The following is a 115,343-nucleotide window of genomic DNA, read 5'->3' as shown; positions in this document are numbered from 1 at the left end:
TACAGGAGAATGCTCAGGCGCCGCCGGAAGTTACAGTTACTGCTATGATTCAGGAGACTTTATCACGGAAACCTATTGTCCCGACACACCAGGAGATGGCACCCAAATTGAAATGACTTTTACCGGAGGAACCTTGGGATTTTTCGGGAACACCATTACTGTATATGACGGAGATAACACGGGAGCTCCGGTTCTAGGAAATTTCTTCAACGGCGATGTCTCCGGGCAATCATTTGTAGCTACAAACCCAACGGGATGTTTGACTTTCCAGCTAAACAGTGGAGGCTTTGGAGGCTCCTGTGCAGGTGGATTTGAAGAAGCCATTGATATCTCCATATCGTGCGATGGCGGTTCAGGACTTGTGTGGACATGGAGCCCTGCTGACGGTCTTTCTGACCCCAATGTGCAGAATCCAACGGTATTTGTATCGCAACCAACAACCTATACCGTATCTGCCTATCCTTTAGGTCTACCTGGTTGCTTGATAACAGATCAAGTATTGGTTGCACCCGATCAGGATGTGAACCCTGGAAATGACACGGATACGACGCTATGTTATAACTTACCTACCAATCTTTTGACTTCATTCCTTGGAGGTAATCCAGCACTTGGAGGAACATGGATTGACAATGCCACCGGACTAGAATTTCCATCATTGGAATTCAGCCCAACTGACTATCCCGATGGAGGTAATTTTGATTTGACATATACTGTATCAAACGGGCTTTGCTCAAACTCATCAAACCTCGTTATAACGGTTTTGCCGTCCACTAATGACTTTTGCTGTCAAACAAATGCCAATGCAGGTCCCGATGCAGTCGCCTGTGCCCTCACTTATCAGCTTCAGGGAGATATCCCCGTAGGAATAGGCACGTGGAGCGGTCCACCAGAGATTACGTTCAGTGACATCAATGATCCGCAAGCTACCATCACTGCGCCTTCACCCGGAGGAACATACGAACTCACTTTTACTGATTTTAACGGAACCTTCTGTGAAGATTCAGATGTGGTTCAAGTTATTTTGGCAGATTCGCTTGAAATCGCCGTACTACCTGAAGATGCCATTTGTTTTGACGAATGCTCGGGAACGGCTATTGCCATTCCAACTGGAGGAACAACAAGTACAGGAGTATACAGTATAGAGTGGACAGGAGGAGTGCCAGGCGGAGTAAATCAATTGAGAGATAGCCTTTGCTTAGGTACATATGTAGCTAAGGTGACCGATAATGTAGGTTGTGTAGATTCTACTTTCTTCGAAATAGGACAACCAGCACCTATCGATATGTCTATTCTTGGAAGAGGAGCGCTTTGTAGAGATTCCTGCAATGCTCGAGTGATCATTTCTTCTTCTGACGCTGTAGAATACACCTATAACGGAGGTGCAGAATGGGAGATGGATAGCATTGGATTTGTTTGTCCTGATACCATAGCAACCATAGGGATAAGAAATGAATTTGGTTGCGAGTTGTATGACAGTTTGGTTTTGGATAATCCCGAACCGTTCATTGCCAATTTCAATATCAACCCGAATCCGACTACGGTTAAGAATCCATTGATTTCTTTCCAAGATGTATCGAGTCCAGGCCCCATCGCAAAGACTTTATTCCTTTATGGAGATCCTGCGTTTGACGAAAGCGATTCGAGATTGTCTCAATACAGATTCCCAACAGATACTGCAGGTGAATATTTGATTACACTAATCAGCGAAAATGTAAACGGCTGTATCGATACTTTGAGTAAAGTATTGGTAATCAATGATGACCTCTTGTGGTTCATTCCGAATTCTTTCACCCCGAATGGCGATGGAATTAATGACCTGTGGAGACCCGTTGGAACGACTGTTGACCTCTCATCCTATTCGTGCAAAATCTACGATAGATGGGGACGGCTCGTATTCCAAACATCGAATATAAATACAGCTTGGAACGGAGGCAATACCGATTCAGAGTACTTCTCTGATACGGACGTTTACACCTACGTACTTGAAATCACCTCTGCTACGACGGAGGATAAGTACGAGCTTACGGGATTTATCACTTTAATCCGATAAGTTAGGGGATACCCGGTGGGTTCAATCAGCCGACAAATGCATAACTTCGGCGGCACATGATTTCGTTATTAAGCTCACTATTGGTTATCCATTGGGACGTAGATCCCACTGCTTTTACTATTCCATTCATCGACTGGCCTGTTCGGTGGTACGGTATTCTATTCGTAATCGGTCTTCTCGTCAGTGAGTATGTGCTATTCTATATTTTCGAAAAGGATGGCAAGACAAAAAAGAATGTAGAAGATCTGGCCGTTTATGTTGTAATCGGGACTATTATCGGTGCCCGGCTCGGTCACGTATTTTTCTACGATGCCGCCAATTACTTGAGCAACCCGATTGATATCATTAAGATTTGGGAAGGTGGATTGGCAAGTCATGGTGGCGCAATCGGAATCTTAACTGCCATTGTACTTTACTGTCGTAAATACAAGTTCGATTTCCTTTGGGTGATGGACCGGTTAGTCATTGTGGTATGTTTTACGGGGGCCTGCATTCGCACAGGAAACCTCATGAATTCAGAGATTCTTGGTACAATAACAGATTTACCTTGGGGTGTCGTTTTTGAAAATGCGTATCCCGAATTTCTTTCTCAGGATCCACGGCATCCTGCCCAACTTTATGAAGCCATATACTGCCTTTTTCTAATGGGTATCACTTTTTGGCTTTGGAAAGAAAAAAGACAAAAGCTTCAAAACGGTTTCATTTTTGGCGTGTTCATGGTCATCCTTTTCTCACTTAGGTTCTTAGACGAGTTCGTTAAGGTAAACCAAGAAGCATTTGAAAACGACCTCCCCATCAACATGGGACAAATATTGAGCATTCCTTTCGTAGTGGCAGGGCTGTATTTGATTTTTAGACCTAAGCCTAAAAGCTTATCCAAATCGTGATAAAACACTTGCTCATAGCGCTCTTTTTGTTCACGAGCTACTTGAGTGTTGGCCAAGAAACCTTTGTCCGTTACAACGACTTTGATCGAGAAGATCACTTGGACAATGTCTTTAGAATTGGTTTCTACAATCTGGAAAATCTTTTTGATCTGGAAGACGATAGCCTGACACGTGATGAAAGCTTCACTCCCGATGGGGCTAACAGATACACATACGCCAGATATGACAAGAAGAAAAATGGTTTGGGAAGAACCATTCTGGCCTTGGGCGGATGGCAGCCTGTAGAACTTATGGGTATATGCGAGGTTGAGAGCAAGTGGGCTATGGATGGACTCACTAAATTCTCACCATTGAAAAATGCAGGGTACGAATACATTCACGAGGACTCTCCCGACAGTCGCGGAATTGACGTGGCATGCCTATATCAACCCGATCGCTTCGAACCGATTCTTTACAAATATTTCCGCATAAAATTTCCATTCGATCCCGACCGTAATACCAGAGATATGCTCTACGTTAAGGGAATTATACCGAATGGAGATACGCTACACTTTTTTGTAAACCATTGGCCTTCTCGTTATGGAGGTCAGTTTGTTTCCGAACCTTCGAGAGCTTATGTGGCTTCCGTTCTTCGGCAAAAGGTGGATAGCCTACAGAGCCGTTTTAAAAATCCTTTGATCGTCATCACCGGCGATCTGAATGACGAGCCGGACGATTTGAGCCTTACCGAAAGTCTGGGTACCAAAAACAACTTGGAAACCGTAGAAAAAGGTGATTTGGTAAATCTCATGTTTCCCATTAAACACAAATTTGGTACGCATAGCTTTGCCGGCGAATGGGGAGTCCTAGATCAATTCATAGTAAGTGAGAACCTTTTACAAGAAGGAAAAACTTTCACGGGCTACGGACATGTAGGGGTATTTGATGCTCCTTGGCTTCTCAAAGAAAATGCAGCGGGAAATTCTGTCACAAACAGGACTTATCAGGGACCGTCTTACAAAGGTGGGTACAGCGATCACTTACCCATATTCTTGGATTTGATTTTAACCAATCCCAATCAATAAAAAAAGCGGCTCTTTAAGGAACCGCTTTTCAATCATTTATTTATCGGATTTCTAAACGTCTATGTTTGCGTATTTCGCATTCTTCTCGATGAAATCTCTCCGTGGTGGAACGTCATCGCCCATTAACATGGAGAAGATTCGATCAGACTCAACTGCATTGTCGATTTCAACTCGACGGAGCGTTCTCGTTTCGGGATTCATGGTAGTTTCCCAAAGCTGCTCCGCATTCATTTCTCCAAGACCTTTGTAGCGCTGGATTCCTACTGAACTGTCTTTTGCCGCACCCTTCATCTCCTCAACGAATTCATCTCGCTGCGCATCATTCCATGCATAGCGAATCTGACTTCCTTTCTTCAATTGATAAAGAGGTGGAGTGGCGATGTAGATATTTCCTCCATCTACCAACTCGCGCATATGTCTGAAAAAGAAGGTCAAGATCAATGTTTCAATGTGGCTACCATCGACGTCGGCATCACACATGATGATCACCTTGTGGTAGCGCAACTTTGAAATATCCAATGCCTTGCTGTCTTCTTCCGTACCCACACGCACACCGAGTGCTGTATAGATATTCTTAATCTCTTCGTTGTCGAAAATCTTGTGTTGCATCGCCTTTTCCACGTTGAGGATTTTCCCTCGAAGTGGCAAGATGGCTTGAAACTCACGTGCACGACCCTGCTTGGCCGTTCCACCTGCCGAATCTCCCTCGACAAGATAGATTTCACAGTTCTCAGGATTTTTATCAGAGCAGTCACTCAACTTTCCCGGAAGACCTGTTGAAGAGAGCACATTTTTACGCTGCACCATCTCACGCGCCTTTCGAGCCGCATGACGAGCTGTAGCCGCAAGAATCACCTTGTTTACGATTTGTCTGGCCTCATTAGGATTTTCTTCCAAATAGTAGCTCAACATTTCTGAAACCGCTTGGGAAACCGGAGCGTTTACTTCGCGGTTACCCAATTTTGTCTTCGTCTGACCCTCAAACTGTGGTTCCTGAACCTTCACGGAAATAACAGCAGTCAATCCTTCACGGAAGTCATCACCGGCAATTTCAAACTTCAACTTGTTCAGCATTCCTGAATCTTCAGCATACTTTTTAAGAGTAGCAGTTAACCCACGGCGAAAACCTTGAAGGTGAGTTCCACCCTCATAGGTATTGATATTGTTCACATAAGCGTGAATGTTTTCGCTAAAAGAAGTGTTGTAAATCATGGCTACCTCAACGGGTATTCCATTCTTCTCACCTTCCATGTAAATGGGCTTAGCGATAAGATTCTCTCTCGACTGATCCAAGAATTCTACAAACTCGTAAAGACCACCTTCCGAGAAAAAAGATTCCTGTCTTGGATTTCCCTCTTCATCAAGCTCGCGCAAGTCCTTCAAACCTATACGAATCCCCTTATTCAAAAAGGCTAGCTCACGCATACGATTGGCCAGCGTGTCGTAGCTATATTCGATTACCTCAAAAATAGTGTTGTCGGGGTGGAAAGTAACTTCCGTTCCACTCTCACTGGTATCACCGATCTGGCGAACTTCGTATTGAGGTTTTCCTTCGCTATACTCCTGCTCCCATATCTTACCATCACGGTATACGGTAGCAACCAATTTATCTGAAAGTGCGTTTACACAAGATACCCCTACTCCGTGTAATCCACCTGAAACCTTGTATGTGTCTTTGTCAAATTTACCCCCTGCATGGAGAACAGTCATAACCACCTCTAAGGCAGATTTACCTTCCTTTTCGTGAAAGTCTGTCGGAATTCCTCGACCATTATCCCTCACGCTTACGGAATTGTCCGTATTGATCGTTACATCAATCGTATCACAATATCCTGCCAGGGCTTCATCAATGGAGTTATCTACCACCTCATAAACCAAGTGGTGAAGACCTTTCGTCCCCACATCTCCAATGTACATCGCAGGTCTTTTCCTTACCGCTTCCAGTCCTTCAAGTACCTGAATGTTACCGGCGCCGTATTCGGAAGGTTTATTTTTCTGATCTTCAGTCATAAACGTCTGATTAATAGATATTAAAGTTACACGCAAAAATACGCATTTCCTTTCATTAAATCACTCTGAAAGGCGCGTAAATACTGATGTTTATCAACAAAATAATGGCGTTTTCAACAGAACACTAAAAACGACAATGAAGAGGATGGAAAATCGGCTTAGAATGAGTACTTCACCCCGCCCATAACAAAGGCTCTTTGAGCGGGAAATCGGTAGTAGATATCGTATTTGGTGGCCGTAAGATTATTGGCCTCGATAAACGCTGAAAGGCGAGTGGTATAACGGTACTCGACCGACAGACCTAAATCGATATAAGGATCCAGGTCTACTTTCCAATAGCCACCATCTTCTGTCGTCTGGTCGGGAATTGGCCACAGAGACTTCACCTGTCGACTACCGATGAAGTTGATATTAGCAGCAATGATGAACTTATCGTAGAGATTGTAATGTCCTTCCAAGTTGAATTCAAAATTCGGCAAGTGCCATGCCTCATCTTCGTTCTCTGTGCTGTAGCTAAAAATCTGTCCGCGGAAAGTAGCGCCCCACTGACCTTCATTGAGGTAAGTAACCTCTCCCATAAAGGTCAGGGTTTTCACCTCATCATAAATAACCGAAAAACGGTTCTCACGACTCACCAAGGTGTCGTTTACAAAAAGCGGTGTGTTATCTCCTTTTTGGTAGGAAGCTGCCATATTGAAACTCAATTGACTACTCACGCTACCGCGAAAACCTCCGAATACACGGTAGCGATTGATGGTATTCTCTAATGGGATTTGTGAAAGAACAAATGGATTTTCTTCGGTCAGGGTTCGGTAACTCACTCGCTCCACATTTCCCGTAATTCCTGCGTATGGCACAAAAATATTGTTGAATAAGGCGTAGCTGAATTCCAAATCAGGAAAAGCGTGAAATCTCGCTTGGTTTGAGAATCTTCCGTAAAGACCCAAACCTACCTCCGCTCTCAGCCCGTCTCTCCGCAAGATCACTTTTGGAGTAGCATGCAAAATGGCATTGGTTTCGTCATCCGACGGAATGACAGTGGTGCTGTCATCCATGAATACGAAAGGTTGTAGACCTCCGCCCTGATAGCTGATAAGATCAAATCCCAAATCCAGATTGTAGAACTGATCTCCTTGGTAGCTATGCAAATCTGCCGTGGCGTTTACACCAAACTCATTGGACTCGTAGCTGTCATCGAGGTAGTAAAAATCCAAGCCGATGTCATGATTCACCTTAGAAGAGTCACGGTAGTAGCTTCTCCAGCCTGTATTCAAATCGAAGAGATTGAATCGCTGTCGGTAATCGTCTCTGTCGATATCGGCATCCTGTGGATCGAAACCATAGTAGTGCCAAGTATTCAATTGATAGCCCAGATCGGCCTGAAAACTGTGCTTTTTGAAAATTTTCTTTCCCCAAACGTCGATAGCATTTTGGCTCATCCCGCTAAATCCCACCGGACGATTAACCCCATCATTGTGCGAGAGGTGTCTGAGATGGGCGCCATAAGAAAGATCGCGATCTCGATCTGAGGCATAATAAGCCTCGAGGTAAGGAGTGGCAAAAGTCCCCACTCCACCTTTAACATAACCTTTGTAGAGTTTCTCCAGCGGTTCGCGCACTTTCACCTTTGCAGGTTCTATAGTGTCTACTTCTACTGTGAGCGCAGGTCTTTTCGGAATCATCTGATAAGACAACTTTCCCGGCTTCACCTCAATATCCTTCGGTGTCGCCGCTTCAGAAATTTTAAATGCTTTCTGAACAGTGAGTGTTCGGTCTCCCGTAATGACTTGAGTTTGATCAAACTCTCCTCCATCTTGCGCATGCAAAGCGATGGCCACACCAAAAGCAAAAAAGAAAGTTAAGATAGGTCGTTTCATGGCTTTCATCAATCTTCTTTGATTAGTTCGCGGTACTCGTCTTCGTAATCCAGAGTATCTGGAGCAGCAATCGTATCACCAGCCGAGATAAATTCATTTTCCTTTTGAAGGATCAAGTCCAACTTAGCCTCAGCTTCTTTGACCAGCGCCGGAGTAGTGACGTTGTCAATCACGCTCTGCAGCGTAGCTTTTGCCTGAAAGAAATCGTCGCGCGCTGCATACACATCTGCCAGGAGAATAAACGATTTCACTTTCCAGTAATCTGAAGCAGGGAACTCCTTTATCAATTCAAAAACCATCGCTTCTGCCTTGTCCAATTCTTCGCGGGTGTATGCTATTTGCGCCAAGCGGAACTTGGATTCAGCTCCTGCTTCCGTAGCTTTCTTGGCCGCCAGCCACTGGTAATCGGGCTCTGCCTCATCGTACTTTCTTTCGGTAAAGTTGATTCTCGCACGGTTTAACCTGGCCTCTACTTTTAGTTCATTCGTCACATTTTCATTGCTGAGAACTTTCTCGATAGCTACCACCGCATCTTCATAATTACCAAGCTGATAGTTCGTTCGCATCTGACCGGTTTGCGCCCTCAACACATTCACCGAAAATTCAGCAACACCTTCCAAGGCTCGGAAGTGGCCCAGAGCCTCTTCGTAGTCATTTTGCTTAAAGCGAATATTTGCTGCACCCAAGAGAGATGGCTCCGTAAACTGACCTACCGGCTGCTGCACCACGTATTCAAAACCGCTGAGAGCTTTGGAGTAATCATTTTTACGGTAAGAACAATCGGCCAAATAGTAATTTGAGTTCGTTGCAAAAAGGCCTTTGGGGAATTTAATCAGGTACTTTTCAAAAGAGGTAATCGCTTGATCACAATCACCATCGGCCACAAGGTTTTCTGCAGCTTGGTATGTCAGGCTGTCGATTTCCATCGGTGAAACTTCGTAATCCGGAACTTCATCAAGCCAAGCGGTAAAGTCATCGATTCGGCCCAAATCAAGATAAATATTTTTTAAAGTGGCAATTGCCTCCTGCGATTCTGAGTCAACTCCGTAATCTGCTACGACTTCTTCATAGGTCGCGATGGCATCATCGTACTTACCAAGGCGGTACTGTACCAAACCTCGTTGCAGCAAGGCCCGCTTGCGGTATGGCGACTGAGCATAATCCTCAACGACCGTATTAAAGGCATCCAATGCCGGATTCAGCTTATCCTGCATAAAGTAAGCTGTACCAAGCTCAAAATTTGCCACAGATGCTAAGCTGGTCTGAGGAAAAGACGTCAATAACTCTCTTAGCTTCTGAGTCTTTCCGTCAAAATTATCGGCGTAGCCTTCTGCCATAGCCTGCTGAAAGAGTGCGTAATCAACATTGACCTCTTTAGCACCTACAGCCAAGTCATAACTCTCAATCGCCTCTTTGTAGTTTTTGTTGACCAAGTGCAAGTCTCCGATTCGCAAGTAGGCATCATTCTTTCGCTTATCGTCGATACCCGATGCAGACACATATTTACGAAAGGCCACAAGTGAAACATCGTAATCTCCGCTTTTGAAGGCGCAGTAACCGATGTTGTAATTGGCCAAGTTGTAATATTCCGTACCATAAGCTGATGGATTGTTTAGAAACGTTCGGTAAGCCGCAATGGCATCGTCGTACTCCGATTCGCGGTAAGCGATATCTCCTTTCCAATATTCGGCCAATGCACTCACTTGCGGATTCACATTGAACTTCTTTGACATGGCAAAGTACTTCAGTGCTTCCTCGTGGTTTTTCTTGTTCATATTCTCCACACCTAGATTGTAAGCAGAGAGTTGATAATGCTCTTTTTGAATTGGGTCGAGCGTTTTGATCTTGTCCAATGCGTCAAGGGCAGCAGAGTAATTCTTAGTGGCCAAGTGTACCTTGAGCAAAAACTCAAAAGCCTCGTCTTTCCGATCTGAATTGGGATAGGTCTCCAAATACTGCTCGAAAGCAATAATTGCTTCGTGAAATGGATCGTAGCTCAACTCGTAGGCCAATTTAGCATAATTGAAGAGTGCATCTTCTGTCACTTCAGGGTCATAAAATTTCTTGGAAGCCAGCTTGAACGCGTTTTGCGCGTATTTCTTCTGATCTAATTGGAGGTAAGAGTCTGCCAATTGGTATGTCGCAATCTGACCCAAGGCATTGTCTTCTTTAGAAGCCTTCGTGAAGTAATCGATGGCTTTTTCGAAATCACCCGTTCGGTAATAAGAATAACCCATACGGTAAGAATCCTCAGGAGCGGGATTGTATGTTGAAGCCATATACTTTTCCAGAAATGGAACCGCTTCTGCATATTGCTCTTTCGAGTAATAGGCATTCCCAACCAGCAATGCCATCTCCTCACCTCGCTGAACATCATCCTGCTCCAGAAGTGGTGTAGCGTATTCTATAAGCTCATCGTACTTTTCCTGGTAGTGGTAAATCTGAGCGACGTAGTAAGGAACCACCTTCGCGAAATTTTCATCAGATTCTGCCTTCTTAAATGACTCAAGAGCGGTTTGGTAATTCCCCTCCGTGTAAGCAATGTGTCCGTAGTAGTAATTGGTAGGACCCGCATAAACACTCTCGCTATCCTTCAACCTGTAAAAAGACTTCTTGGCTTGCTCGTAATCTTCCAATTCGAAAGCCGCGAAGCCAATTTTAAACTCAACCTCTTCGGCAGTGGTGGCATCAAGATCGCGCTGATCCAATTCCTTCAACCAACGTATAGCATCGTCGTAATCGCGGCGGTTAAAATTGTATCGACCCAAATCGAGCACTGCCGTTTGGTACCAAATACTCTCCGGGTGACCGAGAACAAACTCCTCCATAAAAAATTCGGCATCCTTGTGGAAGAGCTGCATGGCAGATTTTGCACGGTAGTATAACGCGTTGACTTTGAATTCACCATGATCAACTTCATCAGAACCGAGAAAATCCTCAAAACCCTTGCGCGCAGGCTCGTAGTGACTGCGCTCCATCAAAGCTAATGCCTCGTAATAAGGCAGCAAGTCAGAACGGTATTTCTCGGTTTGTTGAGCAAAAGAAGAGCCCAGAAAGAGGCTCATAAAAACGAATAGCAGACTTCTTGCCGGCGACACCTTTGGCATAATGGAATAGTCAGTTTAGAACAAGTAAAGGTAACGTCGTATAGCAGGGTTTATGAGGGTTTGCGATCTAAAGTTTTGAACTCGGAAATGTGAAGAATAGCCGAGAAAATCTAACATTGAATAGCAGCTTTAACGCCAATCGACACGCCAAATTATTATAGCTTTACCCAAAATTCATCTCCATGGCCTTAGATACCATCGTCGAAATAAAGGATGCCAAAATATTTCAAGGCGACCACCTCGTGCTTTCTGATGTCAACATTCAGCTGGACAAGGGGGACTTCGTGTACCTTATCGGAAAAACGGGAACGGGTAAAAGCAGCTTGCTCAAGACCCTTTACGGTGCTTTGCCCTTAACAGAAGGCGAGGGATTTGTCGGTGAGTTTGATTTGAAAAAAATGAAGCGATCTCAGGTACCATATCTCCGACGAAAGCTGGGAATCGTTTTTCAAGATTTTGAACTTTTAACAGATCGCTCTGTCAATGATAATCTGCTTTTTGTCTTGAAAGCCACCGGATGGAAGAACAAAATGGAGATGAGCGAACGTATGCAAGAAGTGCTCGAGAAGGTAGGCCTGGGAAATAAAGGCTACAAAATGCCACACGAACTTTCAGGTGGTGAGCAGCAAAGAGTAGCCATTGCTCGAGCTTTGCTCAATGATCCCGACCTAATTCTGGCCGACGAACCCACGGGAAATCTAGATCCCAACACCACTGAAGAGATTTTGAATTTGCTCAACACGATTTCAAAATCGGGAAGAGCAGTCTTAATGGCCACTCACGACTATGTGCACATGAAGAAATTCTCTTCGCGAGTGATTCGTTGTGAAGGGAATTCGGTAACCGAAGAAAAGGTCAGTCAAGCAAGTCTATAATTCTTTTCGCTTGCTGAGAATTGGAATAATGAAGCTCTAATAATTCCTTCCTCTTTTTGATTTTCGTTTCAGATAGCGGGCTTATTAATGCTTTCTTAATCGCTTTTCTAAACTGCTCGGGGGTTTTCACTTTCGTGACTAAATTTTCCAAACCTGTATTCTTTACCATCGCTTCATTCACAATGACTTCTACCTCATTTTGAAGTGAGTACAGTAATTTCAATTTGAATCCGGTAGTCTGGAATGTGGGCAAAACATGAACACCTGCTTCCTGCGAAAGACTCTTCATTTCTTTAGCATTTGGATTGAGGTGGTAGGTGACATTTGCACCTGAGTTACGAAATGGCGCAACGTCCTTTTCGCTCCCTTTTCCCGCTACCACCAAGGGAATCTTTGACTGCGAGAAAACTTTGTTCACCAAAAAATCAAGCGCTTCCTGATTCTCTGATACTTCAAGCTTACCGTGATAAAAAGCATAATCGCCTTTGCCCTTTCGAGGCATCACAAACTCGGGATGAAAGGGATAAATTAAATCTGTCTTCCCGTATTTTTTCTCAAAATAAGCCTGATCACCTTGACTGATGGCAAGTATTTTTTGGTTTTTAGTCAGCACTTTCTCAAATGCTCGAAGTTTCTTGGCTTCCGCCTTGAAATACTGCTTTCGAAAAACACTTTTTTCTGATCGTCCCAATCGCGCATAATAGTCGTGCTCAATATTGTGTGTTCTCACGATTTTGAATCGATCTTTCAGCTTTGGATGATCCAACCAAGCACACGTATGCAGACCTTCAAACAAGATTGGCCAATCGTTTTTGAGTAGATTATCGAGAAGCTCTTGACTCTTCCTGGTCTTCACGATAAAAGGAGTTTTAGAAAGCATTGCTCCTGCGCTAAGTTTGCGCTCATAGTATATCACTTCATCAAAATCTTTCGCCACGGCAGACTGCTTGCTTCGACCGTAAGCAAAGCAGTGAAGCTTCACTTTGATTCCAAGATCGGCCAAAGCTTTTGCCTTGTAGTATACATCTATAACCCCGCCATAATCGGGCGGGAAAGGAACGTCGAATGAAACGATATGGATTCCCTCAGGCATTGTTTGTTTTGATTTTAGTCAACACAGGAGCAAATTCATTCTCCCAAGATAACTCAGCAGACATCTTAGATGCATTCAATTTTAATCTACTCAACTCAACCGGATTTTCCACCAACATATTCACCTGTAAAGCAATCTTTTGCGGCGTCACTTCAGTGAGAACCACACCAATTTCGTTCCTTCGGACGAAGGCGGCTACCTCAGGAAGATCTGAAGTGATCATAGGTAAGCCCGCCATAGCATAATCGAATACTTTATTGGGCAAGCTAAATCGATAGTTCAGATTTCCATCTTTATCTAAGGAAAACCCTAAATCGGCGGCAGAAGTATAGCGCATCATGGCCTCGTAAGGCATTCTGGGCAGGAAACAGACTTTGTCCCTAAGCTCAAATTCTGCGGATATTCTTTTCAATTCGGGCATGGCATCGCCGCCGCCTACAATGACCAAGTCGGCCTTTTCGATATGGCGCATGGCTTCCACCAGCTCCTCTCCTCCCCGATTCACGTTGATACCGCCGCCTTGCAGCAAGAGTAGAAATCGATTTTCATCAAGACCAAGATCCGTTTTAGTTGCTTTTGGCAACTTTGTTGACCCCAAGGGTACATTGCGCACAATCAGTACTTCGTCGAGTTGGTAGGTCTTCTTCAGTAAATCTGCAATAGACGGGCTCACGGTGATTACCAAATCAGTACGACGAATACACTTTTTCTCAAAAAACTTCCACAAACTTTTCACTCTTGGTTTGTGCTGAATTTCGGGCACTTCTGTGAAATACTCATGCGAATCGTAGACGAGGCGCTTACCTTTCATCAATGATACCAGCCAATTGGCCGGAAGTGTATCCAAATCATTGGCCCAAAGGATATCCGCCCGAGAAAAAAGAATCTTGAAAAAGAGATAAATATTCAGAGAAGCATAAAAGAGTGCTCCCTTATTGAAGGGGAGTTTCACCCGTTGTGTTTTATACGGCCGCTCGAAATAGGGACTGCCTGGCAAAAGTCTGCCCAGGAGCAAAATGTCGTAGCCCGCTTTCCAAAGCTCTTCACATTGCTTGCGCACCCGTTGGTCGGTGGCCAGATCATTGCTAACGGATACGATTATTCTCTTTTTCACGATTGCCAAAAGTAGTGAAGTCGCCCGAACCGGATTTCAGTTTAGTTTTGTGCCAAACTTGTCCTATGGAGATTTTGGAAAATGCTTCGCTCAAAGCGTACAACACATTTGGAATTGAGGTCAAAGCAGCCAAGATGGTTCGCTTCTCTTCATCTGCAGATTTGAAGGAAATCTTCAAGAATGAAGAGCTCAAAGCGATGCCCCTCCTCATCTTGGGCGGAGGAAGCAATCTCTTGCTTACCTCGGATTTTGATGGATTGGTTTTGAAAAACGAAGTGCCCGGAATAGAGCTAGTGAATGAAGATGATAAGCACTTCTACGTCAACTCAGGAGCAGGCGAAAATTGGCATGAATTCGTCATGCACTGCATAGAAAATGGTTGGGCAGGATTGGAAAATCTTTCGCTAATTCCCGGTAATGTTGGCGCCAGCCCAATGCAAAACATAGGCGCTTACGGCGTAGAAGTAAAAGACCGCTTTCACGAATTGGAGGCTTTCAATTTGGAAACGCTCAAAACAGAAAAGTTCGATGCCGAAGCTTGTCAATTCGGTTACCGCGAAAGCGTTTTCAAAAGGCGACTCAAGAACAAGTACATTATTGTTTCTGTAACCTTTCGCTTATTCAAACAACCTCAACTCAACACCTCATATGGAGCCATTCAGGGCGAATTGAACTCGTTAGGAATACACGAGCCGAACATTGCAGATGTGAGCCAAGCAGTGATCAACATTCGCAGTTCGAAGCTGCCTGATCCGAAAGTGATCGGCAACGCCGGCAGTTTTTTCAAGAATCCTATCGTGACCGAGGCGGTATATCAAAGACTCGTAGAACAAAATCCTTCGATGCCTTTTTACCCTTCTGCTGAAGGGAAGTTCAAATTGGCTGCCGGCTGGTTAATCGAAAAATCAGGTTGGAAGGGATTTCTTCGCGAAAACTACGGCGTTCACGCCAAACAGGCTTTGGTTCTCGTAAATCACGGAGGTGCTACAGGAAAAGAGATTTATGATCTCTCAACGGAAATACTCGAAGATGTTAAAAAGAAATTCGGAGTTGAGCTGGAGAGGGAAGTAAATATTATTTGAGCTGGTCTACTCTTCTTTCTCCTTTTTCGCAGGTTTCGCTTTGGGCTTCTTTTCAGCCTTTGGTTTATCTGCAGCTTTATTCGCCTCAGCTTTGGGAGCTTCCTCTTTCGCCTCAACTTCCTCTGATGCAGTCTCTTCTTCTTTTTCTCCCTCAACAGAATCAAGAAGTCCCTTCTCTAAAAGAAGATTAAACCACTTGATCATCTTCTTGATATCTGAAGGATAGACTCGGTCTTCATCGTGCTCCGGAAAAATTCTGAAGAAATATTCGCGCAAAGCATCCGGGTCTTTAAACTCTACTTCGACTTCTTTTCCACCCGACTGTTTCTTCATCTTCTCAAAGATATTGGCCAACGGCTCATCGCCTTCGAGAGTATAAATGGAAATATCACTCAAGGTACTCACGCGTTGCGTTTGACCGATAACCATCTTCTTTCCATCGTTTAGCGAAGTAACCACTACGCCACCACGTGACTGGTTTAAAATCTTGAAGAGGCCGGGTTTTCCCGCGATTGACAATATTTGAGACAAATCCATTCTTTACTTTTAGGAAGGGCGCAAATCTAAAGAATTACTTTTCAATCATCAATTTAGACGAAAGCAATTGACCGTTATCTTGGAGTGCTTGCACAATGTAAACTCCATCGGCGATATCTTGGAGAGAAATATTGATTGTTCCTCCTGCACTTCCATTCAGATTGATAGACTTAACCAGCCTTCCTGAGAGGTCGTAAAGATTTAAGGAGACAAGATTACCCTTATCATTTACAATGTTCAAATCACCTCTGGTGGGATTGGGGTAGATCTTTATTGTTCCGTTTGCAGCGACAAACTCAGATGAAGTCACACCAAAAGGCACCGTTAACGTGGCAAAGCCATTTAGTTTCCCGAAGCCCCAACGCAAATTGGGAAGTTCGCCTGTAAACTCATCAGCCAAAGCGTTTTCGATAATGGCAGTTTTTATGGTTTCATAATTTGCATCAGGGTCACGATCGAGGTAAAGCGCCGAAATACCTGCCACCACCGGCGATGCCATTGAAGTTCCGCCATTGCGGTAATGCCATCCGCCTTCCGCCACTCTATCGGGATTATTGGCTATCAATGAAGCCAAGTTGGCCAAGCGCCCAGCCGACAAAGTAAAATCACCTGAAGCAGTAATATCAGGCTTTTGCCGATTATCTCTCGTAGGGCCCTGACTAGAGTTCACAGCGATATCGAGGGGCACAATGTCCGGGATAAAAGTGATTTCCCCCAAAACATTTACGTATTCGTTTCGATTGGTGTAGTTAGCAACGGTTATTACTTTTTCCGAACAGGTCCAAGAGTCTACAGTGGTCTTGAACTTATCGGGCAATTGATAATTGACCATGTCGGGATACTCACCTTGATTGGGCAAATCTTGACTTTCAATTTCAGATGTTCCGAAAGGAGCATAACTCCAGACATCGAAAGTCCCACCTCCCGTCGTCGCAAACCTCCATTTGTATTGATCGCTGAAAGCTTCTCTTACCGCTACTTGAACCAAGTACTGATCTCCACGTTGACCGCACCAAGTATCTACTATTCCCAGAATATTGCCGTTTTGAAAAATAGTGTCAGTTATGAGCTGATCAAGATTGGCTTCAACGGTTCTCCACTGGGCATACCCCTCAAAAGAATAGGAAGGCTCAGCCAAATCAGCACCTATGGTGTAAAAGGTTTCGCCAAAGTCTTCCGAATCAGCCCAGAGTTCAAAGAAAACTGCAGGCTCACCGATTACGGAAGAAGTATTGTAAGAAAACCAAGTGAAAGCCGTGTCATTCTCGGGCACCTCATAGGCCAAGTGATATGGCGCAAAATTGTTGCTATTTCCTGCTGCTGATACCATCACCCTTCCCGATTGCTCTTCCAAAAGCTCATCGATAAACAATGCGGCTCCATCCAATCCGTCGTGAGATCCGTAGTAGTCACCCAAGCTTGCGTTTATCACGACTGGTTTACCAAATTCATCGGCCTTATTGAAGATGAAAGCGACCGCATCTGCAATGGAGGACTTCCAATTTTCTCTGGAAAAATCTGAAGAAACAACAATAATATCTGCAAGGGGTGCGACTCCAATAAAGTTGCCGGTGGCATTCGCGTTACCCGTAGCCACACCTGTCACCGTAGAACCATGTCCAAACCATTGAGATTGATCGTCGTGACCATCAATGTCTTCGTTTATGTCTTCTGCATTCCATTCCTGTCCATAGCCATATGGTTCAGGAACTCTGAAGGGATCTACCTCATCCTGTGTATGATCCCATAGGGATATGACTCTGGTAGTTCCATCTTCATTTTGAAAGTCGGGATGATCCAACTCAATTCCCGAGTCAATCATTCCTATAATAACATCCTCTCCCAAATAGGCCTGTGGCAGGGGTTCTGCACCTGCATGTATGGGGTGGATATTGTTATTGGTAATCATCACATCAGCCAGCATTTGTGGCTTCGACAATGAGAATTCAATGAAATCAATGTACTCCGCGGTGCGGAGTGCTTCCATATTTCCGGCAGGAATTCTCACTGAAGCGATATTTCCAACAACTCCTTTAATTACTCCGCCATTCTCTCGAATGTAGGATGTAATTTCGCCGAGATCACCTCGAACATAGAGATGTAATTCTTTTGAAGGATCCATCGTTTTAAGTGCAGATCTCAATTCAATATTAAAGTTCTCTCGGTTTTGCGCGTGAAGCGCCAATCCTAGAAGCAGAAAAGGAAGTACAAAATATTTCATGGAATCAGTCAATTTAGTTTAAAGGTATTTATAGTCAGGTAAATCCGTCAAAGACAAGATTCGTCTTTCTTGGATCGCTAAGTGAATAACCATATGCTCCAATCCGTTGGTCATAATCACATAAGGCGACTCGATAGCACTATTGTAACGCGCCACTTGATGGAAGGTTTCCGCATTGATTTTGACGTCTGGCGCCTTGCACTCAATGAGCACCAGCGGGTTTCCGTCCCGATTTAAGAATAGTGCGTCCGTTCGCCCGAATCGTTGGTTATGTTTAATTCCTGTTTCCATCTTTAATAACCCTGAAGGAAAACTTTTCTCTTTAATCAAATACATAACTATATGCTGCCTCACCCATTCTTCGGGTGTTAATACCAGCCTTTTCTTTCGGATCGGGTCTAGGATTTTATACTTTTCGCCCTCCTTAAATATTTGAAAAGGATAGGGCGGAAGATTGAGCGGTTGCATCAAACAAACATAGCATGAAAACTAAAAAAGAAATAGTAGACAATTGGCTACCCCGTTATACCGGGGTAGCTTTGGAAGATTTTCGCGAGTACATTCTCCTCACCAACTTTAACGATTACGTGGATCGTTTTGCTGAAATTCAAGGAGTTGAAGTTCAGGGAAAGGACAAAGCTATGCCCAGTGCCCATAGTGCCAACCTTAGCATTATCAATTTCGGAATGGGAAGCGCGAACGCCGCCACCATCATGGATCTGTTAAGTGCCATCAAGCCAAAGGCAGTTCTCTTTCTGGGAAAATGCGGAGGGTTGAAGAAAAAAAATGCCGTGGGTGATTTTATCTTGCCCATTGCAGCAATTCGCGGTGAGGGAACCAGCCACGATTACCTCCCGAAAGAAGTACCTGCACTCCCTTCATTTATGCTCCAACGAGCTATTTCATCCACCATCAGAGATATGGGCCACGACTACTGGACCGGAACTGTCTATACTACAAACCGTCGAGTGTGGGAGCACGATGACAAGTTTAAAAAGTATCTGAGAAAAACGCGCTGCATGGCCATTGACATGGAAACAGCAACTATTTTTGTGGCAGGATTTTCCAATAAAATTCCGACAGGTGCTTTTCTTTTAGTTACCGATCAACCAATGGTACCCGAAGGGGTTAAAACCACTGCCAGCGACCTGAAGGTGAGTAAATCATTTGTGGACACTCACGTAAAACTCGGTATAGGTGCCATGAAGGAAATTGCAACTGAAGGACGTGCCGTAAAACACTTGAAATTCTAAATGAGCTTTAGCCAAATAATGACTTCACTGCGTAAAAAGGAATATTCGCCTTTTTACTTTTTCGATGGTGACGAGTCATTTTATATCGACAAATTGATTGACTTCATCCAAAACAACGTTTTGGATGAAGGTGAGCGGGAGTTCAATCAATCGGTATTTTATGGAAGAGATATTTCTCCCGAGGATTTGATTCCTGTTGTAAAGAGATTTCCAATGATGGCAGAATATCAAGTAGTCATTGTAAAGGAAGCTCAGAATTGGAAGGATTTATCGGCGCTTCAAACTCTTTTGGAAAATCCCGTCCCTACCACGATATTGGCCATTAGCTACAAAGAAAAAAAACTTGATGGTCGAAATAGCATGACCAAACTCATCAAGAGCAAGGGAACCTATATGAATAGCTCCAAACTTCGTGATGACCAAGTTTCATCTTGGCTCAATGATCATTGCAAGCTGCTGAAATTAGATATTGATCCTAGAGCGATTGTGCTGCTCAGCGAACATATTGGAGCAGATTTAATCAGTCTCGACAAAGCATTGCAAAGACTTAAATTGGTTGCAAGTGGAGAAAAAATAACGCCCGACTTGATTCAGGAGCACATAGGGATTAGTAAGGATTTCAATATTTTCGAATTGCAAAAGGCAATTGGTTTTAGAGACAATGCTCGGGCGATTTACATTGCAAATTACTTTGCCAATAATGAGAAAGAACACCATTTGATTCCGGTAACTTATGGTCTTTATAGGTACTTTACTCAACTCATTCGCTACCATAGAGCCGAAAATCATGCCGATCCACAAAAACTGGCAAGAGCCATGGGCGTAAACCCATACTTTGTGAAAGATTACAGGCAAGCTGCTGTAAATTACCCCAGAGTCAAGCTGATGAAGGTGATGGAAATCCTTCATGACATTGACCTCAAAATGAAAGGTCTTGGAAATTCAACAGCTCGTCATAAGGAACTTATGAATGAGATGGTCTCCAGAATTTTGAGGGTCTAACTGAAGCTTTTAACCTTGGAATCCAACACTGACTATTTCTGACTTCTTGCCTGACTGTGATCAAGGCTTACATTGTTTACATTTGCCGACTTTAAGAAAAACCACCCGAATGTTGAATCCCACCAGATTTTCTCTTCTACTGATTTTTGCCTTTGTTTCTCTCTTCGCTCAAGCACAGAACGGAACGGTCCGTGGATTTGTGTATGAAGAAGAATCAGGTGAGGCGGTGATATTCACCAACGTTTACCTCAAAGGCACATCGTTAGGGGCTGCGACGGATGTAAATGGATATTTTTCCATCACCCAAATTCCTGAAGGACAGTACACTCTCATGGTTACCTATTTGGGTTATGACACACTTTCAAAAAAAATAGGAGTCACAGCAGGAGACATTTTGACCCAGAAGCTTTTCTTAGCCAAATCCAGTGTTCAGATGCAAGCGGTAGAAATTTCTGCTGAAAAGCAAGAACGACAAACTAACGTCACCATGTCGGTTACGAAAGCTACTCCAAAGCAAATCAAGCAGATTCCGACTATTGGTGCTACGGCTGATTTAGCCCAGTACTTACAAGTGCTGCCTGGTGTCATCTTCACCGGAGACCAAGGAGGGCAGCTTTATATACGTGGTGGATCGCCAATTCAGAACAAAGTTTTATTAGATGGCGCCACAATTTTTAACCCCTTCCACAGTATCGGGCTTTTTTCGGTTTTTGATACGGAGGTAATCAAGAATGCCGATATCTACACTGGTGGATTCGGTGCAGAATACGGTGGTAGAATTTCGTCCATTATGGACATAACTACCCGCGATGGTAACAAAAGAAGGTATTCGGGAAAAGTAGGTTTTAGCACATTTGCAGCCAACGCACTCTTTGAAGGGCCGCTTAAAAAGCAAACCAATGATGGGAAGTCTTCTTCTTCTTTTTTGCTTTCGGCAAAACACTCCTATTTGGATGAGTCTTCTAAGTTGCTGTACGGCTACATCGATGAAGATGGGCTACCTTTTAGTTTCACCGACCTTTACGGAAAGGTCTCTTTTAATACCGCCAATGGGAGTAAATTCAACTTATTCGGTTTCAGCTTTAATGATGAAGTGCAATTTCAGGAAACCAGCAACCTGAACTGGAACTCATTTGGTGGAGGGGCTGACTTTATATTGGTGCCAAGTTCTACGGCCGCTTTATTGGAGGGTGGGCTTAATTTCAGTAGTTATGAAATCACCTTGGAGGAGAGCGCAGGGCCTAGTAACCCTATTTCAGAAGGTACAGAGGAAGTACTCCTCCAGCCGAGAACCAGCGCGGTCAACAGCTTTAACTTATTCCTCGATTTCAAGTATTTCTTCGGTGATGACGCATTGAAATACGGAATAGATATCTCAGGGTTTGGGACGGAACTCTCCTTCTTTAATCCTTTGGGACAAAGAATCGAGCAGAACGACAATAACACGGAACTGGCGGGTTACGTAACTTATAAGAAGAAAATCAACAACTTAATCCTCGATGGAGGATTCAGGTTGCAATATTATGCCTCTATTCGGACTCTCAGACCAGAGCCAAGACTTGGAGTAAAATACAATCTGACTGAAAATCTGCGACTGAAAGCAGCCTTCGGAATGTTTTCCCAAAACATCATTTCGGCAAACTCAGACCGTGATGTAGTCAACCTTTTTTACGGTTTCTTAGTAGGGCCTGAAGATCTTCAGGATGAGATCACTTTGGAAGATGGAAGTACCAGAGAAGTTAAAAATCCATTGCAAACAGCCATTCACTACATCGCAGGTATTGAGTACGATGTAACCGATCGTATTTCCGTCAATCTGGAAGGTTACTTCAAAGACTTTACTCAGCTTACGAATATCAACAGAAACAAAATTTACAGCAGTCGAACACAAGACCCTACAGTGCCGGATATCCTGAAAAACGATTTTATTGTAGAAACAGGAACTGCCGTGGGATTGGACTTAACTGTAGGCTACGAAAGCCGAAAAGTCTACATCTGGACAGTATTCTCAGCAGCCAACGTGGACAGATGGGACGGAGTGCGATCCTACGACCCTGTTTTTGACAGAAATTACAATGTCAACCTGGTAGCTTCTTACCGATTCGGAAAAGGACTCGATTGGGAAGTTAATGGAAGATGGAACTATGGAAGTGGATTTCCATTCACACAAAACCAAGGTTTCTACTTACAAGAGAATTTGGTGAACGGATTGAACACTGATATCACCCAGACCAACAGTGACGAAGCTCAAATTCAATACGCAGGCTTGAATGAAGGTAGACTACCAGATTACCACAGACTGGATCTTACGTTGAAAAAAACATTCAAGTTTTCTGAGAATTCGTCTTTGGAAACGAGCTTCAGCGTTACGAATACCTACGATCGTGAAAATATTTTCTTCGTAGATCGTGTGACAGGTGAGCGAGTGAACCAGCTTCCGATTCTACCTAGTTTCGGAGTTCTATACTCTTTCTAAAGATTCAAACCAGGAATAGTATTGCCCCCTGCCTCGTAAAAGTTTTTGAAATTGAGCGGAATCTACCCCTTGAGACCTGCTCAATTATATTACTTTTGTTTCCCGTAGTTACACTTAATAAATCACGGCGATCATGGGTCAAAAGACCAAATACATCTTTGTAACTGGCGGGGTTACTTCATCTTTAGGGAAAGGAATTATTTCGGCCTCTTTGGCTAAGCTGCTTCAGGGTAGAGGCTATTCCGTTACCATTCAAAAACTCGACCCCTACATCAACATTGACCCGGGAACCTTAAATCCATACGAACATGGAGAGTGTTTTGTAACGGAGGACGGCGCTGAGACAGATCTTGACCTCGGACATTACGAACGATTTTTGAACACCAATACTTCTCAGGCAAACAACATCACAACAGGTAGAATTTACCAAAACGTGATCAACCGTGAAAGAAGAGGAGACTTCTTGGGCAAGACCGTTCAGGTTATCCCTCACATTACTGATGAAATTAAGCGCTGCATTCAGATTCTCGGAAACGAGAATGACTATGACTTCGTAATCACTGAGATAGGCGGGACAGTCGGAGATATTGAATCCCTTCCCTACGTGGAGGCTGTTAGACAACTCAAGTGGCAAATGGGAAATGATTGTGTAGTGGTTCACCTGACTCTTGTCCCCTATTTGGCGGCAGCTGGAGAGCTAAAAACAAAACCTACGCAACACAGTGTTAAAGCCCTTTTAGAGCTCGGAGTACAACCTGACATTCTCGTTTGTAGAACTGAACACGAATTGACTGATGATTTACGTCAAAAGATTGCCCAGTTCTGCAACGTAAACCCTAATGCCGTTATAGAATCCATTGATGCCAAGACCATATACGACGTTCCAATTCTAATGGAAGAAGAAGAACTCGACCGGGTGGTAATGGAAAAATTGGGACTTTCAACCGACCCCAAAGGTGCTGATCTCACCCATTGGAGACGCTTCTTAAAACAACACAAGAATCCGAAAAACTCAGTTAAGATCGGACTGGTAGGAAAGTACATCGAGCTTAAAGATGCCTACAAGTCCATCGTTGAATCCTTTATACACGCAGGCGCTGAAAACGGTGCGAAAGTGGAGCTGGTTTGGCTTCACAGCGAAGACATCACCACAGATAACGTGGTAAATCAGCTTTCAGGGCTGCAAGGCCTTTTGGTAGCACCGGGATTTGGTGAACGAGGAATAGATGGTAAAATTGAAGCCATTCGATATGCACGTGAAAACGGCCTACCGTTCTTAGGGATTTGCCTTGGAATGCAATGTGCGGTGATCGAGTTCGCCAGAAACGTTCTTGGTCTTAAGAACGCACATACAACAGAAATCAATGAGAATGCCAGCGATCCCGTTATCGATATAATGGATGAGCAAAAAGACCTCGACACGAAAGGGGGCACCATGCGCCTGGGAGCTTATGAATGTAAACTAAAGGCAGGCTCAAAGGCTCACATGATTTATGGTAAAGAACTCATATCAGAGCGTCACAGACATAGATATGAATTTAACAATAAGTATCTCGGAGATTTTGAAGCGAACGGAATGATTGCTTCAGGAATAAATCCGGAGAGTGGATTGGCAGAAATTGTGGAGATACCCGAGCATCCATGGTTTGTTGGTGTACAGTTTCACCCCGAATACAAGAGTACCGTTGCCGAGCCGCACCCACTCTTTGTAGGCTTTGTAAAAGCTGCAGTAGAATCAAAGAAGATTTTGGCGAAAGCATAAATCCTTTAAGCCCTTAACTTTCTTTCTCTTGTCACCTCCGCTTAAGGGGTTATCTTTGTCGCCTTAAATTATTTTGAATGGATAAGAATTCCGTAATCGGATTGGTATTGATCGCTATCTTGTTGGTAGGCTACTCCCTGTTTACTAAACCGAGTGATGAGGAAATAGCAGCTCAACAAAGAGCCATTGATAGTGTAGCGGCGCTTCAAGCAGAAGAAGATGCAGTGAACGAAGCAGAGGCCTCGACATTTATAGAAAATGAAATAGTAAACGACACGGTAGTTCTGGATTCTGCAAGTAAAGCAGAAGTGGGAGCCGAGCTAAAAGCCCGCTATGGTGTTTTGGCAGCAGCTTCGGAAGGAGCGAGCAAAGAGATAACCGTTACGACTGATTTATTGGAAATCACTTTTAGCAATAAAGGTGGTGTACCTGTAAAGGCCAATTTGCTCAAGTATACTACATACGACTCCATGCCACTCATTCTCTTTGATGAAGAGACGGCAAAAATGGGCTATGAATTCACCTACCCTTCTCTGGGTAACTTGAACAGCTCCAATTTCTTTTTCACCGCAAGCGAAGGGAGTAAAACAATAAGCGGCGAAGACTCAGATCAAATCACCTTTACACTTGAAATGGAAGGTGGACGAAAGATTGAGAACATCTACACGATTTCGGGAAACGCCTACGACATCGGGATGGAAACGCGTTTTTACGATGTGGATGGTGTTGTGACTTCTCCCAAATTGGTTTGGGAAATGACTGCCAGACACAATGAGAAAGGAATCGATATTGAACGGAATAACTCTACTATATTTTACAAAGCTGAAGGTGAAGGCCGTGACTACCTATCTGAAACAGGCGACGACGACGACATTATTGATGATGAGAAACTTCAATGGGTAGCTTTCAAGCAGCATTTCTTCTCGGCCATTCTTATTGCCAACGGAACTTTCAATCAAGGAGTAAGCTTAGCTAGTAAGCCTTTTGAAGAAGAGGTCACTGATTTCACTCAATTTTATCGTGCTGAATTCCCTGTAGACCCTACTGCAGCTTCAACTGTATTTTCTGCCCAACTCTACATGGGGCCCAATGATTACAAGGTTCTGAAGGAGTATGGGATGGAACTTGACAAGGTCATCAACCTCGGTTGGGGAATTTTCGGGTGGGTGAACAAATGGGTGGTTATTCCGATTTTTGATTGGCTCGAACGCACCGGACTCTCTTTTGGTATCAACATCTTGATTTTGACCATCATCATTAAATTGGTGCTTTCTCCTCTGACTTTCAAAAACTACCTGAGCAGCGCCAAGATGCGCGTAATCAAGCCTGAAGTAGACGAGATCAACGAGAAATTTAAGGATGCTGACCCTATGAAAAAGCAGCAAGCCACGATGGACTTGTACCGCAAAACGGGCGTAAATCCGTTCTCAGGGTGTATCCCGATGATTATTCAGATGCCGATCCTGTATGCCATGTTCAGGTTCTTTCCATCGAGCATCCAGCTGCGCCATGAACCATTCCTTTGGGCTGATGACCTTTCGGCATATGACAGTATTTACACGTTGCCATTTACCATTCCGGCTTATGGCGATCACGTGAGTCTTTTCACCATCCTGATGGCAGTGAGTATGTTCTTCTATACGATTTACAATACCAACCAAATGCCTCAGCAGACCCAACCGGGCATGCCGAACATGAAGGTGATCATGTACATATTCCCTTTCATGATGCTTTTCTTCTTCAACAGCTTTGCATCTGGTTTGAGTTACTATTATTTCTTGGCCAATATGTTCTCTATTGCACAAATGTTGGTGATCAAAAATTTCTTTATTGATGAGGATAAGATCCACGCTAAAATCCAAGAGAACAAGAAGAAAAAAGCCAACAAGGGCAAGTCTCGTTTTCAAAAGAAATTGGAAGACATGGCAAAACAAAGAGGCATCAATCCAAACTAATGAGGTATTCCATCCTGTTCTTTTTCGTTCTGCTTTTTGGCATAAGCTGCAATTCAAAAAAAGAAGCTGCTTCCGCTCAAGTAGTGAGCGTGCCCGATACGGTTGTAGTGATCATGGATCCACCAGCTCCAAAAGATTCTTTAGCTGTTCACTTTGAAAGAACACCTTGTTTCGGAAGGTGTCCGGTTTTTAAAATCAACGTGTACCAAAGCGGCTTTGCAACCTACGAAGGTTTAAACTTTGCCGAAAAAATGGGGCTTTACTCTTATCGCTTCAGCGAAGCTGATCTCGAAAAGATTTATGGCATGGCAAGTTCCATTGACTACTTCAATTTGGATTCAGAATACAACGATCCCAGAGTTACTGACCTACCTTCGACTATTTCTGAAATTCAGCTCAACGATGAGTCTCACCGAGTAAAGGCTCGCATGGGAGTTCCTCAAGTACTAAAAGACTTTCACGAAAATTTGGGTATCATGCTCAATGAGAGGGATTGGAAGCCTTATTCTCTTCGCTAGGCAAGAACCGCTTCAAAGAAGTAGTAAATCATTACACCGCAGTAAATTAGCTTAAGACCTGTTCCGAGCAGAAATCCCAGAAACGAGCCAGTAGCACTTTTTAAGGCTTTCTTAAACTCCTTTCGATTCGCTAGAATCTCTCCGATCAAAGCACCCGCAAAAGGCCCGATAATCAGCCCCAACGGAGGAAAAAATAACCCAACAACCAATCCTACGGTAGAGCCTGTGACTCCAGCTTTGGTTCCACCGAATTTTTTGGTACCCCAGATCGGGATGAAATAATCCAACACGGTAATGACTGCCACGATAGCTGCCGAAACGACCAAAAAAGTGGTAGAGTATTCTGCATAATCTGTGAAATGCAGAATCAAAATTCCCACCCAAGAAATAATGGGCCCGGGAAGGATGGGTAGGATTGCACCAAGCAATCCGATTAAAAGTAACAAGCCACTCAAAATGACAAGTGCGATTTCCATGAGATCAGGTTTAATGCGAACTTACATTTTTAGCATCGAGTGGGCAAAAGGAGCTGCACTTTTTGGTTTGCCAAAAAATGTGGATTTTTGCGCTTTCCATATACAAACGACATGAGCATTACGGCCATCTCCCCCATCGATGGGAGATACGCATCAAAGACATCGAGCCTCATTCCATATTTTTCAGAATTCGCCTTGATCAAATACCGCGTCCGCGTGGAGATCGAGTACTTTTTGGCACTGACGGAACAACCTATCAGCATGCTGGCAGATTTCCCTAAAGAATCTCAAAGCGAAATCAGAAAAATCTATCAAGACTTTTCTGAGGCCGATGCCGAAAAAGTAAAAGATTTCGAACGGGTGACGAACCACGACGTGAAAGCCGTGGAGTATTTCATTAAAGAGTCATTTGAGAAATTGGGGCTTCAGAAATACAATGAGTTTATTCACTTTGGACTCACTTCACAAGACATCAACAACACATCGGTGCCTATGTCGATCAAAGAATGTTTTGACGATGTATGGCTTCCGCTTTTTGAGGAGGTCTGTGAAATACTTTCCCTAAGAGCAAATGATTGGAAAGACGTTCCAATGCTGGCGCGCACTCACGGTCAACCCGCATCTCCTACCCGATTGGGAAAAGAGATTCAGGTTTTTGTAGAGCGATTGAGAACACAAGCCGAGGGGCTAAAAAACATTCCCGTATGTGGGAAATTCGGTGGCGCTACAGGAAACTTCAATGCTCATTTTGTAGCCTTTCCTGAAATTGATTGGGTGAAGTTTTCGAATGAATTTCTCACGAATCGATTGGGAATTGAGCGACTTCAAACGACCACTCAGATTGAGCACTATGATCAATTGGCAGCTCGCTTTGATGCTTTCAAACGAATCAATACCATACTCACAGATTTATGTCGAGACATCTGGCAATACGTTTCACTGGACTATTTTAAACAATCGATTAAGAAAGGTGAAGTTGGCTCATCGGCAATGCCTCATAAAGTAAACCCGATTGACTTCGAAAATGCCGAGGGCAATCTGGGGCTGGCAAATGCCGTTTTGGAACACTTGTCTGCAAAACTCCCTATATCTCGACTTCAACGCGACTTGACAGATAGCACAGTACTTCGAAATATCGGAATGCCTTTTGGCTACAGCTTGGTCGCACTTCACTCATTAAAGAAAGGCTTAGGGAAGCTCCTGTTGAATGAAGAAGCCTTCCTAGCCGATTTAGACCAAAATTGGAGTGTGGCGGCAGAGGCCATCCAAACGATATTGCGGCGCGAGGGTTATGAAAAGCCCTACGAAGCATTGAGAGACCTTACACGCACTAACGAAACAATCAACCGAGACAGCTTGCACGCGTTTATCGAAAGATTGAAGGTGAGCGATGACGTGAAAAACGAATTGAAAGAAATTACTCCTTTTAACTATTTAGGCATCCAATTGGTGCAAGAATGAAAGGTTTCGTTCAAATACTGAAGCTCCTAAAAAATTACAAGTCCGAAGTAGTCGGAAACTTGTTTTTCAATGTATTGGCTACAATATTTTCGCTGTTCTCACTTGCCGCGGTTGCACCTTTTTTGACTATCCTCTTCAGTTCAGAAGAGCTCACGCTCCCCGAGACCGAACCTGCCTTCGGCTTTACATCTTCTCAGTTTTTGCAGTATGCTGATTACCAAATTGGCGCTTTCATTCTAAAAAACGGACCTGAATCAGCTCTGGTTTACTTCTGCATCTTTATCGTGGTGATCTTCTTTCTGAAGAATATCACTCGATTTATGACGATGTATTTCCTTGCACCAATTCGCATCGGAGTGATCAGAGATGTGCGGGAAGCCATGCACCGAAAGATTCTGAAATTACACCTCGGTTATTACAGCGAAGAGCGAAAAGGAGATATCATTTCGAGGGTAACCTCTGATGTGAATGAAATCGAAAATTCAATCATCTCTTCGATGGAAATGGTCTTTCGCGATCCCATTCTGATCGTTACCTACCTCGCTACCATGTTCTTCATGAGCTGGAAGCTCACTCTTTTTGTCTTGGTCCTTTTACCAATCAGCGGAATCCTCATTTCCATCATTGGTAGAAAGCTCAAGGGCGCAGCTAAAAGTGGTCAATCAAAATTGGGAGAGGTACTTTCCGTTTTCGAAGAATCGCTCGGCGGATTGCGTGTTATTCAAGCCTTCAACGCTCAGGAGGCAACACAAACACGCTTTGACCGAAAGAATCAAGAGTTTTTCACGCTCATGGTGAAGCTATTTCGAAAGCACTATTTGGGTAGTCCCCTGACCGAAATCCTCAGCTCCATCACCTTGGCCATCCTTATCTACTATGGCGGTCAACTGGTTTTAGATGCAGGAGATAACGGGTTTACAGGAGAATTCTTCATCACCTTCATTCTTATCTTTTCGCAAATTATTACACCAGCGAAGTCCTTCAGTCAGGCTTATTTCAAGATTCAGAAAGGGCTTGCCTCGGTGGAGCGCGTCAATGACGTCTTAGATGCTGAAGAAAAAATTCAAGAGCCCGATAATCCGTTAGATCATCCTGAATTCAAAGAGGACGTAATCCTTAAAAATGTTGGCTTTCAATACGGAAGTGAGAAAGTTTTGAGCGGTGTAAATCTGGAAATCAAGAAAGGTGAGACGGTAGCTTTAGTAGGCCCTTCAGGTGGGGGGAAGAGTACACTGGCCAACTTGGTTCCTCGCTTCTACGACGTGACCGAGGGTGCTATCAGCATTGACGGAATAGACATCCGCCATATCTCACTCACTCAGCTCAGAGGCATGTTTGGCGTGGTATCGCAGGAATCCATTCTTTTTAACGATACCATTGCGAACAATATCCTCATGTCAAAACCGGACGCAACGCGAGAGGAGCTGATTCAGGCAGCCGAGATTGCTAACGCTTACGAATTTATCGAGCGCTTGGAGGATGGATTTGACACCAACGTGGGAGACTCGGGAAATAAGCTCAGCGGCGGACAAAAACAACGCATAAGCATTGCGCGGGCCGTTTTAAAAAATCCACCATTCCTGATCTTGGATGAGGCAACTTCAGCCTTGGATACAGAATCAGAACGATTGGTTCAAGACGCAATAAATAAACTGATGAAAAATAGAACTTCATTGGTCATTGCCCACAGGCTATCGACGATTCGTCACGCTGATAAAATTGTGGTTTTGGAAGGCGGGCATATTGCGGAAATGGGAAGCCATGAAGAACTGCTTAAAGCAGAAGGAGTATACCACAGACTGCACCAAATGCAGACTTTCCAATAAGTGGTCTAGTCGATTTTGTTGCGGCGCGACATCTTTTCGGCCTCTTTTTCGCGATTGAATTCGATTGCGTCCTCCCGATACTTCACGAAAAAATTAATCCAAATTGCCCTGGAGATACGATAAAGCAAAGGCAGAAGAGCCACGAGGAGAATTATTCCCAAGATCAATAGTAGGAAACCATCATCGAAGAAATCGAACTCCATGATTCCTATGAGATCGAAAACCGTTAATGCCACATAGAGGGCGACCCAGAGGGCAACCGTCAGTGCATAGCTCACGTAAGCCGCTCCGAAATAGAAGCCGGGTTCACGTTCGAAATTCTCTCCGCATACGTCACAGCGCTTGTTCAGCTTAGTAAACCCGCTGGCATAGGTCGCTTTTGTCTCAAAGAGCTTTCCCTCTTGACACCGCGGACAAGTAAATGTAAAAATGGAGTACAGTTTTGTTCCTTTTAATCCCATAAGAAGGCGCAAAGATAGAGAGGATTAAAGGAATGGAGGTGACCAAAGTCGCAATTCACCGTGGGTTCAGGTTGAAAACTTTGTTGATAATAGAATTGACCACCCCCCAACATCTACCCTTCTTTGCCTTTAATTTTGTTTAATTATAGGTTCGAATCAAAAAACCGTTTTAGTTGTATGATCACCTTATTCGGGAAGAAAAAACTTACAGAAGAAAAAGTAGCTAATATCTTCGTTAACGGATTGCAGCTATTGATCGATGAGGGTTTTGAAGATGTAGTAGGCTTAATTAACGATTCACCTGAATTCCTGTCTCCTCCTGATTTAGACCCTGAAGATAGCGGAGCATTCACCATAATCGTTTTGGCTGGAAACCTCCAGGCGATCCCGAGCTACTTTGAGTCCGGCCAAGATCGTCGAATCACTCAGTACATTCTAGAGAAATTTGCAGCACTGTACGAAACGGACAAAATGAAGCTGGCTCAAATGGTGAGCGAGACCAGAAAGTTAATGATGCGTAAAAATCATCCGAGCAAGAGCGTGACAAACGCGATGGCTCGAACAGTATTCTGCCGTTACGAGTTGAATAAATACCAAGAGAAGTATTTCAAATCCTTGGATTCACCGAATCCCATTTTTATTCAGCGACTCAAAGAGGCCATGGAGACTTTTCTTTGGAATTGGGATACACTATTAGAGAAATACAAGGTGGTTCAGGCGGGCTGATTCACCTTTTCCAGACCAAACTTTTCCTCGGCCATATCACATATCTGGCCACCTATTGCTAAAGCAGCTGTCGCTGCCGGAGAAGGCGCATTCAGCACGTGAATACTATTGTTGCCATACTCTATCCGAAAGTCATCACGGGTATCTCCATCTGTTCCCAATAAGAGCGCACGCACCCCTGACCGCCCGGGCTTTAAATCGTCCATAGTGAGGGATGGCACTAAGCGCTGAAGGGTTTTGAGAAAAAGCTTCTTAGAAAAAGCACGTCGGTACTCATCAATCCCGAACTTCATATTTTTAAAAAAGAGCTTCCACGTGCCTCCGTAAGTCAGGGCGTCAAAAGTATCGCGTAAATTAAAATCGGTTTTCCCATAACCCTCTCGTTTAAAAGTGAATACGGCGTTGGGACCACATTCTATCTCACCATTGGTCATGCGGGTGAAGTGCACGCCCAAAAACGGAAAGTCGGGATTCGGTACGGGATATATTAAATTCTTGATTTTATGCTTTGCCTGATCGGTCAATTCGTAGTAATCTCCGCGAAAACCAACGACTTTTTCTTTGAGATCGATTTGATCTTTCTTGGCTAAGCGGTCAGCGTGCAAGCCACCGCAAAAAACCAAATACTTGGCTTTATACTTTGAATCGGAAGTTATCACTTCCTCGTGGTCACCCACCTTCATTATGCCCGTTACCTCTTCTCCTAAAACGAGTTTGGAGCTTTGATTAGTAGCCAAGGCCAACTCAACCATTTTGGCTGTCGCTGCGCGATAATCGATAATTCCGGTTACCGGAACCCAAATACCCGCAATTCCTACACAGAATGGCTCTCGTTCTTTGATTTGCTCCGCGGTAATTTTCTCGATACCCTCGATGCCGTTTTGTTTTCCGATCTCAAAAATTTTATCGAGCATGGGTAGCTCGCTCTCATCTGCAGCTACAACCACTTTTCCACATACATCATGAGGTACGTTGTGCTCTTCGGCGAAAGCCACAAGTTCTTTTCGTCCTTTTACACAGTTTTCCGCTTTTAGGCTCCCGGGCTTGTAGTAAAGTCCTGAGTGGATTACTCCTGAATTATTTCCCGTCTGGTGATCTGCGAGTTCTTTTTCCTTCTCTATCAATACGATATTGAGATCAGGATGCCGAAGCTGCATTTTGTAAAAAGTCGCCGCCCCTACTATTCCTCCACCTACAATGGCTACATCAAAAACTAGATCTTCAGTCATGCTTTTAAACTTTACTACAAAGTTAATCGAAACGAACGATTGCTGAGTCAAACGATGATTTACTCGCGTCGTCTTATCGGCAAAATATTCTCACCTTTGTGTTAACGAAATGGCCCTTTTATATGACCATAGATGAGTTTATCCGCAATGCGGTACAGGAAGACATCGGTGAAGGCGATCATACTAGCTTGGCATGCATTCCGGAAGGAGCGGTAGGTAGAGCTAAGATGATTGTCAAAGAGAGAGGCGTTATTGCCGGCATGGGAATAGCAGAGCAGATTTTCTACTTTATTGATCCCAATCTTCAAGTGAAATCTTTATTACCGGACGGCACAGCAGTTGAGCCCGGAACAGTTGTAATGACCGTAAGCGGAAAAGCCAGAAGTATTTTGATGGCGGAGAGATTGGCATTGAATTGCGTGCAGCGGATGTGCGGTATTGCCACGCTTACGCGAAAAACCGTGGACAAAATAGCGGGACTGGACACTAAAATTCTCGATACTCGAAAAACGACTCCGGGAATCCGCTTTTTGGAAAAACTTGCTGTGCAAATCGGTGGTGGCGAAAACCATCGATTCGGATTGTATGATATGATGATGATTAAGGATAATCATATCGACTACGCAGGCGGTATTGAAGCAGCGATCACTCTCGCTGATGACTACCGAAAAAGCCACGGCCTTGACATCAAGTTGGAAATCGAAGCACGAGACTTAACAGAAGTAGACGAAATTCTCAGAGTGGGATTAATCGACCGAATCATGTTGGACAATTTCAGTTTTAACGATTTAAGAAAGGCAGTTTCTATCATTCCTGAAAATATCGAAACGGAGGCCAGTGGTGGAATAACAATGGAAAACGTTCGACAATACGCCGAGTGTGGAGTTGATTTTATATCTATGGGAGCGCTTACCCACAGCGTTAGTAGTTTGGATATTAGCCTAAAGGCATATTAAGTAAAAACTTTTACCCTCACTTTTTTACCTTCGCACCCCATGGGCTTTGCACTTTCTGAATGGTATGAAGAAAAGAAAAATCGTATCCTCGAATCGGCACCGGTTCGAAAGACCAAACTTGCTCTAAAGAGAATAAAGCTTCCAGGCTTCGGAGGTCTCAACCTCTACCAAGTCTTGCAATTTTTCTTGATCGGCTTAATGGAAGGGAGAATTACGACCAGAGCTTCGGCCGTATGTTTTCGCTTCATCTTGGCTATTCCACCATTACTCATCGTATTTTTATCGGTCATTCCGTTTGTACCCATAGATAATTTTCAGGAGAGTATTATGATCTATCTCGATCGGGCCATGCCGGGCGATACTTTCAGTTTGGTCGAGAGCACCCTAGATGATTTGGTAAATAAAAAGCAGGAAACCCTCATCAGTCTCTCGTTTTTTCTGACGCTTTTCTTTTCCACCAATGCTGTTCAAGCACTGCTGGACGGTTTTAGCCATAGCTACAATCTGGACAAAACGCACGGAATCGTTCTTCAATATGTCCGATCATTTGGGTTATTGTTCGTTTTCAGTCTTACCATCGTCCTTGGTGTAATTCTTATTACCATTAGTGGTCCCGTGTTCCAATACCTTCAAGACTTGGATATCATCGGAGGAGCTGTAGTGGTATTCTTTCTTGAAGTAGCGAAGTGGATCTTGGTGATTATTCTTTTTGAAATCGCCATTTCAGTGCTGTATCGTGCAGGCCATAGCGGCAAATGGAGGGCCATCAATGCCGGAGCTTCTTTTGCAACTTTGGGACTCATCATTGTCTCATCGCTATTTGCTTGGTACGTGAATAATTTCGGTAATTACAACAAGCTCTATGGCTCGGTAGGAACGGTATTGGTTGTCATGCTGTGGCTATACCTCAACACCATAGTGTTAATCTTAGGTTTTGAAATAAATGCAGGAATCGAGAAAGCCAAAGGACATGCAATCGGCGAGATGGAAGCAGATGAAATTTTACACAGCTAACTATCCGCCAATTTGTCACTTTCCCTGCAGTGGTCTGCTATTTGCCAAGCCTCAGATGAAAAATTGATTACGCATGTCAGAAAAAGATAAAGTAGAAAGTCAAGATATAGAGGAAACTCAAGCCCAAGGCGAAGAGCAAGCTTTCGCAAAAGCAGATAAATCGAATTCTTCAAACGGAAATTCGAATAGTTCTGAAGAGAGCACGGAAAACGAGTATGAAGCAGCTATGACGGAATTGCAGAAAAAGTATGACACGGTAAATGACAAATACCTGAGACTTTACTCTGAATTCGAAAACTTCAGACGAAGAACGGCTAAGGAAAAACTCGATTTGATGAAGAATGCGGGTTCAGACTTTGCAGGTGATATATTACCGGTTGTAGACGACTTCGAGCGCGCTATCAGTTCTAATGAGAACAACGATGATGTAGAAGCTTTGAAAGAAGGCTTTAAGCTCATTCACCACAAATTGTTGAACCTGCTTCAAAACAAGGGGTTGAAAGCAATGAATTCCATCAATCAGCCTTTTGACACGGAGTATCACGAAGCCATTACCAACATACCTGCTCCGTCAGAAGACATGAAGGGCAAGGTGATTGACGTAGCTGAAAAAGGATATTTCTACAATGATAAAGTGCTTCGATACGCCAAAGTGGTTGTAGGACAGTAAAAAAAGAACAACGCAGAACATGGCGAAGAGAGATTACTACGAGGTATTGGGCATTTCTAAAAGTGCTACTCAGGTTGAAATGAAAAAGGCCTACCGGAAGCTCGCCTTAAAATATCACCCCGATAGAAATCCCGACAATGCGGATGCCGAGGTGAAATTTAAAGAAGCAGCCGAGGCTTACGAGGTGTTGAATAATCCTGAAAAAAGACAGCGGTACGATAGATTCGGACACCAAGGTGTAGGTGGAGCTGCGGGTGGCGGAGGTTTTGGCGGCGGAATGAGCATGGATGATATCTTCTCACAATTTGGTGACATCTTCGGAGGCGCTTTCGGCGGAGGAGGTTTTAGCAATGGATTTGGTGGAGGAGCTCGTCGACGCAGAAAAGGCTCCAACCTTCGAATTAAAGTAAAACTCGACCTTGCTGAGATACTAAACGGCACGACCAAAAAAATCAAAGTAAATAAGCTCGTAGCAGCTGAAGGAACGACTTTTAAGACTTGCACCACCTGCAGAGGAACAGGACAAGTGAGTCGCGTGACAAATACGATTTTGGGTCAAATGCAGACCACGTCTGTATGTCCGACCTGCCAAGGAAGTGGAGAAATGGTGGACAAACGTCCTCCCGGATCTGACGAAAACGGCTTGGTAAGAAAGGAAGAAGTCATCAGTATTGACATCCCGGCCGGAGTTGAAGAAGGAATGCAACTCAACGTGAGCGGCAAAGGGAATGCAGCGCCAATGGGTGGCGTGCCCGGAGATCTCCTCGTAGTCATAGAAGAGGTAGAACACGACACCATCAAGCGCAATGGAAAGAACCTCCATTATGATCTCTATGTGAGCTTTATAGATGCCGTACTTGGGGGAGCTGCAGAGGTTCCATTGGTAGAAGGAAAAGCCAAGATCAATATTTCCGCAGGTACCCAAAGTGGTAAGCTTGTTCGCCTAAAAGGCAAGGGGCTTCCCAGCGTACAGAGCTATGGAAAAGGAGATATGTTGGTAAATATCAATATTTGGACTCCACAGGAGCTTAGTAAGGAAGAGAAGAAAATCCTCGAGAAATTAAAGGAAAGTGAGAATTTTCAACCAACAGCAAACCATGACGAGAAGAGCTTTTTCCAAAAGGTAAAAGACATGTTTGAATAAAGAATATCACTTTGAAAACTTAACCGCTTTGCCTTTCAGGTAAAGCGGTTTTTCGTTTAGATTTGACTGCATTAATCAAAAAGATACATGGCGATACTCGAAGCCCAAAACATTACAAAGTCGTATTCAAATCATGTTGCGCTTTCTAATGTGAGCATAGCGGTTCCAAAAGGGAGCATCTTCGGATTGCTCGGTCCCAATGGTGCCGGCAAAACTTCATTGATTCGAATCATCAATCAAATTACCGCTCCCGATGATGGACGAATCGCCTTTGATGGGAAAGACCTCAAACCCGAGCACGTTCAAAGCATCGGCTACTTGCCCGAAGAGCGCGGACTTTATAAGAAAATGAAAGTGGGAGAGCAAGCCGTTTATTTGGCTCGACTCAAAGGAATGAGCAAGGCAGAGGCCACGAAAAAGCTCAAAGAATGGTTCCAGCGCTTCGATATTGAAGATTGGTGGAACAAGAAAGTAGAAGAGCTTTCAAAAGGAATGGCTCAAAAAGTGCAGTTTATCACAACGGTGCTTCACGAACCAAAACTCCTAATTCTAGATGAGCCTTTCAGTGGTTTCGACCCTATCAATGCCAACCTTATCAAGGAAGAGTTGCTGCGGCTGCGAGACGAAGGTGCTACGATTATGCTTTCTACTCATAACATGGGTTCAGTAGAAGAAATATGCAGCGACATTGCTTTAATCAATGATGCCAAAGTGGTACTTGAGGGCAGCGTCAAAGAAGTTCGAAATAAATTTAAAGAAGGAGTTTATGACCTCGTCTTTTCGGGCAATATGCTCAGCTTTACCAATGCACTGTGGACCAACTTTGAGCTCATCAGCCATCACGAAACGGAAGACAAACTCCGCAGTGCACGAATCAAACTGACTGAGGGTGCTACTGTCAATGACCTCTTAAAAACCGTTATTACAGTTGCCGAAGTTCACTCACTCAATGAAGTCATACCAAGTATGAATGACATCTTCATCAAAATAGTTCAACAAAAAGGAGAAAGCGATGAGTAAGATAAGCCTGATCATTGAACGCGAATATGTGAGTCGCGTGCGCAAGAAGTCCTTTATCATCATGACTTTCCTAGGTCCCATCTTGATTGGTGGCCTCTTAAGTCTGGGAGTATTTTTGGGAATGAACGACTCCAGCATTTACAATGTCTTGGTAGTCGATCTCACGCCTGAGATAGCTTTTGACAGCACCAGCAGTCCGAAACCCATGTTTGTGGATGAATTGAAGGAAACGTCACAAGTTCGATTTGACTACACCACGGATGGACTGACCAACGCTGAGTTTGATTCCACGGAATACACGTTGATGCTCGTACTGCGCGAAGATATCATGACCTTCCCCGAGGCCGAAATGGTCTTTCGGAAACTGCCAAGCATGAAGGCCAGAAGCTATATCAAGTCGCAGGTGGAGAGGGTCATTGAGGACAATAAATTGATAGTTGAATCAATACCAAAAGAGAAGTTTGACGAAATCAATACCGATCTGAATATCATTACTGTAGACGCCGAGGATGGCTCAACATCGTTTAAACAAGAGCAGGCATTTATCGGGTTCGGTTTTGCAGTTTTAATTTACTTTTTCATTTTTCTCTACGGTGTACAGGTGATGCGCGGTGTTATGGAAGAGAAAAGCAACCGAATTGTCGAGGTGATCATCTCCTCTGTGAAGCCCTTTCAACTGATGATGGGAAAGATTGTCGGCGTGGCATTGGTAGGCCTCACACAGTTTTTGCTATGGGTTATTCTTTCAGGAATTCTTTTTTCGGTGGCTACATCCATTCTTGCACCAGAGCTTGCCAATGCAGGAACAATGGCTGATCAGATTCAGGCAACAGAAGAAGTGGCGAACGAGGTGTCAAAAGACGCTATGGAACAAGCTGCTATCGGCGAGATAGCAGAACTCATTCTCTTTAGAGTCAATTGGCCTTTGATGATCGGAATGTTCATTTTCTACTTCTTGGGAGGATATTTACTATACGCCTCATTATTCGCGGCAGTAGGAGCCGCAGTTGATAATGAAACGGACACACAGCAGTTTATGATGCCGATTACTATCCCACTGGTCTTCGGATTTATTGTTTCAGAATTTGCACTCACAAACCCCGAGGGTGCCATGGTATTTTGGTTTTCACAATTTCCCCTCACCTCGCCTATCGTGATGATGGTGAGAGGAGCAATGGGCTTTGACAGCGGCACTATCTGGGAATTGGTTCTCTCCATGACATTGCTCATCGCAGGATTCGTTTTTTGTGTATGGCTCGCTGGCAAGATATACCGTGTAGGAATCTTGATGTACGGGAAAAAAGTAAGCTACAAGGAATTGGCAAAATGGCTGAAGTATTGATTTCGCTTAAGTCGATACCAAAAACAGTTAGAGAAACTACTACTCCTTACTTTTCACCAAGTTGATGGAACTCGATATTCCGTTATATTTGAGTAACTGAAAAAACACGAAGTATTGAAAATAGGCATCATCGATATGGGAACGAATACCTTCAACTTGCTCATAGCGGAGTTGGATAACAAGGGAGGTTATAAACCCACGTATCGTTCTAAAGTCGGCGTGAAACTCGGAGAAGGTAGTTTCGAAAAGAAATACATCACAGAAGCCGCTATGCAGCGCGCTTTTCTTGCTCTGGAAGCGCAAATAACAGCCGTTAAAAATCAATATTGTGACAAGGTCTTAGCCTTTGCCACTTCCGCTGTCAGAGGAGCTTCAAATGCCAATGATTTTGTCAGAAAAGTAAAGGAGCGCTTTGGAATAAACATTCACGTGATCGATGGCGACCGAGAAGCCACCATGATTTACAACGGGGTGCAACTATCGGGAGCACTTACCGGCGATAATTCGATCATCATGGACATCGGCGGAGGTAGCACTGAATTTGTCGCAGCCAACGATCAAGAGATCATTTGGAAAAGAAGTTACGAATTAGGCGTCAGTCGATTGTTGGAAAAACATCAACCGGAAGACCCAATTAGCAGCGCCACGCTCCAAGAAATCGAAACCAGCCTGGAAAATCAAATTAAAGATGTTTTTGACATTGTGGAAAATGAAGGCATCAAAACCCTGATTGGTTCATCCGGATCTTTTGATACTTTTTCGGATGTCATCTCGAAGCGTAATGGCAACTACGATGAGACCATGAACCTCACCAGCCTGGACTTCGACAGAGACAGTCTGGACAAGCACTTGGATGAATTGGTAAACTCTTCCAAAATTCAACGTGAAGCCATGGATGGCATGGTAGCAATGCGGGTAAATATGATCGTCATGTCGGCCATATTCGTAAGACTCGTCCTGAAAAAAACCAATATCGAAACAGTCAAATTATCGAAGTACTCTCTGAAAGAAGGAGTCCTATTCGAAGTATTAAAAGGAAATCTATAAGATGGCATCCATTCTGATTATTGACGACGAAAGAAGTATTAGAAACACGCTTCGCGAAATTCTTGAATTTGAAAAATTCACTGTCGATGACGCAGAGGATGGACCAACAGGATTGAAGAAACTCATCGAAACTTCATACGACGCCGTCCTTTGCGATATTAAGATGCCTAAAATGGATGGAATGGAAGTGCTCGAAAAGGCGCTGGAAAAAGGTGTGGAATCTCCGATTATCATGATTTCCGGACACGGGAATATTGAGACGGCCGTAGAAGCCATCAAAAAAGGCGCTTACGATTTTATCGAAAAGCCTCTCGATCTCAATCGCACTTTGGTGACTTTGCGCAATGCGATGGACCGTGTGAACTTGGAAGAAGAGACCAAGACATTACGGAAGAAAATCAAGTTGATAAAGGGGTCTGACATTGTCGGAGAATCTAAAGCAATTGGTGAGATTAAAGAAATGATCGCCAAGGTGGCACCTAGTGATGCCCGCGTATTGGTGACCGGCCCTAACGGATCGGGAAAGGAATTGGTAGCTCGCCAGCTGCACGAAAATAGCAATAGGGCAAAGGCACCATTTATTGAAGTTAATTGTGCAGCAATACCATCAGAACTAATCGAAAGCGAATTATTCGGTCACGAAAAAGGAGCTTTCACATCCGCGGTAAAGCAGCGAAAAGGAAAGTTTGAGCAGGCTGATGGAGGCACACTTTTCTTAGATGAAATTGGAGATATGAGCGCATCAGCTCAAGCCAAAGTACTGAGAGCATTACAAGAGAACAAGATCAACAGGGTAGGTGGCGATAAAGATATCAAAGTAAATGTGCGCGTAATTGCCGCAACCAACAAAGACCTCAACGCTGAAATCAAAGAAGGTAACTTCCGTGAAGATCTCTTTCACCGTCTAAGCGTAATCCTCATCCACGTGCCTTCACTCAATGAGCGAATTGATGACGTGCCATTGCTGGCTGATCACTTTTTAGACTCTATTGCACAAGAGCAAGGAAGTCCAAGAAAAGAGTTGACAAAAGACGCTTACGAGGCACTGCAATCACTGAATTGGACAGGGAATATCCGCGAGTTAAGAAACCTTATCGAGCGCTTGATTATTCTTTGTGACAAGGTGATTAGTGGCGAAGATGTGAAACGGTATGCCAATCCCGGCAAATGATTCTTATTCTTTGATTGCTTCAATGATCGGACTTCCCGTCATTCCCGATGGAAAGGGAACACCCATAATCACACTAAGTGTGGGTGCTATGTCGCGAATGTTCGTTTCACGATAAGTCTTGCCTTTTTCAACTCCAAAACCATATAGCAAAAGAGGCACGTGCTGATCATAAACCCAAGGGCTTCCATGGGTTGTTCCGGTCTTGCCATAGCGCATCCATCCGCTTTCCAATACGAATACGACATCTCCCGAAAGGTAAGGGTGTAAGCCTCGCTGAAGATTCCCAATGGGAAACTCGGCAGAACCCGCCATCCGCACTCTTTCAGCTGAATATGCCGCATAAATTCCCGGGAATCTGCTGATCTCCATAGCCAAGTAGTCGGTCAAATCACTGATGGCTATTCCCGCTTCTTTCAACTTATCGAGATTCAAGAAAATTTGGTTTCCTTCCATTTCTTCGATCAACTCTTTCCCTAGAGAATGATAATCAAGCAAGACTTGCTCCAACAATGCCTTGCTTCCGCTTCGGTCAAAATATCCTCCCGGAAGGTTATTATCGATAGAAAACTGAGCCACATCAGCTGCTCCATGATCAGCCGTGAGCATAACGGTGTACTCTCCCTTACCAACGTATTTATCCAAAAAATCAAAAAACATTGCAAGGTCATTGTCCAACTTGAGGTACATATCTTCAATCTCCAAAGCTCTGGGGCCATAGGCATGCCCCATGTAATCCGGAGATGAAAAGCTTAGAGCTAGAAAGTCGGTAATTTCGTCTTGACCCAACTCTTCTTTAATGACTGCTGCCAGACCAAACTCAAGAATCAAACTATTGCCCCATGGAGATCTTTTTAAGACTTCCTCCGGATCGTTTTGCTCAGCCAGATCCAACAAATCTTTTGGGAGCGTAGGGTATTTCTCACCTTCGTAGAGAGATTCGTAGGGATTGTTATCAGGAAGACTGGCAGAGTAAGCTTCCTTAGCCAGTAATGGCTGCCAACCCTTCGCGAAGAAGGTATCCACCAGATTCAGATTATTAAAATCAGTGACCCACGTTGGTAACTCGTCCATGTAGTACGAACTCGTGATGAACTTTTTGTCGTTGTACCAATAGGATCCGTCGGCTAAGTGACCACCTGGCAAAATAGCCCCACGATCTTTCAGCGAAACGGCAATCACTTTCGATTTCTGATTCCAAAAAAGTTTGAGCTCATCGGTAACGGTCGTTGTCTTAAGATTCTTCGGGCTCATTTGGCCTGCAGCTTTATCTACGCCGACAGACCTCACACTCTTGTCTTGTACGCAGTACATTCCTTCTTTGGTAATGGGGTCGTACCAATCGTTTGCAACGATGGAGTGAATGGCCGGAGTGGTCCCTGTGTAAACTGATGCATGTCCGGGTCCGGTCGTCGTGGGCATATAAGAGAAACGATGATTGGCACCATAAAAACCTTTATACATGAGGCGCTTAAAACCACCTTCACCATATAAATCCGCATACCTAGTGAGGTAGTCGTTTCTCATTTGATCGACCACAATTCCAATGACCAATTTAGGACGATCGTCGGTGTCTTGCGCCAAAGTCAATACTGATAAGAAAACCGCTGCTACTATACCTAAAGTCCGTTTCATGCAATGAATTTTGAGAGGTAATACAAGATCACCATGCAGGCGACTAAACTAACCAAAACGTTGGCCCCCGCCATAAGAACATGACCTTCATGCAAAAGCTTAACGGTTTCATAACTGAAAGTAGAGAAGGTGCTGAAACCTCCGCAGAAGCCGATAACGGCAAATGAGATCCACCACCCTTTCATTCCATCTTTGGCGATAAGCCAAACGAAAAAACCGAGAGCGATACAGCTGAGAACATTTGCGGCTAGCGTACCCCATGGAAAAGAACTTGGAATAAGCCGCATCATAGCTCTTCCCGTCAGAAAGCGTGCGACTGAACCCAAGCCACCGCCCAAGAATATCGCAATGACATCTCTTACGGTAATTTCCATATGAACCGATTAAAGGTTTTGTAAACGAGCCAACCTATTGATGCTCCGAAAATGGCTCCGCAAGCAATATCAGCCGGGTAGTGTACCCCAAGATAAATACGTGTGTAAGCCACCAACCCCGAAAAAAGAAAAACAAAAGGAGCTGCTTTCGGGTAGGGCTTTCTAAACAACATGTAGAGAAAAGTTGCGATACCAAAGAAGTTGGTAGCGTGGGAACTCACGAAGCCATATTTGCCTCCGCGGTAGTCATTTACAGTGTGTACCAAATCATAGAGTTCCAAATTTCTCGAGGGACGGTATCGCTGAAAAACTTCCTTGAATAATTCAACCGAAAGTCGATCGCCGATGGTTACAACTATGGCGACACCAAGCAATGTCCATAGTGCCATTTTCCAATCATAAGCCTTGGCTATAGCCCAAAGGAAAAAGAGGTACAAAGGAATCCAAACCAGCTCGTCGCTCATATAGTACATGGGCTGGTCGAGCCAATCGACGTGTAGGCCGTTTAACCAGAGAAACAATTGCCGATCCCACTGTTCCAATTGCTCAATCATGGCTACGAATTGAGTTTTTTCCAGATTTTATCTTTGAGTTCCGACAACCCGATTTGCGCTACAGATGAAATGAAAACATATTCCACAGGTGGCATTTCAGCTTCCATTTCTGCTTTGAGCTCGTCGTCCAGCAGGTCACTTTTAGTGATGGCCAAAAGTCGATCCTTATCCAACAACTCAGGATTGTAAGCGGATAGTTCGTTTATCAGAATATCGTATTCCTTGGCAATGTCATCGCTATCGGCGGGCACCATAAACAGCAAGAGACTGTTCCGCTCGATATGCCTGAGAAAACGGGTTCCCAAGCCTTTTCCTTTGCTGGCACCCTCGATAATACCCGGAATATCGGCCATAATGAAAGAGCGATCATTTCGGTAACTCACTATTCCCAAATTGGGAACAAGCGTCGTGAAAGGGTAATTGGCAATTTCAGGTTTCGCTGCGGTAATGACAGAAAGGAGAGTTGACTTTCCAGCATTTGGGAAACCGACCAAACCGACATCGGCCAAGACCTTAAGCTCAAGAATTCTCCAAGCTTCTTGTTCGTCTTCTCCGGGCTGTGAAAAACGCGGCGTTTGGTGAGTAGATGTTTTGAAATGAGCGTTTCCTTGTCCACCACGCCCACCTTCGAGCAAAATGAACTCTTGCCCGTCATCCGTGATTTCTATCAGCACTTCTCCCGTGTCAGGGTCTTTGGCGACCGTTCCAAGCGGAACCTCAACATAGGCGTCTTGCCCCGACTTTCCCGTACTCGTTTGTTTACCACCGGACTCGCCATGCTCAGCTTTAATATGCTTGCGGTATTTGAGGTGGAGTAGTGTCCAAAGCTGCGCGTTTCCGCGAATGATCACGTGACCACCACGTCCGCCATCTCCACCATCAGGACCTCCTTTTGATGTCAGCTTATCGCGAAAAAGGTGTTTACTCCCTGCTCCGCCTTTTCCGGAGCGGCAATGGATTTTTACGTAATCGACGAAGTTGCGATTACTCATGGCTGCTTATCGCGTCGACTAATTTCTCGCTGATCTCGTCAATCGATCCGATTCCGTCTACTTCTTCGTATTTATTCTGAGCCTTGTAATAATCGGCTACGGGTGCTGTTTCCGTCTTGTAAACTGCTATTCTATTGGCAATGATTTCCGGATTGGCATCATCCGTTCTCCCACTTACCTCTGCTCGCTTTTTCAAACGTTCTTTTAGTTCGTTGTCTTCTACGCTTAAAGCGAGCATCACGGTAATAGCTGTACCTTTTAATTCTAAAAAAGAATCCAAGGCACCGGCCTGAGCAGTAGTACGAGGAAAGCCATCGAAGATGAATCCGTTGGCATCTGAATGGGCGTCAACTTCGGCCTCCAGCATTTTGATAGTCACCTCATCAGGAACAAGCTCACCTTTATCGATATAGCTTTTGGCCAGATCACCCAGCTCTGTATGTTGCTTAATGTTTCGGCGAAAAATGTCGCCCGTTGAAAGATGAACCAAGTTGTGTTTTTCAACGATTTTTTCGGCTTGTGTACCTTTTCCCGCTCCTGGAGGGCCGAATAGAACCAAGTTGATCATAATCAAGATTTAATTTGATAAATATCGTTTAAGTTTCTTCCCAAGCCGTCGTAGTCCAGGCCGTAGCCCACCACAAATAGATTCGGAATATCAAATGCTGTAAAGTCAGGTTTCCTGTTACCGATAAACGCATCAGGCTTGTAGAGCAATGAAGCCACTTTAATGGAAGCGGCATTCTTCTCCTTCAAAATTTCCATCAAATAATCGAGGGTATGCCCCGTATCTACAATATCTTCCAAAATCACAACGTGCTTATTACTCAGTTCGGAATTGAGTGACATCAAGTCGGAAATCTTTCCACTGGATTCAGTGCCACGGTATGAAGAGAGCTTGATAAAATTCACCTCGGCATTGAACTCGATGTATTTCATCAAGTCTGAGATAAAACGGAAGCAACCATTCAAAACACCCACAAAAACGGTGTCTTTTCCTTCGCACTCTGCGGCCAGTTTGGTTGCCATTTCGGCTATGGCACTTTGAATCTTTTCTTCCTCAAGGTAAAGAACAAACTCTTTGTCGTGAAGGGTTACTGAATGCATACCTGTCATTTTTGGAATGGCGAAGGTAGTGAATCCTATTGCCTTTCGCGAAAGGAGTCCCCAAGGTTTTCTCCACTTCTATTCACATCAAGGATGATTAGCATCTATGCCAAATTGATATCAGTAAAGAAACCCACAACATTTCACATTAAGCTTATCTTTGCCCGCATGTCAAAAGCGCCATACCACAAGGATTTTAAGCTAGGTGTACTGGGAGGAGGCCAGCTGGGAAGGATGATGCAGCAAGAAGCTGTGAATCTCGATATCAAATTGGCTTGTCTCGACCCAAATGAAAATGCACCCTGTGCGAAACTGGTTCCCGAATTTGTAACGGGAAGTTTCAACGATGAGGAAACGGTCTATCAATTCGGTAAGAACAAAGACCTCATCACGGTAGAAATCGAGCATGTCAGCATCCCCGCATTGAAGAGACTTCAGGCAGAAGGAATCAAAGTATATCCGCAGCCCGAGCTACTGGAAATCGTTCAAGATAAAGGCCTGCAAAAAGAGTTTTACCGTGAAAATGGCATTCCGACGGCAGAGTATCGGTTGATCGATTCGAAAGCCGAGCTTGGAGATCACAAAGACTTTTTGCCTTTTGCTCAGAAGCTCAGAAAAGGAGGATATGATGGGAAAGGGGTTCAAATCATTCGCACCGAAGCTGATTTTGAGAAAGCTTTCGACTCTCCCTGTGTATTGGAAAAATTTGTTGCTTTCGAAAAAGAATTGGCAGTAATCGCCGCTAGAAATGAGCAAGGCGAAACCTCAGGTTTCCCTGCGGTAGAGCTTGAGTTTAACCCTGAAGCCAATTTGGTAGAACTGCTTTTTGCCCCTGCCGAAATCACTGAAGAGATTGAAAAGAAAGCACTCGAAATTGCAATGCAAACCATTGATGCTTTCGGCTTTGTAGGCATTTTAGCGGTAGAACTATTTCTAAATAGGGATGGTGAGATTTTGGTAAATGAAGTAGCTCCCCGACCACACAATTCGGGTCATCACACGATCGAAGCAAATATTACGTCGCAGTATGCTCAGCATTTGCGCTGCATATTGGGATTGCCACTCGGCGACACTACCCTCCGAGTACCCGCCGCAATGGTCAACCTGCTGGGCGAAGCAAATTTTTCGGGCCCCGCTCGATACGAAGGCCTCGAAGATGCACTTGCTGAAAGCGGAGTTTATATTCACCTTTACGGGAAAGCTGAAACCAAGCCTTTTCGAAAGATGGGCCACGTTACTATTACTGCCGAAAGTGCTGAAAAGGCTCGCCATCTCGCTCATAAAATTAAAGACACCATTAAAGTAAAATCCGAATAATCATGGTAGGAATCATCATGGGTAGCAAAAGCGACCTTCCCGTAATGCAAGAGGCAGCGGATGTTTTGGACGAATTAAACGTCCCTTACAAAATGGAAATCGTTAGTGCGCATCGCACTCCTGAGCGCATGTACGAGTACGCCAAAACTGCCGAAGAGAATGGTATTCGAGTGATTATCGCAGGTGCCGGTGGCGCGGCTCACCTGCCGGGAATGACGGCTTCAATTACACCACTTCCCGTAATTGGTGTTCCTGTGAAAAGCCGAAATAGCATCGATGGCTGGGATTCGGTATTGAGCATTTTGCAGATGCCAGGAGGTGTTCCCGTCGCAACCGTGGCATTGGATGGCGCCAAGAATGCAGGTATTTTAGCCGCGCAGATACTGGGAACTGGAAATGAAGATTTAAGAAGACGAATTTCCGACTTCAAAGAAGGATTGAAGCAAAAGGTACTGAAAGACGCTCAGAATCTAGGCTAGACTTCTACGCTGAACCGATAGACACAAGTCGATCGATAGGTATCACCCGGTCGCAAAATGACCGAAGGAAACTCGGGGTGATGAACGCTATCAGGAAAATGTTGGGTTTCGAGACAGAACGCTGAATGTCGCCCGTATACTTTCCCATCTTTCCCGTTCACTTCTCGATCCATGGCTTTTCCACAAAAAAATTGAACGCCTGGCTCATCGGTTAAGATTTCCATCGTTCTACCCGAAACGGGCTCCATTACTTTTGCGATTGAGCGAATTCCTTCACCCTCGGGAATGAAGTTATTGTCGAAACCATCCCCAATTTTAAGTTGGTCATTTTCTTGAATGAGCAGGTCTGAAATACGTTTTGGCTGTCTCAAGTCAAAAATGGTTCCTTCCACTTTATCGAATCTCCCGATTGGCAGTTGCTCCGAATTATTTGGCAAGTATTGAGAAGCATGAATCTGAAAAATATGCCCATCAATCTTCCCGTTACCCGCTCCATTCAAATTGAAATAGGAATGATTGGTAAGGTTGACCGGAGTAACTTTGTCGGTGATGGCCTCATAAGAGATTTTCAGACCGTCTTGATCTGTTAATGAGTAAACCAGCTTCACCTCAAGATTGCCCGGGTAACCTTCCTCTCCATCGGGAGAGCGATAGCTAAAAGTGATTTGTGAATCATCCACAGAGAGAACTCGCCAAATCTTTGAATGAAATCCGGTCGGGCCGCCGTGAATGTGATTTCTACCTTCGTTAGCCGAGAGTTCGAAACGTTCCCCATCTATCATGAAAGCTGCTCCCCCGATGCGGTTGGCTACTCTACCGACTATGCTTCCAAAAAAGGTCTCGGGTCCTTGAAAATATTCTTCGATGGTATCAAAGCCAAGAACGACATCCTCTAACTTTCCATCTCGATCGGGAACAAGCAGACGAATAATTCGGCAACCGTAATTGGTCACTTCGCATTGCAGTCCTGAATTCGTTTTCAGCCAATGGCGGGTAATTCCGCTAGGTGCATTCATATCTGCATGATCCCTCATCTATCGCTGGGTTGAATCTGGTTTATGACATTAGAGCGAACCGTACTCTTTAATAATCTGCTGCTCGGTCTCTTCCAATGATTTGAAAACTTCGAAGGTTCTCCCCTGCGTGCGTTGCGCTCCAAGGGCATTAGCAAACTTGACAGCTCTTACATAATCATCGGCCCTATCGAGCAGTCCAAAACCTAATCCACCAGCAAATGAGTCACCGCAACCGGTCGTGTCTACAACATGCTCTACGCGGATCGCTTTTACCACTTGTTGGTGCACCTCGTTCTTGTCTTCATAAAAAACCGCGCTACCACTTGAATCCAATGTCACGATGAGTGACTTTAGCCCATGTCTGATTGCATGTTCCGCGAAAGCAGGAAGATGACTGATATCTTGATCATCAAAAGGCTTAAGCTTCGTTTCGTCGATCTCCTTATCGAACCAGCAGCAGTTTGACTCTTCCAGATTCATTTTCAACACGTCAATGTATGGCAGCCATTCATCTCGATCAATCCAAAATTTAAGAATTCGATCTCCTAGCGTAGTCACCGTATTAGTGGGCCCATGGGCGTCGAAAATGACCACCCCGCTGCTGTTCGCTTTGATGTGTTGCAGGGTGTGAATAGGCACTTCGTAGTCGGAGATGGGAACACAAACAAAGGCATTGCAATGCATCAACCCATCTAAATCATTAGGGACTATAGGGTTCATAAATCCCGTTTGTTTCTCTATCCGATTGTTTTGATCTACAAATCGCAATCGAATCACATCACCTTGATCGGCATCGCACTTGATATAATCAGTATTGATATTGGGAAAATCGGCAAGGATGACTTTGATATCCTCTAGATCTTGCTTTCTGACGTGAGAAACCAAATGAACCTGTCCTTTTCCTTCCAACAGTCTAGATAAACCAATGGCCGTATGCATGGCACACCCAAACTTCTCTATCACTTCTCCGTGATGCGTTGTAATGTGATCTCTGGGAATCGGCCCCAAAACCGCGACATTATAATTCGCCATATTCAATTTTCTATTTGTCAAATATAGGGCAACTCTGCACTATTGGCTATTTGGATTGCGACGCTGCCGCATTTGATGTAATACTGAGAAAGAAATTCAGTGATATTATTCACCAAACGTAAGTTTTACTGCATTTATCTTTGCACAATGCAGGTTCCAGAAAAGAAAGAAAAAATCATCAAAGAGGCAAAGAACAGAGTTATCATTGCCTTTATTGCCTCGGTAACACTAGGTTTGGCTCCATTTTTTCCTGAGCCCCACCTTTTTGGAAAATGGAGATGGCTTCTTGGTGGTGCGGAAGGCATGCAAGCTATGGACTGGTTTGATCTGGTATTGCATACTAGCCCTTGGGTTTATCTGATTTACAGTCTTGCAAACTACATAAGATTGACTCGGACAGCCAGATAGCTCAAATCGTTTTTTGAAGCTTTCAATTTAATACCAGCTTAATACTTTGCGTCGAATGAGATTCGTATTTTGCCCTCGAATCCAATCATTTGAAGAAGCTACTTTTCATAATCACATTCATTCCATTGCTCGTATGGGGCCAGAGTGGAACTGACCCTGTAGGCGCCCGACCTGCAGGAATGGCTAATTCGGCATTGACTTTCACCGATATCTGGAGCAGCTTTCATAATCAGGCTGGTCTAGGATATGTTGAAAGCATCACGGCCGGTGTTTTTTACGAGAATCGATTTTTGGTAGACGGGATGTCTTTCGCAGGATTTGCAGGAGCATCACCTTTAGGCAATGGAGCAATCGGGGTGAACTACAGCAATTTTGGCTTTGGTGCTTACAACGAAGGAAAAATAGGATTAGCCTACGGGATGAAGCTCGCTGAGCGATTTTCGATTGGCGTGCAGCTCAACTACCACACAACACGCATAGCTGCTCAGGACTATGGGAGTGCGGGTGCTCTTACAGCTGAAGTAGGTGTGAGAATGGAAGTTTCCGAACGGGTGACTGTGGCAGCACATCTATTCAACCCGACAAGAACCACATTGATCGACAATGGCGAGAGCGCCATTCCCGATGAAAAAATTCCGACGTTGATTCGACTTGGTGCAGGATACCAAATCAGCGATGACCTCCTTCTAGCGGGGGAAGTGGAAAAAGACATCGATCAGAACGCACTTTTTCGAGGTGGTATCGAGTACCAACCAGTCGATGTTCTTTATCTGCGCATAGGTGCTTCCTCCGAACCGAGCCTATTTAGCTTTGGGTTGGGCGTAAAGTTTGACAGCTTCCAGTTTGACTTGGCTTCGAGCTATAGCAGCATACTCGGCTACTCACCGCAAGTTTCGCTGACTTACAATCCTGGTAAAAAATGAGGCATCTCGTCCTCATAATTCTCTTCGTCTTCTCCCTCACTCAAGTTTGGGCCCAGCCCGATCAAAAGGTTGACAGAGGAAATATCATCGAGCAGCGAATTGAGCAAATAGCCGAAGCGGCGGAAGACGAAAACCTAGATTACACCACTCTTTTTGAGCAATTGGCAGTTTACCTGGATTTCCCTCTGAATTTGAATACAGCTTCAATCGATGACTTGTACGGCCTTGGACTTCTTACAAACGGACAAATATTGGAGTTCTTGGATTACCGAAAGGAATACGGACAACTCTTCTCACTCTACGAACTGGCCTTTATAGATGGTTGGGATCAAGCTACGGCTGAACTCATTCTCCCCTTTGTAAAAGTTAGCTTAGACGAGACGAGAGAGAAAATCACCCTTCAGAGAATGCGGGACTACGGTAAAAGCGAGATCGTCGTTCGCTGGCAGCGAATACTCGAAGACCAAGCCGGATATGCGCCGATCAGCCCGGAAGATTTAGCAGAAAGCCCTAACTCCAGATACTTAGGGTCTCCTGACAAGCTCTTTGCCAGGTATCGCTACCGTTACGGCGATCGCATCAGCTTTGGGATGACCGCCGAAAAAGACAACGGGGAAGAATTCTTTCGCGGCAGTCAACCCAATGGATTTGACTTTTACTCTGGCCATGTCTATTTGAAAGATTTCGGGATGGTCAAACAACTCGCCATTGGAGACTATCAAGCTCAATTCGGGCAGGGATTGACTTTCTGGTCGGGGCTGGGATTCAATCGAAAAAGCTCTTTTTCTGTTAGTACGGCTCAAGATGGAAGGGGAATTACACCTTATACATCCATCAATGAAAACCTCTTTTTGAGAGGGGGAGCTGTAACGCTCAATCAAGGAAAGTTTGATTTCACTGCTTTCTATTCAGGCAAGCGGATCGACGGAAATCTGGCTGATCTTGAACCGAATGACTCTCTGGATTTTTCGGAGCCTGAGCTTCTCATCACTAGCTTCCAAGAAACGGGATTTCACCGCACGGCGAATGAAATTGCAGATAAGGACGCCATTTTTCAAAAGCATTATGGTGGGCACCTGCAATACCGCACCTCCAATCTTCAAGTGGGAGTGACAGCAGCTCACATGCAATTGGACGGAGAAATAAACCGTAACACGGATTTCTACAGCCAGTTCCGTTTCAACGGAAAAGAAAACACCACTGTGGGAGCTGACTATTTTTTCAGAGTAGCCAACTTCAGATTCTTCGGAGAAACAGCGCGAAGCGCGAACGGAGGATTTGCTACAATTAATGGTATAAATATAGAAATGAATCCGCGGCTCTTGGTGAACATCACTCAGCGCTACTATGAAAAAGATTTTCAAGGAGTAGCTTCTGTGGGATTCGGCGAAGGATCTTTGGTTGAGAATGAAAGTGGAGTTTACATGGGCGTTGAATTTCGGCCGTTCAAGCGATGGAAGATCAATGCCTACATCGACCAGTTCAAATTCCCATGGCTTCGCTACCAAACGGATGCACCATCTAACGGATATGACTTCTTCGGACAATTGGAATACCAAGCTTCGGGAAGAACCAATATCTACTTGAGGTACCGAGATCGCTTACGCCAAACCAATACGCGCAGTGATGTGGATGGAGCCGATTTCTTGGTGGATAATCCACGCAAGAACCTACGTGTTAATTTCAGCCATAGAGCCACCCGACAAATCAGACTACGCTCGAGAATTGAACTGACTGAATTTGGTCGTGGAGACGAACCAACTTCCAGAGGTTTTATGGCCTATCAAGATATCATTTGGGAGGTAAGTAAATTGCCTCTGCGGATTGCTGCGAGATACGCTCTATTCGATACGGATAATTTTGATTCCCGTATTTATGCTTACGAAAATGACGTGCTGTATTTCTTTTCTATTCCCGCCTACAGTGGAAGAGGAACCAGAGCCTACATTCTAATGAAATATGAAGTGAGTCGCAATCTCGATGTTTGGGTACGCTGGGCGCAAACCTATTTCACTGATCGTCAAGTGGTAGGATCGGGATTGGAGGAAATCCAAGGTAATACCCGCTCTGAAGTGAAGTTCCAACTCAGGTATACGTTCTGAGCCTATTGAACAATCAGATTCTTCGAAATTGGTTTATCACCTTCCGAGCGAATAAGGTAAACTCCATTTGCCAAATCGGAAACATCAAAAGAAATCTGACCGGAAGCATCGGTGTATCCCGATTTAAGCATACGACCGTCTAAACCGAAAATCTTTACAGGAATCTGCTCCAAATCTGAATTTCTAACAACTACGTTTACGACATCCGCACTCGGATTTGGCCAAATTGAAATACCGGCATCCATAAACATATTGGACGGGGTGCTGAAACTCGCAGCAGCCGAGTATGGACCACGGAGAGTTTCTGAACAAATAGCCCTGACCCGCCATTGGTACGTCGACCCTTGAATTAGTCCATTGACTGTTTTTGAAGTCTGCCCGTTCTGAATAATTATTGAAACAGGAGACCCCCCTACTCTTCTGCCCTGCAGCTGGTAGCCCAATACGCCGCTCACCGGAGCCCAGCTCAATGTAGCTGAAGAGGGGCTATTCACCGTTGAAACGAGATTGCCTGGAGTACCACATATGACCTCATTACTGATTGGAATGAAGTAGTCGTTTCCATTGTTATTATCCCAAGTATCATTGTCATAATGAATAACAAAATTGACACCTTGTATTTCCTGTGCAGGATTATTGAAAGGTCCGATTTCCAATGAAACAACTCCATCAATAGATCCTGACATTTGCGTTTCCACGGCTTCAGAAGATGGCCAATCCGTTGTCCCTGCCGGTTGATAAACCGAAATCGGACCATTCCAAGAACCTCCCGCTGTTTGGATTCCCCAGTGAAGTTTAGCTCCTTGACTCACTCCTCCTACGTAAACTGTAATCATTTCATTTGAAGTTGGGGCAGATGGAGTCCATGATACGCCGTCAGGTACTCCCTCCGTTGTGAAGTTTATCTTGTAGTCGTTCCCATTGTTGTTATCCCATGTATCGTCATCAAAGTGTACGACAAAATCAATGGCATCAGCGACTTGAGCAGGATTATCAAACGGCCCAATATTAAGCGTAAGGTTTGCAGCAGTATCCGGACCTAAAAACTGTGTCTCTACAGCTCCTGAACCAGGCCAAGGCGTAGTGCCTGATGGTTGATAACCCGCTAATGGTGTTACGAAAGTTTCTCCATTCTCAGAAACTCCCCAATGCAGTTTTGCACCTTGGTTTGCATCAGTCACGGTAATGGTGATGACATCTGTAAGCTCCGGGTTTTGAGGAGTCCATGAGACAGTGTAATCATCACCGCCACCTCCATTATTTACCGGAGTACTTTCGCCGACATAAACGTGCTGAATATCGGTTTTGGTCTCATTTCCATTCTCATCAACCACCACGACATAGTAGTCTACCAAGACTTCGCTCAGGCCTTCTATTTTAGCGTAATATTGGCTGGCAATGGCATCCGGCAGCACGAAGAAATCAATCTCGGGATTGTTCGTAATGTTACCTACTGGCATGACTCTTTCACTCATTGCGATCGTCACCCAATTACCAACACTTGAGCCACCTGCATAAGTCTCATTTTCATCATTACTCATCGGGTTCACTCCGTCTGCATCTATGCGGAAAGAAACATAGGCACTATCGATACCGGTGACATCGTAGGCCATCGTCCATACTGTGAAATCAGATGGATTATTGAAAGTTTGATAGCCGTAGTTTGGGCCGAACCCTGTGCCACCGGGATTGTAAGGATACCGTTGCGGCACAAAGACCGAGGGCGGTGTTTGGTCATTACCTGATTGACCTTGAATGACAGGTGCCGCGAGCGAAATGGCTTGATTGCAAGCGATGGTTTGCTTCACTTCCATATCGATGGAAGATCCATAGTACATGTAGCCGCTGGTGTAGCCGGGAAGTAGAAAATGCCAAGCCAACTCAGCATTGGAAGACTGAGGTCCAGGAAAAACGATGTCTTGCATATCCACTCCACCCGATAAGTCTTCCGCCATTTGCACATGGTTTTCAGCAGCAGTGAGCACTGCCCAATTGCGAACGTCTTCTGTCCAGCCATTGGGATCAAACTCATGCGTTTCGGAATCAAACTGAGGCCACATCCAATTAATAAATTGAGGGTGCCCCCAATCATTTGCCGCATTAACCCATGAGCCATCTTCAATGTGGACTACATCACTTTCGGGAACAGGGTGATCATTTAAGTACTGCTGAACCGTAGTGGGCACATATCCCTGATTTGCCGCTTGCGAAGCAAATCCGGGAACAGACTCCAAATAGTAGCTGAATCCGCCGCCAAAAGCATTGTCACCATCATGAGCTAACAAGACCAGTGAAGGTCTGGAAGGATCTTCATGGGGCTCAATAAAATTTTCAATATCGTCGGTACTCATTGGCGCAAAACCATCCTTGTAACTAAGCAAGTCTGCCATTGGAACTGCCACGATTCTGCTCTCCTCTCCCGTTTCAGGGTGTACATAACGCGCCCAGTGAGGCTGATAGCAAATAGGTGCCGCGAAAGTACCGCCGCGTCCATCAATTTGTCCGTTCCACCAATTGCTGCCCGATAAAGTTGTAACGTCTGCAGCATTTGGCGGATCGTAATTGGTTCCGCTCGTCCCAAAATTCAATGGGTAGTCCGCCAGCGTTCGCGCAATATGTGAGTTGGCAATAACAGTCCACTCTATTCCCTCCTCTACCAGAACATCGATTATTCTTTCGCTAAACGAACACTCTGCAGGCCAGTAACCTTTTGAATAATCAGGCGAGGAACCGAAGGTAGTTTGATACATTATTCGGTGTGCCTGAATTTGCTTTCGCAAAACTTCACGACTTACTAACGGACTCAGAGCGTGGTGATATGAAAAAGCGGTTAAGTCCATCCGCGGAAATCCATCTGAAGTGTTCCAGCCTCTCGCTGTCTCGAAATTATTTTCCCAGCTACCTGAATAACCCCATTGGTTGGAGTTCGCCAAACTGTTCACATTCTCGATAAGGCATCCTGAATAATTTACTTGAACCCCTGCCTCTGAATATGCGAGTAAAGTTTGCAAAGCATCCTTAGGTCTGTATTGGTATGCTGCCACTCGATCAGGCTTATTAAATATCTCTTCCAGATCATTGAGCGGGTGCGCCTGCCCGTCGGCATAATTGTTCTGCCCGCTGAATTTCATGTCATTGGACTCCTTGGCTGCTTGCCAATGAAAAGGATTAGCTGCGCTCGCGTCAGGCCAATAAATAGGCTGCTGCATATGCCAAAGCCATGTAGTATGAACTTGAGAATTTCCTGAGACAGAAATAAGTAGAGCAACTGCGAAAAAGAGTAAGAACTTCCTCATAAAGCTAAATTGGTTGGTTAGTGTAAAGAAAACACTAATCCTGAAATTTACCAATCGAATTTCGATCCAGTCACTTTGGTCTTGACACCCAACTTCGAAAACTGAGCAAAAAAATCAGGAAAGGACTTGGCGACAACGAGGGGATCCTCTAAGCTCAACTTGGTCATGAAGACCAACGGTGCAAAAGCCATGGCCATCCGGTGATCTCCATAAGTATGAATGAATTTATCGGACAATAATTCGTGTCCCGCTTTCACAATAAGAGAGTCATCCGTTGCTTCCGACCTTACTCCCATTCTACTCAATTCGTTGACCATAGCCCTTAAGCGATCGGTCTCTTTCACCTTGAGTGTATGCAAGCCTGTCAGCAAAACCTCTTTATTGAGTCCTGCATAGGTAGCAGCGATGGTTTGCGCCAAATCAGGGTTGTCTTGCAGATCAGTGGTGAGTGGAGGTGTCGCTTTGTCAGAATGCTCAAGGAGCAGACCGGATTGATTAAAAGTGGGCTCCACACCTAAGGGCTCGTAAAGATCAACCAAATTCGCATCGCCCTGAATGGCCTGTGAATTCAGGCCTTTGAGCAATACTTTCAGCTGAGGATTGAGTGCGACCGCCGAAAAAAAATACGATGCAGCTGACCAATCAGGCTCAACGTGAACAATGGCGCTGACATACTTTCTTGGCCCAACTACGATCGAATCTTCTCCGATTCTAACCTCAGCACCACACATTTTCATAACCTCTTCGGTTATGGCCAAGTAGGGCAAAGAAGTGGGTTTTCCTCTGAATTTAATAACCAGACCTTTAGTCAATTGAGGCCCGATCAACATTAAAGCAGAAATAAACTGACTGCTGACACTTGCTTCTATTTCAACTTCGCCACCTGGTATTTCTTGGCCGATGATTTCAACGGGCAAGTACCCCTCCTTTTCGAGGCAGACAATATTTGCACCTAAACTTCGCAAGGCATCAATGAGCGGCTTCATGGGGCGCTGGCTTAAGCGCTCGCTTCCTCTGATTGTTCGCCTGCCTGACTTTACAGCTGCATAGGCAATGGAAAATCTTGATGCCGTACCGGCATCGCCCATCCACAATTCATCGCCACCGTTCCGCAAAGCATCATTGAGATATACGGTATCGTCAGCTTCAGAAAGATTCTCAACTCTTATATCGGCTTCTGCCAAATACTGAATGATGAGCGCTCGATTACTGATACTTTTCGAAGCAGGTAAATTAATTTCAACAATGGAATCGGGTGTGGTATCTCTTTCTAAACTGATCATCAACCCACCCATCTTTGGTAATAGTTTAGAGAGTCCACAACCATATCAGCCTGCCCATTTCGATCGAAAACAGCATCACCGATTTCGGGCAAGAGTGTGAAATTGATCCGTTCGTCGCGGTTTTTCTTGTCGTGGCGCATGATTTCTATCAAGCGATGAAATGTAAATGCCTCCAAGTTCACTTTCGGAAAAAGGCTGAACACGAAAGATGATATTTCTTTCAATTGTTCCTCAGAAAGACGCTCCAACTTGTGAGAAATGTACGCTTCACATACCATTCCGATGGCAATCGCCTCTCCATGAAGAAGCGTTTTGGTATCGCTTTCGTGCGAGTAAGCCTCCAAAGCATGACCAATCGTATGGCCGAAGTTCAGAATCTTACGCCTCCCTGATTCGTATGGATCGCTACTTGCAATTTGATTTTTTATTTCGATAGATCGGTAGATGCTATCATCCAAAGAAGGCAAGTCGAGTAAGCTTACTTCTTGCAATTCTTTCCAATAACCAGGTGAAAAGATCAGGGCGTGTTTTACCATCTCAGCAAAGCCACTTAGCACGTGAGCTTTGGGCAAGGTGGTGAGAAAAGTGGGGTCAACATAAACTCCTTGCGGATTGTTAAAGAGCCCGACTTCATTCTTGAGTCCTGAATGATTGATACCGGTCTTTCCTCCTATTGAGGCATCGACCATGGCCAAAAGTGATGTGGGAATATTGATAAAACGAATACCCCGCTTGAAAGTACCAGCTATAAATCCGCCTAAGTCTGTAATCACTCCGCCGCCAAGATTGATCATCACGCTGCTACGATCTGCTCCCAATTCAGTGAGTACTTCCCATATACGGGCGACAACTTCGAATGATTTACTCTCCTCACCTGATTCGATTTCAATCACTTCAGCACCTTCGAGAAGAGGAATTTTAGAAATCATTTCGGGCAAGCAATTCCTTAGCGTATTTTCGTCTGCTAAAATGAATACTTTCACTTCACGGTACGATTCGTCAGACAGAAGCTCCGCCATCTCAGCGAGGCAATGTCGGCCAAAAACTACTTCGTGGCCGTCTGTCTTAATACGTTTGATTTCTACTTTTGACATGAATTTTAAAGCTTCAGGCGAATATAGGATTGCTTTTTGAAAATGGAACCGACAAACAAAACTAGTGTCCCGAAATCTGAGTTTCCGCCACAAGCTGAGAAATTGTCATTTAATGACACGCAAATTGCTTTTGCAAGCAAATCAAACAATGACCTAAAAAAAGCATACTTCCTGTTTCGGGTCGTAGCTAGTCAGAGTCTTATGGTAGTTGGAAAATTTACTTCCATTTGGGCTTTGAAGCTCCACCTCCCAATAAAAGGAATCATCAAGAATACCATCTTTCATCAGTTTTGCGGTGGAGAAAATATTGAGGAATGCGCGGACACGACAAAAATCCTGGATGCCTATAATATCGGGACAATTCTCGATTACTCGGTAGAAGGTAAAAACGAAGAAGATGAGTTTGAAGCAGGGTACAAAGAAATTTTGAGAACGGTTGAAACCGCTGATAAAAATCCACATATTCCGTTTTGTGTTTTCAAAGTAAGTGGACTCTGCAGAAATACACTTCTAGAAAAAGTTTCAGCAGAAAAAGATCTTACTAAAACAGAATCTGCCGAATACGAAAAACTAAAGGGTCGGGTTGATGCACTTTGCAAGCGTGCGGTCTCTGCTGATACTCCAATCTTCATTGACGCTGAGGAATCTTGGATCCAAGATGCCATTGACAATCTAGCCATGGAAATGATGGCCAAGTACAATAAGCAGAAAGCCATTGTCTACAATACTCTGCAGATGTACCGTCACGATAGAATGGCGCATTTGGTGATAGCACAAGCCCAAGCAGAGGAAAATGATTTTTTCTACGGAGTAAAATTGGTGCGTGGTGCCTATATGGAAAAAGAGCGCATGAGAGCCGAAGAGAAGGGCTATGCCTCCCCTATTCAACCAAACAAGGATGCTACTGATCGCGACTATGATGCCGCAATGCAATTTTGCCTTAACCACTTAAGTAACGTTTATTTCTGCGCGGGAACACACAACGAAGACAGCTCCCTTTTGCTGGCTCAAGAAATGGATAGACTCGAATTAGACCGCAATGATGAGCGAATCTTCTTTGCTCAATTATATGGTATGAGCGATCACATCAGCTTCAATTTGAGTAAGGCCAGGTATAATGTCGCCAAGTATGTTCCTTATGGCCCCGTAAAAGACGTGATGCCTTATCTCATTCGTCGAGCTGAAGAGAACACTTCCGTTCAAGGTCAGACCGGGAGAGAGCTAAATCTCATTTCGAGGGAGATCAAAAGAAGGAAAAAGGGTTAAGGGCAATTGCACTCCACTGTCTCAAAAGGAAGTATGACCTCTGTTAGTATTGCAGAGCTGTCTGCTGTTTCAAACGATAACCTGACCAAACGGTCTTCATAACGGGTATCAACCACATACACTTTGGGATCGGCATGTGTTTCACTCATCCCAAACTGAACATCCCCCTCTTTGAAGGTATAATTGATCATGACTGTATCCACTTGAAGGCAGTCCATTTGACATTTCGCGTGCTCAGTCGCACCATCAAGTGTATTCTCGATTCGAAAGAGCACTCGATTATTTGGCAACCAGGAGGTCAGTACCGAAAGTCGATCGTGAAAAAAGAAAACAACGAGAATACTACCCAATAAAAATCCCGTTAGGAAGAGGCGAAGGCGTTTGGTAAATTTCATTTAGAAAGCCGCAAAAAGTAAGTCAATGTCTTTGTAGGGAAGATTAAACGCCTGACCCAAGGATTCGTTCGTGAGCGTTCCGTTGTAGAGATAAACTCCATGTCTGAAGCCTCGGTCCTTTTTAATTAAGCTGGCGCAACCGCCTTGCTCGCCCATATTAAGCAAAAGCGGAGTAAAGATATTGCTCAAAGCCATCGAGGCAGTTTTGCAAACATCGGAAGCAATATTGGGCACGCAGTAGTGAATCACATCGTACTTCCTGTAAATCGGATTAGTGTGATTGGTCACTTTCGACGTCTCAAAGCACCCTCCACGATCGATTGAAATATCAACTATGACCGATCCCGATTTCATTTGCGACACCATTTCATCGGTAACGACGGTTGGGGTGCGGCCTTCGTTTCCACGAATGGCACCAATAGCTACATCCGCAGTGCTTAAGGCCCTACGCAGTTCTTCGGTTTGAATTACTGAGGTAAATATTCTCGAGCCTACGTCATTTTGCAAGCGGCGCAATCGATACGTGGAAAAGTCGAATACTTTCACAAGGGCTCCAAATCCGAGGGCCGCCCGACACGCGTGTTCGGCTACGGTACCTGCTCCAATGATCACCACTTCGGCAGGGGCCACACCCGAAACATTTCCCAAAAGTAGGCCTTGTCCTTTACTACCACTGCTCAAGTATTCGGCGGCAATAATTACGGCCATGTTTCCGGCAATTTCGCCCATAGCTCGGACGATCGGATAGATTCCATCTTTATCCTGAATGTAATCCCATGCTACTGCAGAAATTCTCTTGGCCATTAATTTTTTCAGGGTGTCTCTAGGCTGGACGCTCAGCTGCAAGGCAGAAAACAGAGTGCTCTTCTGGTTCATCATAGCAATCTCTTCCGTGCTTGGAGGAGCGACTTTCAGAACAAGATCACATTCAAAAACCTCTTTTCGGTCATAGGCTATTTTCGCACCTGCTTCGCTGTAAGCCCTGTCTTGAAAGTCGGCATTTTTACCTGCATTGGTTTCCACCACTACTTCGTGACCATTGGCCACCAAAACTGCCACGGAATCAGGAACTAACCCGACTCGATTTTCTTGATAGGATGTTTCCCGAGGTAAACCGATCTGCAAACGTTTTTGGCGTCTGCCTACTTCCAGCATTTCTTCTTGTGGCTGCAGAGATACCTCTTGGGCCAATGCTCTCAGAGCTTCTTTGGAACTAATCATTCAGCTATTGATTTCCTTGCAATCCTGAAAGTACGAAAATTGGTTCAATTGTCGACATCAAGCAGTATCTCGCGGTGACCACCTTCTACTCTTATTTGAACTTTAACCACATCCTCAGGGAGCAATTCCTCCACCTTTTCGGGCCATTCAATGAAACAATAGTTGGTACTAAAAAAATAATCTTCGTATCCGATGTCGTAGACCTCGTCAATATTTTCTATCCGATAGAAATCAAAGTGGTAAACGGGCTCGCCTACTCTTCCTTGATACTCATTCACGAGGGAAAAAGTAGGACTACTTCCACTTTCTTCCACGCCCAAAACTTCCAAAATCGAGTTGATCAAAGTGGTTTTTCCAGCTCCCATCTTTCCATAGAAGGCAAAGAGTCTATGCTCTCCTGCCTCTGTAATCAATTGGTCCGCAATGGTCGGTAAATCCTTTAGTGAACGAGCGATGTATTTTGTCATTTTGCACTTAGCGATACGATAGGAATTAGCATCTCCTCCAGGGAAATTCCTCCGTGCTGGAGCGTATCCCGATAAAATCGCTGAAAGTGATTGTAGTTATTGGGATACACGAAATACTGTCTTTCGCGGGCAAAGATATAACTCGAACTCATATTGCTTTTTGGCAAACGTGCATCTTCTGGCCTTGCAACGGCAAAGACATTCTTGTCGTTGTAATTCAAATTTCGCCCATGCTTGTAGCGAAGGTTTGTGCTGGTATTTCTATCTCCAACTACCTTGACATCATCGTTTACCTGGATGGTACCATGATCGGTTGTAATGACCATTCTCCCGCCCTTTTCGGCGATAGCACGCATGATATCTCGCAGGGGAGAATGCTCAAACCAACTCATGGTAAGCGAGCGGTAGGCAGAATCATCTTCTACTAGTTCGCGAATCACCTCCATATCGGTTCGGGCATGTGAGAGCATGTCGACAAAGTTGTAGACAATTACGTTCAGCTGATTATTCATCAGGTTAGACATATTATCCGCCAACTTTCGACCGTATTCATGCTTCGTTATCTTATTGTAACTGTATTTGACGTCTTTACCCAAGCGCTTTAGTTGATTTCCCAGAAGCTCCTCTTCGTGTAGGTTTTTCCCTCCGTCATCTTCGTCGTTTTTCCAAAGATTCGGATAGATTTTCTGAATATCACCAGGCATCAATCCTGCAAAAAATGCATTTCTCGAATACTGCGTAGCCGTAGGCAAGATGCTGAAATAAATATCCTCTTTATCCACGTGAAAGAACTCTGTTATGGCGGGCTCGATTGTCTTCCATTGATCGTACCGAAGGTTATCAATTAAGATCAAGAAAAGTGGAGACTCATCTATTTCGGGAACGACGTATTCCTTAAACGCTGTGTGAGACATGATAGGAGCTTCATTGGAGTTTTCATCCAACCAGTCTAAATAATTGTCCATCACAAACTTTCCAAAAGAACGATTGGCTTCGGTTTTTTGCATGGTAAGAACTTCTTCCATCACTCCGTCACTCCCACTCTCTAGCTCTAGTTCCCAAAAAACCAATTTCTTATATACCTCTTTCCACTCTTCGATGCTGAGTCGATCTCCCAGAGTCATCCCGATATTTCGAAAAGCCATCTGATAGTTGCTGGTGGTTTTTTCGTTGATCAATTTCTTGTTGTCCAGATTCTTTTTTAGCGAAAGCAAAATCTGGTTTGGGTTGACCGGCTTAATGAGGTAGTCAGATATTTTTGATCCGATCGCATCTTCCATTATCGACTCCTCTTCACTTTTGGTGATCATCACCACAGGAATGGAAGGTTTAGAGGCTTTTATTTCGCTCAAGGCTTCAAGCCCCGACATACCAGGCATATTTTCATCTAGAAAAATGATATCAAAATTTTGTTCTTGAACCATATCCACGGCATCAGAACCGCTATTTACCGTGGTTACGTCGTATCCCTTTTCTCGAAGAAATAAAACGTGAGGTTTGAGCAATTCGATTTCATCATCGGCCCAGAGTATTCTTGAAGACATATAGTGTTGCAGGTTTTGATTTTATTGGCTTCAGCCAATTTGCTTTACATTTGATCTAATAAACAAAAAACGCACCGCTTTTAGTGTGCACAAGCAGTATTAATCCATGAGCGACAAAGATCGCGATTCAAATCCCGGCAAACGAAAAATTCTGAATGATCCTGTTTATGGATTCATTACGGTTTCAGATCCTCTCCTACACGATATCGTAGAGCACCCTTATTTTCAGAGACTCAGAAGAATCAAACAGGTGGGAATGTCGCACTTAGTTTACCCAGGGGCGAATCATACCAGATTCCATCATGCCTTGGGCGCTATGCACTTAATGCGTGAAGCCATTTTATCGCTGCGTGATAAAGGCGTTGAAATTACCGATAAAGAAGCCCAAGGAGCTATGGTGGCTATTTTGCTTCATGACATCGGGCATGGTCCGTACTCGCATAGCCTTGAGTTCAGTTTGGTGAAAAACGTGACGCATGAGCACATTTCCAGCCTACTGATGGAAAAGCTCAATGACTATTTCGACGGAGCTTTATCAACGGGGATTGAGATTTTTCGTGACCTCTACCCAAAACACTTTCTTCATCAGCTGGTAAGCAGTCAGCTTGACATGGATCGACTCGATTACCTATCTAGAGATAGCTTCTTTACAGGGGTTTCGGAAGGGGTAGTCAGCAATCAGCGAATCATCAAGATGCTCGATGTAGTAGATGATCGTTTGGTAGTAGAAGAGAAAGGAATCTACTCCATCGAGAAATTTATTGTGGCCAGAAGGCTAATGTACTGGCAAGTCTATTTGCACAAAACAGTGGTCTCGGCAGAGAAGCTGCTAATCAATATTTTGAGCAGAGCCAAGGAATCGTCCAAAAAAGGCAAAGCGATTTTTGCTTCTCCTGCGCTGAAGTTTTTTCTTGATAAAGACTACGGAGTCGATGATTTTAAAAACAACCCTGAGGTGATTAATAACTTTGTAAAACTCGATGATTACGACATCATGGGAGCGATCAAAGTTTGGAGTGAAAGTGAAGACTTAATTCTATCAGACTTGTGCCAAAGATTGATCAATCGTAAGCTGTTTCGGGTAAAACTAAGCAATGAACCTTTTGATCCCGAATATATTAAAGCGCTAAAAAGAGCAACTTTGGACCATCTCGAGATCGAAGCAGATGAGATTCATTATTATCTGGAGGTAGATGAATTGGTAAACAGTGCTTACGACAATGAATCCAATCGCATTTTGATTCTTCAAAAGAGTGGTAACATCATAGATTTGGCAGAAGCCTCAGACAATCGAGCGCTGATAGCACAGACAAAAACAGTGAAAAAGAACGTACTCTTCTGCTTAAAGTCTGTAGAGAAAAAGCTAAGAGGTTAATTTATATATTTGATCCGATGAAATTTTCGGCCTCACAAATTGCCCAACTTCTTGAAGGAGAAGTTGTTGGAGATATTAACGCAGAAGTATCAGGATTGAGTAAAATCGACGATGGCAAAAAAGACACGCTTTCTTTTCTTGCTAATCCTGCTTACAAGGAGTTTATCTACACCACGAAAGCCTCTCTGGTGATCGTTTCCAAAGACTTTGAACCTGAGAAAAATTTACCCGAAGGGCTTACTTTGGTAAAGGTCGATGATGCTTACAGGAGTTTTGCGAAGCTTCTCGAACTTTACAACGAATTTAAGTACGACAGAAAAGGTATTTCTGAAAATGCCTTTATCGATCCCACTGCCACAATAGGAAAAGATGTTTACATCGGTCATGGTGTAGTGGTGGAGTCAGGTGCAAAAATCGGAGATGGAACAAAGATTTTTCCTCAAGCTTACATAGGTCAAAATGCTCGCTTAGGCGAAAGCACATTGATTCATCCTGCTGCAAGAATTTTAGCTGATTGCGAATTAGGTTCACATTGCGTGATCCATTCGGGAGTGATTATCGGCGGAGATGGATTCGGCTTTGCGCCAAACAGTGAAAACAACTACCAAAAAGTAGCGCAGATAGGAAATGTGATCATTGAAGATCATGTAGAAATCGGTGCCGGCACAACGATAGACAGAGCTACTCTTGGGCATACCATTGTCCGAAAAGGAGCAAAAATTGATAACCTCATCCAAATAGCTCACAATGTGGAGATAGGCGAGAATACTGTAATTGCCGCTCAAACCGGAATTGCCGGATCTACCAAAATTGGAAAGAACTGCATGATCGGCGGCCAAGTTGGAATTGTGGGTCATTTGATCATCGCTGATGGTGTTAAGATTGCCGCTCAAAGCGGAATAGCCACCAGCATCAAAGAGGAAGGAAAGATTATCCAAGGCTCACCTGCTATCGGAATCGGTGACTTTAAACGATCTTATATCGGATTTAAGAACCTTCCGGACTTGATGAAAGAAATCAAGGCACTAAAAGAAGAAATGAAAAACCTCAAAGCAACAACCCACGAATGAGCACTAAGCAAAAGACCCTTGCTGGCAAACTCGAGTTCAAAGGAATAGGACTACATACAGGAGAAAAGGTTGAGATGACCATCCATCCTGCACCCGATAATCACGGCTATGCTTTTAAACGGGTAGACGTAGAAGGGCAGCCAACAATCAAAGCAGATCTCGACCATGTTGTTTCAACTAATCGAGGTACTACCATCGGGAAAGATGATGTACTCGTAAACACCACGGAACATGTCTTAGCGGCGCTCTACGGAAGTGAAATTGACAATGCTTTGATTGAACTAAACGGAGCTGAAGTTCCCATCATGGATGGGAGTGCCAAAGCTTTCGTAGAAGGCATACAGCGCGTAGGAATTGTAGATCAGGAGGCCGAAAAAGACTATTTCACCTTAAAGGAAAATCTCTACTACGAGGATGAAAAGGGTTATGTAGAAATGCTAGCCGTTCCGACTCCGGGCAGTGAATTTCGAATCACTGTAATGGTGGACTATAATTCACCTGTACTCGGTACGCAACACGCTTCGATGTACGAGATCGGTGAATTCCAAAAAGAAATAGCATCCTGCCGCACATTCGTGTTTTTGAGAGAATTGGAGTTTTTGGCAAAAAACAACCTCATCAAAGGAGGCGATCTTGATAATGCAATCGTGCTGGTAGAGCAAGAACGCACCCAAGAAGAGTATCAGGAAATAGCTCGAATGCTTGGCAAAGAAGACCTGGATGTAAAAGTTGAAGGAATCGGTGTCTTGAATACGATCAAACTTCAATTTGAAAATGAGCCTGCACGGCACAAACTGCTGGATATAGTTGGTGATTTAGCCTTGGTCGGCAAACCCATTCAAGGTCATATTCTCGCTGCCAGACCAGGTCATGCGGGAAATGTTTCTTTCGGCAAAATCATTAAAAACCTCATCAAAGAGGAAAAGAAAAAAGGACCTGAATTTGACATCACCAAAACTCCCGTGTATGATGTAAATCAAATCATGGGAATTCTACCTCACCGTTATCCTTTCTTACTGATCGATAAGATCACGGATCTCGATGAGAACGCAGTAGTTGGAGTTAAGAATGTGACGATCAATGAACCCTTCTTTCAAGGGCATTTCCCTGGAAACCCCGTGATGCCTGGCGTACTTCAAATAGAAGCCATGGCTCAAGCGGGTGGTGTTTTGGCATTGCACAATGTCGATGAGCCCGAAAGGTGGAGCACTTATTTTATGAAAATCGATGCTGTAAAGTTCAAACGCAAAGTAGGCCCGGGAGACACTGTAGTATTTCACCTAAAGCTCACCTCTCCCATACGAAGAGGAATTGTTCAAATGAAGGGAACAGCTTACGTCAACGGCCAAGTGGTGAGTGAAGGAGAACTTATGGCTCAGATTATCAAAGACAAATGATTCACGAATTGACAAGTATTCACCCTGACGCTCGCATTGGCGAGAACGTGCAGATCAATCCGTTTACTGCGATTCATGGAGATGTTGAAATAGGTGACGGAACAATCATTCATTCCAATGTTACCATAATGGATGGCGCCAGAATTGGAAAGAATTGTGAAATCTTTCCGGGAGCTGTTATTTCTGCTCGCCCACAGGACTTAAAATACAAGGGCGAGATCACCACTACGGAAATTGGCGACAACACGACCATCCGAGAGTGTTGCACTATCAATCGAGGAACGGTAGACAGAGGTAAAACGGTAGTTGGAAACAACTCCCTTCTCATGGCTTACACACATCTCGGCCACGATGTCATCGTTGGAAACAATTGCATTTTAGCGAATTCGGCCAACATTGCAGGCCATGTCACTATTGAAGACTATGCCATCTTGGAAGGCGTCGTAGCCGTACAACAATTTATCACCATTGGCGCGCACAGCTTTATTGCAGGCGGATCGCTGGTTCGAAAAAATGTGCCTCCATTTGTTAAAGCAGCTCGGGAGCCACTGTCTTACGCAGGAGTTAATTCTATAGGACTACAGCGACGAGGCTTTGACGAAAAGGTCATCAGTGCAATCCAAGACACTTACCGCTTAATCTACATTCAAAACCGCAATTTGAGTCGCGGTATTGAAATGGTAGAAGAACAAGTACCTGAAATTGACGAGGTAAAACAAATTATCTCCTTCATACGCTCTTCCGACAAGGGAATTATGAAGGGACTTCAAGATGTTTGAGATTGATCTCAAGAAAGCCGGAAAGCGCTACAACAGCGAGTGGATTTTTAAGAATCTCAGCGCGACATTTCGATCGGGAAGTGCAACGGTTATTTTAGGTGGAAACGGATCGGGAAAAAGCACGGCGCTCAGATCTGTTTTTGGCTACGCCCCTCTCAGCTCGGGAGAAATCGCCTATCAATTTGACGGCAAAAACATAAAACAATCAGAAGCATACAAGTATTTCAGCATATGCGCGCCATACTTGGAGCTCTATGAAGAGCTCACACTCGAAGAATTAGCCAAGTTTCATTTTTCACTAAAGCCAGCTCTTCCGAAAATTTCAATAGCTGATTTCTCGGAACTAATAGATCTCAAAAGTGCTGCTGATAAGCCCGTCAAATACTTTTCATCCGGTATGAAGCAGCGCGTTAGAATCGGTTTAGCAATGATGAGCGATGTAAAAGCCATCTACTTTGATGAGCCTACGAGCAATCTGGACCGAAAAGCAATTGATTGGTACCGAAGCACTATTGAAGAATTCCGAATGGACAGAATAATACTCGTAGCTTCGAATCAACAAGAGGACGAATACTTCTTTTGTGATGAAAAAATTGAAATTGAGAAATTCAAGCCTATCTAATTTTCTATTTTTGGCTCAAATACAAGACAAATGGCGAATACCTCTGATATAAGAAACGGACTTTGCATCCGACACAATGGCAAATTGTTCTTCATCGTAGAATTTCAACACGTAAAACCTGGAAAAGGTCCTGCTTTCGTTCGGACGAAGCTTAAAAATCTCGAAAACGGAAAAGTAGTAGATCACACCTTTTCTGCAGGGCATAGTATTGATCCGGTTAGAATTGAGCACAGACCTTACCAGTACCTGTACGAAGAGGAGAATGGATATCATTTCATGCATACCGATACGTTCGAGCAAATCTTCTTAAATAAGCACATGTTGGAGCAGCCTGAGTATCTGCAGGAGGAAATGGTTGTGACGGTTATCTTCAATGCCGATGACGAGACTCCTTTATCAGTTGAGCTTCCATCTTTTATTGAAGCCACAGTTACCTACACTGAGCCGGGAGTAAAAGGAGATACGGCAACGAATACCATGAAGCCCGCTACAATTGATACAGGCGCTGAAATTCGCGTACCACTTTTCATCGACATCGGAGATAAAATCAAAGTTGATACCAGGAAAGGAGAGTACAACGAGCGAGTTAAGGATTAATCCTGCTCTATAGAATAGGCGTATACATAGCCGTCCTTTCCTGTTGTTACCATATTGGCAAACCCGTCCAAGTTGATATCTCCCACAGAAGGGATTGTTGATCCGAACACGGGAAATCCGGGAATAGCCTGACCATTTTCATCAAACAAGTAAACTTGATTTTGAAGAGAATTGAGAACGCTAAAGAAATTGCTTCTTCCTGATCGATGAATAGCCATTTGATCAAAGTTGCTTTGAGGCAGATCGGTATCAAATAAGATGTCACCCTGAAAGCTAAACGCAGCAAAGGACTGATTGTAGAGAAAACCGAAATCCATAAACTCGTCTACATCAACTTTAGCAAAGAAATAGGAAGAAGAGTTTTGGGGTCGCGGCTGCAGTTTCTCCAGACTATCGCCAAACCCGAGCCTGAATGCCGTCCCTAACGAATCGGCAAAGTACAGTGAGGAATTGGTGATTTTCGAACCAATATCGAGCTTATAGCCGCCCATGACAAAGCCCTCAGCTTTTTGAGAAACCTTATGTCGGGGCTCTCCTTTTCTATTCAGAAGCAAAATATCTCCACCTTGAGTCAAGGTAAATAGGTAGTCTTTCCTCTTAATTCTCAAGTGTTCAACGGGAAGAATGGCCTCGCCCGAGCCCCCGGTATAATTCCATCCTTCAACAGTTTTGCCATAAGAATCAAAGCACAGAATCCTTTCGGTCTCTGTCGGAATAAAAATTCTGTAATCACGACTATTGTCGTAATCCGCAACACTTACTTCTGCTGTGGCAGGAGATTTTAACTCCACAGGAAATGACTCGACTGCGTTTCCATTCCGATCGAGCAAATACACTCTATTGGGGGTGTTGAAAAGCATTTGGAGTTTCTTGTTCTTGTAAACGTCCACTTGCTTTATACTTCCCTGAATCGGACCATCCAAAGTTGTTTCCCAAACGACCTTCCCATTACTGGAGATCAGGTAGATCCTATTGTTCATATCTTGAACCACGGTTTCCAAAACGCCTGTATAGTGGTTCTTGACCAAGTGTGTTTTCCCTTTGACTTCCGCCTTCAGTTTCACTTCCCACAGTGTCCCTGTCTCCTTTTTGTAATCAGAACCCTGCTTGAGGTAAATGTTGTTGTAAAACAGGTCGCCTGTAGAATGACTGATCTGATAAGCGAATGATTTGAAGTTTCGCAATACCTCGGTTTGGCTTTCAATATTTCCGGCAAATTTCTCATCCAGGATATTCCCAAATATCGAAGGACTTTTAGCCAGCGAGCTGTACAAAATGAAATGGGCATCCGTAAAAAGATGCTCACGTAAATCGTCGTATTCTTCCGTCTCAAGAAAGGAGCGACCTGACTGAATGGTGGAAAGGTAATTTCTGATGGCATTCTCAGAGTTGGCCATAACTATGGCATCTTCAAGTCTCACCACATATGGATCTACCAGGCCGCCGAAGGCGCTTCCTACCGCAGTTCCGTAAAAATCGCCAACAGGAAGTCTAAAGTATTTCTTCTTTTCAAACTCTGATTCCTCCAAGTCATCCATTGCGGTGGCAAACTCCTTCAACATCTCTTCGGCACTTTCGGAATCGTTCGGCTCGAAAATGGCAAACATATTTTGATCGTATTCTTTGGAAGAAGGTTCTGTAATAAAAGCAATGGCTTGCCCTTCAATCCAAGAAGCTCCAAGATTTTCGGCATCGCAATTACAAGCCGTATTAAACTTTTGAATTGAGCTGTCATGCTTGAATAAGCTCCCGTTTTTTTCAAGTTTTTTCCGTTTCTCTATTCGGTATGCGCTGTAATCTCCATACCCCAAAAAGGCAAAGTATGCCGTATTTGACGGGAGAAACTTGAAAAGCTCAATCCTAGGTGGCTCTTGTGAAGAAAATGCATCCAGCCAAGCTCGAGAGCTATCGCTGGCAACTACGAATCCATTCAGGTAAATCGCATCGTTCTCAATTGAAAAATCGAGTGCCGACCAATCCGCAAAAGGCTGATTAAAAAAGTCGACTTGTTGACTTTGTGAGGAAGCGTACTGACTTATGATGGGTTTGAACTGTTCGTAGTTCAGGTACAAATGAGCTCTTGCGCCATCATCAATGGTCTCTCTCACAGCATTAAATTGTTTTTGACCAAGAACAGAAGCATTCTGAACCAAGGTTCTCACGGACTCCTCTGCCAGCACTTCAGAGAGGCTAAATACCAGAAGTTCATTCTTGATAAAATAAAACATCCTTCCATCAAAAAATGGCGATAAGAAGGAGTTGACGTTCTCTCCGTCATACACCCTTGACTCGAATTCCGTGGTCCGAAAAGTGCTCTCCAATGCCTTGTGAACTTCATTTTGAGCAATGTCCAAATCCAGCTGCATGGCAAATAGAAAACCGTACTCCTGACCTCCCGTCATATGAGCAGAAACAGCTATCGGTTTTGAGGCCAAGAGTCCGCGTAATTTGGAATCACTTCTGATCAAGCTATCCAAAATCTGCCCCAAATCATTCAAACGGAAAAAGTAGTCAGTTGCTTGTAATTCACTCCAGACCAAACTCTTGGAAGAGAGATCACGCCATACCTCAGTTAAATCCTGAGATTCAAAAATTACAGCAGCAGTTTGTGGTATAGCTGATAAGGTATCAAAATCATCTGCTAGAGGCTTCTCAAAATCTCGATAAAACCAGTAGAAGGCAATAGCGACAAGTCCGCCCAATATTAAAACGTTTAAGATTTTTCTCAGCACAAATACAGCATTTGGTGTAAAGTTAAGTAGGCTTTATGCAATGATTCGATATTATCACTCCCCCTTTAAACAGGTAAATGTGAACAGTAGTTATGTAGCTTTTCTTACCTCCCTTGGTAGCAGTGCAAAAGACATGCGATGGTATTGTGAGGCCCCAATCTCTGCAATAGCCAATCGATGGCTTTTTGTTGGGTAGCCCTTATTGCGATCCCATCCGTACTCAGGATGCTCACGATGCAAGTCTATCATCAAGGCATCTCGATGTGTTTTGGCCAAAACCGATGCGGCTGCAATACTCTTGTAGATGCCGTCACCTTTGATAATGCAAAAATGATTGATCGATTGATAAGGATTAAAGCGGTTTCCATCCACTAATATGCAATCAGGCAGTTTTGGCAAACCATCTAAGGCTCTATGCATCGCCAAAAAAGATGCATTTAAGATATTGATTTCGTCAATTTCCTCGTGGCTACACACCCCTACAGATTGGTATTCAACCTCTTTTAAGATGGCTTCTCTCACCTTCATTCTTTGGCTCTCCGTCAACTTTTTGGAGTCATTCAGAAGCGAATGATTCCATCTTTTGGGAAGAATCACGGCTGCAGCTACCACCGGCCCGGCTAAACACCCTCGCCCGGCTTCGTCGCACCCGGCCTCAATTTGACCTTTTTGAAAGAAAGATTTTAACCTTGCCACGAAGCGAAGATAAAGCATTGAAACTACCTTTGTCGCAATGAAAACTTTTCAGCTTCCATCAGCCGAACAAGATGTACCCTCTGCATTTCTGAATGAAAAGGGCATTCGCCTTACTATCAAGAGGGACGACTTGATACACGATGAAGTATCAGGAAATAAATGGCGCAAACTGAAATGGAATATTGATAATGCCTTGCAAAGCGACAGGAAAACGATCTTAACTTTTGGCGGAGCACATTCCAATCACATTGCAGCTACTGCCGCCGCCGCTCAATTGCACGGACTCCGTTCTATTGGAATTATCAGAGGTGAAGAAGTCGACTTAAATAATCCCACCTTAAGGAAAGCACGAGAGAACGGAATGGAGATTCACAGAGTGAGTCGATCAGAATTTCGGGAAATTGAAGATCGTGATTATATCGAATCCCTTCGGCATCATTTTGGTCCGTTTTACCTTATTCCTCAAGGAGGTCAGAATCATTACGGTGTTCAAGGGTGCAGCGAAATCATGTCGGAATTGACAAAGGATTACGACAGAATTTTTGTGGCTTGCGGCACTGCAACTACCTTAAGCGGCATGGCTTTAGCAAATAAAGCCAGAGCTGAGATTTACGGCGTTTCAGCATTGAAAGGAGGTGATTTCCTCATTGAAACGGTCAAATATTACGTGAAAAAAACTTTTAATGACCTTGAAACCGAAGAAGACATCCTCGCTAAAATTCACTTGATTACCGACTCTCATTTCGGAGGCTACGCCAAGATTAAGCCCGAATTGATCCACTTCATGCGCAATTTCGCAGAAGAAACAGGCGTTAAACTTGATCCGGTTTACACCGCAAAGACAGGTTTCGCAATGTTCGATTTTGCAAAAAAAATCGATCTTTTAAAAACTGAAAATTGGTTACTTATTCACAGCGGAGGCATGCAGGGAATCCCTGCTATGGAAGAGCGGGAAGCAATAAAAATTTACTAGAATTGTTAATTCAACAGCTCTCTGTGAATAAGTGCAAGTAAGAGAGTCCATTGTACCCTGTAAGTACCGATAACTTTGGAAAACTTGTTTAAATACTCGTCAAAAACCTTGTTGATAACATGTTAAGAAAGCAAGTTACTCTTCTACTGGCCTTCTTGATTTCTACTTTGGCAATGGCCGAGGGAGATCCCAATAAACGCAATACTCGTGCTGAATATATCGCGGAATGGAAGGATGTGGCAATCGAACAGATGGAGAAGTATGGTATTCCCGCGAGTATAACTTTGGCGCAAGCCATATTGGAGAGCGGAGATGGAAATAGCGAATTAGCTCGAGATGCCAATAATCACTTCGGAATAAAGTGCCACGACTGGCAGGGAAAAAAAGTTTACCACGATGATGATAAGCGAAACGAGTGCTTCCGAAAATACCGGAGCGCTCAAGAGAGCTTCGACGATCACAGCGTATTTCTTCAAAGAAGCCGCTACAGCTTTTTGTTCGACTACAAAGTGACTGATTACAAGTCATGGGCGAAGGGTTTAAAAAAAGCGGGATATGCCACCAACCCAAAGTATCCCGATTTATTGATCAGATTAATTGAAGAAAATAACCTAGCACAGTACGACAACCTCGAAGCTAAACGCAATACTAAAACCAAACCCTCGAATACCACGAAAGGGGCAAGCGAAGAGATCGTCATAGAAATTCAACACGGCCTACAAATTCAGCAGAGTTCAAATCGGATAAAATATGTGGTTGCGGATGCAAATTACTCTCCCGAGGCATTTGCCAACCGCATGGACATGGGCCCATGGCAAATAAAGAAATACAATGATTTGATGGATAATGAAACCATCAAAGAGGGTCAGCTCATTTATCTACAACCTAAAAGAGGTAAAAATCGAGATTATGACACCCACACCGTAAAGGAGGGGGAAACGCTGCGCGGTATATCACAGAAGTATGGGGTTAAAATCAAAAAGATTTTGAAGCACTCTGAACTGCCTCCAAACTACCAAATTAAGCCGGGAGATCAGTTAAAACTGAATTAACTTTCATTCAAAGCCGAATCAGATATAGACATTAACGGATTTCTATATTTGTACCTGCTATGACCTCGCGCAAATGAAACTCCTCTTTGTCATCCCTTCCATTACCAATTACTTCACATTTCTGGAAGATTTGACCCATGAACTTATTATTCGTGGTCATGAAGTTCATTTGGCTACTTCGCGGAAGCATATTGCGCGTATCGATGCTTACCGAAGAGGTATTGAATGCGAGGTACACCATATAGATTTCCCGAGAGCTTTGGCCCCACTCAAACACATTTCAGCAGGGAGGCAGGTTAATGACTTGGTACAGGAAATCAAACCTGACTTAATCAATATTCACTTTTCGGCGGCCTTGTTTACTACCATGCTGGGAAAAAAGGACAATTGGCCTGCATCGACGGGTACTATTCACGGACTCGGATCGCCTTTGATCAAAGGTTGGCGAAAATATGCCATTTCTCAAGCCGAGAGGTGGAGTTCAGAAAGGGTAGATGAAGTGTTTGTTCTGACGCAAGACGACAAAGAATACCTCAAAGAAAAAGCTCCAAAAGCTACAGTAAGTGTTTTGAACTCTTTCGGGATGGGATGCGACCTAGATCGTTTTGATCCCAAAAAAATCAGCAAAGAGACCAAGCAGGAGCTTCGCGTTGAAAACGGAGTAAGCAAAGAAGATTTTGTGTTCATCTTCATCGGGAGACAAACTCACTTCAAAGGTTTTGACAAAGTGGTTTTGTCGTTTCTTCAATTGAAAAAGAAGCATCAGAACATCAAACTCCTACTTATTGGTGAGAAAGACCGAATACACCCTACCTCAAAGCAACAGCGCTTTGAAAAAGCACTTAAGGAAGACAAGGACATTGTAAGGGTTGGCTGGAAAGAAAATGTTCAAGATTACCTGGCAATTGCTGATCTAAATGTTTTTCCGAGTGAGCGTGAAGGATTGCCTGTGAACCTTATGGAGTCACTTTCAATGGGAGTCCCCGTAATCACAATCAATAGCCGTGGCTGCAAAGAAGTTGTGAGAAACAATGTGGATGGATTGGTATTATCCAATCACGATGTCGAACACCTGAGCTCAGCAATGGAAAGGCTATTGGTAGATCGAGAAGAATTGAGTGTCTTAGCAAAAAATGCCTTTGAAGGAAGGAACAGGTTTAGTCGACAGCACTTCATTGACGATCAATTGAAAACTTACGATCGCCTCTTGCAAAAAAAGCATTAAGGTGTATTCTCAATTCGCATCTGCTTAATGCGAAATTTTTCTTCACTCTTCTTTAAAAAGAAGGTAAGTCTATATTCCCCTTTCTCTGTCGTCAAGGTTCCTATATAGTAGTAATCATCAAGCTTTGACTTGCCTTGATGCTTCAGAGCGAAACCCTTGGGTATATGATCTTCAAAAAACCTCCGAATGATCATTTCCGCCTGATCTTTACTGTATACCCCTTCAGCCGATTCAACCGTAAGATCTACAGAAGGCATAAAATACAAGGCAATTTTTTGTGGATCACCTGCCTTGATGGCTTCTGATATGGCATCTTTTTCGACTTCTTGTCCTACGGCAGTGGCCAAAGACATTACGATCAAAAGAAATAAAAACAGCTTTTTCATGGTAGAATAAATCGACACGCACTGTGCAAAAAGCGGGCCGCTTGAGTCAAATATAAGAATTCAACCTATCATTCATTCACCTTACTTTTGTTCCATGAAAATTGCCCTTGCCATCATTGGCCAAACAGATAAAGGTTATTTGGAGACAGGCTTCAAGACCTTCACTGCCAGAATCAAGCGCTATGTGCCCTTTGAAGAAGTACTTATCCCCGAAGAAAAGAAATGGAAAAAGCTAGGTGCCGAAGAAAGGAAAAGGCAGGAAGCCAAGGCACTTCTATGGAAACTGGACAGCTCTGATATGGTGATTCTTCTCGATGAGAAGGGAAAACAATATACAAGTGAAGGATTTGCAGAATACCTGCAGAAAAAAATGAATGCAGGCCCGAAGAGGTTGGTTTTCGTCATAGGTGGTGCATTTGGTTTTGACCAATCGGTCTACGATCAATTTCCTTCGCAATTAGCCTTCTCAAAAATGACCTTTTCGCACCAAATGATCCGATTATTCACGGCTGAGCAAATCTACCGGGCTTTTACCATTCTGAATAACGAACCTTATCACAATTCGTAGAAACTTTCTACTAGCCACAGCGTAAAAGCACCCAGCCCCCTTGAACGCGTTTTATAAACCTGCAAGCACATGAAACACGCTCTACTTTTCACAGGGGCTTTTTTTTCTGCCCAAATTTTATTCGGACAAACAGGTACAGTTGCCGATTTCCAAAAGGTTTCCGCTGAGGCGGGAAATCTTCAATCCACCCTATCTAATGACGGAGGGTTCGGTTTTGTGATGGAATCTCAGGATGAGAACCGAATATTTGCGGCAGCCCCTTTTAATCAAAACGGTGAATTCTTAACTATCGAATTGAACGATGACGGATCAGTGTCGTCTGAACTACTCGTTAGCGCTGAAGATTTTAGCTATTTCGATGGGCTCAATGATGCTGAATTTGGCGCTGCCGTGGTGGATATCGGAGACATTAATTCAGACAATTTAAACGAGCTCATTGTAGGTGCGCCTGGCATTGACGGCGGAAAGCTATTCGCACTTGTGAGTCAGGCAGGGACGTATCAATTGGAGGAGCTTTTCCTTCCAACGGAAATAGAAGCCCTATCGGTACGATTGGGCGAATACCTTGCTTTTGAAGATGGTATTCTCTTTGCCACATCTGAACACATTGCGGGAAATATTTATCGATTTGGAGTGGACATTTCAGAAGGATTGGCACTACTAGAGACCATAAATATTGACCACCCGTTATTGAGCGAACGCCTCGAGGCAGGAGATCAATTCGGAAGTGGATTGAGCATTACTGACGTGAACCAAGACGGAAATATGGATATCATATGCGGAGCTCCGGGAGACGATGACCAAGACACAAATTTTGGTGCGGTATATCTTCTTTACGGAAGTGCAAATGAGACGGTAGCAGAAGTTCAGAAGATTTCTCGTCTTGAAGGTGATTTCGGTGGATTCCTCAATGTGGACGATGAATTCGGCTCAAGCGTGAGAGCCATTGGTGATTTGGATGAAAACGGAACGATTGACTTGGCGGTAGGTGCTCCCGGCGACGATGACGGAGGAACAAACATCGGCTCGGTTTGGATTCTTTTTATGCACCCGGATGGATGGGTGATCAACGAAAGAAAAATCAATCGATTTGAAGGAAACTTCACTTTTGATCTGGCTACTGAAGATCGTTTGGCAGCTCGAATAGCTACCGTAGGAGATCTGAATGGAGACGGAACAATTGACATAGTTGTAAGCGCCGAGGGCGATGACGACGGCGGAACCAATCGCGGTGCTTTCTACACTATTTTCATCGAAAGATGTCCGGCCCCAAGTGGTGATTTCGATTTCGAAGTAAATGGAGCACAAGTGTCATTTTTTGCGGAAGGAGGAGAAGGCTACAGCTACATCTGGAACTTTGACGACGGGGGTTTCAGCGAAGCGCAAAATCCTGTACATACCTATCAAAACACGGGAACCTTTATGGTATGCCTGGCTATTAACAATGAGTGTGGAGGTGATAATTTTTGTGAGAACGTACAGGTGACAAGTCTTTTAAGCTCGATTGATTTTGAGAGAGAAAAGATAAAGCTCTACCCAAATCCCGCTGCATCTCAGCTGAATTTAACCGGGATACCCATTGGAACCGAGTATCGAGTGACAGACATTACGGGGAAAATCGTCAAAGCAGGGATTTATGAGAATCAGAATTGGCTTGATGTTTCCGCTTTCAACGAAGGCCTCTACCTTCTGGAGATAAACCAGAAAGGACAAAAAGTCGTGAAGAAATTTCAAGTGGCCAGATAGACTTATCTCAATAAGGTAATGGTGCCCGTCAATTCTTGAGGTACCTGCAGTCCATCAAGTTTTTGATTAAATACGATCATGTAAACATAGACACCTGTGTTGGCATAGAAATCAGAATTTGGTGACTCCCCTCTCCATGGCACATCTATGTTGTTAGATTGAAAGATCTCACTTCCCCAGCGATTAAAAATGAGCATTCGGTAATCGTATACCTCACAATCTACAACAGGCTTAAAAAAGTCGTTCAATCCATCTTCATCGGGAGTGAAAACATTAGGCACCCATGCAGGACACAAGCAGGAAGCAACTGAAATGAATAGACTATCCTGATAGATAAAGCATCCATCAGAATAAGTGAATGATAGAGTCTCTGTCTCGGTAGCCGTGTATGTCAAACCTACAAGGGTGTCAGAGAAAGTGTAAGGACCGAATTGAGGCGGGAAGTTGACGGTTGTTTGCCCTTCCAGACAGATATCCACAGCGGGAAATTCGAATATCTCAGAAGGTGAAAATGGAAAACCATTGACCTGAAAAACAAAAGATGCACTGCATATACCCGTGGTGTCAGTAATCAAAACTTCATATTGTCCCGGTTCAATCACAAGAATACTTGGCTCTTGGGAGCCGGATTCCCACAAGTAATCATAATCACTAGAAGTAAAGCCGATGGCTATCGTGTCTTGTCCTTGACAGAGAACTTCAAAATTTCCAAAAGAAGGCGGATCAATAACCGTTTCGTTTACTATCACAATCTCTTCAAAACCGGAACACGCGTTTTGACCGGTAAATATATAGGTGCCACCGGAAGATACTTGAAAAGACGTAATCACATCGCCATCTGAATCTAAGACGGTAAAGGGAAGATCAGAAAAGTCGAGGTCGATTACATCGCCTTCACAAATATTGAAGTTATTCTGAACGAATGATTCGGGTGGCGAGACGACTTCAATTTCCACAATTTCATCGATAGGGCAATTTAGTATCGAGCCGACTATCTGCAGTACGTAAGTTCCTACTTCCGTAAAGTTGAATTCTAGTGGATCTCCCTCATATGTCACAGGCGCGTTAGCTTCTAAAGTGATCTGTATATCTGATTCTGCTGAAACCGACCCCCAATTTGGAATATCTATAACAATACCGCTGCCTGTGCAAATGCTCTGATCTTCAAAATCGATGAAGTCAGAAATTACAACTTGATCAATAGAAATATCAATCTGTTCAGTAGAACATGCTGAAGAAAAGTTGAAGATATAAGTTCCCGTTTCTTCACCCGTAAAGACGTCAACCTCATCGCCATCGGAGTCTGTTATCATCCATTCAGGATAATCCGATGCATCAAGAATGAATTGTTCGCCTTCACAAAGAGTGACTTGCGTTTCAATATCGGGAAGTTCAGGGGCAGCACTTACCGTAAAAACCGCACTTGCTGAGTATACACAACCATTTGCGGTAGTGATAGTCAATGTGTAGTCTTGGGTGATTTCATTCGGGTAGGTCAAAGTAAGATCCCCAGCATTGGATGAAGATCCATCGTCAAACTCCCAGAAGTAGGATTGAATTTCTGATTCATCATTTTCCAAGTTGAATGTCATTTCAATCGGTTCATTCACACAGCCGGAAACGTCGGGAACAGATAAATCACCCGCACAAACGAAATCGCACGCCGAAGCGATGGGCAAGTCAGCAGTAGAAACTTCAAACTCAACAATATCAAATACCTCCTGTAATATTCGTTCGCCAGGTGAATAATCTATTCTCGTCAGGTTATAATTCAATAAAGACACCTCTGCATTCTCAAGACAATCGCTGTTCGTCAGGCATTCATTAGTTCTCGCAATAATGAAATCTCCCGAGCTGGAAACATTTGAAACAGACAACATGCCTTCATCAGGATTTGAGATTTGATACCCCCCAATAACACTGACTTCATTTGAAGGAATATCATTAGTGCCGGTCACAGCAGAAATTAAGTCTCCCGTACTCGGATCGACTCTTAGGTAATGAAGTTTTGAATTTGCTCCTTCATTGAGCGCTGAAACAAAAAGGGAACCGTTCTCATCAACACCAATGCCTGAAACATAGTTATTGTTAAAGCCTCCAATTTCTACTCTTCGAGACCAAATAACTTCAAAACTTTGATCAAGCTTGACAATAATTCCGGCTCTATTACCGGATTGAACATATCCTCCCGTATAATAGTGTCCATCGTAGCGCACGACCGTACTGAAAAGTGACAAACCTGCCCCTGTATATAAATTGTAATCAACGAGACTACCTGTGTTATCAATGGTAGCTACAATAGGTCGATGGGTTCCTGAAAAAGTCGCGTTATTCCCCACCACCAGATGCAAATCATCAAAAGAAGTTAGTGCACCGTAAAAGTGCTCATTATCAGTACTACCGAATCCTTTCTTCCAAATGACATTTCCGTTTTGATCAAATTCTATCGCGAACGCATCAGAAGATCCGTTGGATTGTGTGTGGGAAGTACCCACCAACAATGCTCCACCATTGTCCAGGGCGTGAATCGCCCGAGGAGATTCAGGACTGCCGGCCAGTCTTTTTTGCCACAAAACGTTGTTCTGATCAAAACAGACTATTTTGAGATGCCTTTGACTACCTATGAGACTATATCCTGCCAGAACGTAGTTGCCATTGGTCAGTTTTGTGTGAACTATCGGTCCGCCTGTATCATTAAAATCACTGCTGATTCTAATTGCATTAATCGGGCTAAGTTCATCTTGGAATTGATAGAGCACATAGTCGGTTTCACCACTTTCACTGATGCTACCACAAACTGAAAAACCGTCATCTTCACGAATGGAAGAACTTAAAGTGTTATTTCCATCAGAAGTATACGTTACAATCTGAGAAGATTCATCACATTGAGAAAAAGACTCAATGAAAAACAAAGAGGTAATTAAAAGAAAGAGTATTTTTTTAGGATCGCCCATCACCATCGAAAGTTCACAAAATACGACTTTATTTACAGTGAAGAAAAAGTCCTTATTCAAATCATGATTACCCCTACTATCCATGCACCAAAATGCCTAACCCGATTGTTCGCTGGCAACCCAAGAGTAAACCAATGTATGTGGTCATTTTCTTTGCCTTCGTAAATTTAGTGCTGACAAATTCAATGAAATTCTTGAAAGAGCCTTAAAATTGACGACTCTACCAAGGGTGAAAAATCACCGAAGAGGCCGTTAAAACTAAACATGATAAAAGATTTTCGCAATACTCTCAAGCAAACAGTAATCTATGGACTTAGTAATCTGTCCATCAAAGCTGCGGGAGTTATTCTTTTACCGCTTTATACCAGATCACTCAGCACAACTGAATTCGGAGAATTGGCCATTCTAGAAGTTTTCGCCCAATTTTTCGTTGGTGTCATTTCATTGCAAATTCCTTCGGCATTTCTTCGTTTCGGGAGCAATGACCTATCTGATAAAGAGCTTCGTAGACTTTACTTTACAGCGCTAAGCTCGCTGATGTTGTTTAGCCTCCTATTCGTAGGAGTAGCTCTTCCTTTTAAGGAACAACTGAGTACGCTAATATTTGATAACTCATATTATCAACTTCATTTCAAGCTCCTCATTTTCTCGATTGCTTTCGAAGTATTGGGCTTGCTTCCGCTCCAATTACTGAGGCTAAAGGAAAAGTCTGTCGCGTATTTTTTCTATGTCTTACTGAAGTTCGCAACTCTAATTGGCTTTGTATGGTACTTCGTAGTCTATCAGGATGAGAAGGTTTACGGAGCGGTAAAGGCAATCCTTTTTTCCAATCTGGTTTTTTGGATTTCCACTCTTCCCTTACAAATAAGGAATTTAAGTCTCTCCTTTAGTAAGAAATATGGAATTGAAATGTATCGCTATGGCGGGCCGCTCATTTTCACTAGTATTTCCGCCGTTTTACTGACTATTTCAGATCGGTTGATTATAAAGTTTTACGGTGAATTTGATGAGGTCGGTATTTACACCTTAGCTTATAAGATCGGTAGCTTATCAAATCTCTTAATCATCGCCAGCTTTTCTATCGCCTTCCTTCCTATTGCATTTAAAAAGCTAAGCCATCCCGATTTCAAGCCTTTCTTTAGCAAAACCTTGAGCATCTATGTGGCACTTATTGTTATCCTCACTTTGGTCGTTTCTGTTTTTGGTTTCGAGCTCACAAAGGTATTTAGCAGTGGAGAAAAGGCCTATTGGCTTGCAGCCATCTTAGTCCCTTTCATTGCATTTCTGTTTATTTTCAAGGCCTTAAATAATTATCTCGCTTATATTTTTTTGCTAACCAAAAAAACGAGATACCACGCTCAGGTCACTTTGCTCGGGGTTTTCGCAAATATTGGCTTAAACTTCCTGCTAGTTGCTGACTACGGAATGTACGGAGCAGTTGCTGCTACGGGGTTGAGCTATTGCATAATGACTATAGCTTCATACCGTTGGGCCAAACGGTTGATGCCCATCAATTATGAACTAATGAGAATTGCCTTGATTATTCTGAGTTGCGCTGCGTTCATTGCGCTTTCTATACCGCTTAATGACTTGGATCTTCTCATTCGTATTTTCTTGAAAAGCCTGATCATAGCGGCCTACCTTCTCTTACTATACCGTTTCGGAACTTCCACCAGCGAAAGAAATCGATTAACAAAACTATGGAAACTGCTCTTCAGCAAAGGAGGAATAAAGAAAATCGTTCAAGAACTTTAGCTGGACCTCCCAATTAATCTTGAATAAAGTGCAACAAGTCTTCCCGCGTCATTTTCCCAATTGAGCCCTTTGTTTTGAACGGCGTCGCGGGCATTGATGGTAAACCGGGCTATTTGTTCTTGATTTTTTAAAGACCAAGCCATTTGCTCAGCAAAACTCGTGCTATCTCCTGCCTCGAAGACTAAGCCTGCCTTATGATCCTCAACAATTCTCTTTAGCGGCAAACAAGATGAAACCATCAAAGGGAATCCAGAGTTCATTATTTGAAAAAGCTTGTGGGGGATAGTGTTGTTCGTATGCTCATTAGCATGGTGGGGAATAATATTAAGATATGCTCCGCGCATATATCCCAGAGCCTTCTCCAGTGGGACGTGACCCGTGAACTCGACGTAATTTTCTAACTTCCTTTCTGCAACCAATTGCTTCAGAAAACCAATCGTATCACTATTTCCAGCTCCCACAATCTGCAATCGAAAATCATCGCTGTACTTGAGCATTTCAGGCATGGCCTTGATGGCCGTATCGAGTCCTCGATGAGGGCCGATACCACCCACATAAACCACCCTATTCAAATCTGAATTATCCGTTTTACCAATTGTATCAAACCGGTCCTTCGGCTCAGTGTTCGATACCACGGTCACCTTATCAGTTGAAATATCGTGTATCTCGCATAAACGAGTTTTCATTTCATCTACTACGGCAATAACCGCATCGCAAGCTTGAACCATTTCACGCTCGCGCTCAATCCAGCGAGAATAATTGAAAAACATTTGATTCTTGAGCCTGATTAAGTGGTTGCGGCGCCAGCCGAACCAAACCTTTAATGCTTCAGGGTAGTTCTCATGCACGTCAAACACGCACTTAATACCTCTTTCTCGAGCAAACTGCAATGCCGTATTAACTATTGGTAAGTCGTGACCATGTACAACGTCGAATTCAACTTCAAGAGAATCCAAAACCTTTTTAATAGGTCGGTTGATAAAACTGATGGAATTCCAAATATCCACCCAGCCTTTCTTTGAATTTGTAATTACCTCGGCTGTTCTCACAACATTGCAGCCATCTACTTTTTCACGACGCGGCTCACCTTCTTTGCGGTAGCAAACAAGTGTTACGTTTGCACCCGCATCTATCAGCGCAGATATTTCTTTTTCTAATCGAATGTCCTTAGGATAAGGAGCATCAAGCAACATCAGTATTCGGGAACCTTCTAGCATTCGGAATCAGGTTTAAATTTTGTTCAGTTGTTCGACGAGTTGTTTGGTCAGATTTCGTCGATGATACTTTTGGATCATTTCAGAGTTATTTGCAATCGACGTGGAACCCAATGTATTGATCCATTTGAGTATTCCACCGTTATTGGTTCTGCTAAATACTTCTCCGGCCCCTGTTTGCTTTAGAATACGCTCAATGTCGCCACCTTCATTATCAGCAATTGCTACGATGGGTTTATGAAAGGCCAAATACTCAAACAGCTTCCCCGGAATAATACCTTTTGAATTCTTTACCATGGGCGAGATAAGCAGCAGCAAATCTGCATTGCTCATTTCTTTTAGTGCATCGGCGTGAGAAAGGTATCCCAGGTAGTTTACGCTTTCCGAAATACCGCAATCATCAATTTTCTTTTGAACTCCTTCTGAAATACTACCGGCAATTCTGAGTTCAAAAGATCCTCCATATCTCGCCAATGCTTCAAAAAAAACATCAGGCTCGTATATGTCTGACATCGTTCCGGTGTAGGAAATAATCAGCTTCTTCGACTCTGCCGACTTTCGTGGAACAACATTCACGAGGTCTTGCTCGTCAAATCCATTCGTAACCACATGATAGGCTCTATCCACTTTTTGCTTAAACAACTCCACAAATCCATTGCTCACGGTGATGCAAAAATCGGCCTCTTGCAAAGTTTGCTTCTCGAGCTTGGCATCGCGATTTTCAGCCCATTGGGTTCGAAGCATTTTCTCGTTGTAATAGATGTCCGTCCATGGATCGCGGAGATCCACACCCCATTTTATGCCCAGTTGGCGCTTCAAGCTGAGGCCAATCAAATGAGTAGATTGAGGTGGGCCTGTTGTGATGACACAATCAATCTCCCGACTTGAAATAATCTCTTTGGCCTTAGCAATAGCAAAGCGATTCCAGCCACGGCGCGCATCGGGAATGAAAAAATTACCCCTTAAAAATCGAGAAAATGAAGAATTTGATTTCTCATTGCTGAATCCTCCGTATGGCACTCTTTCCTTTCCTGCCGCTTTTGCGTAAAGCTGCAAAGGCTCAAAAGACTTGGTTCTGAAAACTTCTACCTCATCCCCTACTTCCTTCAGCAAGGACTCATCCCGTTGAGGGTATGAAGCTTGATCGGGATCGACGGTAAGAATAATGGGGTGCCACCCAAACTCAGGCAGGTACTTACTGAACTTCAACCAACGCTGAACGCCCGCACCACCTGCAGGTGGCCAATAATAAGTTATTATCAGTAAGTTTTTCACCTACTTTGAGGGGACAGTATAACCGCTCTGACGCTGACAGTGAACAATGTAATACCTGTCGGTGATATTCCTCAGGATGGGTCTGATTCCCAACTTCTTTTTTTCGGGATTCTTCCATTTGGCCGAATCCTTAATTTCCCATCCCGACCGTTCCATCAGCATATCAAATTGCTTCGGCTCAAACTCGTGGTAGTGTCTGTCCCAAGGATCAGTTTCGCTCCAATAAGCCGAAGCAAACCAGAGCTTAAGCGGAATTGAGGCCACAAGATTAGGCACCTCCAGCAAACGAAGAATATTAAAGGGGGCCAGCATGTGCTCAAAAATCTCAAAAGCTGTTACGCAATCCACATCCATTTTGAGGTATTTCTCGAAATCAACGTCCAAATCTTCGCCTCCCGTATTGATTACTTCATAACCCGCCTTCTTCATGGCTTCACCAAGAGAATTAGGCACTCCCAAATCAAGGATTCGCTTATTGGGTCCAATTGTATCATTAAGGAACTTGATGGTACTATCTATCCGTTTTTGCATAATTAGCTCATTAGGTCTTCGTAAACATCTTTTTCAGGCGCCTTAAAGTGGCGATAAAGGGCAAACAAAAAGAAGAAGAAAACAATCAATCCTGCGCCGGTACTAATCGTTGATGCCTGCGCATAGCTTTTAGGTTCAAATTTGAATTCGATCTTGTGACTTCCATCAGGCACGAGCATCCCACGTAGGGCATAATTGGCGCGGAAGTAATCTACCTTTTCGCCATCCAAATAGGCATTCCAGCCTTCAGGGTAATAAATCTCCGAAAAGACTACAGCTTGCGGAACAGGCGAATCGTAAATGTAGCTGATGTAATTCGGCAAATGCGCTTCAACAGCTATGATGGCATCAGCCGATTCTTGGAAGTTGAAGTCTTTCACCATTTCATTGAAATCGCTGTGAACGACTCCCTCAGATCGCAGTTCGAGCTCATCCAGTGCAAGAATTTCTTCGTCTGCACTTTCAGCTACTTGTATGTACTCTACAAACCAAGCCGGGCCAAAAGCATATTCATTTTCAAAAGGTGGAGCTTCGGGATTATAGACGATGTACTTCGTGTTGAGCATATTGGTGACATCCATTAATTCTATGGCTCTATCCACAGAGTTCATGTCAGGGGCACCCTGCAGCACGGCACCCAAAGAAGCAATCTCTCTGGCGATATGGAAATCATAAAGCTCCTGTACTCTTTTCAATTTTGCCCCATGGTATCCACCAATAGAACTGTGGAAGTAGGAAGTCCTGGATTCAAGAAAAGGGCCGTTTAGGTTCAACACGCGGTAATCTGTACTGAATCGAAGGGCCGCAAATTTTACATTGTCGATCTCTTCCTGACTGGCCCTTCGTGAAACATCCTTTTTGGCCTCATCTCGGTATTCCGTCACAGCGCTATTGACAGCATCACCTACTCGCGGGTTCATTTCCACCTCACGTTGCAAAATGTAAGAATCAGCGGCGGCAACGGGATATGCAGCAGCAGCAGTAGCTTCAGCAGGTTGCCATTGCACATAACGCCCTTTCTCTTTTTCATTGTTCACATACCTCTTCGATACAGGCCATAAATCACCAATGATCAGAACAGCTAATGAGACGATCAAAATCTTTTCATTCACTCTTCCTTTGGCAAATAGCCAAACCACTCCACCTGTGAGGAGCACGAATATTAAAGATCGCATGGCATCAGCAACAAGAAGATCTGCCCGAGCTTCTTGCAATGCTGAAACGTATTGCAAAACTGCTGCAGCACCGTCACCTTGTGATAGACCACTGAAAATCTCATTTTCCTGAGTGCTTAAGAAATTAAAGAATGCCTGAGGTGCTACCACAAAAGCAAGTAAAACAAGGGCTAATCCACCTGCCACTCCAAAAAAGAGTTTTGGCTTATCAGCAATCATTTGAGGCTTCATCCAAAGTTGGCGTAGAAAAATGAAACCCAAAATGGGAAATGCCAATCCTGCAATCGACAGAATTATGGTGACTGCTCGGAACTTATTGTAACCGGGTACGAAATCGAGAAAAAAGTCGGTGAGTCCCATGAAGTTCTTTCCCCAGGCCAATGCAATAGTGAGCATCACGGTAACCAATAGAGCCCATTTCAATCTATTCTTGACAAAAGCCAAGCCTAAGATAAAGAGTAAAAACACTGTAGCTCCAAAGTAAACCGGGCCGCTGGTGAAAGGTTGATCGCCCCAATAAGAGTTTGGAAATACCTGAGTCGCTTGATAGCCTTGAGCTATTTCTCGATACAGTTGAGGATTCTCCTTCTGCGTATTTTGATCGATCAACGCTCCTGATTCTCCACCCATTAAGTTGGGAACCAAAATGGTCAAGCTTTCTTTTATACCATAGCTCCATTGAGTCACGTAATCGCGGTCCAAACCTTCGGTGGTATTGGCTTCGTTTGAACTTCCATCGGGAGTGATGGTAAGATCAGTGGCTCCCCTAATCGAATATTCGCCGTACTCGTATGTAGGCCACAGATTGTTGAGATTGGCCGCGACGCCCAGCACTGCCGCAATCAGAAGTACAACTGAGGCTTTGATAAATTCATTGATCTTTTGTTGTCGGAAAGCCCGAAAGGCAAAAACAAGCACCATAAAGAGGACTAGAAAACCAAGATAATAGGTGATTTGTACGTGATTGGCGTCAATCTCCAAAGCCAAGAAAAGCGCAGCTACTGCTCCACCGAACAGGAACTTTCCTCGATAGGCCCAAATAATTCCCGCAAGGATAGGAGCCATATAGCCGATGGCATGCGCCTTTGTATTGTGACCTGCTTCTAAAATGATGAAGTAATAGCTTGAAAAGGCGAAGGCTACCGCTCCAACGGCAGCCATAGCAGGTTTGACCCGCAGAGAAATCATGAGGATATAAAAACCCAACAAGTAGAGAAAAAGGTAGTTTGCAGGCCTGGGAAGGCCAAGTGTCACCACATCATCAATGATGGATATGATGTCGTTTGAATGATCCACCGAAATCTGATAGGCTGGCATTCCGCCAAACATCGAATTGGTCCAAAGAGGGTCCTCTCCGTACATTCTTCGGTACTCAACGATTTCTTGAGCCATCCCACGAAAAGTGGTCTGATCACTCTGGTTCAGCTTATTCCCGTCAAAAGCAGGATAAAAGTATACTGCGCTTATGGCTAGAAAAGAAAGTACAGCTATAAGGTGGGGCAGAAATCGCTTTACTAATGGGTGTTTCATAATTAATCCAGTTCTTCAAAATCGACGTAATCTCCCTCTCCGGAATCTCCTTTTCTGTTCTTTTTGTTCTTGTCGGTATACTCTATGGTTACGTCTCCTTCTCTTCGGTTATCCTGTCTGCTTTGCGCAGATCCTGAACCTCTCGAGGAAGTATTTTTATTCATAAAAGGCATGAGCAGTCTTCCTAAAAGTCGGACAGCAATGTAAATAGCCAAAATGATCAGGAGCAATCTCATGTCGATTCAAAGATATAGAGATTCCTTTAGCGGCTGAGGTAGAGGTTTCGCTCACTGTAGATTTTTCTAAAAAATGGATCCATCAGCGTGTCAATAAATTGAATCGCCTCGCCGGTGGATTTCATCTCAGGGCCGAGCTCCTTATTCACATTCGGGAATTTCTCGAAAGAGAATACCGGAATCTTAATCGCATAACCGCTCTTGTTTGGCTTGAAGTCAAAATCAGTCACCTTCTTTTCGCCCAGCATCACCATGGTGGCATATTTCACGTAAGGCTCACCATAAGCTTTCGCGATGAATGGTACCGTTCGTGAAGCACGAGGGTTGGCCTCAATCACATATACCACATCGTCTTTGATGGCAAATTGGATATTGATCAATCCAACGGTGCGCAAAGCAATAGCTATTTTCTTCGTGATGGTTTCGATTTGCTCGATGATCAAATCACCCAAATTGTAAGGCGGCAATACGGCGTATGAATCTCCCGAGTGAATCCCTGCAGGCTCAATATGCTGCATTACTCCGATGATATACACATTCTCACCATCACAAATCGCATCGGCCTCAGCTTCGATTGCCCCACTTAAAAAGTGGTCAAGTAGAATTTTATTGTCGGGCATGTCGCGAAGGATATTCACCACATGCGTCTCCAGCTCTTCTTTGTTGATGACGATTTTCATTTGCTGTCCTCCAAGGACATAAGAAGGCCTTACCAGCAAAGGAAATCCAAGGTCATCTGCCAATTCCAAAGATTGCTCGGCATTGTCAACCACGCCAAACTCAGGATAAGGAACATTGTGCTCTTTCAAAAGGGTTGAGAAGCTTCCGCGATCTTCGGCCAGATCTAAAGCCTCGTAGCTGGTTCCGATGACCTTAATGCCGTAGCGACTCAGCTTTTCAGCCAATTTCAGTGCGGTCTGTCCCCCCAATTGTACGATTACTCCTTCCGGCTTTTCGTGAAGAATGATGTCGTAGATGTGCTCCCAGAATACAGGCTCGAAGTAGAGCTTATCGGCCGTATCAAAATCAGTAGAAACCGTCTCGGGGTTACAATTAATCATGATGGTCTCGTAACCGCATTCTTTTGCAGCCAAGACTCCATGCACACAGCAGTAGTCAAATTCTATTCCCTGACCGATGCGGTTTGGGCCCGAACCAAGCACTACAATTTTTTTACGGTCGCTTACTTCCGATTCGTTTTCGTCTTCAAAGGTGCTGTAGAAATACGGTGTCTTCGCTTCAAACTCTGCGGCGCAGGTATCTACAATTTTGTACACCCGATTGATGCCCATATCGTGTCGCTTCGAAAAAACTTCACTTTCCAAGCAGCGCAAGAGGTGAGCCACCTGACGGTCGGCATAACCTTTTTGCTTGGCTTCGAAAAGCAATTCCCGCGGAAGCGAATCCAGCGTATGGTCTTCAATCTTGTCCTCCAGCAGGATCAAATCCTCAATTTGCTTCAAGAACCAGTAGTCAATTCTAGTCTTTTCATGGATGGTCTTAAACGGTATACCCAGCTTAATGGCATCGTAGATATGGAATAGTCTGTTCCAACTCGGGTGCTCCAAACTGTGCAGAATCTTATCTTGGTCTTTCAATTCACGACCATCTGCGCCCAAGCCGTTTCGTTTGATCTCCAGCGATTGGCAAGCCTTTTGAAGGGCTTCTTGGAAACTTCTTCCAATCCCCATCACCTCTCCTACTGCCTTCATCTGGAGGCCCAACTCGCGATCAGAGCCTTTGAACTTGTCGAAATTCCAACGAGGAATCTTTACGATCACATAATCGAGTGTAGGCTCAAAGAAAGCCGAAGTGGTTTTGGTAATCTGATTTTTCAATTCATCCAAGTGGTAACCGATGGCCAACTTGGCGGCAATCTTAGCAATCGGGTATCCCGTAGCCTTTGATGCCAATGCCGAAGACCTCGATACACGCGGGTTGATTTCAATAGCGATGATGTCTTCTTTTTCATCCGGGCTTACGGCAAACTGTACATTACAGCCTCCGGCAAAATTCCCTATTGAGCGCATCATTTTAAAAGCCATATCACGCATGCGCTGATAGGTTCTATCGCTGAGCGTCATTGCAGGTGCCACGGTGATGCTGTCTCCCGTGTGGATTCCCATGGGATCCATGTTTTCTACCGAGCAAATAATAACAACATTGTCATTGTCATCGCGCAAAAGCTCCAGCTCAAACTCCTTCCAACCGAGCAGAGCCTTGTCAATCATCACCTCATGAATTGGAGAAACATGAAGCCCCCTCGTTAAGAGGTTATCAAAGTCTTTCTGCTCATGAACGATTCCCGCTCCGGCCCCACCCAAAGTGTAACTCGAGCGAATACAAAGCGGAAAACCGAATTTTTGTGCAATCTCCTTTCCTTCCAAAAATGAATTGGCAGTGGCCTGAGGAGCCATTGGAATATCAATGGATTCCATCAATTTTCTAAACGCCTCTCGGTTCTCCGTCACGTCGATGGCGTTGATATCAACTCCGATCATCTTCACCCCAAAGCGCTCCCAAAGGCCTAGCTCATCGCATTTTATGGCAAGATTAAGAGCTGTTTGCCCACCCATGGTAGGGAGTACAGCATCGATATTGTGCTTTTGGAGAATCTCTTCAATCGATTCGGGTTCCAGCGGCTTTAAGTAAATATTATCAGCCACAACCGAATCGGTCATGATGGTGGCAGGATTGGAGTTGATCAGAGTCACTTCAATACCTTCTTCGCGCAAGGAGCGCGATGCTTGAGAACCTGAGTAATCAAACTCACAGGCTTGGCCAATTACTATGGGGCCGCTACCGATTATTAATACGGATCGAATGCTTCTATCTCTAGGCATAACAGTGTTTTTGAGGAAGGTGAAGAGGAAAAGTATGGGAAAAAAGCTTCAATTGGGCGAACAGAATACGTCGATGTGCCTAAATTTTGCTTCATTTAGGACGCGAAAGTAATTGATTTTTTCCTTCCGAAGTGGAATACAAACCAACAGTTCAAGAGAAGTTATTTACACATGGTGAATTACGCCTCAACTATGCTATTTGGGGAGAGGGCAACCAACCGCTTCTCGCCTTCCACGGTTTCGGGCGAACCTATACCGACTTCATTCGCTTTACTCGTCCGTTTCACGAGGAGTTCACAGTCTATTCATTCGATATTTTCTTTCATGGAAAAAGTGATATCGGCTCCCGATCGCCTGATGGAAAACCGCTTTCAAAAGAGGAGCTGAAAGGATTAATCGAAGCTTTTCTGCTTCGCGAAAACCTGCCTAGCGCTTCGCTGATGGGTTACAGCTTGGGCGGTCGAATCTGCATGTGCATTGCCGAGGTATTGCCACAACGCATTGACGCTCTCTACCTCTTTGCTCCCGACGGATTGATCGTCAATCGCTGGTACGCTCTCTTGAGTCATTACGCCATTGGCCGTGTGGCCTTTCGGCAATTTATCAAATTCAATGCACCCTTCTATTGGATTCTGAAAGTTCTGCACAAAACAAAACTTATCAGCACCAAGCTACGCGACTTCGTTAAATCGCAAATCAAAACCCGCGAAAGCCAAGTACAGGTCTATTCTGTTTGGACATTCTTGAGAAAAATTGAGCCCGACTTTGAGAAACTCGGAACGGGCATGCGAGAGCATGGCATCACTGCAGATCTCTTCTTCGGTCTTTACGACAAAATCATTCCAGAGAAGAATGCGCGGAAATTCAGAAAGGCAAATCCTGAGATAAAGATCCACTCATTGCGCTCTGGACATATTATTATGACGGGCGCCAATGCCGCTCTAATTCAGAAAGAAGGGTTGATGCAATTGCCGAAAGGCATGGAAACAAAAAAACCGCCACTGCAATAAATGCAATGGCGGAAAAAAAATATGTTTGGAGCGAAAGGTTATTAACGCTTGTGAAGCTTCTCGTCAGAAACAGTAAGACGCTTACGTCCTTTTCTGCGGCGCGCAGCTAATACCTTACGGCCGTTTGCAGAAGCCATACGTGTGCGAAAACCGTGCTTGTTGCGGCGCTTTCTGTTCGAAGGTTGGAATGTTCTTTTCATGGCAATCGAAGTTCAAAATTCTATCCCGTTTTTAAAACGGACTGCAAAAATAGTCTTTTTGTGCTTACTGCAAAACGAAAGTTGAAAATAGTATTGCGAACAGAGTATCGAGCTCCCAGATGAGTTCTAATTTAGCGAAAATAGCAGGCTCTTTCCACTAAATTCATGCTGCGATTTGACTTAACAAATCACTGTGAATTTCAGCGGGCTAATAAGCAGCTATTTACCCCTCCCTTGAAAGAATAATTCAATGGGTTGTCTTTTTTTACTCGATTCTTTTCGCAAACTTTAAACGAAGTACTCAGAAAAGCACTAACCAAAATACGATGATACCCGACCCCACATAGAAATAAAAGGCCCGAGGTGTGGAGACCCCGGGCCAATCAAATACACCCATTAGCGATTAAACAAATGGAGGCATATATGAAGTAGTAAAGGTACAACTATCAGACCGACAAGTTCAAGGAGCTTCTCGCACCATGTCTCATTACAGCGTGGTCTGAAATAAATGCGTTTGCCTGCGCGAAGTCGGGCCTTAATCAATTTTTAATCAACCATGAAACGCTTTTTTACGCTTTCTTTTATCCTTTTATCGATTGCCCTTTTTGGGCAGAACTTGATACCCGATGGTAGTGCCGAAAACTACCTTGAGTGCCCTTCAAATTTTGGGGATATTGAAACTTGGTTGCCAACTTGGCAATCTTTTCGTGGATCTCCCGACTACTTCAATAGCTGTAGCTCCGGGCTTGGGTGGGATAACGACTTGGGATATCAAGAACCGAGAACGGGTGAAGGGTATTTGGGGCTTGCTACATTTAGTAAGAATTTACCTAATGTTCGGGAATATTTTGGAGTTGAATTGATGAAACCTTTAGTTATTGGCCAAGAGTATTTTTTAACCTTTTATGTGTCTCGAGCTCATCAATCCAATACTTTCAATGCCGCATCAAATAATATAGGAGCACTATTCTTAGTTGACAATAATTTGAACCCGGAAGAACAAGGCCCAACTCCTAATTTCGCAAACTTCAATGAAATCGAGATAGTGGAAGATACGGTCAATTGGGTGGAAATGTCCTATCAATTTATTGCAGACGAAGCTTATCAATTTGTAACTTTCGGTAATTTCTACGAGGATAGCCTCACGGATACGCTCAGAATAGGTGGTGAACAAACCGGGGAAATAACTCCATACTATTATTTTGATGATTTCTGCTTGACAACGTCTCCTGATGGATGTGACTTTACGAATTCAGTTCGTAATCAATATAGATTTGAGGTTTCAGTCTACCCAAATCCATGTATCGATGTGATCTATATAGAGCAAGAAACACCGATGATAAAGTTAGAAATACATTCACCGAGCGGTGTATTGTTGGAAAGCCAAATGTTAAATGGGAGGAAAAGAGTTAAGTTATCAATAGACTTACCTTCCGGACTGTACTTCTCAACTATTTACTCAATGCATCACAGAATAACAAAGCGTTTCGTGGTAGAAAATTAAATACCATGAAAATTAATAAGCTGTCCATCATTTTTATGATGGCAATGATCTGTCAAATTACATTCGGACAGGTAACTGTAGATGACAACGTTCCTGTATTTGGTCGTTTCGTTGGCTTCAATAACAACTCGGGCATAGCCCTCCCCATCCAAAACAAAGGTTTTGATGAAATCGATATCTCTTCCAACGGACGCATAAAGTTCGCCATAACGGAGCTTCCGGTCTGGAATGGATTGAACGGCCTGACAAGAGATAGTGTTCAACGAACCACAATGGGGTTGTTTGGTCAAGATGATCCCGCCAGATCAATGCTTCACCTTTTAGGAGATCAATATATCCCTAGTCCAATATCTCGCGCCTGGATGAATGTAGGCACCACCTACGAAACAAACCTTGACATTATGTATACGGGTCTTTTAGAAAGGCCGAGCCCAAGCTCTGATACTACACAAACAGATGCAGTAATCGCTTGGGGGTGTCAATACGAAACTGCAAATCCTGACAACTTTCGTATTTTATTTATTAGTCCAACCAGTTTTCAAGCGGGGCAAATCGGAAACGAACCCGAAGGAAATGAGGTTTTAAGAATAACCCCATGGGGTAACGTAGGAATGGGAAACTCATTTTCCAATGCCCTTCAACCCGCAAGAAGACTGGTAGTGCATGAAGCAACAGATTCAGCCCAATTTAGAATTGCATGGGGAGTGAATGCTGATCCCGTATTGGGGCAACATGGCGATTTTCAAGTTACTGAGAATGGAGTATTGCATATCATGAATAGGGACAGTTCAACAAGAAGACCAACTGTTATAGGTTTTTTAGAAAACGAAGATGATGATCCTACGGCATTTACATGGCTCGATGTAGGAGGTATAACCCGCATCAGAGACTTGCGAGAGGATTCATCAAGGCTTTGCAATCGACAATTTAATTCTGACAAAACAATGACCAAGGCATTGGGTTAAGGATATTACCTTTGCCCCCGCTTATGGCCGAAGAGAAAGAAAAAAAACCAAAGGTTTCCTTTAAGGAAGCCAGTCGCGTATTTCGCTACCTCAAACCGTACTCGGGCATTTTCAGCTTGGGTTTTGTGTTCCTGATCTTGAGCAGCCTTACGGCAATGCTCTTTCCCTACTTTATCGGCCAACTTATTGGCAACGATGGCACCGAGGGCGCAGTAGGCCAAATGCTGAATTTCGACGGACTCGAAGACATCATTCTGGCCCTTGCCGTGGTCTTTACTTCTCAAGCCATCTTTTCCTTTTTCAGAATCCTGCTTTTTACCAGAGTTACCGAATACACCTTGGCAGACATAAGACGAGACGCTTTCTCAAAATTGATCATGTCGCCTCTGGAATTCTTCAACCGCAATAAGATCGGAGAATTGACCAGCCGAATCGCTACGGACATCAGTAAATTGCAAACAACTTTTACTACCACCATCGCCGAGTTCGTGAGGCAAGTGATCACTATTGTGGTGGGAATCGCAGCATTGGTTTGGCTTTCGCCAAAGCTGTCATTAATCATGCTCAGCGTTATTCCCGCCGTAGCGCTCATTGCGGTGTTCTTCGGTCGGTTTATTCGCAAGCTATCCAAACAAACACAAGATGCCAGCGCTCAGTCCAACAGCATTTTGGAAGAGGCACTGCAAGGCATCCAAAACGTAAAAGCCTTTACCAACGAAGCTTTTGAGATGAGACGCTACGGTGTACGGGTAGACGAGATCAGGGCCTTGGCCATGAAAGGAGCCATTTGGCGCGGACTCTTCGTTTCATTCATTATTCTTTGCCTATTTGGCTCCATTGTTTTTGTGATTTGGCAAGGGGTATTGCTCACGCAGGAAGGAAACATGTTGCAGTCGTCGTTCATCTCCTTTATAATGTATACGATTTTCCTCGGAGCGTCCATCGGGAGCTTGCCCGATCTCTATGCGGGTATTCAAAAAGCCGTGGGAGCTACCGAAAACCTGATGGACATCATCGATGGTGATTCGGAAAACATCCAACACAAAAAGACCGATCTAAGATCTAAGACGAAAGGCGATATTGAGTTTAAAGACGTGAACTTCAGTTACGCTTCTCGCGAAAACCTCCCAGTGCTTAAAGGGATCAACTTCGAAGTCAAAACAGGCGAGCTCTTGGGAATCGTGGGCCCTTCGGGAGCGGGAAAGTCAACCATCACTTCCTTGCTACTCCGATTCTACGAACCGACGAGTGGAGGAATATTACTAGATGGAAAGGCCGCTTCAGACTACGACCTATCTACCTATCGCTCCTTATTCGGGATCGTACCTCAAGAAGTGATTCTATTTAACGGAACGATTAAAGAAAACATTGGCTACGGAAATCCCGAGGCATCGGAGGAAGAAATAATCACGGCCGCCGAAAAGGCAAATGCCATGGAGTTCATTTCCAATTTCCCCGAAGGCATGGAAACGCTGGTTGGAGAGAGGGGCGTGCAGTTAAGTGGTGGTCAGCGCCAACGCATCGCCATTGCTCGAGCCGTATTGAGAGATCCATGCGTTTTGATTTTGGATGAGGCTACCTCATCGCTGGACAGCAAGTCAGAAAAATTGGTTCAAGACGCGCTGGAGGAATTGATGAAAGGCCGCACCGCCATCGTGATTGCACATCGCTTGAGCACCATCAGAAATGCGAGTAAAATAATCGTGGTCGAAGATGGGGAAATCGTTGAGTCGGGCAGCCATGCTGACTTAATGGCGAATAATGATGGGCTATACACCAAGTTGCAGCAGATGCAACAAGTCAATTTGATTGATTAACGGTAAGTAACTTTCACGACCTTCTTCGTCTCAAAAAACGGTCGGTTAATCTTAGAGTCCAACTTGTAAATAATCGAAGGATAACGGTCAACTTCTTCTTGCTCTTCGCGCAAATCGCCGCCTTTTAAGCAGATCAATTCCTTTGTTTTCATTTTAGAATGCACGCAGTATTCCGTCAGTACTGCCAGCCGAGCCACCGCTCTGCTCACTACCGAGTCGAACGTCCCTTTTACATATTCTGCCCGTTCTTGAATGGCTTTGACGTTTTTGAGCTCGAGCGCTTCAGCCACCTCATTGACCACCTTAATCTTCTTGGCAGTGGAATCGATCAAAAGAAACTCCACATCAGGATAGAGAATGGCCAGGGGAATTCCCGGAAAACCTCCTCCCGTTCCAATATCCAGAATCTTCTGTCCAGACCGGGGTTGCCAAAAAAAGGTAAGACAAAGTGAGTGAAGAAGATGCCGCTCCTCAAATTGATCCATGTCCTTGCGACTGATCACATTTATCTTGGCATTCCACTCCTCGTAAAGAGGTTGCAGTGCGGCAAATTTCTCCAGCTTCTCTTCAGAAATTTGGGGAAAGTATTGAGTCAAAAGCTCAATCATTTAACAATCACGGTTTTTTCTAGTTTATGATTCAAACAGTTCAAATTCAAGCGTTGTGCTGAGCTTACCGAAGTGGCTTGCGCAGATCTGAAAATAAGGAGTTTGCCTTTCGCAATCGACTGTTTTCAGGACAAGCGTAACGCAGAAGTTGGACTTTTTGGACAGACACTAAATGGTGTCTTTGGTATTCTTCATCATGGTAGAGAGAAAATCTCTGGCACGAAAGAGCTGTGCTTTTACTGTACCAAGCGGCAAGTCGAGTTCTTGCGCAATTTCGTCGTAGGAATATTCCTTAAAGTAACGCAAGATTACCAACTGCTTGTAACGTGGCTTCAGCTTATCAACCACTTGGCGCATAGCCGCCATTCTTTGGTCGCGCACCATTTCTTCTTCGGGGTCTCTCACATCCGATTGGATGTCGTACGTCACATTGTCGCCATCTTCATTTCGCAGACCTGTATCAATCGACATCGTGCGCTTTTTGCGCTCTTTTCTGATGAAGTCAATACAATTGTTTGAAGCGATCTTAAACATCCAGGTACTGAATGCATAATTAGGCTGGTACTGCTTCAATCTGCTGAATGCTTTACCAAAAGCCTCGATGGTCAAATCATCCGCATCATCGGGGTTATTCACCATTTTCAAGAGCATGTAGTAAATGCTCTCGCGGTAGCGCTCCATCAATTCGGCATAGGCTGCCTGGTCTTGATCATCTACTGCCCTTCTCACGAGTTTGTAGTCGTGCTGGGCCTTTGGTGAGAGTTTTGATACTACGTCTTCCATGTAACTCTTTTTGAAACGGCATTTGCCGCATGTGCGCAAGTGGTGAAAACTAGAATGAGAATTTCAAATATCGGTGCTAATATAGTGAGGTCTGATTGACCTAACCAACGCGATGAACGCCTAAAAATAAGGATTTGAGCCAGAACACGGGTCAACACAAGTATCAAAGTAATCTCCAACCAATTGTGAGAAACTAATAAGACAATGCTTGACAGCCAAAAAAGAAGCAGACTGATCGGCTGCAGAAGGAGTAAAAAACGGTGAAGAAATCGGTAGCTTGAACCTGTGGTTAGGTGTCTTCGCTTTTGCATCCAATAGCTCTTCCAGTCTTGTTCAGGCGTACTTTGGACCTCAGCCTCTTTACCCACGCAAATGAATGTATTGTCTTTTCGAGCGATCTGATTGATGAGTAAATCATCATCTCCTGATAAGAGACGGTAATGAGACTTAAAACCTCCGACAGAGAAAAACGAAGATTTCGAATAGGATAGATTTCTGCCCACTCCCATATAAGGTATTCCGCAAAGGGCAAAGCTTAAATAGTTTAACCCTGTGCTAAAGGAATCGTAGCGAATGACTTTATTTAAAAATCCCGGTTGCGCACTATAAGGGCTGTAGCCCAAAACTATGGCGCCATCCATCGGAGCCGACTCTACCATTTTCTCGATCCACTTTCGTGAAACGGGTAAGCAATCGGCATCGGTAAAAATCAGCCTCTCGTACTTTGCGCCCTTTACGCCCAGCGTAATGGCGTACTTCTTTCCGCCTTCGTAGCGATCATTTTCATGAATATTGATCACCCTGAGGTTCGGATACTTTTCTTCATAGGCCTTTAGCACTGTTATGGAATCGTCTACCGAACTGTCGTTGATTACGATCACTTCAAATTTAGGGTAGTCTTGCTCCAAAATGATCGGCATATTGGTCAAGAGGTTCTCCTCTTCATTCCGAGCTGCTATAATAATACTGACAGGTGGCTTGGCATTCGACTTCTTTGGGTTTTTGAAAAAGGCCAAGCGGCCATTGATTAAAAACAGAAATCCGAATTGGACAAGTGTACTTAACACGAGTAGTGCTTTCCAAAAAATGATCGCCGATTCTGATGAAACATTGATTTCCATAGAGTCGCTAAAATTACTTTTTCGATTCCCTATTTCTATTCCTCTTATCTTTGCCGGCCCTCGATTTATCAACAAAGTTTTACAAGGAGCATTGGAATTTAAACTTATAGCCGAAGACCCTAAGTCGAATGCGAGAGCAGGCGAGCTGGAAACCGATCACGGTACGATCGAAACACCCATTTTTATGCCTGTCGGCACGGCGGCAGCAGTAAAAGGTGTTCACCCCCGAGAATTGGACGAGGACATTAAGGCCCAGATCATTCTGGGTAATACATACCACCTCTACCTTCGACCGGGAATTGAAACCATTAGCAAGGCAGGTGGCCTGCATGCCTTCAACGGATGGAACAAACCTCAACTCACCGATAGCGGAGGATACCAAGTTTATTCCCTTTCGAATAATCGAAAAATTACTGAAAGCGGTGTCAGCTTTAAGTCGCACATCGACGGAGCGAAGCATTTTTTCACACCTGAACGAGCGGTAGATGTGCAGCGCACGATCGGTGCAGACATCATTATGGCATTTGATGAGTGCACTCCTTATCCTTGCGAATACGACTATGCTGAGAACAGCATGCATATGACACACCGCTGGCTGAAGCGCTGTTGCGATCGATTTGACAATACACCCGACAAATACGGGTACCGTCAAACCTTCTTCCCCATTGTTCAAGGAAGCGTCTATCCTGATTTGCGAAAGCAATCTGCAGAATTTATAGCCGCTCAAGGTCGCGAAGGGAATGCCATAGGCGGTCTATCGGTGGGAGAACCAGCCGAAGAAATGTACGCAATGACCGATGTGGTCTGTCAAATTCTACCCAAGGATAAACCCAGATACTTGATGGGAGTCGGCACACCAGCCAACCTTTTGGAAAATATTGCACTTGGCATTGATATGTTTGACTGCGTGATGCCGACAAGAAATGCCAGAAATGGAATGCTATTTACCTCCGAAGGAATCATTAACATTCGAAATGCGAAGTGGATGGATGATTTTTCGCCTATCGATCCGAATGGAACTTCCTACGTTGATCAAGCATATTCAAAGGCATTCCTGAGGCATCTGATCATTAGTAAAGAAATGCTCGGAGCACAAATTGCGAGTATTCACAACTTGGCCTTTTATTTGTGGTTGGTTGGCGAAGCCCGAAAGAAAATTCAGGAGGGTACCTTTGCCGGTTGGAAAAACCAAATGGTAAAAAAGCTCGAAAGCCGCCTTTAAGGCATGAAAATACTCGACCTATACATCATAAAGCGGTTCTTGGGAACCTTCTTTTTTATGCTGGCGCTGATTATGTCCATTGCCATCGTATTTGATGTGTCTGAGCAACTCGAGCGTTTTATAAAGTACGATGCCCCTCTTGATCAGATCATCTTCAAGTATTACCTCAACTTTGTCTTCTACTTTGGGAATCTTTTCAGTTCTCTGCTCATCTTTTTGAGCGTACTACTCTTTACCAGCCAGCTCGCTCAGCGGTCTGAAATCATAGCCATATTCGCCGGAGGCATTTCCTTCAGGAGACTGCTAAGGCCTTACTTCATTGCAGCCACAATCTTAGTGGGTATTTCACTTTACTTTACCCACTACCAACTGCCCATTGCTAATCGCGTTCGTATTCAGTTCGAGGAGCAATACATGAACAAAAAATTCAAAATAAAGGATGACAATCTCCACAGGGAAATTGAGGAGAATACCTTGGCTTATTTTGAAACGTTCAGTACGATCAATAATATCGGATACAAGTTCTCTTTAGAAAAATGGAATGATGAAGGCAAGCTGGAGTATAAGCTTATGGCCGATCGTGCCAAATTTGATACCGCATCAGGCAAGTGGGAAATTCAAGGGTATCGTGTGCGAGAATTTACCGATGAAGGTGAGAAAATCTCGAAAGGCACCAAACTGGATACACTTCTTAATATGAGGCCAACCGACTTTGGCGTCAAACTCAATATAGCCTCAACAATGGGGTATCAAGAATTGACAAATTTCATCGAAGCAGAGCGTCAGAAAGGTTCAGATCAAACGGTGTTTTTTGAGATTGAAAAGCACCAAAGAACCTCTTACCCATTTGCTACCTATATTCTTACAGTGATAGCAGTGTCACTAGCGGGACGCAAAACAAGAGGAGGAATAGGAGTTCATATGGCCACAGGCGTTCTAATAGCCGTGGTTTACATATTTGCCATGAAGGTAACTACCGTAGCGGCTACCAACGCCGGTCTCAATCCAATGCTAGCGGTTTGGCTACCCAATATATTCTTTGCGGGAATTGCCGTGCTTGTGCTAAGAAGAGCACAGAAATAGGCTTAAAGCTCGGAGATAAAAACTGAATCGAATTCCGACAAGAGGCTTCTTTCTACAGCCTCTTCAAAAATACCATAGATCGCTGATCCACTGCCTGTCATCGAGGCGTAAAGAGCACCGGCATTGTAGAGTTTCTCGTTGATTTCAGCCAACCGAGGATACTTTTCAAAAGCATATTCCTCAAATCGATTCCTAAGATTTCCTCGCCATTGTTCGATTGGTTTGCTGACTATATCCGCAGGAGATTCATGCGAGTCATCGGGCTTAATCACTGAGTAAGCCTCCTTGGTTGAGACGTGAATATCGGGACAGATAAGAACCAAATGCTTCCCTTGTAAGTGGAGTTCAACCAGATTAAGAATCTCACCTCTCCCTTGTGCTCTTGCAGGGAGATTTTTGATAAAAAACGGACAGTCACTTCCTAAGGAAAGCGCCATTCCTTCCATTTCTTCATCACTAAGTGCTAGTTCGAATAGTTCATTCAAACCTCTAATAAAGAAGGAACCATCAGCAGACCCACCTCCTAGCCCCGCTCCCATCGGAATGGCTTTGTGCAAAAATGTTGACAGATTTGGTATTTCAATTCGTTCCCGAAGAAGACTCAGAGCTCGCGTACAAAGATTGTCACTGCTGCTACCCGGAATACTCAAACCAGAATAGTGCCACTGATCTTTACCTGATTGTGAATCAGGAACTACTTCGAGCGCATCGGAAAGTGGTATGGGGTAAAAAACCGAGTCTATGTCATGAAATCCATCTTCGCGCTTGCGCAGAATTTCAAGTCCAAAATTGATTTTTGCATTGGGAAAAAGAACCATGACGCAAATATGTCGGTTTCACGCTGAAAAACCTTCTTAACTTTGCTTTTTGATTTAAATAGTACTTTCGAATTAACAAGAAAGAGATTATGGCAGTATTACTCGATTTCGAAGAGCCTATTGGCGAATTGATGGAACAACTGGAGAAAACGAAAGAGATCTCCGACAAGGGTGAAGTGGACATGTCCAAATCCATACGTGATTTGGAAAAGAAAATTCAAAAAAAGAGAAAAGAGATCTACCAAAACCTGACTCCTTGGCAAAGGGTTCAGGTTTCGAGACATCCTGAAAGACCATACACACTTCACTATATCGAGTATCTAACCGATGGTACATTTATCGAGTTGCATGGTGATCGCAATGTAAAAGACGATAAAGCCATGGTAGGTGGATTGGGAAAGGTAAATGGTAAGCCGGTTATGTTCATCGGTCAGCAAAAAGGTATCAATACTAAAATGCGCCAGTTCAGAAACTTTGGTATGCCAAACCCTGAAGGTTATAGAAAGGCACTCAGGCTAATGAAATTAGCCGAGAAGTTCGACATTCCCGTTGTGACTTTGATCGATACTCCGGGTGCATTCCCAGGCTTGGAAGCCGAGGAACGCGGACAGGGAGAAGCCATTGCCAGAAACCTCTACGAAATGGCCAAGCTTAAAGTGCCCATCGTATGCATTATCATCGGAGAAGGTGCATCTGGTGGGGCTTTGGGAATAGGTGTCGGAGATAAAGTGCTTATGCTTGAGAACTCTTGGTATTCGGTTATTTCGCCCGAAAACTGCTCCACCATTCTTTGGCGCAATTGGGATCATAAGATCGAGGCCGCCGAGGCACTTAAGCTAACTCCTGACAATATGCTCAAAAATAAGCTCATTGACGGAATCATCAAAGAACCCCTAGGAGGCGCACATATTGATCGGGAAACGACTTTCAAAAACGTGAAAGAAGCCATCTTGGCAAACTTGGAAAAACTGGAGAACTTGCCTTCCGACAAATTGGTGAACGCTCGAATCAATAAGTTTTCGAAGATGGGCGTAACCTCTTAACGGTTGTAATCAAAACCCACATAAACGATTTCACGAGGGAAGGAAAACCCTCCCAATTCGGATCCATTCATGCCGTAAATAGTGGCTTCTTGGCCGCTAACGAGATATATCAACTGATTCAGATCATCAAAGAATAGCTCTCCTTCGGGGGCAGAACTATTGAAAATTACCGTTCCACCATTTGAGTAATTGTACCGAAGCAATCCTTCAGACGTGCTTATGATAAAAGCATTGTTTCCTGTACGAATAACGTCGGAAAGCCTGGAGCCGATTCTTTCGTAAGGAAGAGAGAGAAACTCGGTGGACACATTGAGTACTCTTAACTCCAGACCTTCAGGATCATCAACCCAAACAAATTTCTCATTGAGACTTAGATCAAACACTCCCTTCACCTCTCCTGCAACCGGGTAATTGTCTAAAAGCAGCCCTTGAAAGGAGTAGAAAGTGAGGGAATAGATGGGTCCGTCAATTTCTTTTTCACAAAGAAAATATCCGTCTTGATTGCCAAAGACTTTCAAGGGAAGATGATTCACTAACCCATCAAAGCCGATCAAAGCAAAGGCAGACTTGTCTAACACTCTTATGCGCCCGTCTCGTTGAGTAACGATGAATTGCTCCAAATCATCATCAAAGGTTATAGACAAATAAAAAGGAAGTCCAATATTGCCGAATCCAGGAAGGGAATTGACAATGGAGAATTCGTCTGTTTCAAAAAAATCTGCATTCCCCGCCTCTCCTCCTGCGGTCGCAAAAATATTCTGTCGATAGTTTAATCCGCCACCAACGGCATCAGAGAAAAAATTATGCTCTATCTCAAACTCGTTTTCACCCTCCTCGCGGTAGTAGAGGTATGATTGATTGTCTTGACTAGTCAAAACCAGAACTCCTTCTAATTCTCTGGGAATAGCGTTTATTCGAATTTTCACAAAAGCAGATCCTACGTTTCTGCCGTCGTTGGCTCGAAAAGCCAAATAGTAATCACCCGTGGACAATTCGGGAGCGCCGACTGGAAATAGTTGTCCAAAACTAAACGTAGATCCTGACGCTGGATAGCTCCGTTTGGTGCCCACTTGATTGAACTCCAAGTCGAGAATTTCGAGTTCTACAGAAGTTATTTGCTCATTGTCCGTTATGACAGCACTTGCCTCAATCGTATCTGTGGAAGAAAACGTCTGATTCTCGAATGGGGATTCGATGGTAATGCGAGGCGGATTTTCATCTTCATCGTCCTTACACGATGAGAGCGAGAAGAGTACAGAAATTGCAAGTCCGGTATGAACAAATGTTGAGAAGTACTTCTTAAAACTTTTCATATCCTGAAATGCCAATAAATAGTGAAGGCGCAATAGAGATTGTATCTTTGAACAATGGAAGAAATTTCGCAAAAAAAATCTGACAATTGGCGGAAAACCGCAAGCAGATCCCCAATACAAAACAATGACTTAGGCAAAATCCCTCCCCAGGCTACTGATCTTGAGGAAGCTGTATTGGGTGCCTTGATGTTAGAGCGCGAAGCTGTGAACGAAGTTATTGATATTCTCAAGCCCGAGTCGTTTTACAAAGAAAGTCACCAGAAGATTTTTTCAGCGATTCACGATCTTTTTCAGCGCTCAGAGCCGATTGATATTTTGACGGTTACCTCAGAATTGCGAAAGTCAGGAGATCTTGAAATGGTAGGTGGAGCTTACTACATCAGCTTCCTCACGAATCGCGTAGCGAGTTCTGCGAATATTCAGTTTCATTCTCGTATCATTTCTCAGAAACACATCCTGCGGGAATTAATTCGGATTTCTTCCGAAACGATCAAAGAAGCCTACGAGGAAAGCACCGATGTATTCGACCTTTTGGACAAGGCAGAGAGAGATCTCTTTACGGTGGCTCAAGGAAACATCCGAAAGGAGTACGACACGATGAGCGACGTTATAAAACAAGCCATCGAAAACATTGAAGCTGCCAAGAAAAATGTTGATGGTGTGAGTGGAGTGCCTTCGGGCTTCCATGCGCTAGACAGAGTCACATCGGGATGGCAAAAATCTGACATGATTATTGTAGCTGCAAGACCGGGTATGGGAAAAACAGCCTTCGTTGTTTCTATGGCTCGAAATATTGCAGTGGATTTCAATTTGCCTGTGGCGATATTTAGTCTGGAGATGAGTTCCATTCAGCTGGTTAACCGTTTGATTTCTTCTGAAACGGGAATAAAAGGTGAGAAAATTCGAAAAGGTAATTTGGAGGATCACGAGTTTACTCAGCTACATACACGAATAAAGAAATTAAGTACTGCCCCTATCTACGTTGACGATACGCCTTCACTTTCAGTTTTCGAGTTGCGTGCAAAGGCGCGTCGACTGAAATCGAAACATGACATCCAGCTCATCATTGTCGACTACCTTCAGTTGATGACGGCGGGAAGCGATAAAGGAAACCGAGAGCAAGAAATCTCGACTATCTCACGTTCTATTAAAACGATTGCCAAAGAATTGAACATACCGATTATCGCTCTTTCTCAGCTCAGTCGTGCGGTGGAAACCAGAGGTGGAGACAAAAAGCCGATGCTTTCTGACTTGCGTGAATCAGGAGCAATTGAACAAGATGCGGACATTGTGTCATTCATCTACCGCCCGGAATACTACGATCTGGACCAAGACGAAGAGGGAAATTCGTTGCTAGGTATCGGTCAGGTGATTATCGCTAAGCACAGAAACGGAGCGTTGGACACGGTTTCGTTGAAGTTCGTGAAAGACTTCGCTAAATTTGAAAACTTGGAAACCTCATACGACGACAACGGCGCTCTGCCAGGTGGCTCGGATTTTGATCGTTTCCAAACGATTACCATGCAATCGCGCATGAATGAGAATAGCGAAGATGATTTTTTCAAAAAAGACAATGACGAAGATTCACCGTTTTAAGAGAGGAATACTTTTCATAGCATTTCTAAGTTTTGCCTTGAGTGGTTCTGCAGCTAAAATTCTCATCCACATGGATGACTCGCAAAAGAATCATATGAAGGCCTATGGAATTGCCTATTGGATTTTACAAAATGACATTGAAGTCCAGTGGTTGCTCAATTACAGAGGTGGAAGCTTTATGATTGATCAGTACAAGGCCATTGAAGAAGAATGTGTGATTCGGGGCGTATCGTTTCAAGTCATTGCAGACGTTCAAGCCAACAGTATTCTCAGAGAGATTGCTGATCCTGAAGCGAACATGGAGGTGGTCAAATTAGAAAAAGCTCCGAAGATCGCAGTCTACTCACCAAAGACAAAACAACCGTGGGATGATGCAGTAACACTGGTAATGGCCTACGCCGAAATTCCCTATGACGTCATTTACGATAAAGAGATTCTAAATTTATCTCTTCCGAAATACGATTGGCTTCACTTGCATCACGAAGACTTTACAGGACAGTACGGTAAGTTTTATCGTAGTTACAAAAATGCCGCATGGTACCAAGAGCAGGTTCGCGACGCTGAGGCTGATGCAGCCGAAATGGGATTTGAAAAAGTCTCACAACTAAAGTTGGCCGTGGCGCAAAAAATCAAGGAGTACATCGCAGGTGGCGGATACCTTTTCACCATGTGCTCGGGAACGGATTCATACGACATCGCTCTGGCAGCTCAAAATACTGATATCTGCGAGAGCATGTACGATGGCGATGCGGCAGACCCGGCAGCTCAATCAAAACTGGACTTTACACAAACCTTCGCTTTCCACGATTTTCAATTGGAAAAGGATCCGTTGGTGTACGAATTTTCGAGTATTGATGCCACAGATGTTCATGGCAAGGTTCCCCAAACGCAAGACTTCTTCACACTCTTCGACTTTTCCGCCAAATGGGATGTAGTGCCAACAATGTTGACTCAAAACCATCGCAAGGTGGTAAAAGGCTTTATGGGTCAGACCACCGCTTTCAAAAAGCAATACGTGAAAAGCGACATCTTGATCATGGGTGAGAGCAAAGCTCAGGGAACGGTCAAGTACATCCACGGCACGATGGGAAAGGGACAGTGGACGTTTTATGGAGGACACGACCCCGAAGACTACCAGCACCGCGTCGGCGATCCACCGACTGATTTGAATTTACACCCCAATAGCCCGGGTTATCGATTGATCTTGAACAATATTTTGTTTCCGGCAGCGAAGAAGAAGCATCAGAAGACTTAATACCCAGCGAGACCGAGAATCTGATCTATATTTAGAATTCTCCGAACTGCTCATCAGATACCTCGTAGTCAAATCTCCCCGAAAAAACTTTGGCATCTTGATTCTCACTGTTGATCGAAAAGCCGAAGGTCCCTGAAATTTCCCATTCACCGTTCTGTATTTTAGCGACTCTTCGAATATGGAATGTTCCGACACCTGCATTTTCTGGAGCTATTGCAGAAAAGTCGTTTCGAAGAACCATTTGACCATAATTTGCGACACCATCTAATTCTACCCGCTTATTTTCCAAGAGGCGCAAATCATTTAACTGGTTCAAATCAAATTCGGCTAAGAAGAATCCTACACTGCAAGACACGTTCGATTCATTTATTAAAAGGTCACCTCCTTCAAATGCGATAAAAGTTCCGTCCGGATCAGCGGAATTATAAAAGGACACTGACCCTACCGTAACGGGAGAAGAAGAAAATATGCTGCTGATTATTCTCTTACGTGCAGACCATGCTTGATCATCGATATAAGCACCTGCCGTGTTTGCTCCCTCTTCAGAATATTGGGGCACGCGCGGGTCAAAAGGATCTTTTATAAAGGAGCTCTCATCATCGACGATACACGAATTTAATACCGGAATAAGTAATATCAACAAGATTGTTCTATTCATTTTCTGTTATAGTTTCTATCAGTCACAAAAACTCTAATGGAAAACTCAAGTCGAGTGATATAAAGATCTTTTTGAGGTTTCTCAAATTCTCCATAGTCACCAATCTTGGTATACTCTAACTGAGGTAAATACCAATAAGTATATTTTGCTCCGAGAGAGAGCCTACTATCGACATTGTATCGAATGTCCACGCTATTACCTAAGTTTATTGACTTGTAACCATCTCCTAGTCTGTCAGGGTATTCAGGATCCGTATTGATATTTAAACCCTTCTCATATACTCCAAACCAACCAAAGCACAGTCCGAGTCCTGCCTGAAGTCTATTGTTGAAATTATAGTACCCTGTAAATGAAGTTTGAATCGGACCGAGGGCATTGAACTCAAATTTGCTCCCACCAACGTCTTGATTGAATTTGCTAAAGAATATTCCAATACCAACATGGGCTTCAAATCTTGAGGAGTCATTGCCTGCCACTACAATACCAACAGAAGGATTGATAATCACTCCTCTTCGGCTAAAATCAAGATCATCACTGGTAGTACGGTAATAATCCAACTGAACCGGAACGTCAAAGTATGTTTGCGCCTTAGCTTGGAGCGAAGTGAGAAGCAGCAAAAGAAAGGAAAGAATGATCCGAGTAAACAAATCTTTAAAAATTTCTCTCATCGCAAAAAATCGTTGTCTACCTTCAAAATTAAGCGAAATTCTCTTCTTCGCTAAAAACACTTCTTCTAAAATTGAAATTCCAAACTCCGGATTGTCGCGGGATTTTGGGTTCTAGGTAACCGGAGTCACGCTCTGAGCAAAGGGAAAAATCTAGTTTTGCAGACACTCTGGAAACTAACCTTTTACTTTATGCTCATGATGAAATGCATAAATCGTATGTCTCTTCTTCACCTCACGATGATGGTGGCGTTGATATCGATATCTCAGTCGCTGTTTAGTCAATACGATGTAAACGAAGCGCCCACTGAGTGGAAGAACAAAGAAATGATCGTTCACAACGACAGGCCTTGGAACATCGAAACGCCTGTTCACCTGTTAGACGACCCATTCACCCCGACAGATAAAATGTTCGTTCGAAACAACGGACTTGTCCCAACTGATTTGAATGCTGAGGAATGGACGCTTACCATAGAGGGTGAATCTGTTCCAAATCCGAAAACCTACACTTTGGCCGAATTGAAAAGCAAGTTCAAGCATTACACCTATGCATTGGTATTGGAATGCGGTGGAAATGGCCGAAGCGAAATGAATCCACCTGCTACGGGAAATCAATGGAGCTACGGTGCGGTGAATTGCGGAAAGTGGACAGGTGTAAGGCTGCGGGACGTGTTGGAAGATGTTGGCATCAGCGATGATGCGGTTTACGTCGGTTACTACGGCACGGACAAGCACTTGAGTGGCGACCCGAAAAAAGTTGTGATTTCCAGAGGTGTGCCGATGGAGAAAGCAATGGAAGACGAGACTTTGATCGCCTTTGAGCTAAACGGTGAAGAGATTCCGATTGTACATGGTTATCCTCTCCGATTGGTTGTGGGTGGCTGGCCCGCTTCGGTCAGCGGAAAATGGCTGAATAAATTAGTGGTTCGGAATAAGATACACGACGGACCTAAGATGGAAGCACCATCTTATAGCGTACCGAAGAATCCTGTAGCTCCGGGGACGGAAGTTGCGAAAGAGGACATGATGATCATCGAGTCAATGCCTGTCAAGTCGGTAATCACCTACCCCAAAACGGGCGCTATGGTTAAAAGCGGACAGGAAATAAAAGTTCGTGGACATGCCTGGGCAGGAGATCTGAAAGTTGCCAAAGTAGAAATCTCTACTGACTATGGTCAAACTTGGGAAGACGCGAATTTAAAGGAACCTATAAATCGATTGTCGTGGCAGGATTTCAATACATCGGTGGTGTTGAAAGAGCCCGGCTACTACGAGATTTGGGTGAGAGCGACTGACGAAAACGGTAAGTCACAACCCATGGTAGTTCCGGGGTGGAATCCCCGCGGATACTTGAACAACGCGACACATCGTATTGCCATCAAGGTTGAATAACATGACAGCAGACAGACATTCAAAAAACTTCATTTTTCTAATGTTCGCGATGACGGTCATAGCATTGATTATTGCTGTGACAGCGGACGAGGATCAGCCTTTGCCTCAAGTAGCTTCTAAAGCTAAAGAGGTGAAAGCATCACCGTTGATGAGTGAGGTGGTAGATGGTATTCACACACCCACAGGGCTGATCGCCGATCAAAACTTTGAACTCGTGGTGAACAACTGTACCAGCTGTCATGCACCTAAATTGATCACTCAGAATCGCCAGACCGCAGCGGGATGGAAGAGCATCATAGAATGGATGCAGGAAAAACAAAACCTTTGGGATCTCGGGAAAGATGAATCCAAAATAATAGAGTACCTGGCGAAAAACTACGCTCCTAAAAATGAGGGTAGAAGAAGAAATCTGAACCTTAAAAAAGACGAGTGGTATGTTTTGGAATAGATTCTCCATAGTCGCCTTATTGTTGGTTGGTCTGGCTGCGTGCAGTTCAGAGAGTTCAGGGCCTTATGTCGATCATCCTGTTTTGATCGATACCAAGACCTGGACAACTGGTCACGAGGAGCTGGAGCCATTCGTTTACATAGATCTCAGATCTCGTGAATTATACGATCAAGGACATCTTCCCGGAGCGATCAATCTGACGAGAAGTGACATTCGTAAGAAAGATGCAGCATTTTCAGGAATGGCAATGGATGCAGATAGTTTAGCTCTGTTGCTTGGAAGCAAAGGCATCTCTACCGATGATTGGATTATTCTTTACGATGAAAAAGGTGGTGTCGAGGCATCTCGTTTATGGTGGCTCTTGAGGGTTTATGGCCATGAGAAAGTGAAAATCATTAATGGCGATCTCTATCTATTTGATAAGGACCTTGAAGTTGGAAATACTCCAAGAGAAAGCCGAGAATTTAAATTCACAGGAAAGGCTCCCAAAGATTGGCTTGTCAATTACGATGAGTTCGAAAGGATGAGATCAAATCCCGCCGTGAAGGTATTGGATTGCAGATCGGCCGCTGAGTACAACGGAGAATACATTAAGGATGGAGCCTATTTGGCAGGCCATATCGACGGAGCCGTAAACATTTGTTACAGCAATACGGTTGAAACAGCATCGGGAGGAAATTTAAAAGTAAAGCCACCTGCGGAGCTCTTAAAAGTCTACTCCGACTTTGCCCAACCCGATGATACAATATTGGTTTACTGCCAATCGGGAGTTAGATCGGCCCATTCGCTGATGGTACTTCGAGAAATATTAAACTATAAACACGTTTACAATTACGATGGATCTTGGATCGAGTGGTCATACAGAAATCAAACAACAGCTGACAGCGTGAGCGAGAGCACTAACGGGATAATATTATGAGCGAATACATAGACATTTTCATACAATCATTTTGGGGTACAGCCCAATGGACGTGGAACTCAATTATCTTTCAAGTTCCATGGTATACCAATTACTTCTGGGGTCTGATTGTGATTTCACTGGTCGTATGGGGTTTGGAAATAGCCTTCCCATGGCGTAAGTCTCAAGGCATATTTCGGAAAGACTTCTGGCTGGACTTTTTCTACATGTTCTTCAACTTTTTTGTCTTTGCCATTGTCATCAGCGGAGTGTATTCTATGCTGGAAAAAGTCTTTTCGGATTTTGGCATAACCATGGAGTCGCTAACCGTGATTGATCTGAGCGGACTAGCCATGGTATGGCAACTCCTCATCTTCTTCGTTATTCTCGACTTTGTTCAGTGGTTTACTCACATCCTGCTTCACCGATACCCATTTCTATGGGAGTTCCACAAAGTCCACCACTCGGTAGCCGAAATGGGATTTGCCGCTCATTTGAGATATCACTGGATGGAGAACATCTTTTACAAACCTCTGAAAACAATGGGGGTAATGCTGCTTGGCGGATTTGAACCTGAGCAGGCATATATTGTGCACTTTGCGGCGATTACCATCGGTCACTTAAATCATGCAAACATTAAGTTGACCTATGGACCTTTGAAGTACATCTTCAATAATCCCGTGATGCACCTTTGGCACCACGTATATCACTTACCAGAGGGGCACCCGAACGGAATCAACTATGGAATCTCCTTGAGTCTATGGGATTACATCTTCGGAACGGCATCCATTCCCAACCCGGAGGATGGAAAGATTAAATTGGGTTTCCCCGGGGTTGAAGAATTCCCGAAAACCTTTGGAGGTCAATTATTCCATGGCTTTGGAAAAAAAGCCCATAAATGATAGAATAATTGCCTCTCGATTTCAACAAGGGAGTTACCTCACTAAGAGTTTCGTGTAGGAGACTCCTCCGTTGAGCAGTGATAGTTCGATAAGGTAAATACCATGAGCCATCCCATCCGGGATGATGAATTGATTTATTCCACTTTCGATATGCAGTCTTTCACCCGATAGCGAAATTAGAGAAATAGCTTTAGCCCCTTCGGCAGTTATTGTTCCTCCGGGAACTATTGGGTTGGGATAAACTTTAACATCGGCTGCGATTTCGTTATCAACAGACAAAAAGAAGCCACAGGGTTCATCAGTATCCGGAACGGATAATGCACTATCATTGTAGCACATAAAGCTCATCTGAATCCATTCTATGATTCCTTCACAATAATTAAACTCCGGGTAGAAGAAACTTCTTCCAAAGGTGCGCTCATCGAAGTAACCACTCCAGAAAAATGGTGCTGTTTCTTCTCGGGTTGTCCCCACTTTCACTCTTCTGAACCATTCATCATTGTACTCAACTGAATCGGCCTCTATAACCATGATCGGTTATACTTCACAGCTCGGATCAATATCTGATTCAGGAAGCGGGTACCACGAGTCTCCCACCTCCGCGTTAAAACAAATTAGAGGTAGAAAAGAATTGTCATATCTCCAAAACAGTGTATCGCCATTAAAATAGATATACTCCGTTCGAGATGACTGCACTTGAATATCATCAGGGGAATTTGGAAAGGCGTAAATTCTATCAGTCGTATGCCTTGTGCAAAGCTTATCCTCTATAAGAGTATCTCCATCAATGTACGAATGTTCCCAAGCAGGAGTAAACAAGTAATAGGTAATTTGATACCACCACTCTGCATTTTCGTGCGGCCACAGATCTTGGCTAAATAAATTGAGCGACAACAGAAATAGAACAGAGAAGATGTAGATCTTAATTTCATCATTCATTGGCTTGAGATGAAGATATGGAAGGATCCTTCAATATTGCTGATCCCTCTGCTATGAATTCGGATAAACTCGGAATGTTAATGCATGAAATCTTGCAGATCCATCTTGGCATCTATTCAGCCTCAGCTATCAAATCTAATAGCCAATATTGCCATCATGAAAAATTTGTATTCCCTATGCAGGTTTGCAGTACTTAAGCTCAAAATAGGTAAATATCCTAAAGCAGCAGTCTCCTGAGTAAAGTGAGGGTCTGCCTTGCGGAATAACTTCCATGTTCGGCTCCATCCATTCCTCCGGATCCTAAATTTCAAGCACAAAAAAACCCCGTAGTCGAAACTACGGGGTTTTTAATAAAAATTGGCGACGACATACTCTCCCGGAAAAACCAGTACCATCTGCTCCGCCTAAGGCGGATTAACTTCCATGTTCGGATCCATCTATTCC

Annotated in this window: 97 protein-coding genes and 1 pseudogene (1 of these 98 running past the window's edge); 53 read left to right on the top strand and 45 right to left on the bottom strand. The window is 43.9% G+C overall.

The window, feature by feature from the left end; genetic code table 11:
• The 3 genes in view from O3Q51_11395 to O3Q51_11385 are tightly spaced (at most 56 nt apart) and all read left to right on the top strand, a layout consistent with a single transcriptional unit that may run on beyond the window.
• On the top strand, nt 1-2,050 hold the 3' portion of the coding sequence (locus O3Q51_11395) for a gliding motility-associated C-terminal domain-containing protein (GenBank protein ID MCZ4409421.1). The gene continues 1,667 nt to the left of window position 1, outside the view; only the last 2,050 of its 3,717 coding nucleotides appear in the window; the start codon falls outside the window, past its left edge; its stop codon occupies nt 2,048-2,050.
• A 56-nt stretch (nt 2,051-2,106) separates the two neighbouring features.
• On the top strand, nt 2,107-2,937 hold the full coding sequence (lgt, locus tag O3Q51_11390) for a prolipoprotein diacylglyceryl transferase (GenBank protein ID MCZ4409420.1): 831 nt from the start codon (nt 2,107-2,109) through the stop codon (nt 2,935-2,937).
• A complete protein-coding gene (locus tag O3Q51_11385; GenBank protein ID MCZ4409419.1) occupies nt 2,934-4,001 on the top strand; it encodes a hypothetical protein in 1,068 nt (355 codons plus the stop codon). The genes lgt and O3Q51_11385 overlap by 4 nt, the downstream gene beginning before the upstream one ends.
• A gap of 51 nt (nt 4,002-4,052) precedes the next feature.
• Here the strand turns inward: O3Q51_11385 and gyrB are convergent, their stop codons facing one another.
• The 3 genes from gyrB to O3Q51_11370 form a co-directional block, all read right to left on the bottom strand.
• On the bottom strand, nt 4,053-6,011 hold the full coding sequence (gyrB, locus tag O3Q51_11380) for a DNA topoisomerase (ATP-hydrolyzing) subunit B (GenBank protein MCZ4409418.1): 1,959 nt from the start codon (nt 6,009-6,011) through the stop codon (nt 4,053-4,055).
• A 158-nt stretch (nt 6,012-6,169) separates the two neighbouring features.
• Nucleotides 6,170-7,888 (bottom strand): hypothetical protein, encoded by a 1,719-nt coding sequence (locus tag O3Q51_11375; GenBank protein MCZ4409417.1) that lies wholly within the window; start codon nt 7,886-7,888, stop codon nt 6,170-6,172.
• Nucleotides 7,889-7,896: 8 nt separating this feature from the next.
• Nucleotides 7,897-10,995 carry a tetratricopeptide repeat protein gene (locus O3Q51_11370; protein ID MCZ4409416.1) on the bottom strand — a complete coding sequence of 1,033 codons (3,099 nt, stop codon included), beginning with the start codon at nt 10,993-10,995 and terminating at the stop codon, nt 7,897-7,899.
• Nucleotides 10,996-11,177: 182 nt separating this feature from the next.
• On the opposite strand from O3Q51_11370, the gene O3Q51_11365 reads away from it, so the two are divergent.
• Nucleotides 11,178-11,870 (top strand): ATP-binding cassette domain-containing protein, encoded by a 693-nt coding sequence (locus tag O3Q51_11365; protein MCZ4409415.1) that lies wholly within the window; start codon nt 11,178-11,180, stop codon nt 11,868-11,870.
• Here O3Q51_11365 and O3Q51_11360 read toward each other — a convergent pair.
• A complete protein-coding gene (locus O3Q51_11360) occupies nt 11,851-12,963 on the bottom strand; it encodes a glycosyltransferase (protein MCZ4409414.1) in 1,113 nt (370 codons plus the stop codon). The two genes, O3Q51_11365 and O3Q51_11360, sit on opposite strands and share 20 nt — an antisense overlap.
• Nucleotides 12,956-14,077 (bottom strand): glycosyltransferase family 4 protein, encoded by a 1,122-nt coding sequence (locus O3Q51_11355; protein MCZ4409413.1) that lies wholly within the window; start codon nt 14,075-14,077, stop codon nt 12,956-12,958. The genes O3Q51_11360 and O3Q51_11355 overlap by 8 nt, the downstream gene beginning before the upstream one ends.
• A gap of 65 nt (nt 14,078-14,142) precedes the next feature.
• On the opposite strand from O3Q51_11355, the gene murB reads away from it, so the two are divergent.
• Nucleotides 14,143-15,159, top strand: coding sequence for a UDP-N-acetylmuramate dehydrogenase (gene murB / locus O3Q51_11350; protein MCZ4409412.1), 1,017 nt, complete (start codon nt 14,143-14,145; stop codon nt 15,157-15,159).
• A gap of 6 nt (nt 15,160-15,165) precedes the next feature.
• On the opposite strand, the gene O3Q51_11345 is transcribed toward murB, so the two are convergent.
• Genes O3Q51_11345 through O3Q51_11335 form a run of 3 tightly spaced genes read right to left on the bottom strand, consistent with a single transcriptional unit; the run spans nt 15,166 to nt 18,385 of the window.
• Nucleotides 15,166-15,696 (bottom strand): DUF5606 domain-containing protein, encoded by a 531-nt coding sequence (locus O3Q51_11345; protein MCZ4409411.1) that lies wholly within the window; start codon nt 15,694-15,696, stop codon nt 15,166-15,168.
• Nucleotides 15,697-15,730: 34 nt separating this feature from the next.
• The gene (locus O3Q51_11340) at nt 15,731-17,917 is read right to left on the bottom strand and encodes a S8 family peptidase (GenBank protein MCZ4409410.1); all 2,187 of its coding nucleotides are present in this window, start codon (nt 17,915-17,917) and stop codon (nt 15,731-15,733) included.
• Nucleotides 17,918-17,935: 18 nt separating this feature from the next.
• The gene (locus tag O3Q51_11335) at nt 17,936-18,385 is read right to left on the bottom strand and encodes a type I restriction enzyme HsdR N-terminal domain-containing protein (GenBank protein ID MCZ4409409.1); all 450 of its coding nucleotides are present in this window, start codon (nt 18,383-18,385) and stop codon (nt 17,936-17,938) included.
• Between the two features lie 14 nt (nt 18,386-18,399).
• Between O3Q51_11335 and O3Q51_11330 the strand changes: the two genes are divergently transcribed.
• The 6 genes from O3Q51_11330 to O3Q51_11305 all read left to right on the top strand — a co-directional run bounded on the left by O3Q51_11330 (nt 18,400) and on the right by O3Q51_11305 (nt 26,883).
• A complete protein-coding gene (locus tag O3Q51_11330) occupies nt 18,400-19,170 on the top strand; it encodes an AMP nucleosidase (GenBank protein ID MCZ4409408.1) in 771 nt (256 codons plus the stop codon).
• On the top strand, nt 19,171-20,172 hold the full coding sequence (holA, locus tag O3Q51_11325) for a DNA polymerase III subunit delta (GenBank protein ID MCZ4409407.1): 1,002 nt from the start codon (nt 19,171-19,173) through the stop codon (nt 20,170-20,172).
• 109 nt (nt 20,173-20,281) lie between these two features.
• Nucleotides 20,282-22,648: a TonB-dependent receptor gene (locus tag O3Q51_11320; protein MCZ4409406.1), complete on the top strand. Its 2,367-nt coding sequence runs from the start codon at nt 20,282-20,284 to the stop codon at nt 22,646-22,648.
• 133 nt (nt 22,649-22,781) lie between these two features.
• Nucleotides 22,782-24,410, top strand: coding sequence for a CTP synthase (locus O3Q51_11315; protein ID MCZ4409405.1), 1,629 nt, complete (start codon nt 22,782-22,784; stop codon nt 24,408-24,410).
• A gap of 77 nt (nt 24,411-24,487) precedes the next feature.
• On the top strand, nt 24,488-26,365 hold the full coding sequence (gene yidC / locus O3Q51_11310; protein ID MCZ4409404.1) for a membrane protein insertase YidC: 1,878 nt from the start codon (nt 24,488-24,490) through the stop codon (nt 26,363-26,365).
• Nucleotides 26,365-26,883, top strand: coding sequence for a DUF6438 domain-containing protein (locus tag O3Q51_11305; GenBank protein ID MCZ4409403.1), 519 nt, complete (start codon nt 26,365-26,367; stop codon nt 26,881-26,883). The genes yidC and O3Q51_11305 overlap by 1 nt, the downstream gene beginning before the upstream one ends.
• Here O3Q51_11305 and O3Q51_11300 read toward each other — a convergent pair.
• The gene (locus O3Q51_11300) at nt 26,880-27,359 is read right to left on the bottom strand and encodes a DUF456 domain-containing protein (GenBank protein MCZ4409402.1); all 480 of its coding nucleotides are present in this window, start codon (nt 27,357-27,359) and stop codon (nt 26,880-26,882) included. The two genes, O3Q51_11305 and O3Q51_11300, sit on opposite strands and share 4 nt — an antisense overlap.
• Nucleotides 27,360-27,470: 111 nt before the next feature.
• Here O3Q51_11300 and purB point away from each other — a divergent pair, with 111 nt between their 5' ends.
• Both purB and O3Q51_11290 read left to right on the top strand, forming a co-directional pair.
• Nucleotides 27,471-28,820, top strand: coding sequence for an adenylosuccinate lyase (gene purB, locus O3Q51_11295; protein MCZ4409401.1), 1,350 nt, complete (start codon nt 27,471-27,473; stop codon nt 28,818-28,820).
• Entirely contained in the window at nt 28,817-30,646 is a 1,830-nt protein-coding gene (locus tag O3Q51_11290) for an ABC transporter ATP-binding protein (GenBank protein MCZ4409400.1), read from the top strand. Before purB ends, O3Q51_11290 begins: the two co-directional genes overlap by 4 nt.
• Nucleotides 30,647-30,651: 5 nt before the next feature.
• On the opposite strand, the gene O3Q51_11285 is transcribed toward O3Q51_11290, so the two are convergent.
• Nucleotides 30,652-31,107: a DUF983 domain-containing protein gene (locus O3Q51_11285; GenBank protein ID MCZ4409399.1), complete on the bottom strand. Its 456-nt coding sequence runs from the start codon at nt 31,105-31,107 to the stop codon at nt 30,652-30,654.
• 177 nt (nt 31,108-31,284) lie between these two features.
• On the opposite strand from O3Q51_11285, the gene O3Q51_11280 reads away from it, so the two are divergent.
• Complete coding sequence (locus tag O3Q51_11280; GenBank protein MCZ4409398.1) at nt 31,285-31,833, top strand: hypothetical protein; 549 nt, start codon at nt 31,285-31,287, stop codon at nt 31,831-31,833.
• Here O3Q51_11280 and lhgO read toward each other — a convergent pair.
• On the bottom strand, nt 31,821-33,062 hold the full coding sequence (gene lhgO / locus O3Q51_11275) for an L-2-hydroxyglutarate oxidase (protein ID MCZ4409397.1): 1,242 nt from the start codon (nt 33,060-33,062) through the stop codon (nt 31,821-31,823). The two genes, O3Q51_11280 and lhgO, sit on opposite strands and share 13 nt — an antisense overlap.
• A 98-nt stretch (nt 33,063-33,160) precedes the next feature.
• Between lhgO and nadC the strand changes: the two genes are divergently transcribed.
• The 8 genes from nadC (at nt 33,161) to O3Q51_11235 (ending at nt 41,426) form a co-directional block, all read left to right on the top strand.
• Complete coding sequence (gene nadC / locus O3Q51_11270) at nt 33,161-34,018, top strand: carboxylating nicotinate-nucleotide diphosphorylase (protein ID MCZ4409396.1); 858 nt, start codon at nt 33,161-33,163, stop codon at nt 34,016-34,018.
• 39 nt (nt 34,019-34,057) lie between these two features.
• Nucleotides 34,058-35,032 (top strand): YihY/virulence factor BrkB family protein, encoded by a 975-nt coding sequence (locus O3Q51_11265; protein ID MCZ4409395.1) that lies wholly within the window; start codon nt 34,058-34,060, stop codon nt 35,030-35,032.
• A 73-nt stretch (nt 35,033-35,105) separates the two neighbouring features.
• Nucleotides 35,106-35,702 (top strand): nucleotide exchange factor GrpE, encoded by a 597-nt coding sequence (locus O3Q51_11260; protein ID MCZ4409394.1) that lies wholly within the window; start codon nt 35,106-35,108, stop codon nt 35,700-35,702.
• A gap of 19 nt (nt 35,703-35,721) precedes the next feature.
• Nucleotides 35,722-36,846 (top strand): molecular chaperone DnaJ, encoded by a 1,125-nt coding sequence (dnaJ, locus tag O3Q51_11255; protein ID MCZ4409393.1) that lies wholly within the window; start codon nt 35,722-35,724, stop codon nt 36,844-36,846.
• Nucleotides 36,847-36,933: 87 nt separating this feature from the next.
• Complete coding sequence (locus O3Q51_11250; GenBank protein MCZ4409392.1) at nt 36,934-37,866, top strand: ATP-binding cassette domain-containing protein; 933 nt, start codon at nt 36,934-36,936, stop codon at nt 37,864-37,866.
• Nucleotides 37,859-39,208 (top strand): ABC transporter permease, encoded by a 1,350-nt coding sequence (locus O3Q51_11245; GenBank protein ID MCZ4409391.1) that lies wholly within the window; start codon nt 37,859-37,861, stop codon nt 39,206-39,208. Before O3Q51_11250 ends, O3Q51_11245 begins: the two co-directional genes overlap by 8 nt.
• A gap of 114 nt (nt 39,209-39,322) precedes the next feature.
• Nucleotides 39,323-40,255: a hypothetical protein gene (locus O3Q51_11240; protein ID MCZ4409390.1), complete on the top strand. Its 933-nt coding sequence runs from the start codon at nt 39,323-39,325 to the stop codon at nt 40,253-40,255.
• A gap of 1 nt (nt 40,256) precedes the next feature.
• Nucleotides 40,257-41,426, top strand: coding sequence for a sigma-54 dependent transcriptional regulator (locus O3Q51_11235; GenBank protein MCZ4409389.1), 1,170 nt, complete (start codon nt 40,257-40,259; stop codon nt 41,424-41,426).
• Between the two features lie 3 nt (nt 41,427-41,429).
• Here the strand turns inward: O3Q51_11235 and O3Q51_11230 are convergent, their stop codons facing one another.
• The 5 genes and pseudogenes from O3Q51_11230 to O3Q51_11210 all read right to left on the bottom strand — a co-directional run bounded on the left by O3Q51_11230 (nt 41,430) and on the right by O3Q51_11210 (nt 46,085).
• Nucleotides 41,430-43,058 (bottom strand): alkaline phosphatase family protein, encoded by a 1,629-nt coding sequence (locus O3Q51_11230; protein ID MCZ4409388.1) that lies wholly within the window; start codon nt 43,056-43,058, stop codon nt 41,430-41,432.
• Nucleotides 43,055-43,432, bottom strand: coding sequence for a fluoride efflux transporter CrcB (gene crcB / locus O3Q51_11225; GenBank protein ID MCZ4409387.1), 378 nt, complete (start codon nt 43,430-43,432; stop codon nt 43,055-43,057). The genes O3Q51_11230 and crcB overlap by 4 nt, the downstream gene beginning before the upstream one ends.
• Nucleotides 43,417-43,986, bottom strand: coding sequence for a phosphatase PAP2 family protein (locus O3Q51_11220; protein MCZ4409386.1), 570 nt, complete (start codon nt 43,984-43,986; stop codon nt 43,417-43,419). Before O3Q51_11220 ends, crcB begins: the two co-directional genes overlap by 16 nt.
• Before the next feature lie 2 nt (nt 43,987-43,988).
• On the bottom strand, nt 43,989-44,978 hold the full coding sequence (obgE, locus tag O3Q51_11215; protein ID MCZ4409385.1) for a GTPase ObgE: 990 nt from the start codon (nt 44,976-44,978) through the stop codon (nt 43,989-43,991).
• Nucleotides 44,971-46,085, bottom strand: a pseudogene (locus O3Q51_11210) (adenylate kinase). The gene obgE and the pseudogene O3Q51_11210 overlap by 8 nt, the downstream one beginning before the upstream one ends.
• A 168-nt stretch (nt 46,086-46,253) precedes the next feature.
• On the opposite strand from O3Q51_11210, the gene O3Q51_11205 reads away from it, so the two are divergent.
• Both O3Q51_11205 and purE read left to right on the top strand, forming a co-directional pair.
• Entirely contained in the window at nt 46,254-47,402 is a 1,149-nt protein-coding gene (locus O3Q51_11205; GenBank protein ID MCZ4409384.1) for a 5-(carboxyamino)imidazole ribonucleotide synthase, read from the top strand.
• Nucleotides 47,403-47,404: 2 nt separating this feature from the next.
• The gene (gene purE / locus O3Q51_11200) at nt 47,405-47,881 is read left to right on the top strand and encodes a 5-(carboxyamino)imidazole ribonucleotide mutase (protein ID MCZ4409383.1); all 477 of its coding nucleotides are present in this window, start codon (nt 47,405-47,407) and stop codon (nt 47,879-47,881) included.
• Here purE and O3Q51_11195 read toward each other — a convergent pair.
• Both O3Q51_11195 and O3Q51_11190 read right to left on the bottom strand, forming a co-directional pair.
• Nucleotides 47,878-48,915: a galactose mutarotase gene (locus tag O3Q51_11195; protein MCZ4409382.1), complete on the bottom strand. Its 1,038-nt coding sequence runs from the start codon at nt 48,913-48,915 to the stop codon at nt 47,878-47,880. The two genes, purE and O3Q51_11195, sit on opposite strands and share 4 nt — an antisense overlap.
• Nucleotides 48,916-48,945: 30 nt before the next feature.
• Nucleotides 48,946-49,929, bottom strand: a complete 984-nt coding sequence (locus tag O3Q51_11190) for a PfkB family carbohydrate kinase (protein ID MCZ4409381.1) — start codon at nt 49,927-49,929, stop codon at nt 48,946-48,948.
• A gap of 147 nt (nt 49,930-50,076) precedes the next feature.
• On the opposite strand from O3Q51_11190, the gene O3Q51_11185 reads away from it, so the two are divergent.
• The 3 genes from O3Q51_11185 (at nt 50,077) to O3Q51_11175 (ending at nt 53,362) form a co-directional block, all read left to right on the top strand.
• Complete coding sequence (locus tag O3Q51_11185) at nt 50,077-50,337, top strand: hypothetical protein (GenBank protein ID MCZ4409380.1); 261 nt, start codon at nt 50,077-50,079, stop codon at nt 50,335-50,337.
• An 89-nt stretch (nt 50,338-50,426) separates the two neighbouring features.
• The gene (locus O3Q51_11180; protein ID MCZ4409379.1) at nt 50,427-51,260 is read left to right on the top strand and encodes a hypothetical protein; all 834 of its coding nucleotides are present in this window, start codon (nt 50,427-50,429) and stop codon (nt 51,258-51,260) included.
• Nucleotides 51,257-53,362, top strand: a complete 2,106-nt coding sequence (locus O3Q51_11175; protein ID MCZ4409378.1) for a hypothetical protein — start codon at nt 51,257-51,259, stop codon at nt 53,360-53,362. Before O3Q51_11180 ends, O3Q51_11175 begins: the two co-directional genes overlap by 4 nt.
• A 2-nt stretch (nt 53,363-53,364) precedes the next feature.
• Here O3Q51_11175 and O3Q51_11170 read toward each other — a convergent pair whose 3' ends face one another.
• Genes O3Q51_11170 through aroB form a run of 3 tightly spaced genes read right to left on the bottom strand, consistent with a single transcriptional unit; the run spans nt 53,365 to nt 59,035 of the window.
• Nucleotides 53,365-56,658 (bottom strand): fibronectin type III domain-containing protein, encoded by a 3,294-nt coding sequence (locus O3Q51_11170; protein MCZ4409377.1) that lies wholly within the window; start codon nt 56,656-56,658, stop codon nt 53,365-53,367.
• 47 nt (nt 56,659-56,705) lie between these two features.
• Nucleotides 56,706-57,941 (bottom strand): 3-phosphoshikimate 1-carboxyvinyltransferase, encoded by a 1,236-nt coding sequence (locus O3Q51_11165; protein ID MCZ4409376.1) that lies wholly within the window; start codon nt 57,939-57,941, stop codon nt 56,706-56,708.
• A complete protein-coding gene (aroB, locus tag O3Q51_11160; protein MCZ4409375.1) occupies nt 57,941-59,035 on the bottom strand; it encodes a 3-dehydroquinate synthase in 1,095 nt (364 codons plus the stop codon). Before aroB ends, O3Q51_11165 begins: the two co-directional genes overlap by 1 nt.
• Before the next feature lie 201 nt (nt 59,036-59,236).
• Between aroB and O3Q51_11155 the strand changes: the two genes are divergently transcribed.
• A complete protein-coding gene (locus tag O3Q51_11155; protein ID MCZ4409374.1) occupies nt 59,237-60,301 on the top strand; it encodes a proline dehydrogenase family protein in 1,065 nt (354 codons plus the stop codon).
• On the opposite strand, the gene O3Q51_11150 is transcribed toward O3Q51_11155, so the two are convergent.
• From O3Q51_11150 to O3Q51_11135, 4 genes are read right to left on the bottom strand one after another with little or no spacing between them, the layout of a single operon-like run.
• Nucleotides 60,298-60,696, bottom strand: coding sequence for a hypothetical protein (locus O3Q51_11150; protein ID MCZ4409373.1), 399 nt, complete (start codon nt 60,694-60,696; stop codon nt 60,298-60,300). The two genes, O3Q51_11155 and O3Q51_11150, sit on opposite strands and share 4 nt — an antisense overlap.
• Nucleotides 60,697-61,917, bottom strand: coding sequence for an alanine dehydrogenase (locus tag O3Q51_11145; protein ID MCZ4409372.1), 1,221 nt, complete (start codon nt 61,915-61,917; stop codon nt 60,697-60,699). It lies immediately after the preceding gene.
• A 44-nt stretch (nt 61,918-61,961) separates the two neighbouring features.
• Nucleotides 61,962-62,384 (bottom strand): tRNA (adenosine(37)-N6)-threonylcarbamoyltransferase complex ATPase subunit type 1 TsaE, encoded by a 423-nt coding sequence (gene tsaE, locus O3Q51_11140; GenBank protein ID MCZ4409371.1) that lies wholly within the window; start codon nt 62,382-62,384, stop codon nt 61,962-61,964.
• Nucleotides 62,381-63,928: a bifunctional response regulator/alkaline phosphatase family protein gene (locus O3Q51_11135; protein ID MCZ4409370.1), complete on the bottom strand. Its 1,548-nt coding sequence runs from the start codon at nt 63,926-63,928 to the stop codon at nt 62,381-62,383. Before O3Q51_11135 ends, tsaE begins: the two co-directional genes overlap by 4 nt.
• Nucleotides 63,929-64,034: 106 nt before the next feature.
• On the opposite strand from O3Q51_11135, the gene O3Q51_11130 reads away from it, so the two are divergent.
• From O3Q51_11130 to efp, 6 genes are read left to right on the top strand one after another with little or no spacing between them, the layout of a single operon-like run.
• Complete coding sequence (locus O3Q51_11130) at nt 64,035-65,303, top strand: HD domain-containing protein (GenBank protein MCZ4409369.1); 1,269 nt, start codon at nt 64,035-64,037, stop codon at nt 65,301-65,303.
• 17 nt (nt 65,304-65,320) lie between these two features.
• Nucleotides 65,321-66,373 (top strand): UDP-3-O-(3-hydroxymyristoyl)glucosamine N-acyltransferase, encoded by a 1,053-nt coding sequence (gene lpxD / locus O3Q51_11125; GenBank protein ID MCZ4409368.1) that lies wholly within the window; start codon nt 65,321-65,323, stop codon nt 66,371-66,373.
• Nucleotides 66,370-67,770 carry a bifunctional UDP-3-O-[3-hydroxymyristoyl] N-acetylglucosamine deacetylase/3-hydroxyacyl-ACP dehydratase gene (locus tag O3Q51_11120; GenBank protein ID MCZ4409367.1) on the top strand — a complete coding sequence of 467 codons (1,401 nt, stop codon included), beginning with the start codon at nt 66,370-66,372 and terminating at the stop codon, nt 67,768-67,770. The genes lpxD and O3Q51_11120 overlap by 4 nt, the downstream gene beginning before the upstream one ends.
• Nucleotides 67,767-68,549: an acyl-ACP--UDP-N-acetylglucosamine O-acyltransferase gene (gene lpxA / locus O3Q51_11115; protein MCZ4409366.1), complete on the top strand. Its 783-nt coding sequence runs from the start codon at nt 67,767-67,769 to the stop codon at nt 68,547-68,549. The genes O3Q51_11120 and lpxA overlap by 4 nt, the downstream gene beginning before the upstream one ends.
• The gene (locus O3Q51_11110; protein ID MCZ4409365.1) at nt 68,542-69,171 is read left to right on the top strand and encodes an ATP-binding cassette domain-containing protein; all 630 of its coding nucleotides are present in this window, start codon (nt 68,542-68,544) and stop codon (nt 69,169-69,171) included. The genes lpxA and O3Q51_11110 overlap by 8 nt, the downstream gene beginning before the upstream one ends.
• Nucleotides 69,172-69,201: 30 nt before the next feature.
• Nucleotides 69,202-69,768 (top strand): elongation factor P, encoded by a 567-nt coding sequence (efp, locus tag O3Q51_11105; GenBank protein ID MCZ4409364.1) that lies wholly within the window; start codon nt 69,202-69,204, stop codon nt 69,766-69,768.
• Here efp and O3Q51_11100 read toward each other — a convergent pair.
• Nucleotides 69,765-72,500, bottom strand: a complete 2,736-nt coding sequence (locus tag O3Q51_11100) for a hypothetical protein (protein MCZ4409363.1) — start codon at nt 72,498-72,500, stop codon at nt 69,765-69,767. The genes efp and O3Q51_11100 overlap by 4 nt on opposite strands.
• Nucleotides 72,501-72,590: 90 nt before the next feature.
• Nucleotides 72,591-73,214 (bottom strand): ribonuclease HII, encoded by a 624-nt coding sequence (locus tag O3Q51_11095; protein ID MCZ4409362.1) that lies wholly within the window; start codon nt 73,212-73,214, stop codon nt 72,591-72,593.
• Between the two features lie 19 nt (nt 73,215-73,233).
• On the opposite strand from O3Q51_11095, the gene O3Q51_11090 reads away from it, so the two are divergent.
• From O3Q51_11090 to O3Q51_11080, 3 genes are all read left to right on the top strand, one after another.
• Nucleotides 73,234-74,169, top strand: a complete 936-nt coding sequence (locus O3Q51_11090) for a pyridoxal-phosphate dependent enzyme (GenBank protein ID MCZ4409361.1) — start codon at nt 73,234-73,236, stop codon at nt 74,167-74,169.
• Between the two features lie 119 nt (nt 74,170-74,288).
• A complete protein-coding gene (locus O3Q51_11085) occupies nt 74,289-75,221 on the top strand; it encodes a glucosaminidase domain-containing protein (protein ID MCZ4409360.1) in 933 nt (310 codons plus the stop codon).
• A 73-nt stretch (nt 75,222-75,294) separates the two neighbouring features.
• Nucleotides 75,295-76,446: a glycosyltransferase gene (locus tag O3Q51_11080; GenBank protein ID MCZ4409359.1), complete on the top strand. Its 1,152-nt coding sequence runs from the start codon at nt 75,295-75,297 to the stop codon at nt 76,444-76,446.
• Here O3Q51_11080 and O3Q51_11075 read toward each other — a convergent pair.
• Nucleotides 76,443-76,832, bottom strand: coding sequence for a DUF4783 domain-containing protein (locus O3Q51_11075; GenBank protein MCZ4409358.1), 390 nt, complete (start codon nt 76,830-76,832; stop codon nt 76,443-76,445). The genes O3Q51_11080 and O3Q51_11075 overlap by 4 nt on opposite strands.
• A 94-nt stretch (nt 76,833-76,926) precedes the next feature.
• On the opposite strand from O3Q51_11075, the gene rlmH reads away from it, so the two are divergent.
• Nucleotides 76,927-77,400 (top strand): 23S rRNA (pseudouridine(1915)-N(3))-methyltransferase RlmH, encoded by a 474-nt coding sequence (gene rlmH, locus O3Q51_11070; GenBank protein MCZ4409357.1) that lies wholly within the window; start codon nt 76,927-76,929, stop codon nt 77,398-77,400.
• Nucleotides 77,401-77,469: 69 nt separating this feature from the next.
• Nucleotides 77,470-79,146 carry a T9SS type A sorting domain-containing protein gene (locus O3Q51_11065; protein MCZ4409356.1) on the top strand — a complete coding sequence of 559 codons (1,677 nt, stop codon included), beginning with the start codon at nt 77,470-77,472 and terminating at the stop codon, nt 79,144-79,146.
• A gap of 2 nt (nt 79,147-79,148) precedes the next feature.
• On the opposite strand, the gene O3Q51_11060 is transcribed toward O3Q51_11065, so the two are convergent.
• The gene (locus O3Q51_11060; GenBank protein MCZ4409355.1) at nt 79,149-82,184 is read right to left on the bottom strand and encodes a gliding motility-associated C-terminal domain-containing protein; all 3,036 of its coding nucleotides are present in this window, start codon (nt 82,182-82,184) and stop codon (nt 79,149-79,151) included.
• A 180-nt stretch (nt 82,185-82,364) separates the two neighbouring features.
• Here O3Q51_11060 and O3Q51_11055 point away from each other — a divergent pair, with 180 nt between their 5' ends.
• A complete protein-coding gene (locus O3Q51_11055; GenBank protein ID MCZ4409354.1) occupies nt 82,365-83,855 on the top strand; it encodes an oligosaccharide flippase family protein in 1,491 nt (496 codons plus the stop codon).
• Here the strand turns inward: O3Q51_11055 and O3Q51_11050 are convergent.
• From O3Q51_11050 to carB, 6 genes are read right to left on the bottom strand one after another with little or no spacing between them, the layout of a single operon-like run.
• On the bottom strand, nt 83,852-85,072 hold the full coding sequence (locus O3Q51_11050; GenBank protein MCZ4409353.1) for a glycosyltransferase family 4 protein: 1,221 nt from the start codon (nt 85,070-85,072) through the stop codon (nt 83,852-83,854). The genes O3Q51_11055 and O3Q51_11050 overlap by 4 nt on opposite strands.
• A gap of 12 nt (nt 85,073-85,084) precedes the next feature.
• A complete protein-coding gene (locus O3Q51_11045; GenBank protein MCZ4409352.1) occupies nt 85,085-86,344 on the bottom strand; it encodes a glycosyltransferase family 4 protein in 1,260 nt (419 codons plus the stop codon).
• Nucleotides 86,345-86,875 carry a methyltransferase gene (locus tag O3Q51_11040; protein MCZ4409351.1) on the bottom strand — a complete coding sequence of 177 codons (531 nt, stop codon included), beginning with the start codon at nt 86,873-86,875 and terminating at the stop codon, nt 86,345-86,347.
• A 2-nt stretch (nt 86,876-86,877) separates the two neighbouring features.
• A complete protein-coding gene (locus O3Q51_11035) occupies nt 86,878-89,580 on the bottom strand; it encodes a hypothetical protein (GenBank protein MCZ4409350.1) in 2,703 nt (900 codons plus the stop codon).
• Nucleotides 89,581-89,582: 2 nt separating this feature from the next.
• The gene (locus O3Q51_11030) at nt 89,583-89,816 is read right to left on the bottom strand and encodes a hypothetical protein (protein ID MCZ4409349.1); all 234 of its coding nucleotides are present in this window, start codon (nt 89,814-89,816) and stop codon (nt 89,583-89,585) included.
• 26 nt (nt 89,817-89,842) lie between these two features.
• Nucleotides 89,843-92,659 carry a carbamoyl-phosphate synthase large subunit gene (carB, locus tag O3Q51_11025; GenBank protein MCZ4409348.1) on the bottom strand — a complete coding sequence of 939 codons (2,817 nt, stop codon included), beginning with the start codon at nt 92,657-92,659 and terminating at the stop codon, nt 89,843-89,845.
• A gap of 131 nt (nt 92,660-92,790) precedes the next feature.
• Here carB and O3Q51_11020 point away from each other — a divergent pair, with 131 nt between their 5' ends.
• On the top strand, nt 92,791-93,669 hold the full coding sequence (locus O3Q51_11020; GenBank protein MCZ4409347.1) for an alpha/beta hydrolase: 879 nt from the start codon (nt 92,791-92,793) through the stop codon (nt 93,667-93,669).
• A gap of 41 nt (nt 93,670-93,710) precedes the next feature.
• Here the strand turns inward: O3Q51_11020 and rpmH are convergent, their stop codons facing one another.
• On the bottom strand, nt 93,711-93,869 hold the full coding sequence (rpmH, locus tag O3Q51_11015; GenBank protein ID MCZ4409346.1) for a 50S ribosomal protein L34: 159 nt from the start codon (nt 93,867-93,869) through the stop codon (nt 93,711-93,713).
• Between the two features lie 556 nt (nt 93,870-94,425).
• Between rpmH and O3Q51_11010 the strand changes: the two genes are divergently transcribed.
• From O3Q51_11010 to O3Q51_11000, 3 genes are read left to right on the top strand one after another with little or no spacing between them, the layout of a single operon-like run.
• Nucleotides 94,426-95,373, top strand: a complete 948-nt coding sequence (locus O3Q51_11010; GenBank protein MCZ4409345.1) for a T9SS type A sorting domain-containing protein — start codon at nt 94,426-94,428, stop codon at nt 95,371-95,373.
• A 5-nt stretch (nt 95,374-95,378) separates the two neighbouring features.
• Nucleotides 95,379-96,338 (top strand): hypothetical protein, encoded by a 960-nt coding sequence (locus O3Q51_11005; GenBank protein MCZ4409344.1) that lies wholly within the window; start codon nt 95,379-95,381, stop codon nt 96,336-96,338.
• Nucleotides 96,339-96,361: 23 nt separating this feature from the next.
• Nucleotides 96,362-98,155 (top strand): ABC transporter transmembrane domain-containing protein, encoded by a 1,794-nt coding sequence (locus tag O3Q51_11000; protein MCZ4409343.1) that lies wholly within the window; start codon nt 96,362-96,364, stop codon nt 98,153-98,155.
• Here O3Q51_11000 and rsmG read toward each other — a convergent pair.
• From rsmG to O3Q51_10985, 3 genes are all read right to left on the bottom strand, one after another.
• Nucleotides 98,152-98,760 carry a 16S rRNA (guanine(527)-N(7))-methyltransferase RsmG gene (rsmG, locus tag O3Q51_10995; protein ID MCZ4409342.1) on the bottom strand — a complete coding sequence of 203 codons (609 nt, stop codon included), beginning with the start codon at nt 98,758-98,760 and terminating at the stop codon, nt 98,152-98,154. The genes O3Q51_11000 and rsmG overlap by 4 nt on opposite strands.
• 171 nt (nt 98,761-98,931) lie before the next feature.
• A complete protein-coding gene (locus tag O3Q51_10990) occupies nt 98,932-99,546 on the bottom strand; it encodes a sigma-70 family RNA polymerase sigma factor (protein ID MCZ4409341.1) in 615 nt (204 codons plus the stop codon).
• Nucleotides 99,534-100,613, bottom strand: a complete 1,080-nt coding sequence (locus O3Q51_10985) for a glycosyltransferase (GenBank protein ID MCZ4409340.1) — start codon at nt 100,611-100,613, stop codon at nt 99,534-99,536. The genes O3Q51_10990 and O3Q51_10985 overlap by 13 nt, the downstream gene beginning before the upstream one ends.
• Before the next feature lie 145 nt (nt 100,614-100,758).
• On the opposite strand from O3Q51_10985, the gene tgt reads away from it, so the two are divergent.
• Nucleotides 100,759-101,889, top strand: coding sequence for a tRNA guanosine(34) transglycosylase Tgt (gene tgt, locus O3Q51_10980; GenBank protein ID MCZ4409339.1), 1,131 nt, complete (start codon nt 100,759-100,761; stop codon nt 101,887-101,889).
• 3 nt (nt 101,890-101,892) lie between these two features.
• Nucleotides 101,893-102,972: an LptF/LptG family permease gene (locus tag O3Q51_10975; protein MCZ4409338.1), complete on the top strand. Its 1,080-nt coding sequence runs from the start codon at nt 101,893-101,895 to the stop codon at nt 102,970-102,972.
• A gap of 2 nt (nt 102,973-102,974) precedes the next feature.
• On the opposite strand, the gene ispE is transcribed toward O3Q51_10975, so the two are convergent.
• Complete coding sequence (ispE, locus tag O3Q51_10970) at nt 102,975-103,790, bottom strand: 4-(cytidine 5'-diphospho)-2-C-methyl-D-erythritol kinase (GenBank protein MCZ4409337.1); 816 nt, start codon at nt 103,788-103,790, stop codon at nt 102,975-102,977.
• Nucleotides 103,791-103,879: 89 nt separating this feature from the next.
• On the opposite strand from ispE, the gene O3Q51_10965 reads away from it, so the two are divergent.
• On the top strand, nt 103,880-104,833 hold the full coding sequence (locus O3Q51_10965) for an acetyl-CoA carboxylase carboxyltransferase subunit alpha (protein MCZ4409336.1): 954 nt from the start codon (nt 103,880-103,882) through the stop codon (nt 104,831-104,833).
• On the opposite strand, the gene O3Q51_10960 is transcribed toward O3Q51_10965, so the two are convergent.
• On the bottom strand, nt 104,830-106,146 hold the full coding sequence (locus O3Q51_10960; protein ID MCZ4409335.1) for a hypothetical protein: 1,317 nt from the start codon (nt 106,144-106,146) through the stop codon (nt 104,830-104,832). The genes O3Q51_10965 and O3Q51_10960 overlap by 4 nt on opposite strands.
• Nucleotides 106,147-106,200: 54 nt before the next feature.
• Between O3Q51_10960 and dnaB the strand changes: the two genes are divergently transcribed.
• Together dnaB and O3Q51_10950 are read left to right on the top strand one after the other, a co-directional pair.
• Nucleotides 106,201-107,742: a replicative DNA helicase gene (gene dnaB, locus O3Q51_10955; protein ID MCZ4409334.1), complete on the top strand. Its 1,542-nt coding sequence runs from the start codon at nt 106,201-106,203 to the stop codon at nt 107,740-107,742.
• Complete coding sequence (locus tag O3Q51_10950) at nt 107,720-108,997, top strand: asparagine synthetase B (protein MCZ4409333.1); 1,278 nt, start codon at nt 107,720-107,722, stop codon at nt 108,995-108,997. The genes dnaB and O3Q51_10950 overlap by 23 nt, the downstream gene beginning before the upstream one ends.
• Nucleotides 108,998-109,028: 31 nt before the next feature.
• On the opposite strand, the gene O3Q51_10945 is transcribed toward O3Q51_10950, so the two are convergent.
• Both O3Q51_10945 and O3Q51_10940 read right to left on the bottom strand, forming a co-directional pair.
• Complete coding sequence (locus tag O3Q51_10945) at nt 109,029-109,655, bottom strand: hypothetical protein (GenBank protein MCZ4409332.1); 627 nt, start codon at nt 109,653-109,655, stop codon at nt 109,029-109,031.
• Nucleotides 109,652-110,323, bottom strand: a complete 672-nt coding sequence (locus O3Q51_10940) for a hypothetical protein (GenBank protein MCZ4409331.1) — start codon at nt 110,321-110,323, stop codon at nt 109,652-109,654. The genes O3Q51_10945 and O3Q51_10940 overlap by 4 nt, the downstream gene beginning before the upstream one ends.
• A gap of 195 nt (nt 110,324-110,518) precedes the next feature.
• On the opposite strand from O3Q51_10940, the gene O3Q51_10935 reads away from it, so the two are divergent.
• The 4 genes from O3Q51_10935 to O3Q51_10920 are packed head-to-tail and all read left to right on the top strand — an operon-like array spanning nt 110,519 to nt 113,960.
• Nucleotides 110,519-111,712 (top strand): sulfite oxidase, encoded by a 1,194-nt coding sequence (locus O3Q51_10935; GenBank protein MCZ4409330.1) that lies wholly within the window; start codon nt 110,519-110,521, stop codon nt 111,710-111,712.
• A 1-nt stretch (nt 111,713) separates the two neighbouring features.
• The gene (locus tag O3Q51_10930; protein ID MCZ4409329.1) at nt 111,714-112,160 is read left to right on the top strand and encodes a monoheme cytochrome C; all 447 of its coding nucleotides are present in this window, start codon (nt 111,714-111,716) and stop codon (nt 112,158-112,160) included.
• The gene (locus O3Q51_10925) at nt 112,147-113,079 is read left to right on the top strand and encodes a rhodanese-like domain-containing protein (protein ID MCZ4409328.1); all 933 of its coding nucleotides are present in this window, start codon (nt 112,147-112,149) and stop codon (nt 113,077-113,079) included. The genes O3Q51_10930 and O3Q51_10925 overlap by 14 nt, the downstream gene beginning before the upstream one ends.
• Nucleotides 113,076-113,960, top strand: a complete 885-nt coding sequence (locus tag O3Q51_10920) for a sterol desaturase family protein (protein MCZ4409327.1) — start codon at nt 113,076-113,078, stop codon at nt 113,958-113,960. The genes O3Q51_10925 and O3Q51_10920 overlap by 4 nt, the downstream gene beginning before the upstream one ends.
• 33 nt (nt 113,961-113,993) lie before the next feature.
• Here the strand turns inward: O3Q51_10920 and O3Q51_10915 are convergent, their stop codons facing one another.
• Both O3Q51_10915 and O3Q51_10910 read right to left on the bottom strand, forming a co-directional pair.
• Entirely contained in the window at nt 113,994-114,491 is a 498-nt protein-coding gene (locus tag O3Q51_10915; GenBank protein ID MCZ4409326.1) for a hypothetical protein, read from the bottom strand.
• A 6-nt stretch (nt 114,492-114,497) separates the two neighbouring features.
• Entirely contained in the window at nt 114,498-114,899 is a 402-nt protein-coding gene (locus O3Q51_10910) for a hypothetical protein (protein MCZ4409325.1), read from the bottom strand.
• Nucleotides 114,900-115,343: the final 444 nt, after the last annotated feature.

This window comes from Cryomorphaceae bacterium 1068 (assembly GCA_027214385.1).
In the GTDB taxonomy this organism is placed as follows: Bacteria; Bacteroidota; Bacteroidia; order Flavobacteriales_D; family Cryomorphaceae; genus JAKVAV01.
This window is presented reverse-complemented; position numbering and strand designations above follow the sequence as displayed.

Bases quoted from the DNA above. Each gene is read 5' to 3' on its own strand.
- lgt (MCZ4409420.1), top strand. From the start codon at position 2,107: ATGATTTCGTTATTAAGCTCACTATTGGTTATCCATTGGGACGTAGAT.
- gyrB (MCZ4409418.1), bottom strand. From the start codon at position 6,011: ATGACTGAAGATCAGAAAAATAAACCTTCCGAATACGGCGCCGGTAAC.
- O3Q51_11375 (MCZ4409417.1), bottom strand. From the start codon at position 7,888: ATGAAACGACCTATCTTAACTTTCTTTTTTGCTTTTGGTGTGGCCATC.
- O3Q51_11370 (MCZ4409416.1), bottom strand. From the start codon at position 10,995: ATGCCAAAGGTGTCGCCGGCAAGAAGTCTGCTATTCGTTTTTATGAGC.
- O3Q51_11365 (MCZ4409415.1), top strand. From the start codon at position 11,178: ATGGCCTTAGATACCATCGTCGAAATAAAGGATGCCAAAATATTTCAA.
- O3Q51_11360 (MCZ4409414.1), bottom strand. From the start codon at position 12,963: ATGCCTGAGGGAATCCATATCGTTTCATTCGACGTTCCTTTCCCGCCC.
- murB (MCZ4409412.1), top strand. From the start codon at position 14,143: ATGGAGATTTTGGAAAATGCTTCGCTCAAAGCGTACAACACATTTGGA.
- O3Q51_11345 (MCZ4409411.1), bottom strand. From the start codon at position 15,696: ATGGATTTGTCTCAAATATTGTCAATCGCGGGAAAACCCGGCCTCTTC.
- O3Q51_11340 (MCZ4409410.1), bottom strand. From the start codon at position 17,917: ATGAAATATTTTGTACTTCCTTTTCTGCTTCTAGGATTGGCGCTTCAC.
- O3Q51_11335 (MCZ4409409.1), bottom strand. From the start codon at position 18,385: ATGCAACCGCTCAATCTTCCGCCCTATCCTTTTCAAATATTTAAGGAG.
- O3Q51_11330 (MCZ4409408.1), top strand. From the start codon at position 18,400: ATGAAAACTAAAAAAGAAATAGTAGACAATTGGCTACCCCGTTATACC.
- holA (MCZ4409407.1), top strand. From the start codon at position 19,171: ATGAGCTTTAGCCAAATAATGACTTCACTGCGTAAAAAGGAATATTCG.
- O3Q51_11320 (MCZ4409406.1), top strand. From the start codon at position 20,282: ATGTTGAATCCCACCAGATTTTCTCTTCTACTGATTTTTGCCTTTGTT.
- O3Q51_11315 (MCZ4409405.1), top strand. From the start codon at position 22,782: ATGGGTCAAAAGACCAAATACATCTTTGTAACTGGCGGGGTTACTTCA.
- yidC (MCZ4409404.1), top strand. From the start codon at position 24,488: ATGGATAAGAATTCCGTAATCGGATTGGTATTGATCGCTATCTTGTTG.
- O3Q51_11305 (MCZ4409403.1), top strand. From the start codon at position 26,365: ATGAGGTATTCCATCCTGTTCTTTTTCGTTCTGCTTTTTGGCATAAGC.
- O3Q51_11300 (MCZ4409402.1), bottom strand. From the start codon at position 27,359: ATGGAAATCGCACTTGTCATTTTGAGTGGCTTGTTACTTTTAATCGGA.
- purB (MCZ4409401.1), top strand. From the start codon at position 27,471: ATGAGCATTACGGCCATCTCCCCCATCGATGGGAGATACGCATCAAAG.
- O3Q51_11290 (MCZ4409400.1), top strand. From the start codon at position 28,817: ATGAAAGGTTTCGTTCAAATACTGAAGCTCCTAAAAAATTACAAGTCC.
- O3Q51_11285 (MCZ4409399.1), bottom strand. From the start codon at position 31,107: ATGGGATTAAAAGGAACAAAACTGTACTCCATTTTTACATTTACTTGT.
- O3Q51_11280 (MCZ4409398.1), top strand. From the start codon at position 31,285: ATGATCACCTTATTCGGGAAGAAAAAACTTACAGAAGAAAAAGTAGCT.
- lhgO (MCZ4409397.1), bottom strand. From the start codon at position 33,062: ATGACTGAAGATCTAGTTTTTGATGTAGCCATTGTAGGTGGAGGAATA.
- O3Q51_11265 (MCZ4409395.1), top strand. From the start codon at position 34,058: ATGGGCTTTGCACTTTCTGAATGGTATGAAGAAAAGAAAAATCGTATC.
- O3Q51_11260 (MCZ4409394.1), top strand. From the start codon at position 35,106: ATGTCAGAAAAAGATAAAGTAGAAAGTCAAGATATAGAGGAAACTCAA.
- dnaJ (MCZ4409393.1), top strand. From the start codon at position 35,722: ATGGCGAAGAGAGATTACTACGAGGTATTGGGCATTTCTAAAAGTGCT.
- O3Q51_11250 (MCZ4409392.1), top strand. From the start codon at position 36,934: ATGGCGATACTCGAAGCCCAAAACATTACAAAGTCGTATTCAAATCAT.
- O3Q51_11245 (MCZ4409391.1), top strand. From the start codon at position 37,859: ATGAGTAAGATAAGCCTGATCATTGAACGCGAATATGTGAGTCGCGTG.
- O3Q51_11235 (MCZ4409389.1), top strand. From the start codon at position 40,257: ATGGCATCCATTCTGATTATTGACGACGAAAGAAGTATTAGAAACACG.
- O3Q51_11230 (MCZ4409388.1), bottom strand. From the start codon at position 43,058: ATGAAACGGACTTTAGGTATAGTAGCAGCGGTTTTCTTATCAGTATTG.
- crcB (MCZ4409387.1), bottom strand. From the start codon at position 43,432: ATGGAAATTACCGTAAGAGATGTCATTGCGATATTCTTGGGCGGTGGC.
- O3Q51_11220 (MCZ4409386.1), bottom strand. From the start codon at position 43,986: ATGATTGAGCAATTGGAACAGTGGGATCGGCAATTGTTTCTCTGGTTA.
- obgE (MCZ4409385.1), bottom strand. From the start codon at position 44,978: ATGAGTAATCGCAACTTCGTCGATTACGTAAAAATCCATTGCCGCTCC.
- O3Q51_11205 (MCZ4409384.1), top strand. From the start codon at position 46,254: ATGTCAAAAGCGCCATACCACAAGGATTTTAAGCTAGGTGTACTGGGA.
- purE (MCZ4409383.1), top strand. From the start codon at position 47,405: ATGGTAGGAATCATCATGGGTAGCAAAAGCGACCTTCCCGTAATGCAA.
- O3Q51_11195 (MCZ4409382.1), bottom strand. From the start codon at position 48,915: ATGAGGGATCATGCAGATATGAATGCACCTAGCGGAATTACCCGCCAT.
- O3Q51_11190 (MCZ4409381.1), bottom strand. From the start codon at position 49,929: ATGGCGAATTATAATGTCGCGGTTTTGGGGCCGATTCCCAGAGATCAC.
- O3Q51_11185 (MCZ4409380.1), top strand. From the start codon at position 50,077: ATGCAGGTTCCAGAAAAGAAAGAAAAAATCATCAAAGAGGCAAAGAAC.
- O3Q51_11175 (MCZ4409378.1), top strand. From the start codon at position 51,257: ATGAGGCATCTCGTCCTCATAATTCTCTTCGTCTTCTCCCTCACTCAA.
- O3Q51_11170 (MCZ4409377.1), bottom strand. From the start codon at position 56,658: ATGAGGAAGTTCTTACTCTTTTTCGCAGTTGCTCTACTTATTTCTGTC.
- O3Q51_11165 (MCZ4409376.1), bottom strand. From the start codon at position 57,941: ATGATCAGTTTAGAAAGAGATACCACACCCGATTCCATTGTTGAAATT.
- aroB (MCZ4409375.1), bottom strand. From the start codon at position 59,035: ATGTCAAAAGTAGAAATCAAACGTATTAAGACAGACGGCCACGAAGTA.
- O3Q51_11155 (MCZ4409374.1), top strand. From the start codon at position 59,237: ATGGTAGTTGGAAAATTTACTTCCATTTGGGCTTTGAAGCTCCACCTC.
- O3Q51_11150 (MCZ4409373.1), bottom strand. From the start codon at position 60,696: ATGAAATTTACCAAACGCCTTCGCCTCTTCCTAACGGGATTTTTATTG.
- O3Q51_11145 (MCZ4409372.1), bottom strand. From the start codon at position 61,917: ATGATTAGTTCCAAAGAAGCTCTGAGAGCATTGGCCCAAGAGGTATCT.
- tsaE (MCZ4409371.1), bottom strand. From the start codon at position 62,384: ATGACAAAATACATCGCTCGTTCACTAAAGGATTTACCGACCATTGCG.
- O3Q51_11135 (MCZ4409370.1), bottom strand. From the start codon at position 63,928: ATGTCTTCAAGAATACTCTGGGCCGATGATGAAATCGAATTGCTCAAA.
- O3Q51_11130 (MCZ4409369.1), top strand. From the start codon at position 64,035: ATGAGCGACAAAGATCGCGATTCAAATCCCGGCAAACGAAAAATTCTG.
- lpxD (MCZ4409368.1), top strand. From the start codon at position 65,321: ATGAAATTTTCGGCCTCACAAATTGCCCAACTTCTTGAAGGAGAAGTT.
- O3Q51_11120 (MCZ4409367.1), top strand. From the start codon at position 66,370: ATGAGCACTAAGCAAAAGACCCTTGCTGGCAAACTCGAGTTCAAAGGA.
- lpxA (MCZ4409366.1), top strand. From the start codon at position 67,767: ATGATTCACGAATTGACAAGTATTCACCCTGACGCTCGCATTGGCGAG.
- O3Q51_11110 (MCZ4409365.1), top strand. From the start codon at position 68,542: ATGTTTGAGATTGATCTCAAGAAAGCCGGAAAGCGCTACAACAGCGAG.
- efp (MCZ4409364.1), top strand. From the start codon at position 69,202: ATGGCGAATACCTCTGATATAAGAAACGGACTTTGCATCCGACACAAT.
- O3Q51_11095 (MCZ4409362.1), bottom strand. From the start codon at position 73,214: ATGCTTTATCTTCGCTTCGTGGCAAGGTTAAAATCTTTCTTTCAAAAA.
- O3Q51_11090 (MCZ4409361.1), top strand. From the start codon at position 73,234: ATGAAAACTTTTCAGCTTCCATCAGCCGAACAAGATGTACCCTCTGCA.
- O3Q51_11085 (MCZ4409360.1), top strand. From the start codon at position 74,289: ATGTTAAGAAAGCAAGTTACTCTTCTACTGGCCTTCTTGATTTCTACT.
- O3Q51_11080 (MCZ4409359.1), top strand. From the start codon at position 75,295: ATGAAACTCCTCTTTGTCATCCCTTCCATTACCAATTACTTCACATTT.
- O3Q51_11075 (MCZ4409358.1), bottom strand. From the start codon at position 76,832: ATGAAAAAGCTGTTTTTATTTCTTTTGATCGTAATGTCTTTGGCCACT.
- rlmH (MCZ4409357.1), top strand. From the start codon at position 76,927: ATGAAAATTGCCCTTGCCATCATTGGCCAAACAGATAAAGGTTATTTG.
- O3Q51_11065 (MCZ4409356.1), top strand. From the start codon at position 77,470: ATGAAACACGCTCTACTTTTCACAGGGGCTTTTTTTTCTGCCCAAATT.
- O3Q51_11060 (MCZ4409355.1), bottom strand. From the start codon at position 82,184: ATGGATAGTAGGGGTAATCATGATTTGAATAAGGACTTTTTCTTCACT.
- O3Q51_11055 (MCZ4409354.1), top strand. From the start codon at position 82,365: ATGATAAAAGATTTTCGCAATACTCTCAAGCAAACAGTAATCTATGGA.
- O3Q51_11050 (MCZ4409353.1), bottom strand. From the start codon at position 85,072: ATGCTAGAAGGTTCCCGAATACTGATGTTGCTTGATGCTCCTTATCCT.
- O3Q51_11040 (MCZ4409351.1), bottom strand. From the start codon at position 86,875: ATGCAAAAACGGATAGATAGTACCATCAAGTTCCTTAATGATACAATT.
- O3Q51_11035 (MCZ4409350.1), bottom strand. From the start codon at position 89,580: ATGAAACACCCATTAGTAAAGCGATTTCTGCCCCACCTTATAGCTGTA.
- O3Q51_11030 (MCZ4409349.1), bottom strand. From the start codon at position 89,816: ATGAGATTGCTCCTGATCATTTTGGCTATTTACATTGCTGTCCGACTT.
- carB (MCZ4409348.1), bottom strand. From the start codon at position 92,659: ATGCCTAGAGATAGAAGCATTCGATCCGTATTAATAATCGGTAGCGGC.
- rpmH (MCZ4409346.1), bottom strand. From the start codon at position 93,869: ATGAAAAGAACATTCCAACCTTCGAACAGAAAGCGCCGCAACAAGCAC.
- O3Q51_11010 (MCZ4409345.1), top strand. From the start codon at position 94,426: ATGAAACGCTTTTTTACGCTTTCTTTTATCCTTTTATCGATTGCCCTT.
- O3Q51_11005 (MCZ4409344.1), top strand. From the start codon at position 95,379: ATGAAAATTAATAAGCTGTCCATCATTTTTATGATGGCAATGATCTGT.
- O3Q51_11000 (MCZ4409343.1), top strand. From the start codon at position 96,362: ATGGCCGAAGAGAAAGAAAAAAAACCAAAGGTTTCCTTTAAGGAAGCC.
- O3Q51_10990 (MCZ4409341.1), bottom strand. From the start codon at position 99,546: ATGGAAGACGTAGTATCAAAACTCTCACCAAAGGCCCAGCACGACTAC.
- O3Q51_10975 (MCZ4409338.1), top strand. From the start codon at position 101,893: ATGAAAATACTCGACCTATACATCATAAAGCGGTTCTTGGGAACCTTC.
- ispE (MCZ4409337.1), bottom strand. From the start codon at position 103,790: ATGGTTCTTTTTCCCAATGCAAAAATCAATTTTGGACTTGAAATTCTG.
- O3Q51_10965 (MCZ4409336.1), top strand. From the start codon at position 103,880: ATGGCAGTATTACTCGATTTCGAAGAGCCTATTGGCGAATTGATGGAA.
- O3Q51_10960 (MCZ4409335.1), bottom strand. From the start codon at position 106,146: ATGAAAAGTTTTAAGAAGTACTTCTCAACATTTGTTCATACCGGACTT.
- dnaB (MCZ4409334.1), top strand. From the start codon at position 106,201: ATGGAAGAAATTTCGCAAAAAAAATCTGACAATTGGCGGAAAACCGCA.
- O3Q51_10950 (MCZ4409333.1), top strand. From the start codon at position 107,720: ATGACGAAGATTCACCGTTTTAAGAGAGGAATACTTTTCATAGCATTT.
- O3Q51_10945 (MCZ4409332.1), bottom strand. From the start codon at position 109,655: ATGAATAGAACAATCTTGTTGATATTACTTATTCCGGTATTAAATTCG.
- O3Q51_10940 (MCZ4409331.1), bottom strand. From the start codon at position 110,323: ATGAGAGAAATTTTTAAAGATTTGTTTACTCGGATCATTCTTTCCTTT.
- O3Q51_10935 (MCZ4409330.1), top strand. From the start codon at position 110,519: ATGATGAAATGCATAAATCGTATGTCTCTTCTTCACCTCACGATGATG.
- O3Q51_10930 (MCZ4409329.1), top strand. From the start codon at position 111,714: ATGACAGCAGACAGACATTCAAAAAACTTCATTTTTCTAATGTTCGCG.
- O3Q51_10925 (MCZ4409328.1), top strand. From the start codon at position 112,147: ATGTTTTGGAATAGATTCTCCATAGTCGCCTTATTGTTGGTTGGTCTG.
- O3Q51_10920 (MCZ4409327.1), top strand. From the start codon at position 113,076: ATGAGCGAATACATAGACATTTTCATACAATCATTTTGGGGTACAGCC.
- O3Q51_10915 (MCZ4409326.1), bottom strand. From the start codon at position 114,491: ATGGTTATAGAGGCCGATTCAGTTGAGTACAATGATGAATGGTTCAGA.
- O3Q51_10910 (MCZ4409325.1), bottom strand. From the start codon at position 114,899: ATGAATGATGAAATTAAGATCTACATCTTCTCTGTTCTATTTCTGTTG.